Genomic DNA, 113106 nt, shown 5'->3' on the forward strand with positions numbered 1-113106 from the left:
CGCGCTCGCCCTCCTCGGTGCGGACGCGTCCGCGCGCGGCGCCAGCGCGCGCCGAGGGGTACAACGCATGCTGGCGCACGGCACGGTCGCCGTCGCCGGAGAGCTGCGAGGCCGTGCGGCCCTGGACGCGGTGCGCGGGGCGGGGCTCGCCCTGGCGGGGCGACCGGCCACCCTGCCCGGGCCCGCGTCCCTCTCGCCGGTGCCGCTGGTGCTGCTGCCCGGGCTCGCTGCCGGGAAGCCCGCCCGGTTCGCGGTGTTCGACGTACCCGACCGGGCCGCGCTCGTGCGGGAGGGCGCGTCCACGTGCGTGGCCACCGTCGTGGGCGGCCGTCTGGTGTACCGGGCGCGCTGACCGCGCGGTCCGGCGGGGCTCGTCCGCGACGTGCCCGGCCTACGCGCCGAACGCCGTCCCGAACGCCCCGTCCTTCTGCTCCACGCCGCTGCACGTGGTGAGCGCGTCGGTGGCCGACGCGCCCTCGGCGCATTGCACGTCCCGGAACGCCGCCCACATCGACACCCAGGCGATGCCCTTCTCCTCGGCGAAGGCGCGGACCTCGGCGGCGTCCGCGAGGGTGAACGTCTCACCGGCGACGTCGTTGACGCCGAGCATCGAGGTGAGCGCCATGCCCCGCCAGGCGTCCGCGTCGGACGTGCCGAAGACCTTCCTCAGCTGGGTGTGCGCGGCCTTCGCCGAGGCGAGCGCGTAGTCGCCCATGTCGGCGGTGTACGACTCGCCGTAGTTCATGGTCATGAGGTTGACCGCGGAGACCTGTACGCCGTGGTCGTTGGCCGACGCCAGCAGCGCCAGGCCGTCGGTGTCCAGGCCCGTGGGCATCACCGGGAGGGTGAAGGAGACCTCCAGGCCGTCCCGTTGCTCCTGGAGCAGCGCGATCGCCTCCGAGCGCAGGGCGACGGAGCCGGCGTCGGTCAGCGCGTCGCCCTCGATGTCGAAGTCCGCCCGCGTCGAACCGGCGGCGTCCAGGGCGGTGCCGTACGCCGCCGCCAGTGCGGAGGCGCTGTCGCAGGCCGCCGCCAGCTCCGTGCCGGAGGCGCCGCCGAAGGAGACGCGGACGGCGGCGCCGGACTCCCTCAGCTTCTCGACACGGGAGGCGACGGAGGCGTCGTCGATGTCCTGGACGCCGTTCCAGCGGGGGACGCAGCCGTCGCCGGACGAGACGCCGGACGAGATGACGAACGCCAGGTTGTACGTCGTGGGGGAGCCCGCCGTGTCGGTGGCGGCCGCGGTGGTGGCACTGACGTAGGGGGCGTATGCGGTGGTCGGCCCGGACGATGCCGACGGCGATGCCGACGGCGATGCCGACGGCGATGCGGGGGCCGCGTCGGTGGTGCCGTCGTCCTGTCCGGCGCAGCCCGCGGTGGCCAGGGCGAACAACAGGGCGCACCCGGCTGCCGCGGTCCGGTGAACCCTCATGGGCGCACTCTCCCGTTCTCGTCCAATGTCGTCGTCGGACCAGTGAAGGTGGCACGCGTTCCTGGGTCTTCGCTGAGGAAAGAGCGCCGTTCGGTGCCGTCTGCCAGGAAACGGACAGGAACGGCCGCTTTTCACCGGGACCTCTCAAGGAACTGCCAGTTCGCGACAGACAAGGCTCCCTAACGTCCGGGGCATGCGATCCGAGCCTGTCACCGCCTCCCGAGCCGCCACGCGCGGTCGTCGTCGCAAACGCGGCACCGCGCCCGCCGACGGGCCCGTGTTCGTCGACAGCACCGGACGCCGGGCCCGGCTGCTGCGCCGGCTGGGTCTGCTGGTGGGAGCCGTGTGCGTCGGCTACACGGCCGTCCTGGGCCTGGCCTTCATGGGCGTCGGCATCTCGGTCAACCCGTCCTCGCTGCTGCCCTTCGGCGTCGGCGGTGGTGGCGGCCCGGAAGGGGGCCCGGAGGGCGGCCCGGGTCCCGGCGGCGGTACGCGTCCGCAGGGCGGCGGCGTCGCGCCCACGGGCGTTCCGCCGAGCCCCGCGCCCTCCGTCTCGCCCAGCACGGTCCCCAGCACCGCCGCCACCACCAACTGACCGGACGCCCTCACCCTCATGACCACACCCACCACGCCCACCACACCCCCCACCCCGCCCGCGCGGGGCCGCCGCCGCGCCCCCTCCCGGATGGAACGGGCCGCCGGCCGGGCCGCCGCACTGCAACGCCCGCGCGTCCTCCTCGCCCTGCTCCTCCTGCTCGCGCTGACCTGCGTGATGCTCCTCGACGGCTATCTGCGCGCGGAGGTCGGCGGCGACCAGCGCGTACGCACCGGGGCCTCGGCGAGTGACGTCCCCGACGACGTGCTCGACGGCGGGCCGATCCTGTCCTTCCCCGGCGGACAGGCCACCACCGTCTCCGTCCCGGACAAGACGATCGTGCTGACCTTCGACGACGGCCCCGACCCCACCTGGACGCCCCAGGTGCTGGACATCCTGGAGAAGTACGACGTGCCCGGCACGTTCTTCCTGGTCGGCTCGATGGTCTCGCGCCACCCGGGGATCGTGCGGGACCTGGTCGAGCAGGGCAACGAGGTGGGCGTCCACACCTTCACCCACGTCGACCTCTCCTACCAGAGCCAGGCCCGCGTCAGCCGCGAGATCGAGCAGACCCAGCTCGCCCTGGCGGGCGCGGCCGGCATCACCACCACGCTGTTCCGGGCGCCGTACTCCTCCCAGACGGACGCCATCGACAACTACAGCTGGCCCGTCTACGAGAGCCTCGGCGCGGACGGCTACACCAGCGTCTTCGTCGACACCGACAGCGACGACTGGAAACGGCCCGGCGTCTCGAAGATCGTCGAGTGGGCCACGCCCGAGGACGACGAGGGGGCCTCCGTCCTCTTCCACGACGCCGGTGGCGAGCGGTCGCAGACGATCGAGGCGCTGCCGAAGTACATCGAGAAGATGCGGGCGAAGGGCTACACCTTCACCACGGTCAGCGGTGTCATGGCCGATCAGCAGCCCACCGGCGCCGGTCCCGCCGGCGAGCAGGGCCTCCAGGCCGCCCACCACGAGGCCACCGGCGCGACCCTCTACGAGGGCAAGGCGCTCGTCGCCGCCGTCGCCGTCGCCGAGTGGACGGTCCCGGCGCTGTCGGTCGGGCTCGTGATCGTGGGCGTGGCCGTGATGGGCCGGTTCGCGATGATGCTCGTCCTGGCCCGCCGCCATCACCGGCAGCGCAACAGACGCCGCTTCAGCTGGGGCCCGCCGGTCACCGGCCCGGTGAGCGTGATCGTCCCGGCGTACAACGAGAAGGAGTGCATCGAGGCGACCCTGAGATCGCTGGCGCGCAGTACGCACCCGATCGAGATCATCGTCGTGGACGACGGCTCGACGGACGGCACGGCCGAGATCGCCGAGTCCCTGGGGCTGCCGGGCGTCCGGGTCGTGCGGCAGGCCAACGCGGGCAAGCCCGCCGCCCTCAACAACGGCGTCCGGCACGCCCGGTACGACATCGTCGTGATGATGGACGGCGACACCGTCTTCGAGCCCGACACCGTACGGCACCTGGTGCAGCCCTTCGCCGCCCCCTCCGTCGGCGCGGTCGCGGGCAACGCCAAGGTCGGCAACCGGCGCACCCTCATCGGCGCCTGGCAGCACATCGAGTACGTGATGGGCTTCAACCTCGACCGGCGCATGTACGACCTGCTGCGCTGCATGCCGACCATCCCCGGCGCGATCGGCGCGTTCCGGCGCGAGGCGGTCCTCCAGGTGGGCGGCATGAGCGACGACACCCTCGCCGAGGACACCGACATCACCATCGCCCTGCACCGCGCGGGCCGGCGGGTGGTCTACGAGGAGCACGCCCGCGCCTGGACGGAGGCGCCGGGGTCGCTCGGCCAGCTCTGGTTGCAGCGCTACCGCTGGTCGTACGGCACGATGCAGGCGCTGTGGAAGCACCGCCGGTCCCTGACGGACAAGGGTCCCTCGGGCCGATTCGGGCGGGTCGGGATGCCGCTGGTGGTGCTCTTCCAGGTGGTCACGCCGGTCTTCGCCCCGCTCATCGACGTGTTCACGGTGTACTCGATGCTGTTCGTCGACTTCCGCGCGGCGCTCCTCGCGTGGCTCGCGGTGCTGGGCGTGCAGCTGGTGTGCGCGGCGTACGCCTTCCGGCTCGATGGGGAGAAGTACCGGTACCTGCTGATGATGCCGCTCCAGCAGCTGGCGTACCGGCAGATGATGTACCTCGTCCTCATCCACTCCTGTGTCACCGCCCTGACCGGCGGGCGGCTGCGCTGGCAGAAGCTGAAACGGACCGGCGAGGTGGGGACGCCGGCGGGGACCGGCTGATGGGGGCGCACAGCAGGGGCGCCGCCCTGCCGGGCCCCGTACGCGCCGTGCGGGGTGAGGAGGGTGCCGCCCCGGCGGCGCGGGACCGCTACTTCGACACCCTGCGTGCCCTCGCCCTCGTCCGGGTCGTCGCGTACCACGCCTTCGGCTGGCCCTGGGCCGGGCTGGTCTTCCCGTCCATGGGGATCATGTTCGGCCTGGGCGGCACCCTGATGGCCCGCTCGCTGCGGCGTCCCGCCGCCACGGTGCTCAGGAACCGGCTGCGCCGTCTGCTGCCGCCGTTCTGGTGCTGGGGCCTGTTCGTGGTGGGCGCGATGCTGGCGCGCGGCTGGATGCCGGGGTGGCAGATCGTCTACTGGGTCGTGCCGCTCGGCGACCCGCCGGGCAGCGCGTGGGGCGAGCAGGCCTGGGAGATCCTCTGGTACCTCAGGACGTACCTGTGGTTCGTCCTGCTCTCCCCGCTGCTGCTGCGGGTCTTCCGGCTCGCGCCCGTGCCGGTGCTGCTGCTGTCCCTCGCCCCGATCGTGGCGTTCCAGTTCCTCTGGCAGCCGCCCGAGAACCGCTTCGGTACCGGGCTGCTCGACCTCGCCACGTACCTCTTCTGCTGGATCCTCGGCTTCGCGCACCGCGACGGCGTGCTGGGACGGGTGAAGCCGGCCGCGGTCGTCGTCCTGTCGCTCGCGGCCCTCGCCTGCGGCGCCTGGTACGCCTTCGCGCACCGGGCCGAGTACGGCACCTACGACCTCGACGACGTCCCGCTCGCGCAGGCCTTCTGGTCGGCCGGGTTCGTGACGCTGCTGATGTACTCCAAGGCGCGGCTCGGGGTCGACTTCTCGGGGCTGGTCCGGCTGCGGCGGCTGGACCGGCTGGTCACGGTGTTCAACGCCCGCGCGGTGACCGTCTACCTCTGGCACGAGCTGGCCCTCGTCCTGGCCGTGCCGCTGATCGACCGGTGCTGGGACGTGCCCGCCTTCGAGGCGTACCTGCCGCTGGAGAGCCAGTGGTTCCTGCTCGGGGTGGGCTGGGTCCTGATCGCGGTGTTCGTGCTGCTGTTCGGGTGGGTGGAGGACGTCGCCGCGCGGAAGCGGCCGCGTCTGCTGCCGTGAGCCCGTCGGCGGCGGCGGGGGCCGGTGCTGCAACAATGGGCCCGTGACCCGCGCTTCCCTGAACAAGCAGCCGCACGAAGTCGCCTCGATGTTCGACCACGTCGCGGAACGGTACGACCTGACGAACGCCGTGCTCTCGCTCGGCCAGGACCGGGCGTGGCGCAAGGCGGTCGCCCAAGCCGTCGACGCCCGCCCGGCGCAGAAGGTCCTGGACCTGGCGGCCGGTACGGCGACCTCGTCCCTCCCCTTCGCCCGCACCGGCGCCTACGTCGTCCCCTGCGACTTCTCCCAGGGCATGCTCCAGGTCGGCAAGGAACGGCACTCCTGGCTGCCGTTCACCGCGGGCGACGCGACGCGGCTGCCGTTCAAGGACGACGTCTTCGACGCCGTCACCATCTCCTTCGGGCTGCGCAACGTCCAGGACACGGACGCCGCGCTGCGCGAGATGTACCGGGTGACGCGGCCCGGCGGCCGGGTCGTCATCTGCGAGTTCTCGCACCCGACCTGGGCGCCGTTCCGCACCGTCTACACCGAGTACCTGATGCGCGCCCTGCCGCCGGTGGCCCGCGCGGTGTCGTCCAACCCCGACGCGTACGTCTACCTCGCCGAGTCCATCCGGGCCTGGCCCGACCAGCCGGCGCTCGCCGCGCGGCTGGGCGAGGCCGGCTGGTCCAGGGTGGCGTGGCGCAACCTGACGGGCGGCGTGGTGACGCTGCACCGCGGCTTCAAGACGAGCTGAGCGCGGCGCAGCAGGACGGCGGTTCCCCCCGGCTCCGACGGTGGTCCTCCCGGCCCCGGCGGCGGTGCCCCCGGCTCCGCCAGCTCCCGGCGGGGCCCGCCCGGCGGAGGACGCGGCACGCGCGGCTCGCGGATGCCCCCGCCGCCCTCACCCTCGCCGAAGTCGAACCACACGTACACCACGGACTCGCGCGGCACCTGAGCGCCGGGCCGCGGGTACTGGCGTACGACGTGGTCGACGACGGCGGTCCGGAGATCGGGCCGGTCCGGCGCGTACAGGGACAGGCCCTGGACGTGGGCGGTCTCGTACGCGTCCACGGCCATGAGGCCGACCAGGCGCGGTACGCGGACATCGGGCTTCTCGGATACCGGTCGCACGGACGTCACCCCCAGCGGTACCCGGCAGGGTAGCGCCGCCGCGCACCGCCCGGAAGCGTCAAGTGGCTGACTGTGACACCCGGTTACCCTGAGTCATGTCGGGGTTCCGCTGCTGGTGCAGGTCGAGGCGGTAGCAGTGCCCCCGCTGCTCGGAGGACGGGATCGTGAAGACCTCGGCGAGCCGCATGCCCAGCCGCTCCGTGACCGCGATGGACCGGGCGTTGCGCGCGTTGACCATCGCGACCACTTCCGCCACACCGGCACCGCGGACCCGCTCCAGCGTCTGCCGCGCGGCCGCCGTGACGTACCCCCTGCCCCAGTGCGCCCGGCCGAGCCGCCAGCCGATCTCGATCTCGCCCTTGGGGCCCCAGTCCCCCGGCCACGGCTGGGCGCCGGTGAACCCCATGACCCGCCCGGACTCGTCCACCACGGTCCACAGGCAGAAGCCGTGCTCGGCGTCGTGCCGGCGCTGGCGGGCGGTCAGCTCCTCGTAGACGGACAGCTCCGCCGCCCTCCCGCCGTGGAACTCCATGACGTCCGGATCGTCGAAGATCCGGTGCCAGGCGACGGCGTCCTCGTCGGTGGGGACGCGCAACCGTACAACGGGGAGAGGTCGCTTCACTGGGCAGCCCTTCAGCCGGGTGGTCGGTGACGCTGAATAGACTGCCCATGACCAGTGCCGGTCGGCACGCAGATTCCGAACTTGGGGAGATCCCGCCGTGACCGTCGAGACCGAGCCGCTCTCCGAGAACACCGCCGACGTCATCGTCGTGGGCGCGGGGCCGGCCGGCTCCACGACCGCGTACCACCTGGCCAGGTCGGGACTGGACGTCCTGCTCCTCGAGAAGACCGCCTTTCCCAGGGAGAAGGTCTGCGGCGACGGCCTCACCCCGCGCGCGGTCAAGCAACTCGTCGCCATGGGCATCGACATCTCCGAGGAGGCCGGCTGGCTGCGCAACAAGGGCCTGCGCATCATCGGCGGCGGCTCGCGCCTCCAGCTGGACTGGCCGGATCTCGCCTCCTTCCCCGACTACGGACTCGTCCGCAAGCGCGACGACTTCGACGAGCAGCTCGCCCGGCAGGCCCAGAAGGCAGGCGCCCGGCTGTACGAGCGCTGCAACGTGGGCGCGCCGATCGTGGACGACCGCACCGGCCGCATCACCGGCGTGCACGCCAAGCTGGGCGAGGACAAGCGCGAGGTCACCTTCCACGCGCCGCTGGTCGTGGCCGCCGACGGCAACTCCACCCGGCTGTCCCTGGCGATGGGCCTGCACCGCCGCGAGGACCGCCCCATGGGCGTCGCCGTCCGCACCTACTTCACCTCGCCCCGCCACGACGACGACTACCTGGAGTCCTGGCTGGAACTCTGGGACCGGCGCGGCCCGCAGGACCGCCTGCTGCCCGGCTACGGCTGGGTCTTCGGCATGGGCGACGGCACCTCCAACGTCGGCCTGGGCGTCCTGAACACCTCCGCCGCCTTCAAGGAACTCGACTGGCGCGAGATCCTCAAGGCCTGGTGCGCGTCCATGCCCGAGGACTGGGGCTACACCCCGGACAACATGACCGGCCCGATCCGCGGCGCCGCGCTGCCCATGGCCTTCAACCGCCAGCCCCACTACACCAAGGGCCTGCTCCTCGTCGGCGACGCCGGCGGCCTGGTGAACCCCTTCAACGGCGAAGGCATCGCCTACGCCATGGAGTCCGGCCAGATCGCCGCCGACGTCGTCGTCCAGGCCCACGCGCGGGCGACGCCGGCCCAGCGCGAGATCGCCCTGCAGCGCTACCCGCGCGTCCTGAAGGACACCTACGGCGGCTACTACAACCTGGGCCGCGCCTTCGTGAAGCTCATCGGCAACCCGAAGGTCATGCAGATCGCGACCCAGCGCGGCCTCACCCACCCGATCCTGATGAAGTTCACCCTGAAGATGCTCGCCAACCTGACGGACCCGACGGGCGGCGACGCGATGGACCGCATCATCAACGGACTGAGCAAGGTCGCGCCGAAGGCGTGAGGCCGGTCAGGCGGTGAAGGCCGCGGCGTTGGCGGCCCGGCGCGCGAAGACCTCCTCGCGCCGGTCCGCCGACTGCCGCAGCGCCGCCTTCCGCTCCCGGCCGGAGAGCCGGTCCAGGTAGACGTGCCCGTTCACGTGGTCGGTCTCGTGGGCGAGGCAGCGCGCGAAGTAGCCGGTGCCCTCGACGAGGAGCGGCGCGCCGTCCTTGTCCAGGCCGCGCACGACGGCCCGGTCGGGCCGCGGTACGGCCATGACGGCGCCCGGCACGGACAGGCACCCCTCGCCCTCGTCGAGCAGCCGGCGCGCGGCCGGGTCGAGGGCTTCCAGCACCGGATTGACGATGTGCCCGACATGTCGGACACCGTCGTCGTCCGGGCAGTCGTAGACGAACAGGCGCAGGTCGGCCCCGACCTGATTGGCCGCCAGTCCGGCCCCCTCCGCGACGTACATCGTGCGGAACATGTCGTCGATCAGCGCGGCGAGGTCGGGCCCGAACTCGGTGACGTCCCGGCACGGCCGGTGCAGCACCTCCTCGCCGACCTCGGTGACGCGCCGCACCGCTCCGCGCCGTGCCTCGGGCGCGAACGGGGGGTAGGAGGCGGTGGGCCGCCCCTGGACGAAGACACTCGGCATGACGTTCTCTCCTTCGGCTCGTGGACGGGCCGGTGGGAACCGGCCCGCGCGCCGAGCATGCCAGGAGAGGACGCAGGGCCGCAGCCCCCGAGCGGCTGCGGCCCTGTCGCGCGTGTACGGGTGGGTGCGCGGCTTACAGCACGCGCACCGCGCCGCTCGGCGGGTCGTAGGAGAGCGGCTTCTCCACGACGCCCGTGGAGGAGTTCTGCGCGCCGACGAACATGCCGCCGCCGACGTAGACGCCCACGTGGTACGCGCTGCCCGCGCCGCCCCAGTAGAGGATGTCGCCCGGCTGGAGGTTGTCCAGCCCGACCTGGGTGCCGGCCGTCGACTGCGCCTGGGAGACGCGGGGCAGGCTGATGCCGACCTGCTTGAAGGCGGCCTGCACGAGACCGGAGCAGTCGTAGGCGGACGGGCCGGTGGCGCCGGAGACGTACGCCTTGCCGACCTGGGCCTGCACGAAGGAGACGACGGCGGCGGCCGAACCGGTCGCCGTGGACGAGCCGGTGCTGCTGCCGGTGTCGGTGCCGGTCGAGGAACCGGTGTCCGAGGAAGCGCTCAGGGTGGTGCGCTCGGCGGCGCGCGAGGCGCGCTCGGCGGCCTCCTTGCGCGCGGCCTCCTCGGCCTTCTTCTTGGCCTCCTCGGCCTTCTTCTTGGCCTCGGCGAGGTCCGTCTTGGCCTGCTTGGCGGCCTTGGCGGCCGCCGCGTCACGCTCGGCCTGCAGCTGGTAGCTCGCGGCCGCCTGCTGCGTGACGTCCGCGGACTGGGCGACCTGAGCGGCCAGGTCGGCCGTCAGGGTGGGCAGTTCGAGGGTCTGTGTCACGGGTTCGGCCGCGTGGGCCGCCCCCGACGCACCGGCCACTGCCAGGGTGCTGAGGACGCCACCGGCAACTCCGGTCCGCATCGCGATCGTCGACGCGCTGCGGCGGGGCTTCCGGTGGCTGCGTATGTGAGCGGTGTGGGACATAGGGACAACCGGTATCAGTAGCTCCTCCATACCTTCAAGAAACGTGTGCTGCGCCACAGTTGTTCAATCGGGCCACCGAATCCCGGGCGTGTCGCTCTTTATTGACGCCGTAACGGACATTGCGGACGGGCTGTAACCGGCCTGTGATCACGGTCTTTGATCGTTACGCCCGAATTGCCCCGCGCTTACCACTTGTTGGGACACTTGGCCAAGCCCGGTTCTCAGACGCCTCTCATGAATGTGGCGCAGGTCACGGAACGGTTACCCCGGCGCACGCGTCCGTCGCGTGCGAGGCGCCGGCCGCGTCGCCCGCACGCGCTCGTGAACGCGTGCACGTGTCCACATCGCCCCCGGCGCTCCCCCTGACGTGTGAACGCCTCCTCTATCAAGGGCTCCCGTCCAGCGCCAATTTGCATGCAAGGGAACCATCTTGATATTGAGACGCACTCCGCTCGGGCTCTCTGGCCAGCGACGACGAGCGAAAATGTCACCTCTGGTGATCAGGTGAACGCTTCTTGTGTGAAGATCACCGCTCATCCGACTTCATGATCGTTCGTCAGGTGGTGGAGATCACAAAGCTTGTGCAATACCCCGTGTCGCAGATCACAGAGCGTCGGGCATAGGATGCGAGGCAGTTGGGCTTGTGACCTGCTTCACATGTTCGCGATCTTCGTCGGGACGGGCGGGGCTCGTGGGGCTGTTGGGGCGGCTGTGAGTCCAGTGCAACCGCCAGCAGTCAGTGCCGACTGAGAGGAGCGAGGAGCGGTGAACGCGTATGCGCCCATCCTCGTACTGGGAGCCCTCGGGGCAGGCTTTGCGATCTTCTCCGTGGTGATGGCCACGCTGATCGGTCCGAAGCGGTACAACCGGGCGAAGCTCGAGGCCTACGAGTGCGGCATCGAGCCGACCCCCACGCCGGCCGGCGGCGGGCGCTTCCCCATCAAGTACTACCTGACGGCGATGCTCTTCATCATCTTCGATATCGAGATCGTCTTCCTCTACCCCTGGGCCGTCACCTTCGACGCCCTGGGGATTTTCGGGCTCGTGGAGATGCTGCTCTTCGTGCTCACCGTCTTCGTCGCGTACGCGTACGTATGGCGGCGCGGCGGCCTGGAATGGGACTGAGGGGCCTTTGACATGGGACTCGAAGAAAAACTGCCGAGCGGCTTCCTGCTGACCACCGTCGAGCAGGCCGCGGGCTGGGTGCGCAAGTCGTCCGTCTTCCCGGCCACGTTCGGCCTCGCCTGCTGTGCCATCGAGATGATGACCACCGGCGCCGGCCGCTACGACCTGGCGCGCTTCGGCATGGAGGTCTTCCGCGGCTCGCCGCGGCAGGCGGACCTGATGATCGTCGCGGGCCGGGTGAGCCAGAAGATGGCGCCGGTGCTGCGGCAGGTCTACGACCAGATGCCGAACCCGAAGTGGGTCATCTCCATGGGGGTCTGCGCCTCCTCGGGCGGCATGTTCAACAACTACGCCATCGTCCAGGGCGTGGACCACGTCGTCCCCGTCGACATCTACCTCCCCGGCTGCCCGCCGCGGCCCGAGATGCTCATGGACGCCATCCTCAAGCTCCACCAGAAGATCCAGAGCTCCAAGCTCGGGGTCAACGCCGAGGAAGCGGCCCGCGAGGCGGAGGAAGCGGCGCTCAAGGCCCTGCCCACGATCGAGATGAAGGGGCTGCTGCGGTGAGCGACGCGAACAACACCGCGGGTGACGCGAACGAGGTCAACCCCGAGAAGGACCTGTCCGCGGAGAACCTCCCCGGCCAGCGGGGCCAGGGCGGCGAGGAGATCCGCGTCCAGCGCGGCATGTTCGGCGCCAACAACGGCGGCGACACCTCCGGCTACGGCGGCCTGGTCCGCTCCATCCGGCTCCCCGGACCGGCGAGCAGGCCCTACGGCGGCTGGTTCGACGAGGTCGCCGACGAACTCGAGGGCGCGCTGGAGGAGCAGGGACTCCTGCCCGACAACGCCATCGACAAGACGGTCGTCGACCGCGACGAGCTGACCTTCCACATCGAGCGCGAACATCTGGTCCGCGTCGCCCGCACCCTGCGCGACGACCCGGCCCTGCGCTTCGAACTGTGCACCGGCGTCAGCGGCGTCCACTACCCGCACGACAAGGGCCGCGAGCTGCACGCCGTCTACCACCTGCGCTCGATCACCCACAACCGGCTGATCCGCCTCGAAGTCAGCGCCCCCGACGGCGACCCGCACATCCCGTCGCTGGTCTCCGTCTATCCGACGAACGACTGGCACGAGCGCGAGACGTACGACTTCTTCGGCATCGTCTTCGACGATCACCCGGCCCTGACGCGGATCATGATGCCGGACGACTGGCAGGGCTTTCCGCAGCGCAAGGACTACCCCCTCGGCGGCATCCCCGTCGAGTACAAGGGCGCCCAGATCCCGGCTCCGGACCAGCGGAGGTCGTACTCGTGAGCACTTCCCACGCCTCCCCCAGGGAGACGACCGAAGGCACCGTCTACACGGTCACCGGCGGTGACTGGGACGAGGTCGTCCAGTCCGCGGCCCGCGCCGACGACGAGCGCATCGTCGTCAACATGGGCCCCCAGCACCCGTCCACGCACGGCGTGCTCCGCCTCATCCTGGAGATCGACGGGGAGACGGTCACCGAGGCCCGCTGCGGCATCGGCTACCTGCACACCGGCATCGAGAAGAACCTCGAGTACCGGACCTGGACGCAGGGCACCACGTTCGTGACGCGCATGGACTACCTGACGCCGTTCTTCAACGAGGCGGCGTACTGCCTGGGCGTCGAGAAGCTCCTCGGCATCGAGGACCAGATCCCGGACCGGGCCACGATCATCCGGGTCCTGCTGATGGAGCTGAACCGGCTCTCCTCGCACCTGGTGGCCATCGCCACCGGCGGCATGGAGCTGGGCGCCACCACGATCATGATCTACGGCTTCCGTGATCGTGAACTGATTCTCGACATCTACGAGCTGATCACCGGCCTGCGGATGAACCACGCGTACATCCGCCCGGGCGGCCTCGCCCAGGACCTGCCGCCGGGCGCGGTGGACCAGATCCGCGAGTTCGTGAAGAAGATGAACAAGAACCTCCCGGAGTACGACAAGCTCGCCACCGGGAACCCCATCTTCAAGGCCCGCATGCAGGACGTCGGCTACCTCGACCTGGCCGGCTGCATGGCGCTCGGCGCCACCGGCCCCGTCCTCAGGTCCACCGGTCTCCCGCACGACCTGCGCAAGACCCAGCCGTACTGCGGCTACGAGACGTACGACTTCGACGTCCCGACCGCCGACACCTGCGACTCCTACGGCCGCTTCCTGATCCGGCTGGAGGAGATGCGCCAGTCGCTCAGGATCGTCGAGCAGTGCCTGGACCGGCTCCAGCCCGGCCCGGTCATGGTCGCCGACAAGAAGATCGCCTGGCCCGCCCAGCTCGCCCTGGGGCCGGACGGCCTGGGCAACTCCCTCGACCACATCAAGAAGATCATGGGCACCTCCATGGAGGCCCTGATCCACCACTTCAAGCTGGTCACCGAGGGATTCCGGGTACCGCCGGGACAGGCGTACACGGCGGTCGAGTCCCCCAAGGGCGAGCTGGGGGTGCACGTCGTCTCCGACGGCGGCACCCGCCCCTTCCGGGTCCACTTCCGCGACCCGTCCTTCACCAACCTGCAGGCCATGGCGGCGATGTGCGAGGGCGGCCAGGTCGCCGACGTCATCGTCGCGGTGGCCTCCATCGACCCCGTGATGGGAGGCGTCGACCGGTGACCACCTCTTCTTCGGAGCGGGGCGTCAGCCTGGGCATGCCGGAACTGCCCGCGCCCGCCTACCCGGACGACGTCCGGGCCCGGCTGGAGACCGACGCGCGCGAGGTCATCGCCCGCTATCCGGACTCCCGGTCCGCCCTCCTGCCGCTGCTGCACCTCGTGCAGTCGCAGGAGGGACACGTCACGCGCACCGGGATGCGGTTCTGCGCGGACATGCTGGACCTGACCACCGCCGAGGTCACCGCGGTCGCCACCTTCTACACCATGTACCGGCGCGGGCCGAGCGGCGACTACCAGGTCGGCGTGTGCACCAACACGCTGTGCGCGGTGATGGGCGGCGACGCGATCTTCGAGTCCCTCCAGGAACACCTCGGCGTCGGCAACGGCGAGACCACCGAGGACGGCAAGGTCACCCTGGAGCACATCGAGTGCAACGCGGCCTGCGACTTCGCGCCGGTCGTGATGGTCAACTGGGAGTTCTTCGACGACCAGACCCCCGCGAGCGCCCGTCGCCTCGTCGACGACCTGCGCGCGGGACGGCCGGTGACGCCCACGCGCGGTGCTCCGCTGTGCACCTTCAAGGAGACCGCCCGGATACTGGCGGGCTTCCCCGACGAGCGGGACGGCGCCGTCGCGGCCGGCGGCAGCGCGGGTCCCGCCTCCCTGGCCGGCCTGAAGCTGGCGAAGGGCGAAGCGTCCGCCGCGCGCGTGGTGCACCCGCGGGACGGCGGACCGCACGACGCGCCGCAGGACCGGGCCGTGCACGACCCGTCCCCGACGGAACACCTCAGCTCGCACGACGCGCCGCAGGACACATCGGCATCCGACCCTGCCCACCCGGCAGGGCCTACCGCCGAGGAGGGGGAGTGATGACCGTGGCAGCCGAGATCAGGGGCAGCAACCCGGAGAAGCTGCTCGCACCCGTGCTGTCGGCCTTCTGGGACGAGGACGAGTCGTGGACTCTCGACGTCTACCGGAGGCACGAGGGGTACGAGGGGCTCCGCAAGGCGCTGGCGATGGCGCCGGACGACCTGATCGCGTACGTCAAGGAGTCCGGTCTGCGCGGACGCGGCGGTGCCGGGTTCCCGACGGGGATGAAGTGGCAGTTCATTCCTCAGGGGGACGGCAAGCCTCACTATCTAGTTGTCAACGCCGACGAATCGGAGCCGGGGACCTGCAAGGACATCCCGCTCCTCTTCGCGAACCCGCACAGCCTCATCGAGGGCATCGTCATCGCGTGTTACGCCATCAGGTCTTCGCATGCCTTCATCTATCTGCGTGGTGAAGTCGTCCCAGTGCTGCGGCGGTTGCACGAGGCCGTGCGCGAGGCCTACGCGGCCGGCTTCCTCGGCGAGAACATCCTGGGCAGCGGACTCGATCTCACCCTCACCGTGCACGCGGGCGCGGGCGCGTACATCTGCGGTGAGGAGACCGCACTGCTCGACTCGCTCGAAGGCCGCCGGGGTCAACCGCGGCTCCGTCCCCCCTTTCCTGCCGTCGCGGGCCTCTATGCGTGCCCGACTGTGGTGAATAACGTCGAATCGATCGCTTCAGTTCCCGCGATCCTGAACAAGGGCAAGGACTGGTTCAGGTCGATGGGCAGCGAGAAGTCCCCGGGCTTCACGCTCTACTCGCTCAGCGGCCACGTCGCGGGCCCCGGCCAGTACGAGGCCCCGCTCGGCATCACACTGCGCCAGCTCCTCGACATGAGCGGCGGCATGCGCCCCGGCCACCGGCTCAAGTTCTGGACGCCCGGTGGCTCCTCGACGCCGATGTTCACCGACGAGCACCTCGACGTCCCCCTCGACTACGAAGGAGTGGGCGCCGCCGGTTCCATGCTGGGTACGAAGGCGCTCCAGTGCTTCGACGAGACGACCTGCGTCGTACGCGCCGTCACCCGCTGGACCGAGTTCTACGCGCACGAGTCCTGCGGCAAGTGCACACCGTGCCGCGAAGGCACGTACTGGCTCGTCCAGTTGCTGCGTGACATCGAGGCCGGCAAGGGACAGATGTCCGACCTCGACAAGCTGAACGACATCGCCGACAACATCAACGGCAAGTCCTTCTGCGCCCTCGGCGACGGTGCCGCCTCGCCGATCTTCTCCTCGCTCAAGTACTTCCGCGAGGAGTACGAGGAGCACATCACGGGCCGCGGCTGCCCCTTCGACCCGGCCAAGTCGACGGCCTGGGCCGACCGCACGGAGGTGAAGGCATGACAGTGACCACCAATGCTCCCTCGGGAGGGGGAGAGGCGGCGGTCCCGCCGGAGGACCTCGTGTCGCTGACGATCGACGGCGCCGAGATCAGCGTGCCCAAGGGCACCCTGGTCATCCGGGCCGCCGAGCAGCTCGGCATCGAGATCCCCCGGTTCTGCGACCACCCCCTCCTCGACCCGGCCGGCGCCTGCCGCCAGTGCATCGTCGAGGTCGAGGGCCAGCGCAAGCCCATGGCATCCTGCACCATCACCTGCACCGACGGCATGGTGGTGAAGACGCAGCTCACCTCACCGGTGGCCGAGAAGGCCCAGCACGGTGTGATGGAGCTGCTGCTCATCAACCACCCGCTGGACTGCCCGGTCTGCGACAAGGGCGGCGAGTGCCCGCTGCAGAACCAGGCCATGTCGCACGGCCAGTCCGACTCCCGCTTCGAGGGCAGGAAGCGGACCTACGAGAAGCCCGTGCCGATCTCCACGCAGGTCCTGCTCGACCGCGAGCGCTGCGTGCTGTGCGCCCGCTGCACCCGGTTCTCCAACCAGGTCGCGGGCGACCCGATGATCGAGCTGATCGAGCGGGGCGCGCTCCAGCAGGTCGGCACCGGTGAGGGAGACCCCTTCGAGTCGTACTTCTCCGGCAACACCATCCAGATCTGCCCGGTCGGCGCGCTCACCTCGGCGGCCTACCGGTTCCGCTCCCGCCCCTTCGACCTGATCTCCTCGCCGTCGGTGTGCGAGCACTGCTCCGGCGGCTGCGCCACCCGCACCGACCACCGGCGCGGCAAGGTCATGCGGCGCCTCGCGGCCAACGAGCCCGAGGTCAACGAGGAGTGGATCTGCGACAAGGGACGCTTCGGCTTCCGGTACGCCCAGCAGCGCGACCGGCTCACCACGCCCCTGGTACGCAACGCCGAGGGCGAGCTGGAGCCGGCCTCCTGGCCGGAGGCACTGCAGATCGCCGCGCAGGGCCTGCTCGCCTCCAAGGGCCGCACCGGTGTCCTGACCGGCGGGCGGCTCACCGTCGAGGACGCCTACGCGTACAGCAAGTTCGCGCGCGTGGCGCTCGACACCAACGACATCGACTTCCGCGCGCGCGTGCACAGCGCCGAGGAGGCCGACTTCCTGGCCGCCCGGATCGCCGGACACGGCCGTGACCTGGACGGCACCGGCGTCACCTACACGTCGCTGGAGAAGGCGCCCGCCGTCCTGCTGGTCGGCTTCGAGGCCGAGGAGGAGGCGCCCGGCGTCTTCCTCCGGCTGCGCAAGGCCTGGCGCCAGCACGGCCAGAAGGTCTTCTCGCTGGCCACGCACGCCACGCGGGGCCTGGAGAAGGCGGGCGGCACCCTGCTCCCCGCCGCTCCCGGCACCGAGACCGAGTGGCTGGACGCCCTCGCCAGCGGCGTCGGCCTGGAGGAGGGCGGCACCCAGGCCGCCGAGGCCCTGCGCGCCGAGGGCGCCGTGATCGTCGTCGGCGAGCGGCTGGCCTCCGTGGCCGGGGGGCTCACCTCCGCCGTACGGACCTCGGCGGCGACCGGCGCCCGACTGGTGTGGATCCCGCGCCGGGCCGGGGACCGCGGCGCCATCGAGGCGGGCGCGCTGCCGTCGCTGCTGCCCGGCGGGCGCCCGGCGACCGACCCGCGCGCACGCGCGGAGGTCGCCGCCCTGTGGGGCCTGGCCGACCTTCCGCACCGCTACGGCCGCGACACCGGCGAGATCGTCGAGGCCGCCGCCCGGGGCGAACTCCAGGCGCTGCTCGTGGCGGGCGTGGAGGTCGCCGACCTGCCCGACCCCACGCGCGCGCGTGCGGCACTCGACGAGGCCGGGTTCGTGGTGTCGCTGGAGCTGCGGCCCAGCGAGGTCACCGAACGCGCCGACGTGGTCCTGCCCGTCGCCGCGGTCGCCGAGAAGCCCGGCACCTTCCTCAACTGGGAGGGCAGGGTGCGCTTCTTCGAGGCCGCGCTCAAGCCCGATCAGATGACCCGCCGCCTCGCCCCCGCCGACGCCCGCGTCCTGCAGATGCTGGCCGACGCCATGGACGTACACCTCGGTCTGCCCGATCTGCGCACCACGCGCGCGGAGATCGACCGGCTCGGTGCCTGGGACGGGCCGCGGGCCGGTGAGCCGCTGCAGACCGCGAGCGCGCTGCCGCGACCGGCCGCCGGAGAGGCCGTACTGGCCGGGCACCGGCTCCTGCTCGACCAGGGACTGTTGCAGCAGGGCGACGAGGCACTGGCGGGCACCCGGCACGCCGCCCGCGCGCGGCTGTCGGCCGCGACGGCCGCCGAGGCGGGCGTCAAGGACGGCGACGTCCTCGCCGTGACCGGTCCCGCCGGAGTCGTCGAACTCCCGCTGCAGGTCACCGAGATGCCCGACCGGGTGGTCTGGCTTCCGCTGAACTCGGCAGGCACCGGCGTCGCCTCCGACGCCGGGGTACTGCCCGGAACCCTCGTCCGCATCGGTCCGGCGACGCCCGCGGGCGCCGCCCCCAAGGAGGTGGAGGCATGAGCCCGTACCTCGCCGCTGAAGACCTCTCGATGTTCGGCACCGACCCCTGGTGGCTGGTCGTCGTCAAGGCGGTGTTCTGCTTCGCCTTCCTGATGGTGACCGTGCTGTTCTCCATCGTGTGGGAGCGCAAGGTCGTCGCCTGGATGCAGCTGCGCATCGGTCCGAACCGGCACGGCCCCTGGGGCATGCTCCAGTCGCTCGCCGACGGCATCAAGCTGATGCTCAAGGAAGACCTCGTCGTCAAGCGCGCCGACAAGGCGGTCTACGTCCTCGCGCCGATCGTGGCGGCCATCCCGGCCTTCATGGCGATCGCGGTGATCCCCTTCGGGCCGGCCGGCAACGAGGTCTCGATCTTCGGCCACCGCACCGCCATGCAACTGACCGACCTGCCGATCGCCATGCTGTTCATCCTGGCGGTCGCCTCGGTCGGCATCTACGGCATCGTGCTCGCCGGCTGGAGCTCCGGATCGACGTACCCGCTGCTCGGCGGCCTGCGCTCCTGCGCCCAGATGATCTCCTACGAGATCGCGATGGGCGCCGCGTTCGCCTCGGTCTTCCTCTACTCCGGCTCGATGTCCACCTCGGAGATCGTCGCCCAGCAGGACGACCGCTGGTACATCGTGCTGCTGCCGGTCTCCTTCATCCTCTACATCGTCACCATGGTCGGCGAGACCAACCGCGCCCCCTTCGACATGCCCGAGTCCGAGGGCGACCTGGTGGGCGGCTTCAACACCGAGTACTCGTCGATCAAGTTCGCGATGTTCATGCTCGCCGAGTACGTGAACATGGTGACGGTCTCGGCGGTCGCCACCACGCTGTTCCTCGGCGGCTGGCGGGCCCCCTGGCCGATCAGCACCTTCTGGGAGGGCGCCAACCACGGCTGGTGGCCGCTGCTCTGGTTCGTGGTCAAGGTCCAGCTGCTGCTGTTCTTCTTCATCTGGCTGCGCGGCACCCTTCCCCGGGTCCGCTACGACCAGTTGATGAAGCTCGGCTGGAAGGTCCTCATCCCGGTCTCCCTGGTCTGGCTGATGCTGGTCGCGACCGTGCGGGCCCTCAGGAACGAGAACTACGGCTTCAGCGACATCGCCCTCTACATCGGCGGCGGCGTCCTGGTCCTGCTGCTGTTGTCCTTCCTCGTCGACATGTACCGCGACAAGGGCGGCAAGGGCACCGAACAGCCCGGCGAACAAGCCGCCGAGGCGGAGGGCGCCTTCGACCCGATGGCCGGCGGATTCCCCGTCCCGCCGATGCCCGGACAGCAGGTGCCGCCGGTGCCCAGGCGCCGTCCCCGCCGGGAGCGGGAGCTGATTGTCAGTGGTGGGCCCGATACTCACAGTGACGGACCTGCGGGCGGACCTACGGATGGAAAGGAGGCGTCCGATGGCTGAGGAACGCGAAGAACACAGGGACACCACGGAACACGTGGATCACAAGGGGACCGAGCCCGGTTTCATGAACCCCGTGGCCGGCTTCGGCGTGACCTTCAAGGCCATGTTCAAGAAGCGGCTGACCGAGCAGTACCCGGAGCAGCAGAAGACCACCGCTCCACGCTTCCACGGACGGCACCAGCTCAACCGCCATCCGGACGGCCTGGAGAAGTGCGTCGGCTGCGAGCTGTGCGCCTGGGCCTGTCCCGCCGACGCCATCTACGTCGAGGGCGCGGACAACACCGACGAGGAGCGCTACTCGCCGGGCGAGCGGTACGGCCGCGTCTACCAGATCAACTACGCCCGCTGCATCCTGTGCGGCCTGTGCATCGAGGCGTGCCCCACGCGCGCGTTGACGATGACCAACGAGTTCGAGCTGGCCGACTCCACCCGTGCCGACCTCATCTTCACCAAGGACCAGCTGCTCGCCGGTCTGGAGGAGGGCATGGTCGACTCGCCGCACGCCATCCACCCCGGCACCGACGAGCAGGACTACTACCGGGGCCTGGTCACCGAGGCCGCGCCCGGCACGGTCCAGCAGGTCGCCCACTCCAAGGGGGAGGTCGTCCAGGAGGGCGACTCCACCTTCGGCGCGACCGAACCGGCGTCGGAGGAGGTGATCCGCCGATGAGCGCGCAGCTCGCCGCCGCGGCGACCCTCTCCGCCGGCACCTCCACCGGAGAGGCCGTCCAGTTCTGGATCCTCGGCACGGTCGCGGTGATCGGCGCCCTGTGCACCGTCTTCATGAAGAAGGCCGTGCACAGCGCGCTGTGCCTCGCCGGGACGATGATCGTCCTGGCGGTGTTCTACCTCGCCAACGGCGCCTACTTCCTCGGCATCGTGCAGATCGTCGTCTACACCGGCGCCATCATGATGCTGTTCCTGTTCGTGGTGATGCTCGTCGGCGTCACCGCGGCGGACTCCCTGAAGGAGACCATCAAGGGCCAGCGCTGGCTGGCCCTGCTGTCCGGGCTCGGCTTCGGCATCCTGCTGATCGCCGGCATCGGCAACGCCTCTGTCTCGGAGTTCACCGGCCTCGCCCAGGCCAACGCGAACGGCAACGTGGAGGGCATCGCGTCCCTCATCTTCACCAAGTACGTCTTCGCCTTCGAGATCACCGGTGCCCTGCTCATCACGGCGGCAGTCGGTGCCATGGTGCTCACCCACCGCGAGCGCACCGAGCGCGCCAGGACCCAGCGCGAGCTGTCCGAGCAGCGCATCCGCGACGGCAAGCACCTGCCGCCGCTGCCGGCACCCGGCGTGTACGCCCGGCACAACGCGGTCGACATCGCGGGGCTGCTGCCCGACGGCACCCCCTCCGAGCTGACCGTCAGCAAGACGCTGCGCGAGCGGGGCCAGATCCGCGACGTGTCGATGGAGGCGCTGGGCGACCTGAAGGCGCTGGAGCAGCGGGCCGAGGACCGGCTGGAACGCAAGGCGGTCGGCCCCGACAACTCCAAGCAGTCCGAGGAGGCGTCGAAGTGAACCCCGTCAACTACCTGTACCTCGCGGCCCTGCTGTTCACGATCGGTGCCACCGGCGTGCTGATCCGGCGCAACGCGATCGTGGTCTTCATGTGCATCGAGCTGATGCTCAACGCCTGCAACCTCGCGTTCGTCGCCTTCTCCCGCATGCACGGCAACCTCGACGGCCAGATCATCGCCTTCTTCACGATGGTCGTCGCCGCCGCGGAGGTCGTGGTCGGGCTCGCGATCATCGTGTCCCTGTTCCGTTCCCGCCACTCGGCCTCGGTCGACGACGCCAGCCTGATGAAGCTGTGAGGGGCTGCTGAAACGTGGAGAACCTGATTGCGCTGCTGGTGGCGGCGCCCCTGCTCGGAGCGGCGGTCCTGCTGTGCGGCGGACGCCGGCTGGACCGCGTCGGCCACTGGATCGGCACGCTGCTGGCCGCCGTGTCCTTCGTGATCGGCGTCGTCCTCTTCGCCGACCTGCTCGGCAGCGGCGCCGAGGACCGCACCCTGACGCAGCACCTGTTCAGCTGGATCCCGGTGGAGGGATTCCAGGCCGACGTCGCCTTCCGGCTCGACCAGCTGTCGATGACGTTCGTCCTGCTGATCACCGGCGTCGGCTCGCTCATCCACCTGTACTCGGTCGCGTACATGGAGCACGACGAGCGCCGCCGCCGCTTCTTCGGCTACCTGAACCTGTTCCTCGCGGCGATGCTGATCCTCGTCCTCGCCGACAACTACCTGCTGCTGTACGTCGGCTGGGAGGGCGTCGGTCTCGCCTCCTACCTGCTGATCGGTTTCTGGCAGCACAAGCCCAGCGCCGCCACCGCCGCGAAGAAGGCCTTCCTGGTCAACCGCGTCGGCGACATGGGCCTGTCCATCGGCATCATGCTGATGTTCCTGTGGTTCGGCACCTTCGCCTTCGGGCCGGTGCTCGGCGGCCACGGGGAGGCCGGGATGGCGGCCGGGGCGGACGAGGGCAAGCTCACCGCGATCGCCCTGATGCTGCTGCTCGCCGCCTGCGGCAAATCCGCCCAGGTGCCGCTGCAGTCCTGGCTCGGGGACGCGATGGAGGGCCCGACCCCGGTCTCGGCCCTCATCCACGCCGCGACCATGGTGACGGCGGGCGTGTACCTGATCGTCCGTTCCGGTGCCATCTTCAACGGCGCGCCCGACGCGCAACTGGTGGTCACCATCGTGGGCGCGGTCACGCTGCTCTTCGGTGCGATCGTCGGTTGTGCCAAGGACGACATCAAGAAGGCCCTGGCCGGTTCGACCATGTCGCAGATCGGCTACATGGTGCTCGCCGCGGGCCTCGGCCCGATCGGCTACGTCTTCGCGATCATGCACCTGGTGACGCACGGCTTCTTCAAGGCCGGGCTGTTCCTCGGCGCCGGCTCCGTCATGCACGGCATGAACGACGAGGTCGACATGCGCCGCTACGGCGGGCTGCGCAAGTACATGCCGGTCACCTTCGTGACCTTCGGCCTCGGCTACCTCGCCATCATCGGCTTCCCGGGCCTGTCCGGCTTCTTCTCCAAGGACAAGATCATCGAGGCGGCGTTCGCCAAGGGCGGCACCGAGGGCTGGATCCTCGGCGCGTGCGCCCTGCTGGGCGCGGCCATCACCGCGTACTACATGACACGCGTGATGCTGATGACGTTCTTCGGCGAGGAGCGCTGGCGCAACGCTCCGACGCCGTCGCCCGCGAAGCCGGACGTGGAGCCCGCCGCCGAGACACGCGGCACCTACGAGCCCCCGCACCCGCACGAGTCGCCGGGGCTCATGACGATCCCGATGATCGTGCTGGCCGTCGGATCGGTCGGGGCCGGTGCCTTCTTCAGCATCGGCGACCGCTTCATGCACTGGCTGGAGCCCGTCACCGGGCACAGCCACGGCGACTCCCCGATCAGCGCCGGGGCGGTCACCGGGGCGACGGTGGCCTGCATGGTCATCGGCGTCGCCGTCGCCTGGGCGCAGTACGGGCGCCGTCCGGTCCCCGCCGTCGCCCCGCGCGGGTCGCTGCTCACCCGGGCCGCCCGCCGCGACCTGCTCCAGGACGACTTCAACCACGTCGTCCTGGTCCGCGGCGGCGAGCACCTGACGCGCTCCCTGGTCTACGTCGACCACACGATGGTCGACGGAGTCGTCAACGGGACGGCGGCCTCGGTCGGCGGCCTGTCCGGGCGGATGCGCAAGCTGCAGAACGGCTTCGCGCGCTCGTACGCGGTCTCGATGTTCGGCGGTGCGGCACTCCTCGTCGCCGCGACCCTGCTGATGAGGGCGGTCTGATACCGATGTCCTTTCCCCTGCTGACAGTCACGGCGGCCCTCCCGGCCGTCGGGGCGATCGCCACGGCAGCCGTGCCGGCCGCGAAACGCACCGCGGCCAAGTGGCTGGCGCTGCTGGTCTCGCTGGCCACGCTCGGGCTGGCGATCGCGGTCCTGGTCCGCTTCGACCCCGACGGCGACCGCTACCAGCTCACCGAGTCCCATTCCTGGATCGCGGACTTCGGCGTCCGGTACGAACTGGGCGTGGACGGCATCGCGGTGGCGCTGATCGCGCTGACCGCCCTGCTGATCCCGTTCATCATCCTCGCGGGCTGGCACGACGCCGACCCGCTGGAGACCGGCAGCAGCCGGTGGCGGCCGACACAGGGCTTCTTCGCCCTGATCCTGGCCGTCGAGGCGATGGTGATCATCTCCTTCGAGGCCACCGACGTCTTCCTCTTCTACATCTTCTTCGAAGCCATGCTGATCCCGCTGTACTTCCTGATCGGCGGCTTCGGCGACCGGGCGCACGAGCACGGCGAGAAGACGGCGGCGACCCAGCGGTCGTACGCCGCGGTGAAGTTCCTGCTCTACAACCTGGCCGGCGGTCTGATCATGCTGGCCGCGGTGATCGGGCTGTACGTGGTCGCCGGGAACTTCTCACTCACGGAGATCGCCGAGGCCCGGGCCAACGGCTCGCTGGACATGGCGACCAGCACCGAGCGCTGGCTCTTCCTCGGCTTCTTCTTCGCCTTCGCGGTGAAGGCGCCGCTGTTCCCGCTGCACACCTGGCTGCCCAACGCCATGGGGGAGTCGACCGCACCGGTCGCCGTGCTCATCACGGCGGTCGTCGACAAGGTCGGCACCTTCGCGATGCTCCGCTTCTGCCTCCAGCTCTTCCCGGAGGCCAGCAAGTGGGCGACGCCGGTCATCCTGGTCCTGGCGGTCATCAGCATCATCTACGGCGCGCTGCTCGCGGTCGGCCAGCGCGACATCAAGCGGCTGATCGCCTACGCGTCGATCTCGCACTTCGGCTTCATCATCATGGGCATCTTCGCGATGACCAGCCAGGGCCAGTCCGGCGCCACGCTGTACATGGTCAACCACGGCATCTCGACCGCCGTGCTGATGCTGATCGCCGGGTTCCTGATCTCGCGGCGCGGCTCGCGGCTCATCGCCGACTTCGGCGGTGTGCAGAAGGTCGCCCCGATCCTGGCCGGCGCCTTCCTGATCGGCGGCCTCGCGACCCTCTCCCTGCCGGGCCTCGCGCCCTTCGTCAGTGAGTTCCTGGTCCTGGTCGGCACGTTCACGCGCTATCCGGTGATCGGCATCATCGCCACCCTAGGCATCGTGCTCGCCGCGCTCTACACCCTCGTCCTCTACCAGCGGACGATGACGGGCCCGGTGAAGGCCGAGGTGAACGGGATGCCCGACCTGCGGGTGCGCGAGCTGGTGGTGGTGGCGCCGCTGGTGGCGCTGCTGATCTTCCTGGGCGTCTTCCCGAAGCCCGTGACGGACATCGTCAACCCGGCGGTGGAGCAGACCATGTCCGACGTACACAAGACGGACCCCCAGCCTGAGGTGGAGGCGGCCAAGTGAGCGCATCAGCCGTCCACAGCCTGTGGACAACGGCGGCGACGGCGGCCGACCCGATCGCCAAGATCGACGCACCGAAGATCGAGTACGGGCAGCTGTCGCCCGTCCTCATCGTCCTCGGCGCGGCGATCATCGGAATCCTGGTCGAGGCCTTCGTGCCGCGCAGGTCCCGCTACTACGCGCAGATGTTCGTGTCCGCCGTCGCCCTGGTGGCGGCGTTCGCGGCGATCGTCGCGCTCGCGGCGGGCGGGTACGGCACGACCAAGGCCGGGATCGCGGCGATGGGTGCCGTCGCCGTCGACGGACCGGCCCTGTTCCTGCAGGGCACCATCCTGCTGACCAGCCTGGTCGGCCTGTTCACCTTCGCCGAGCGGCGCCTCGACCCGGAGCAGCACGGCAACCGCGTCGACTCCTTCGCCGCGCAGGCGGCTGCGGTGCCCGGCAGCGAGAGCGAGCAGAAGGCGGTCAAGGCCGGCTTCACCACGACGGAGGTCTTCCCGCTCCTCCTCTTCGCCGTCGCCGGCATGCTGGTCTTCCCGGCGGCCAACGACCTGCTGACGCTCTTCGTGGCCCTGGAGGTCTTCTCCCTCCCGCTGTACCTGCTGTGCGCGCTGGCCCGCCGCAAGCGGCTCATGTCGCAGGAGGCGGCGGTCAAGTACTTCCTGCTCGGCGCCTTCGCCTCGGCGTTCACCCTGTTCGGCATCGCGCTGCTCTACGGCTACGCGGGCTCGATGTCGTACGGCACGATCGCCCAGGTCGTCGACGGCACCGTGCAGAACGTCACCCCGGCGCTCGCCGACACCATGGGCAACGACGCGCTGCTGCTCGTCGGCTCCGCGCTGATCGTCATGGGCCTGCTGTTCAAGGTGGGCGCGGTGCCGTTCCACATGTGGACGCCGGACGTCTACCAGGGCGCGCCGACACCCGTGACCGGCTTCATGGCGGCGGCGACCAAGGTGGCCGCCTTCGGCGCCCTGCTCCGCATCCTGTACGTCGTCCTGCCCGGCCTGCGCTGGGACTGGCGGCCGGTGATGTGGGGCGTGGCGATCGTCACGATGCTGGCCGGTGCGATCGTCGCGATCACGCAGACCGACATCAAGCGGCTGCTGGCGTACTCGTCGATCGCGCACGCGGGCTTCATCCTCGCCGGTGTCATCGCGACCACGCCGGAGGGCATCTCGTCCGTCCTCTTCTACCTGGCCGCGTACTCCTTCGTCACGATCGGCGCCTTCGCGGTCGTCACGCTGGTCCGCGACGCGGGCGGCGAGGCGACGCACCTGTCGAAGTGGGCCGGGCTCGGCCGCAGGTCGCCGCTGGTGGCGGCGGTCTTCGCGGTGTTCCTGCTGGCCTTCGCCGGTATCCCGCTGACCTCCGGGTTCTCGGGGAAGTTCGCCGTGTTCAAGGCGGCGGCGGAGGGCGGCGCGGCCCCGCTGGTCGTGATCGGCGTGATCTCGTCGGCGATCGCGGCGTTCTTCTACATCCGGGTGATCGTGCTGATGTTCTTCAGCGAGCCGCGCCCGGAAGGCCCGACGGTCGCGGTGCCGTCACCGCTGACGATGACGGCGATCGCCGTGGGCGTGGCCGTCACGGTGGTGCTCGGCGTGGCGCCCCAGTACTTCCTGGACCTGGCGGGACAGGCGGGGGTGTTCGTGCGCTGACGCGGCGCTCGCTGTGCTCGAGGCTGCGGCCCGGAACCCCTCGCGGGTGCCGGGCCGCGGTCGTGCGCGCGGGGTTACTCGCCGCCGCGGCGTGCCTTGATGGCGTTGAGATCCAGGTCCGTCGGGAACGGGGCGCTCACCTTGATGCGCTCACGGAAGATGCCCACACTGGTGTAGGCGCCGGTCGTGGGCTCCAGCTCGAAGGCGTGGACGACGGCGAGACCCTTCTCGTTCTCCACCCGCCAGTAGTGGGCGATACCGGCCCGGGCGTACTTCAGGGGCTTGGTCTCGCGGTCGCGGGACACCGATTCCGGGGAGACGACCTCGACGGCCAGGGTGACGGCCTCGGCTGGGTAGCGGGTCTGCTCCGGGTCGTCCACCACGTCGCCTCGCAGGACGATCACATCGGGCTCGGGCCGGTTCTGCCGGTCGATGTCGATGGTGAACTCTCGGACGACCTCGAACTCCGCCGGGGCGAGGGATTGAAGCTGCCAGTTGAAGAAGTCGACAGCGCGTGAGTGGAAAAGAGTCTGCGGACTCACGAAGACGAGGCTCCCGTCGATCAGCTCCGTGTGCGGAGGCAGGTTCGGAAGCCGGTCCAGGTCGTCCGCGGTCCAGCCGCCCTCCGGCGGGGTCGGCCAGTCGGGGGTGGACGCCTTCGGTGCGACGCTCATCAGTGCTCCCATGGGACGGAGTCTCGCGGGTGCAATCAGACTATCCGCCGGAAACGGGCGGGTCTCCCGCGAACGTGTGAACGATCGTCGTGTCCTTGACGCGGGCGGGGCCGGGCGGCCTGTGGATAACTCCCGGGCTGTCGGCGCGGACCCCTATCGTGGAGGCAGTGGTCGGGGCAGGACGGGCCAGGCAGACCGGATGGGCGAGGCAGTAGGTACGGGGGACAAGACGATGGGCGGGACGGGCGTGATCGGCGAGATGGCAGAGACGGCGCAGGTGAGGGACGGGGACAGCGAGGCGCTGGCCACCCTGCACCGGGTCTTCGGGTACGACGCCTTCCGCGGTGAGCAGGAGGCGATCGTCGAGCACGTGATCGCCGGCGGCGACGCCGTGGTGCTCATGCCGACCGGCGGCGGGAAGTCGCTGTGCTACCAGATCCCGTCCCTGGTCAGGCCGGGCACCGGCATAGTGGTCTCGCCGCTGATCGCGCTGATGCAGGACCAGGTCGACGCGCTGCGGGCGCTCGGCGTGCGGGCCGGGTTCATGAACTCGACGCAGGACTTCGACGAGCGGCGCGTGGTGGAGGCCGAGTTCCTGGCCGGCGAGCTGGACCTGCTGTACCTGGCGCCCGAGCGGCTGCGCCTGGACAGCACCCTCGATCTGCTCTCCCGCGGCAAGATCTCCCTGTTCGCCATCGACGAGGCGCACTGTGTCTCGCAGTGGGGCCACGACTTCCGGCCCGACTACCTCGCCCTGTCGCTGCTGGGCGAGCGCTGGCCGGACGTGCCCCGGCTCGCGCTCACGGCGACGGCCACCGACGCCACCCACCGCGAGATCACCGAGCGGCTGCACATGCCGACGGCCCGGCACTTCGTGGCCAGCTTCGACCGGCCCAACATCCAGTACCGGATCGTGCCGAAGTCCGACCCCAAGAAGCAGCTCCTGGGCTTCCTGCGCGAGGAGCACCCCGGCGACGCGGGCATCGTCTACTGCCTCTCGCGCAACTCGGTCGAGAAGACCGCGGAGTTCCTGTCGCGCAGCGGCGTCGAGGCGGTGCCGTACCACGCCGGTCTGGACGCGGGCACCCGCGCGGCGCACCAGTCGAGGTTCCTGCGCGAGGAGGGCCTGGTGGTCGTGGCGACCATCGCCTTCGGTATGGGCATCGACAAACCCGACGTACGGTTCGTCGCCCACCTCGACCTGCCGAAGTCGGTGGAGGGCTACTACCAGGAGACCGGCCGCGCGGGGCGGGACGGCCTGCCCTCCACGGCCTGGATGGCGTACGGCCTCAACGACGTCATACAGCAGCGCAAGCTGATCCAGTCCGGCGAGGGCGACGAGGCGTTCCGCCGCCGGGCCCAGTCCCACCTGGACGCCATGCTCGCCCTGTGCGAGACCGCCCGGTGCCGCCGGGGCCAGCTCCTCGCCTACTTCGGCCAGGACCCGGACGGGTCCGCCTGCGGCAACTGCGACACCTGCGTGACCCCGCCCGAGACCTGGGACGGCACGGTGGCGGCGCAGAAGGTGCTGTCGACGGTGGTACGGCTGAAGCGGGAGCGGGGGCAGAAGTTCGGCGCCGGGCAGATCATCGACATCCTGCTGGGCAAGCGCACCGCCAAGGTCATCCAGTTCGACCACGACCAGCTCTCCGTGTTCGGCATCGGCGAGGAGCTGACCGAGGGCGAGTGGCGGGGAGTCGCCCGGCAGCTGCTGGCCCAGGGCCTGCTCGCGGTCGAGGGGGAGTACGGCACGCTGGTGCTGACCGACACCAGCGGTGAGGTCCTGCGGCGGGAGCGGGAGGTGCCGCTGCGCAAGGAGCCCAAGAAGCCCGCCGCGGCCAAGTCGGCGGGCGGCGGACGCGGCGAGCGCAAGCCGAAGGCGGCCGCCGCCGAGCTGCCCCAGGAGCTGGTCCCCGCCTTCGAGGCACTGCGCGCCTGGCGCGCGGAACAGGCCCGCGAGCAGGGCGTCCCGGCGTACGTCATCTTCCACGACGCCACCCTGCGGGAGATCGTCACCGTGTGGCCCACCTCGGTCGGGCAGCTCGGGGGCATCAGCGGCGTCGGCGAGAAGAAGCTGACGACGTACGGGGAGGGCGTGGTCGAGGTGCTGGCGGGGCTGGAGGGACCGGGCTCCGCCCCGGCGCCCGCGACCGCCCCGTCGGACGGACCGGGAACCGGTTCGGGTGCGCGGGCCGGCGCGGACGACTGGCCCGAGCACGAGCCGGAGCCCGAGCCCGAGGACTGGATATAGGGACGGGCCGAGGCCGGCCCTCGCGCCCGCCGCGCGTCACAGCGCCCGGGTCGCGTACGCCCTGACGTCGGCGTCGGTGTCGCCGGTGACGGTCGCGAGTGCCGTCCGGGCGTCCTCGGTGGTGGCCGTGTGCCGGGTCAGGGCGAGGACGGCCGCCTTGCGGACGTCGGCGTTCCGGTCGGCGAGGGCCTTGGCGAGGACGGGAACCGCGCGGTCGGGCCCGGCCGCGGACAGCGCGGTGGCCGCGCCCGCCCGTACCTGCCAGGCGGGGTCGGACAGCGCGGTGACCGCACGGGCCGCCAGGGGGGCCGGGCAGCCCGTGTCCGCCAGGGCCGCGAGGGCGGCGCCGCGGACCAGGACGTCGGGGTCCTCGGTGAGCCGGTCGAGGGGGCCGCCGGTGCGGGGCGCCGCCCGCAGCGTCCCCAGCGCCTTGGCGACCGCGACCCGCACCTCGCGGGACGGATCCTCGGCGGCCGGGGAGAGCGACTCGGCGGCGTCCAGCGACACCAGCCCGCGCACCGCCTCGATGCGCACCGGGGCGTCGGGGTCGCGGAGCGCGGCGGCGAACGTGTCGGCGTGGCCCAGCCGCAGGATGCGCAGCAGGTCGAGGGCGGTGGCGCGGACGACGGGGTCGGTCCGGGCCAGGGCCTCGGCGAGGGGCTCGCCCAGGGCGGGCTCGGGTGTCAGCGTCTCGGCCAGTTCACGCAGGGAGGCGGCCGCGGCGGCGCGCACCTCGCCGTCGGGATCGGACAGGGCGGCGGCGAGCGCCGGGCCGGTACCGGCCGGGACGGTCTCGGTGAGCACGGTGACCGCCGTGCGCCGGACGCCCGGTGCGGGGTCGGACAGGTACGGACGGAGGGCGCAGAGGTCGGGTTCGTTCTCGGCCAGGGCGAGCAGTTCCAGCAGCCGGGGGGACCCGGCGGCGCCGGGTTCGGCGGCCGCGGTGACCGCGGTGGCCGTGGGGCGGTCCGCGGTGGCGAGGGGCGCGGCATCGCGGTCCCCGGCCGTCGCCACCTGCTCGGGGTGCACCTCGCCGAGGTGCCGGGAGGGGCCGCCGACCGGCGTGAACTCGTCGATGGGAACCAGGTAGGGAGCCACGGGACGTGCCGTGAACTCCATCGCACCGGAGGGGGACTTGTGCAGATCGAGGTGGTGGAACCAGGACGCGTCGTCGCGCTCGGGGATGTCGACGCGCTCGTGGTACAGACCCCAGCGGGATTCCGTGCGGGCGAGGGAGGACCGGGCCGCCATCTCCGCGCAGTCGCGGATGAAGGTGACCTCGGCGCAGCGCATCAGCTCGTGCGGGGTGCGGGCGCCCATCGCCGCGATGTCCGTGCGCATCCGCTCGAAGGACTCCAGGGCGAGCGACAGCCGGGCGCCGGACTTCGGCGGCGCCACGTAGTCGTTGACGAAGCGCCGCAGCTTGTACTCGACCTGGGGCTGCGGCGGCCCGTCGGGGTTGCGCAGCGGGCGGTAGACCAGCTCGTGCGCCTCGCGCAGCTGCTCCGGCGGCAGTTCACCCGCGTAGGCCGTGTACTGGGCCGCGTCCGCGCCCGCCAGATCGCCGAAGACGAACGCGCCGATCATGTAGTTGTGCGGCACGCAGGCCAGGTCACCGGCGGCGTAGAGGCGGGGGACGGTGGTGCGGGCGTGGTCGTCGACGCGGACGCCCGAGGCGGAGTGGCCGCCGCACAGCCCGATCTCGGAGATGTGCATCTCGACGTCGTGGGTGCGGTAGTCGTGCCCGCGGCCCGCGTGGAAGGTGCCGCGCGTCGGCCGCTCGGTGGAGTGCAGGATGGACTCCAGGGCGGAGACCGACTCCTCCGGGAGGTGGCTGAGCTTCAGGTACACCGGACCCCGGTCGCTGGCGACCTCCGCGGCGAACTCGGCCATCATCTGGCCCGACCAGTAGTCGGAGTCGACGAAGCGCTCGCCGTGCCGGTTGACCTGGTAGCCGCCGAAGGGGTTGGCGACGTAGGCGCACGCCGGGCCGTTGTAGTCCTTGATCAGCGGGTTGATCTGGAAGCACTCGATGCCGGTCAGTTCGGCACCGGCGTGGAAGGCCATGGAGTAGCCGTCACCGGCGTTGGTGGGGTTCTCGTAGGTTCCGTAGAGGTAGCCGGAGGCGGGCAGGCCGAGGCGGCCGGCGGCGCCGGTGGCGAGGACCACGGCACCCGCGCGGACGGCCACGAACCGCCCGGTGCGGGTGTTGAAGCCCGCCGCGCCCACCGCCCGACCCTCCGCCGTCAGGATCCGCACCGGCATCACGCGGTTCTCGATGCGGATGCGCTCGCGCATCTCGCGCCGCCGCAGTTGCCGGTAGAGGACCTTCTTGACGTCCTTGCCCTCGGGCATCGGCAGCACGTAGGAGCCGGACCGGTGCACCTGGCGGACGGCGTATTCGCCGTGCTCGTCCTTCTCGAACTTCACCCCGTACGACTCCAGCCGCTGGACCATGGCGAAGCCGCGGGTGGCGGTCTGGCGGACGGTGGACTGGTCGACGATGCCGTCGTTGGCCCGGGTGATCTCGGCGACGTAGTCGTCGGGTTCGGCGCGGCCGGGGACGACGGCGTTGTTGACGCCGTCCATGCCCATGGCGAGGGCCCCGGAGTGGCGGACGTGGGCCTTCTCCAGCAGCAGTACGTTCGCGCCGTGCTCGGCGGCGGTCAGCGCGGCCATGGTGCCGGCGGTGCCGCCGCCGACGACGAGGACGTCGCAGGAGAGTTCTTCGGCGTCGGTGAGAGCGGGGATCTCCACCAGGGGGCCTTTCAGGTGCCGAGGGATGTCAGGACGTCGCGCCGCAGCGCCGTGCGGGCCGGGTCGTCGTGCGCGGCGCGGTCCCGGGGGCGGGGCACGTCGCGCACATCGGTCAGGCGGCCGGTGCCGAGCAGGGCGACCCGGTCGCCGAGGTACAGGGCCTCGTCCACGTCGTGGGTGACGAAGACGACGGTGGCTCCGGTGCCCTGCAGTACCTCCACCAGCAGATCCTGCATGCCGGCGCGGGTCTGGGCGTCGAGGGCGCCGAAGGGCTCGTCCATCAGGACGGCACGGGGGCGCCCGGCCAGTGCGCGGGCCAACTGGGCGCGCTGGCGCTGCCCCCCGGAGACGCGGTGCGGCAAGTGCCGGGCCTGGGCGGCGAGTCCGACCCGTTGCAGCCAGGCCGTCGCCTGGCTTCGGCGTTCGGTGCGGGGCAGGCCCTGGACGGCGAGCGGGAGTTCGACGTTGGCGCGCAGGGTGCGCCAGGGCAGGAGGGCGTCCTCCTGGAAGACCAGTGCGCGGTCCGCGCCCGGGCCGTCGATCGGGCGGCCGTCCTGTTCCGCCGTCCCGGACAGCGGCGGCAGCAGGCCGGCCAGCGTGCGCAGCAGCGTCGACTTGCCGCAGCCCGAGGGGCCGACCACGGTGAGGATCTCGCCGGGGGCGACATCGACGTCCACACCGCTCACCGCGGCGGCGTCCGGGCGGCCGAGGGTGGCGCCGCGCAGGGTGAGCCGGGTGCCGCGGGGAGGCGCACCGGTCTCCCTCGCGGTCGCGGTCGCGGCCTTAATCCCGGTCCCGGTCCCGGTCCTGGCCTCGATCTCAGTCTCAGTCTCAGTCTCAGTCTCGGACGAGGTGTTCATCGCGTGCCTCCTCGGGACGGGCGCGGGTGTCCTTGCGTACGGCGGAGGTGCCGGCGGGCGGGGGCGCCGCCCCGGTCCGCGAGGTCTTCGGGCGGGCGGCGGGACCCTGTGCCGTGCGCGGCAGCCAGCGGGTCAGGCGGCGGCCCAGCAGTTCCACGGCCGTGGAGGTCAGCCAGCCGAGGGCGCCGATGGTGACCATGCCGACGAAGACCCCCGGGTAGTCGACGACCGTGTAGTCCTGCCAGGTGCGGTACCCCACGCCGTACTGACCGGAGATCATCTCGGCGGAGATCACACAGATCCACGAGACGCCGATGCCGACCGACAGGCCACCGAAGACACCGGGCAGCGCGCCCGGCAGGACCACCGAGCCGAGGACCCGCCATCGGCCGCCGCCCATGGTGCGGACCGCCTCCTCCCACACGGGCGTCAGCGCGCGTACCGCGTGCCGGGTGGAGACCAGCACGGGGAAGAAGGCGGCGGTGCAGGTGATGAAGACGATGCCCTGCTCGTTGGAGGGGAACAGGAGGATCGCCACGGGGACGAGGGCGATGGCGGGAATGGGCCGGATCACCTCGAGGACCGGGCCGAGCAGGTCCTCGGCCAGCCGCGAGCGGGCCACGAGCACACCCGTGGCCACGCCCAGGACGGCGGCGAGCAGGAAGCCGGTGAGGATGCGGGTCAGGCTGTCGGTGAGGTCCGTCCAGTAGTCGGGCCCCGCCAGCCGGTCGGCGAAGGTGTGGGCCACGTCGGTGACGGTCGGGAACTGCGAGAAGCGCAGCCACAGGTCGACGTCCTGGCTGGTCAGCAGCTGCCACAGGCCCAGGGCCAGCGCGAGCGAGGCGATCCGCAGCGCGTATCGGGCGGAGCGGTTCACGACGCCCGCTCCAGTGCCTCGGCGTACGGGACGACACGCGCTCCGCCGTGCCCGGCGATGTACGCCTGCGCGGTCTCCGGTGTGACGAAGGGCAGCAGGTCGCCGCCGTCGGCCACCCACACCGCCCGGTCGGCGAACCACAGGGTGCCGGTGGTGTCGGGGACGTACGCGGCGCGGACCTCCTCGCGATGTCCGGCCACGTGCCGCAGCAGCGCCGTGGGGGAGGAGAAGGCCAGGGTCTTCCGCGCGCCCTTGGGCCAGACCTCGCCGGCCGGTTCCGGGGGCGCGGAGGCGAGCCGCTCGGCGTATCCGGCCGGGCCGAGCGCCTTCTTCACGTACTGGTCGTCGACGAAGGCGTCCACGTCCACGTCGCCGGTGAGCTTCGCGTCCCTGAGGATCGAGACGTCCTTCTTGAGGGCCGCGACGAGCTGCGGCCTGATCGCCGGGTCGAAGGTGGCGATGCCCTGGGCGCCGTTGTAGAGGTAGACGGTCTCCGCGGGCAGACCGGTGGCCTTCGCGACCTTCTCGGCGGCGGCCACGGGGTGCGCGTCCAGGTAGTCGGTCGCCTGCGTCTGGGCCTTCAGGAAGGCCTCCAGTACGGCGGGGCGCTCCTTCGCGAAGCCCTCGGCGGCGGTGACGCCGTGGAACGTGGGCAGGTTCAGCCGCGCCCCGTCGTACAGCGCCTTGGCCTTGCCCTGCTGGGCGAGCAGGCCGGGCCAGGCGACGAACTGCGACAGGGCGTCCGCGCTCCCCGAGTCCAGGGCCGAGGCGCCCACCGCGGGCTGCTGGTTGAGCTTCTCGATGTCCTCGGCGGGGTCGAGGCCGGCGCGTTGCAGGGCGCGTACGAGGGTGCCGTCGGCGGCCGAGCCGACGCTGGTCGAGACCTTCTTGCCCTTGAGGTCCTTCAGGGAGGCGAGGGAGGAACCGGGTGCGACGACGATGGTGTTGAGGCCGCCGCGGAGGTTGTAGCCGGTGACCGAGACCAGGCGGGTCGGCTTGCCGAGCTGCTTGCCGCGGGCCGCGTTGATGAGCAGGGGGAAGTCGCCCATCGAGCCGATGTCGATCTTCCCGGCGGTCATCTGGGCGGTGATGGGCGCGCCGGTCGCGTAGTCCTGCCAGTCGACCTTGTAGGTGACGCCGTCGCCGAGGGAGTTGAGCTGCTTCTCGAAGTAGCCGAGGGAGCGCAGCAGGGTGCCGGCGGTGACCGTGTTGATCGTCCTCGACTGGTAGCCGACGGTCACGGTGACAGTGGAGCCGTTCCCGCCGGCGGAGGCGTCGCCGCCGCAGGCGGTGACGGAGAGGAGCAGGGCCACGGAGGCAGCGGTGGCGGGCAGGGCAGGCAAGGTGGGCAAGGCGGGCAGGGGGAGCGTGGTGCGTTTCGGTTTCATGCGGAGTCGGCCTCTCACCGGAGCAGGTAGGGCATGTTGACCGTGACCGCCCCGGTGGGGCAGCGGGCGGCGCACGGGCCGCAGTACCAGCACTCGTCGACGTGCATGTACGCCTTGCCGTTGCGCTCGTCGATGGCGAGGGAGTCCAGCGGGCACATGTCCACGCAGAGCGTGCAGCCTTCGATGCACTTCGACTCGTCGATGGTCACGGGCACGTCGGCCCGCTGGGGCGCCAAAGGCATGGCTGTCTCCAGGGAGGGTGCGCGAAAAGGGGATGAGGGGGACTACAGGGAACGGTGCAGCAGGCCGCTCATCGCGATGCGGTCGCCGCGGAAGCGGACGAACTCCAGGTCGACGGGGCGGCCGTCCGCGAGATGGGTGAGCCGTTCCAGCATGAGGACCGCCGTGCCGCGCGGGGCCTCCAGCACGGCGGCGGAGTGCGCGTCGGCGGTGACGGCCTCCAGGGTGATCTCGGCGTGGCCGAGGGGCTGTCCGGTGACGGATTCCAGGAGCCGGAAGACGTCGGTGTTCTCCAGGTCGGCGCCGAGCAGGGCGGTGCCGATGTCGAGGGGGAGGTAGGTGAGGTCCAGGGAGAGGGGGACGCCGTTCAGGCGGCGCAGGCGCTCGATGTAGAGGACGTCGACGCCGGGTGGGACGCGGAGGCGTTCGGCGACCGGGGCGGGCGCCGGGACGGGGACCGTGGTGCGGACCTCGTTGGTGACGCGGCCGTGTTCGTGCAGGGTCTCCGCGAGGCCCATCAGGCGGTCCAGCCCGTGGGCGTACTTGCGGGCCACGACCACCGTGCCGATGCCGGGCTGCCGGGCCACGAGGCCTTCGGCGCGCAGTAGGTCGAGCGCCTGGCGGACGGTGTTGCGGGTGGTGTCGTAGTCGGCGGCGAGGGTGTCCTCGTGGGGAAGGGTGCCGTCGGGGAAGGCGTCGTCGAGGAGTTGGCGGCGGAGCAGATCGGCGAGTTGACGGGCCCGGTCGGCGCGCAGCCGGCGCCGCGTGCGGTGGGCGGCGACGGTGGTCGCGCCCTGGCCGGCGTGGTCTCGGATGCGGTCGGTGGGCGGCATGGCTGGAACCATACCTATCCGGTCGGATTAGTGGTGTTGCTGGAATGTTGCGCCACCGGGGGCTCTGCCGGTTGTGGGGGTGAGCTGGGCTTTCCGCGGCGGGCGGGGGAGTTCTGCCACCGGGGTGTGCCGGCGTGTACCGGCGTGCGCGGGGTGGGCCTGGTCGTGGGGGTGGGTGCGGCTAGGCCAGGGCGGTCAGGCCCGGGGCGAAGGTGATGAGGAGGGGGATGAGCGGGACCAGGGCAGCCGTTGCCGTGGTCAGGGCCCGGTGGCGGCGGGGCAGGCGAGGGCGGGGTTCCAGGAGGCGGTCGACGCGTTCGCCGAGGAGGCGGTGGCTGGAGGCGCAGGAGAGGACGCCGCGGTGCTGGTTCAGCTCGATCAGGGCCAGCGCGGTGGTCAGGTGGCCGCAGCGGCGGGAGGCGGTGTCGTCGGCCGAGAGCTCGACCAGCCGGTGGGTCTGGTCGCAGAAGTGGGCGAAGAGCGGCACGCTCGGGAAACCGGTGGCCAGGGCGGTCGACAGGTGCAGCAGCCAGTCGTGGCGGGCCCGGGCATGGCCGCGCTCGTGGGTGAGGACGGCGTCCAGCTGATGGTCGGTGAGACGGTGCAGGGCGCCGGTGGTGACGATCAGCTGGGGCGGGCTGCCGGGCATCCACCAGGCGTCCGGGTACTCGTCCTCCAGGACCAGCAGCGGACCACGGGCCGCCGGGAGCCCGGCGGGCAGGTCGGGGGCGCGCTCGCGCAGGTGGGCGCGGGACCGGGTGCGCCGACGGCGGGCCTCGACCAGCTCGCGGGCGAGCATCGCGGTCGTCCAGGCGGCGCCGGCCGCCAGCAGCAGGGTGAGCGCGGCCGCCCAGACCGGGCCGGCGGAGAGGTTGTACGCCGCGGTCACCGCGGGCGGCGCCGGGGCGAAGAGCTGGGCGCGGACGGTCCCGAAGACGGCGGTGGCGCCGAGGGTGAGTGCCGTCAGGCAGCACAGCAGCACCGTCGCGACCAGGCACTGCCACACCCACAGCCCGACCACGGGATCCCGCTCGGGCCACGCGGAACGGGTCAGCGCGCGGGGCACCGGCACCGCGGCGGTCACGGCGACGACGAACAGCAGGAGCAGGCAGACGGTCATGCCACTGGCTCCGGATCCTGGTCGAAGGATGGGCGGCTCTGGCTGTACAGGGGTGGTGCTGGCCGGGCCGTGCGCGCACACCGCCCGACGCCAGTATGACGGGGCCGGGCGGTGTGAGTCAGGTGTCGTCGGACACCGGTTCCGGAACCTGGGCGTACGGACCTAGGACGTTCAGGCCCCGCGTTCCGTCGGACGTAGCGTCAGGCGCCCTGCCCGGCCCCCCGGCCGGCTACTCGCCCGGTCACCTCTCCCAGTCCCACCCGGACACCGTCCGGTCCCGGGGCCCAGGCCGACAGGGTCACCACGTCGCCGTCCTCCAGGAACGTCCGCTTGCCGTCGGGGAGTTCCAGCGGGTCGCGGCCGTTCCAGGTCAGTTCGAGCAGCGACCCCCGCTCCCGCTCGGTGGGCCCGCTCACCGTGCCCGAGCCGTAGAGGTCGCCGGTGCGCAGCGAGGCTCCGTTGACCGTCATGTGGGCCAACTGCTGGGCGGCCGTCCAGTACATGGTGGAGAACGGCGGCTCGGAGACGACGTGGCCGTTGACGGCGACGGAGATCCGCAGGTCGTAGCCGCCGCGGTCGTCCTGGTCGGGGTCCGTGTCGTCCAGGTAGGGCAGCAGCTCGTGCGTGCGCTCGGGCGGCGCCACCCGGGCCTCCTCCAGCGCGTCCAGCGGGGTGATCCACGCCGACACCGACGTGGTGAAGGACTTGCCGAGGAACGGACCGAGGGGGACGTACTCCCAGGCCTGGACGTCCCGCGCGGACCAGTCGTTGAGCAGGCAGAGCCCGAAGACGTGCTCGCGGAAGTCGCCGAGCGCGACCGGACTGCCCAGCTCGGACGGCACACCCACCACGAAGCCGACCTCCGCCTCGATGTCGAGCCGGACGGACGGGCCGAAGACGGGTGCGGCGTCGGCCGGGGCCTTGCGCTGCCCCGACGGGCGCACGACGTCCGTGCCCGAGACGACGACCGTGCCGGAGCGGCCGTGGTAGCCGATCGGGAGGTGCTTCCAGTTCGGGGTGAGGGAGTCGGCGGCGTCGGGGCGGAAGATCTGGCCGACGTTGCGGGCGTGGTTCTCGGAGGCGTAGAAGTCGACGTAGTCGGCGACCTCGAAGGGCAGGTGCAGGGTCACCGACGACAGCGGGTGGAAGAACGGCTCCAGGGCCTCGCGGTGGGAGGGGACCGTCACCCACGCCGTCAGCGCGCGCCGCACGTCCGACCACGCCGTGCGCCCGGCCGCCAGCAGCGGGTTGAGGGTGGGCTGCGCGAGGAGGGCCGCGTACGGCGAGCCGAGCGCGTGGGCCGCCGCCCCCGCGTCGAGGACGTGATCGCCCAGCCGGACGCCCACCGTCCGGTCCATCCGGTCCGAACGGTCTGTCCTGTTCATCCGGTCCGTCCGGTCCGTCCGGTCGAGCGAGCCGGGGATCGAGAACACGCCGTACGGAAGGTTGTGCGGGCCGAAGGGGTTGCCCTCGGGGACATCGAAGGGGGGCATCGGATGCTGCCTCGCTTTCGTGCTCGCCATGTGCGCCGTGCGCGCCGTGTGCGCCACGTGATCGGTGTGCGTCGCGTGACACGTGGTCGGGCCACACGTTACGGGTGACGTGCCGCTGTTGGGCAGTGCGACCGAAGGCGGCGGGGCCCGGGACGCGATCTTGGCGCCTGCGGGTGGTTGGCGTGCCATGTCGCTGCCAACCGGGACACAGGCCCTGAACCGGCTTTAGCCGATGATGTGTCAGGATTCGGACATCATCGGGCGTCCTCGGGCAACCCCGTGCGGGTTCGAACGCACTCGCTACGCCCTCGTTCGGAAGCGGTCACGGGTGAGTCGGACGGGTGCGGTGTCCGTATTCTCTGATCATGGACCGCACCGCGTATTCACTCGTCGCCACCGACCTGGACGGCACGCTGCTCCGAGGCGACGACACCGTCTCCGACCGGTCGCTGGCCGCGCTGGCGGGGGCCGCCGGGGCCGGGGCGCGGCACCTGGTGGTGACGGGGCGGCCGGCACCCCGGGTGCGCCCCCTGCTCGACCGGCTCGGCCGCACGGGGCTCGCGGTGTGCGGACAGGGCGCGCAGGTGTACGACGCCGGCGCGCACCGGATGCTGTGGTCGGTCACCCTGGACCGGGAGCTGGCCGAGACCGCGCTCGGCAAGATCGAGGCCGAGGTGGGCCAGGTGTACGCGGCCGTGGACCAGGACGGCGTCGACGGGCTGACGCTCATCGAGCCGGGCTACCTGATGCCCCACCCGACACTGCCCGCGGTGCGCGTCGAGCGGCGTGCGCAGCTGTGGTCCACGCCGATCAGCAAGGTGCTGCTGCGCCACCCCGAGCTGACCGACGACGAACTGGCGGCGACGGCGCGCGCGGTGGTCGGTTCCCTCGCGACGGTCACCATGTCGGGGCCCGGCACGGTGGAGCTCCAGCCCTGCGGCATCACCAAGGCCACCGGTCTGGCGCTGGCCGCCGAGCACCTGGGCCTGGAGCGGCGGCGGACGATCGCCTTCGGGGACATGCCCAACGACATCCCGATGTTCCAGTGGGCGGCCCACGGTGTCGCCATGGCCGGCGCCCATCCCGAACTCAAGGCGGTGGCCGACGAGGTCACCACGACGAACGAGGACGACGGCGTGGCCGTCGTCCTCGAGCGGATCTTCGGTACCTCTTAGGCGAGGTTCGGGGGGCGTACGGCTCAGTACGCGCTGAAGACGTTGTCCATCGAGCCGTAGCGGTCGGCCGCGTAGTTGCAGGCGGCGGTGATGTTGGCGACCGGGTCGTACGGGTCCCAGGAGGTGCCGGGCACGTGGTACGCCTGGAAGGTCGGGTCGATCACCTGGAGCAGACCCTTGGACGGGGTGCCGTTGATGGCGTTGATGTCCCAGTTGTTGATGGCGAGCGGGTTGCCGGAGGACTCACGCATGATGTTGCGGTGAATGCCCTCGTAGGTCCCGGGGATGCCGTGCTGGGCCATGATGTCGAGCGACTCGCGGATCCAGCCGTCGAGGTTGTCCGGGTAGGCCGTGGCCGCCGTGGTGGCGGTCGTGGCGGTCGTGGCGGCGGCCGGGGTGGCCGCGGAGGCGGTGGTGGCGCCGATGAGTGGCAGCGCGAGCACCGCGGCACCGGTGCCGGCCACGGCGAGCTTGCGGGCGAGGCGGCTGGTGCGGGCGTGACGGTTCTGACCGTTGGCAGACATGCGGTGTCCCTCTCCTTACGCCTACGAGGTGAGCTGTCGGGTTCGGGCGGGGAGGTGCCCGGCCGTGCCCTGACGGGTACGGCTTCACCCCGAGCCGCTCCGGTGGTGACCGGTGCGGCGACTTACCTGGGTCCCCCGCTCCTGCCTGCGAGTTTGTTGGGTGGATGACTGTGCGACGGGCGGTGGCAGGATTCGGCGTCCACCCGACAGGCCGGGAACGTATGCGAGAGCACATGTCCGGAACAAGTGCAGGAATCACCCAACGTGCCTGTTGACCTTGTTCTGAGGCCTATGAGGCTCTTGATCCTTTGCTGCTGCCAATCCCCAACTGGCTTGCGGGGCAAAGGGAGGGCACAGGTTCCGGCCGGGTTGCCCGCAGGTTGCCCGGAGTGAGCCAACTCACTGGCTTCAACAAGCACGGCAAATGGGGCATTAACCCCAACTGGGAGCCAACCGGCCGCGGGTGGGGACGGCTTCGGGTGTCGAGCGGGGAGGGGTGGGAAGCGGGGGAGGGGAGGGGGTGGAGAAGGGGTGGAAGCAAGGAGGGGGCGGGCGTCTCGATCGGGTGACGTTCTGGAAGTGCGGGCCGTTGGGAGGAGTGATGGGATCTTCGGTGGCGGCTCCGGCCCGTTCGCCCTCCGGCTCCGGCTCGTCCCCTCTGGCGATATCAATCAAAATCTGCTCATATCACCTGATCAAAAACATACCGTTCATGATCCGATACCGACCAGCCTGTAACGGTGGGCGCTAGCGGTGATCGAAACGTGACCGGATACGCTGACTTGAGTGGTGGCAGCGACCTATCGACAAACCAGGTAATCGCCAGTAGACACCAGCAGACAGGAGACCCCTCGTGACCGTCGTCGGGCCGTTCGGGCTGAGCGTGCGGGACCAGGCTCTGGAAGCCGATGTCCAGGCCGGATTGGTTGCTGTCGAGGAAGGGTTGCTTGAGGCAACCAAAAGCGAGGTGCCGTTCATCACGGAGGCCGCCCAGCACCTGGTGCGGGCCGGCGGGAAACGGTTCCGGCCGCTGCTGGTGATGCTCTCGGCCCAGTTCGGAGACCGCTACGCCCCCGGGATCGTGCCCTCGGCCGTGGTCGTGGAGCTGACCCACCTCGCCACGCTGTACCACGACGACGTGATGGACGAGGCCGCCGTGCGGCGCGGGGTGCCCAGCGCGAACACCCGCTGGGACAACTCGGTCGCCGTCCTCACCGGCGACTTCCTGTTCGCCCGCGCCTCCCAGATCCTCGCCGACCTCGGCCCCGAGGCGGTCCGCGTCCAGGCCCTCGCCTTCGAACGGCTGGTCACCGGCCAGATCCTGGAGACGGCCGGCCCGCAGGACGGCCGCGACCCGGTCGACCACTACCTGGACGTGCTGGGCGGCAAGACGGGCTCCCTGGTGGCGGTCTCCTGCCGGTTCGGCGCGATGATGTCCGGCGCTGACGAGACGGTGGTGGACGTCCTCACCCAGTACGGCGAGCGGCTCGGCGTCGCCTTCCAGCTCGCGGACGACGTCCTGGACATCGCCTCCGACTCCGACGAGTCCGGCAAGACGCCCGGCACGGACCTGCGCGAGGGCATCCCCACCCTGCCCGTCCTGCGGCTGCGCGAGCGGGCGGCCCGGCTGGGGCTCGCCGAGGACCTCGCGCTGTGCGAGCTGCTCGACTCCGACCTGAGCGACGACGCGCGGCACGCCGAGGCGCTGCGCCTGCTGCGCGCCCACCCCGCGCTGGAGCAGGCCCGCCGGGACACCGTCCGGTACGCGGAGGAGGCCCGGGCTGCGCTGGCCCCGCTGCGCGAGTGCGACGCGAAGGCCGCGCTGGTGGAGCTGTGCGACGCGGTGGTCCACCGGGCCGGCTGACCGCCCTCCGCGGTCCGTCGCCGCCTATGTGGTCCGCGTCGCCCCCTACGGGCCGGGGGAGCCGGCACCCCTGCGTGTCATCCCGCAGGAGTAGGCGGAGTTGAGCCCGCGGTCTGACGCTTGTGCTCCGGCGATTTGGTCAGATGGACACCACGGAAAAACACCAATCCTCACCGATTCGGGTGAGAATGGCGGCTCACGGGTGAACGAGTGCGAGGTCGCGAGACAGCCGCCGCCGACGACGGAGGTAGGGCACACATGGCACCGATCGATTCCGACGACAACACGACCGCCGGGGCGGGCGAGGAGCTGCGCGCCGGACGGCGCAAGGCCGCGCGGTACGTCGTCCCGGTCGCGGTGATGGGAGTGGCGGCCGCGACGATCGGGCTCGTCCCCGCGCTCGCCGACTCCGGCGACCCCGACCTGCCGAAGGTCACGGCGGAGCAGCTCATAGAGAAGATCGCCAAGTCGGACGTCCAGCAGCTGTCCGGCACGGTGCGCATCAACACCGACCTGGGTCTGCCGGACCTCGGCGGGCTGGAGAGCGGCTTGATGTCCGGAATGTCCGGAGGGCCGGGCTCCGGCGGGGACGGCGAGGGCTCCGCCGCCGACCCCTCGGCCAAGCTCACCGAGCTGGTGTCCGGCAGCCACACGCTGCGCGTCGCGGCCGACGGCCCCGACCGGCAGAAGCTGTCCCTGCTGGAGAACGCCGCCGAGTACAGCCTGATCCACAACGGCAAGGACGTCTGGGGCTACGACAGCCGGTCCAACGAGGTCTACCACTCCACCGCCGCCGACGGCGCCGAGCGGCCGGGGAAGGACGTGCCGGGCCAGGACGTGCCGGCCACCCCGAAGGACTTCGCCGACCAGGCGCTCAAGGCGGTCGACGACACCACGTCCGTGACCGTCGGCGGTACCGCGCAGGTGGCCGGCCGGGACGCCTACCGCCTGGTCGTCGAGCCCAAGCAGGACGGATCCACGGTCGGTGCGATCACCGTGGCGGTGGACGCCGAGACCGGCACGCCGCTGAAGTTCACCCTGACCCCGGCGAGCGGTGGCGCCGCCGTCGTGGACGTGGGCTTCACCAAGGTCAGCTTCGCCAAGCCGGACGCGTCGACGTTCGACTTCACGCCGCCCGAGGGGGCCAAGGTCACCGAGGCCGACGAGGCCGGTGAGCGGGCCGGGGCCCAGGAGCACGGGCGCGGGGCCGAGGGCGAGCTGGCCAAGGGGATGGACGGCCTCAAGGTCATCGGCGAGGGCTGGAACTCGGTCGCCGCCTTCGACACCGGCGCCCAGGGCGGCCTGCCCACGGCCTCCGCGGGCGGCGACCTCGGCGGCCTCGGCGGCTTCCTCGGCTCCTTCGGCGACCAGGTCAAGGGCGACTTCGGCTCGGGCACGGTCTTCAAGACCCGCCTGGTCAACGCCCTGATCACGGACGACGGCAAGGTCTACGCCGGTGCGGTCACCAAGGACGCGCTGGTGAAGGCGGCCGACGCCGCGAAGTAGGACCCGCGCAGCACCTCCACCCGTACGGCGAAGAGGACGAGAAGAGGGAGCCGATGGCCGAAGCGTCCGCAGCGGAGCCGGAGCGCCCGGACCGGGAGCCGGTCCGGGAGCCGGTCCGGGCGCCGGTCCGGGCGCCGGGCCGGGAGAGCGCGGATGACGCCGTCATCGCCACCCGCGCGCTCACCAAGCGCTACCGCGGCGGACAACTCGCCGTCGACGGTCTGGACCTGACCGTCCCGGCGGGCAGTGTCTTCGGCTTCCTCGGGCCCAACGGCTCCGGCAAGACCACCACCATCCGCATGCTGATGGGGCTGATCGAACCCACCTCGGGCAGCGCCCGGGTCCTCGGCCGGCCCATGCCGCGCGCGGCCCGCGCCGTACTGCCCCGGGTCGGCGCCCTCATCGAGGGCCCGGCCCTGTACGGCTTCCTCTCCGGCCGGGACAACCTGCTGCGCTACGACGCCGCCGACCCCACCGCCGACCCGCGCACCCGGCGGGAGCGCGTCGCGGCGGCGCTGGACCGGGTGGGCCTCGCGGCCGCCGGCGGCAAGAAGGCGAAGGCGTACTCGCTCGGGATGAAGCAGCGGCTGGGTCTCGCCGCGGCGCTGCTCCAGCCGCGCCGGCTGCTCGTCCTGGACGAGCCCACCAACGGACTCGACCCGCAGGGCATGCGCGAGATCCGCACCCTCGTGCGCGAACTGGCCTCCGACGGCACCACCGTCTTCCTCTCCTCCCACCTGCTGGACGAGATCGAGCAGGTGTGCACCCACGCCGCCGTGATGGCACAGGGCCGGCTGCTCACCCAGGGCGCGGTCGCCGACCTGGCGGCCGGGGCCCGTGGCCGACTGGTGGTGACGACGCCGGACGCGGGCGACGCCGCCCGGGTGCTGAAGGAGCAGGGGGCCGCGGACGTGGTCGTCGACGGGGAGCGGGTGACGTCGGAGCCACCGGAGCGCGACCTCGCCGAGGTGAACGCGGCGCTGGTCGCGGCCCGCGTCCGGGTCCGGGGCTTCGTCGTGGAACGGGCCTCGTTGGAGGACGCGTTCGTGGCGCTGACCGGGGAGGGTTTCGATGTCGCGGGCTGAGGTGCGGGACGAGCCGGTGGGGGAGTCTGCGGGCGGGGCGCGGAGCACGGGTGCGCACCCGGGCCCAGGTGCCGCGCGGACCCCGAGTCCGCTGTGGTCCCTCGGGCTGTTCCGCAGCGAACTGCTGACCACCTTCCGGCGCTGGCGCACCCTGGCCCTGCTGGCCGTGCTCGCCGCCGTGCCGGTCCTGGTGGGCATCGCGGTGAAGATCGAGACGAGCGACGGGTCCTCGCTCGGCGGGGGTGGCGGTGGTGGCGAGGGACCGGCGTTCATCTCGCAGATCAGCAACAACGGGCTGTTCCTGGTCTTCACCGCGCTCGCCGCGACCCTCCCGTTCTTCCTGCCGATGGCCATCGGCGTCGTCGCGGGCGACGCGATCGCGGGCGAGTCGAGCGCGGGCACGCTCCGCTACCTCCTGGTCGCCCCGGCCGGCCGCTCCCGGCTGCTGCTCACCAAGTACGCGACGGTGGTCGCCTTCTGCCTCGCCGCCACCCTGGTGGTCGCGGTCTCGGCGCTGGCGGTCGGCGCGCTGCTGTTCCCGGTCGGCGACCTGACCACCATCTCGGGCACCCGGATCACCTACGCCGAGGGGCTGGGGCGGGCGCTGCTGATCGCCCTGGTCGTGGCCGCCTCACTCGTCGGTATCGCCGCTCTCGGCCTGTTCGTCTCCACCCTGACGGGCAGCGGCATCGCGGCGATGGCCACCACGGTAGGACTGCTGATCACCGTCCAGATCCTCGACCAGATCCCCCAGCTCGACGCCCTCCAGCCGTACTTCTTCTCGCACTACTGGCTCTCCTTCGCCGACGTGATGCGCGAACCGGTCTACTGGGACGACCTGGTGAAGAACCTCGGTCTCCAGGCCCTCTACGCGGCGATCTTCGGCTCGGCGGCCTGGGCCCGGTTCACGACGAAGGACATCACCGCGTAGCCGCGGCGGCCGCCTGCGAAGCAGGTCTTGGCGCGGACCAGCGCCTCCGTGTCCCGCAGGACGTCACCTACAGCGGCGAGGCGAGTGGGGCGCGTGTGGTCGCTGTCGTGCCGCAGGTCCTCGAACTCCGGCAAGGGGTGCCGGGCCAGGTCGATCCAGCGCTGCTCGACGCCCGCGGGCAGTTGGTCTGCGGCGGGACGGGCGCGGCGTGACCTCCTGGAACGAGCCTGTGACACCCCGGTGACGTGAGAATCGGGAGCGAGCGGAGAGACTCGAAGCAGGTGCACGACAGGCATGACAGGCTCTGGACGGCAGGGAACGGAAACCTCCGACGGAAGCCGCCGATGAGTGGGGGAACGATGTCTCGACTCGGCCGCGACAAGCAGCGGGTACACGAGCGCGCCGAGGGCTCGCCCGGTCCCGCGACGACGCCGATCGACGTCCACGTGCCGGACGGCGACTGGGGCGCACGCGGCGCCTCGGTCGACGGTTCGCGGGTCGTCGCGGCCCCGGGCGAGGAGATCCAGAACGCCGTCCTGAACCGCCTCCACCGCCTCGCCCTCGCCGCCGGTCGTCCCGTCCTCGCCACGATCCACGACCGGCGCATCGGCTACTCCGTCCCCCTCCGGGTCGACCCGGACGGCTCGAGCCACCTCGCCGCGGACCCGGTGCCGACGGCACCGGCGGAGGCGCGCGAGGGGGCGCCCGAGGGGGCGCCCGAGGAGGTACCCGTGCAGGCTCCCGTCGAGGCGCCCGCACGGCACGACCGGCCCACGCACGTCCTGCGCTCGGTGGTACCGGCCCGGGACGGCACGCCGACGTTCCCGCTGCCGGCGGTGCCAGGGACGGAGCGGGAGCGGTCCGGCAGCGCCTCCGCGCCGACCTTCACGCTGCGCGCCCTGCCGGAGCCGGACCGGGCGACGCCGCCCGGCACGGTGGCGCCGCCGACGGGTGCGTTCGGGCCGCCGCCCCGCATGGACGGTGCGTCCACGACCGGCTCCGCGCGGGACGCGGGGCCGCGACCGACGTTCGGCCCCTTCGCCGCACCGGAGCCGACACCGGCGCCCGAGCCGGTCTCCGAGCCGGTCTCCGAGCCGGTTCTTGAGCCGAAGCCTGAGCCGGAAGCCGCGCCCGCTCCCGCCCCCAGCCCCGTTCCCGCCCCCACGCCCGCGCCCGCTCCTGCCCCCGTTCCCAAGTCGGTCCTCGATCCGTACTCCGACTCCAACTCCGACCCCGACCCCAAGCCCACTCCCGCCCGCGGCTTCGACGCCGTGGCCGAGGCCGTACTCGGGGACGCGCCGCTCACCGCGCCCGGCGACGCCACCACCCCGGCCCTGCTCGCGGAGCCGACGTCCCGGATCAACGAGGCCGTCAAGGAGGGACGTACGGAGGCCGCGGCGCGGCTGGCGGAGCAGACGGTGACGGAGGCCTCGCGCACGCTCGGGCCGGAGCACGCCGAGGTGCTCCGGCTCCGTGAACTCACCGCGTACATCGCCTACTTGTCCGGCGACCCAGACCGTGCCTTCCAGCTCTCCCTCGACCTGGCCCGGATACACCGGCGCTCGGGCGACGCCGAAGCCGCGTACGGCAACGTCCAGAGCGCCGCGACCGCCTGGCGCGCCGTACGCGACCCCGCACGGGGCCTGGAACTGGGGAACGACCTGGTAGACCTGTGGTCCGAACTCGCCGCCGAGGACGGCCCGGCCGCCGAGGACGCCGAGGAACTGGAGTCCGCCCGCACCCGCATGGGCCGCCTCACCGAACGCGCCCGCGCCCAGGCCGGCTGACGTCGGCCGGTCGGTGCCCGCGCGGGGACGCTCGCCCTACTGCGACAGTTCCCAGACCGCGTAGGCGATGGCGTCGCTGTTGCGGTCCAGGGCCGTGTCGTCGATGTTGGCGGTCGTGTCGCAGGACGAGTGGTAGCAGCGGTCGAAGGGCTGGCCCACGGTGCCGCCCCACTTGGCCGCCTGCGCGGACGTCTTGCGGTAGTCCGCGCCGCTGAAGAGGCCGCCCACGGGGACGCCCGCGTTCTTGAAGGGGGCGTGGTCGGAGCGTCCGTCGCCCTCGGTCTCGATCTCCGTGGAGATGCCGATACCGGTGAAGTAGTCCTTGAACGTCTTCTCGATCGTGGGATCGTCGTCGTAGACGAAGTAACCGGGGTTGGGCGAGCCGATCATGTCGAAGTTCAGGTAGCCGCTGATCTTCGCGCGTTCCGCGGAGCCGAGGCTGTTGACGTAGTAGCGGGAGCCGACGAGTCCCAGCTCCTCCGCGCCCCACCAGGCGAAGCGCAGGTGCTTCGTGGGCTGGTAGCCGGACCGGGCGACGGCGAGCGCGGTCTCCAGGACGGCCGAGGAGCCGGAGCCGTTGTCGTTGATGCCGGGCCCGGAGGCGACACTGTCCAGATGTGACCCGGCCATGACAACCTGACTCGGGTCGCCGCCGGGCCAGTCGGCTGTCAGGTTGTACCCGGTGCGGCCCGAGGCGCTGAACTGCTGGACGCGGGTGGTGAAACCGGCGGCGTCCAGCTTGGCCTTCACGTAGTCGAGGGAGGCCCGGTAGCCGGCGCGGCCGTGGGCGCGGTTGCCGCCGTTCGCCGTGGCGATCGACTGCAGTTGCGCCAGATGGGCCTTGACGTTGGCTATCGGTATGTCGGGCGCGGCAGCGGCAGTGCCGGTGGGGGCGGCGGGGTGCACGGGTGCGGACGCCGCACCGGCGGCGGAGCCGCCGGCCATCAGCGTGGCGACGGCGACGGCTCCGGCCGTCAGTGCGCGCCCGGAAAGGAGGAGCTGCATGTGGGGGGCTCCGAAGTCCTAGGAGGTCCCTGGGGAGGGGACCCCGCAGTGAATGGGGTGCCTGGATGGTGCGGGCGGGACTGACCGCCCGTCAAGACCGCTATCCGGCCACGGCATCGCACATAGCGGAAGCCCTCAGGTCGCGCCCCGGCGGGTTCGGCCCAGGTCCGGCCCTGTGTCGGTCCTAGTGGACGCAGAACTCGTTCCCCTCGGGGTCCGTCATCACCACCCATTCCCCGCCCGGCTCCTTCACCTGCCGCTGCACGCTCGCTCCCAGTTCCTGGAGCCGGGCGACCTCCTCCTCGCGCCCGCCGTCCGGCGCGTGCACGTCGAGGTGGACCCGGTTCTTGACGGTCTTGGCCTCCGGTACGCGCTGGAACAGCAGTCGGCGTCCCAGTCCGGTACCGCTCTCCTCCTGGAAGGGGTCGTCGGGGTGGCGTACGGCGGCCAGGTCGCGCCAGGCGCGGCGGCCGTGGGACTCGACGGTCAGCTCCGCCGGCACCGCCCCGAAGCCCAGCAGTTTCTCGATGAGCGCGCTGTTGTCCTCCACCTCGTAGTGGAGGGCCGAGGCCCAGAAGTCCGCCTGCGCGTGCGGGGCGGCCGCATCGATGACGATCTTGATGTGCAGGGGAGCGGGCCTTGAGGTCGATGTCATGTAACCACTTATACTGGTTTCATGAGCGAGCGGGTAGCGGAAACACCTGAATCGCCGGAATCTCCGCGACAGTCGAAGCCGGCCGCGGCCGCGGACCGTCCCCGTCCCCCCGGGCTGACACTGGTGTCGCACGAGGGCAGGTCGTACCGCTTCGACCCGGGTGCGCTCTGCCTCGAACTGCTGACGACGGGAGGGCCGGGGGCCTTCGCGCGCTGGGAGGTGCTGCACGAGCCCGCCGACCTGATGACCTTCGTCGAGCGCAGCCGACTGGCGGACGGGCTGGACCTGTCCGTGGACCGGGCGGACGTGGCACGGACCAGGGTCCTGCGCGACGCCCTCTTCCTCCTCGCCGCCGACCGCGCCCATGGACGGCCGCTGCGGCGAGATCACCTGGAGGCCGTCAACGCCGCCGCGGCCGAACCCCCGCTCGTCACCCGTCTCGAACCGGACGGCACGCGCGGCTGGGCACCGGGTGCCACGGGGTCCCGCCTGCTGTCGACGGTCGCGCGCGACGCGATCGAGCTGTTCACCGGCCCGTACGCGGACCGCATCCGGGAGTGCGGTGCCGACAACTGCTTCCTGCTGTTCGTCGACACCTCACGGCCCGGCCGCCGCCGCTGGTGCGCGATGGAGCACTGCGGAAACCGGGAGAAGGTCCGCGCGCACCGCGCCCGGCGAGCACCCGACACGCGCTGACCCGGGAGCGTACGAAGGGGTTGCTACGGCTTCCCGGCCCTGGTTCCGTGCTGCTGCTGCTGCTGCTGCTGCTGCTGCTGCTGCTGCTGCTGTGGTGGTGGCGGTGCGTCGGCGGCCCCCTTGAGCGGCGGTACGCCCGCGCCCGCCCGGTCCAGTTGTTGCCTCAGCGCCCGTGCGGTCCGGCGGGCCGTGCGCAACGCGTCCCAGGTGAGCAGCGTCAGCGCCAGCCAGACCAGCCCGAAGCCGGCCCAGCGCTCGGGCGGCATGGCCTCGCCGAAGTAGAGGACGCCGAGCAGGAACTGGAAGACCGGCGCCAGGTACTGCAGCAGCCCCAGCGTGGACAGCGGCACGCGGATCGCCGCCGCGCCGAAGCAGACCAGCGGGATCGCCGTGACGACGCCGGTCGCGGCGAGCAGGGCCGAGTGCCCGGCGCCCTCCGTGGTGAAGGTCGACTCGCCCTGCGTGCCCAGCCACAGCAGGTAGCCGAGCGCCGGAAGGAACTGGATCGCCGTCTCGGCGGCCAGCGACTCGACACCACCGAGGTTGACCTTCTTCTTCACCAGTCCGTACGTGGCGAAGGAGAAGGCGAGGCAGAGCGAGATCCACGGCGGCTGGCCGTAGCCGACGGCGAGCACGAGCACGGCCGCGAAGCCGGTGCCGACCGCCGCCCACTGCGCGGGCCGCAGCCGCTCCTTGAGCAGCAGCACGCCCATCGCGATGGTGACCAGCGGGTTGATGAAGTAGCCGAGCGAGGCCTCGACGACATGGCCGCTGTTCACGGCCCAGATGTAGACGCCCCAGTTGACGGTGATGACCGCGGCGGCCACCGCGACCAGGGCGAGCCTGCGCGGCTGCCGCAGCAGCTCGCCGGCCCAGGCCCAGCGCCGTACGAAGAGCAGGGCGACGGCGACGAAGGCGAGGGACCACACCATCCGGTGGGCGAGGATCTCCCCGGCCCCGGCGGGCTTGAGCAGCGGCCAGAACAGCGGGACGAGCCCCCACATCCCGTACGCCGCGAAGCCGTTCAGCAGGCCTACTCGCTGATCACTCCTGGACGACCCGGCCACGGGCACCTCCTTCTCGCACACGGCATGCCGGGGACGGGGTGGCATGCCAGGACGAAGGTAGCGCCGCACCCGGCCGCGTGTCATGCCCGTATCGGCATACGGTCATGACACGCGGGGTGGGGCAGGGAGGGGCCGGGGTCCGGGGAGGCGCCGGGGTCCGGGGAGGGTGGAGGTCAGCCCTTGAGCGCGACGGCGACGGCCTCGGCGAGCGGTGTCGTCGGGCGGCCGGCCAGCCGGGACAGGTCGCCGGTGGAGACGATCAGCTCGCCCTTCTCGATGCCGGCCTCCACGCCCGCGAGGATCCCGGGCATCGGCTCGGGCACCCCGGCCTGGGCGAGGACGGCGGCGTAGTCCTCGACGGAGACGGGCTTGTAGACGATCTCCCTGCCCGTCTGCCGGCTCAGCTCGGCTGCGTACTCGGCGAAGCTCCAGGCCTCGTCGCCGCCCAGCTCGTACGCGGTGTTCTCGTGGCCCTCGCCGGTCAGTACGGCGACGGCGGCGGCCGCGTAGTCGGCGCGGGAGGCGGAGGAGATCCGGCCCTCGCCCGCCGCCTGGAGGACGGCGCCGTGCTCCAGGACCGGGGCGAGCTGCTCGGTGTAGTTCTCGTGGTACCAGCCGTTGCGCAGCAGCGTGTACGGCACGCCCGAGCCGACCAGCACCTCCTCGGTGGAGCGGTGGTCGTCGGCGAGCGCGGCCTTGAGACTGCTGGGGGCGCTGGTGTAGGCGAGCAGGGCGACGCCGGCCTTCTTCGCCGCCTCGATCACGACCGTGTGCTGCCGTACGCGGCCCTTGTCGAACTCGTTGCCGGAGATCAACAGGACCCGGTCGCCGGCCGCGAACAGGGCGTCGAAGGTCTCGGGGGAGTTGTAGTCGGCGACAGCGAGCCGTACCCCGAGGTCGGCGAGGTCGGCGGCCTTGTCGCGGTTCCGGACGACCGCGGTGACCTGGTCGGCCGGCACCTTGTCCAGCAGCTGCCGCACGACGTGGCGGCCGAGGTGTCCGGTGGCTCCGGTGACGACGATGCTCATGGTTTCAGTGCTCCTTGTGGGGGTGCGTTGCCACTAACCCTAGGAGCTACGCTAACCAGAGGAAAGTGCCCACTTTGAAGTAAGGTACTTACCTGTAGGTAATCGAGAGGGGCCCGGACGGAAGTCGTCCGGGCCCCTCTGGCGTGCCGTGCGGCGGCTGGTTCGTCAGCCGACGACCGTCCAGGTGTCGTTGCCGGCCAGCAACGCGGCGAGGTCGCCCTTGCCGTCTCTCTCGACGGCGGTGTCGAGCTGTTCGGACATGAGGGTGTCGTAGACCGGCCGCTCGACCGAGCGCAGGACGCCGATCGGGGTGTGGTGCAGGGTGTCGGGGTCGGCGAGGCGGGAGAGCGCGAAGGCCGTGGTCGGGGACGTGGCGTGGGCATCGTGGATGAGGACGTCTGCCTCGTTGTCCGCGGTGACGGTGACGATGTCCAGGTCACCGGTTTGCGGGTCCCGTACGACGCCCTTGGTGTTGTCGGCGCCGAAGCGGATCGGTTGGCCGTGTTCCAGGCGGATGACCGCTTCCTCGGCCTGTTGCTTGTCCTTGAGGGCGTCGAAGGCGCCGTCGTTGAAGATGTTGCAGTTCTGGTAGATCTCGATCAGGGCCGTGCCGGGGTGCTCGGCGGCCTGGCGCAGTACCTCGGTGAGGTGCTTGCGGTCGGAGTCGACGGTCCGCGCGACGAAGGACGCCTCCGCGCCCAGGGCCAGGGAGACGGGGTTGAAGGGCGCGTCGAGCGAGCCCATCGGGGTCGACTTGGTGATCTTCCCGACCTCGGAGGTGGGGGAGTACTGGCCCTTGGTCAGGCCGTAGATCCGGTTGTTGAACAGCAGGATCTTGAGGTTGACGTTGCGGCGCAGGGCGTGGATGAGGTGGTTGCCGCCGATGGAGAGCGCGTCGCCGTCCCCGGTGACGACCCACACCGACAGGTCGCGGCGGGAGGAGGCGAGGCCGGTGGCGATGGCGGGAGCGCGGCCGTGGATGGAATGCATCCCGTACGTGTTCATGTAGTACGGGAAGCGGGAGGAGCAGCCGATGCCGGAGACGAAGACGATGTTCTCCTTCGCCAGTCCGAGCTGGGGCATGAAGCCCTGCACGGCGGCGAGGATGGCGTAGTCGCCGCAGCCGGGACACCAGCGCACTTCCTGGTCGGACTTGAAGTCCTTCATGGACTGCTTGCCCTCGGCCTTGGGGACGAGCTGGAGCAGTGCGCCCGCGTCAGTCATCGATGGCCTCCTTCAGGACCGTGGCGAGCTGTTCCGCCTTGAACGGCATGCCGTTGACCTGGTTGTAGGAGCGGGCGTCGACCAGGTAGGTCGCCCGGATCAGGGTGGCGAGCTGACCGAGGTTCATCTCCGGGACCACGACCTTGTCGTACCGGGAGAGGACGGCGCCGAGGTTGGACGGGAAGGGGTTGAGGTGCCGCAGGTGGGCCTGGGCGATCTCCTGCCCGGCGGTACGCAGCCGGCGCACCGCGGCGGTGATGGGCCCGTACGTCGAGCCCCAGCCCAGGACCAGCGTCCGCGCGCCGTCCGGGTCGTCGACCTCCAGGTCGGGCACCTCGATGCCGTCGATCTTGGCCTGGCGGGTGCGGACCATGAAGTCGTGGTTGGCCGGGTCGTAGGAGATGTTCCCGGTGCCATCCTGCTTCTCGATCCCGCCGATCCGGTGCTCCAGGCCGGGTGTGCCCGGCACCGCCCAGGGGCGGGCCAGGGTGTGCGGGTCGCGTTTGTAGGGCCAGAACACCTCGCTGCCGTCGTCCAGGGTGTGGTTGGGGCCCCGCGCGAACTGCACGCTCAGGTCCGGCAGTTCGTCCGGCTCGGGAATCCGCCACGGCTCCGAGCCGTTGGCGAGATAGCCGTCGGAGAGCAGGAAGACCGGAGTGCGGTAGGTCAGCGCGATCCGGGCCGCCTCCAGGGCGGCGTCGAAGCAGTCGGCCGCAGTGCGCGGGGCGACGACCGGGACCGGCGCCTCACCGTTGCGCCCGTACATCGCCTGCAGCAGATCGGCCTGCTCCGTCTTGGTCGGCAGACCGGTGGAGGGACCACCGCGCTGGATGTCCACCACCAGCAGCGGCAGCTCCAGACTCACCGCGAGCCCGATCGTCTCCGACTTCAGCGCCACCCCCGGACCCGAGGTGGTGGTCACCGCCAGCGACCCGCCGAAGGCCGCACCCAGCGCCGCGCCGATCCCGGCGATCTCGTCCTCCGCCTGGAAGGTGCGCACCCCGAAGTTCTTGTGACGGGACAGCTCGTGCAGGATGTCGGAGGCCGGGGTGATGGGGTAGGAGCCCAGGAAGAGCGGCAGGTCCGCCTGCCGGGACGCGGCGATCAGGCCGTAGGCCAGGGCCAGGTTCCCGGAGATGTTGCGGTAGGTGCCGGGCGGGAACGCCGTCGCCGCCGGCGCCACCTCGTAGGAGACCGCGAAGTCCTCCGTGGTCTCACCGAAGTTCCAGCCCGCACGGTAGGCCGCGATGTTCGCGGCGGCGATCTCCGGCTTCTTCGCGAACTTCGACCTCAGGAACTTCTCCGTGCCCTCGGTGGGCCGGTGATACATCCACGACAGCAGCCCGAGCGCGAACATGTTCTTGCTGCGCTCGGCCTCCTTGCGGCTGAGGTCGAACTCCGTGAGCGCCTGGACGGTCAGCGTGGTCAACGGGACCGGATGCAGGTGGTACCCGTCGAGGGAACCGTCCTCCAGCGGAGAAGTGTCGTAGCCGACCTTCTGCATCGCCCGCCTGGTGAACTCGTCGGTGTTGACGATGATCTCCGCGCCGCGTGGCAGGTCGCCCACGTTCGCCTTCAACGCGGCCGGGTTCATCGCCACCAGCACGTTGGGGGCGTCGCCCGGCGTGAGGATGTCGTGGTCGGCGAAGTGCAGCTGGAACGACGAGACGCCCGGCAGGGTCCCGGCGGGTGCCCGGATCTCGGCCGGGAAGTTCGGCAGCGTCGACAGATCATTGCCGAACGACGCCGTCTCCGAGGTGAAACGGTCACCGGTGAGCTGCATCCCGTCGCCGGAGTCCCCCGCGAACCTGATGATCACCCGGTCCAGCCGGCGGACGTCCTTCGCCGCAACCGGTTTGCGCTGTGCTCCCACGACGGTCTCGTCGGTTCCGTCGGCCTGCTCCGCTGGGCTGCTGACCTGGCTGGTCACTTAACTGGACCTCCCTCGGGACGGCTGTCCGGGGACTGGTCTCCCACCGACCGTCCCAGGATCAACCCTACGTCCGCGTGCCGTGACTTCCGGTGGACATTCGCATGATGGACACGACTTCGAGATGGCCCACAGCCCTGGAATCCCAAGGTTTTCCCGCCCTGGCACCGGTGAGGACGCACCCCGCCCGTCCTCCGGTTTCTCATTCGTCCGGATGAGCGTTCCCGTGGCCGGACCGGGCCCGGCCCGGCCGGGTCGGACCGGGTCGGACCGGTGCTTCCGAGGCGTGGGCCGCCGATGTCAGGAATTGAGATAGGTCAGTACGGCCAGCACCCTGCGGTGATCACCGTCGCTCGGGGACAGCCCCAGCTTCATGAAGATGTTGCTGACGTGCTTCTCGACGGCCCCGTCGCTCACGACGAGCTGCCGGGCGATCGCCGAGTTCGTCCGTCCCTCGGCCATGAGCCCCAGCACCTCCCGCTCACGCGGGGTGAGCCCGGCGAGGACGTCCTGCTTGCGGCTGCGCCCGAGCAGCTGCGCGACCACCTCCGGGTCCAGCGCCGTACCGCCCTGTGCCACCCGCACCACCGCGTCCACGAACTCCCGCACCTCGGCCACCCGGTCCTTGAGCAGATAGCCCACGCCCCGACTGGAACCGGCCAGCAACTCCGTCGCGTAGCGCTCCTCCACGTACTGGGACAGCACCAGCACGCCGAGACCGGGATGCGCCTTGCGCAGCCGCACCGAGGCCCGCACCCCCTCGTCGGTGTGCGTCGGCGGCATCCGTACGTCCGCCACCACGACGTCCGGCAGCTCGCCCTGCGCGTCCAGCTCGGTGATGGTCTTGACCAGTGCCTCACCGTCGCCGACACCGGCCACGACCTCGTGCCCGCGGTCGGTCAGCAACCGGGTCAGCCCCTCTCGGAGCAGCACTGAATCCTCGGCGATGACCACCCGCACCCTGTCCTCCACGATCCTCGGCCCCCCACAGCCCCGTGCACCTCACGGCCCGCGCGGCACGCGCCGCGTCCACGAACCGTCCGTGCGACAGGTCCAGCATCCCAGCATCGGAGGCCGGATGCCCAAGGGCAACGGGAAGAGAACGGGAAGTCCCGGGTACCGATCCCGGCATAGGTCCCGGTACGGGTCCGGGCATTGGTCCTGGTATCGGTCCAGGTTCGGCCACCCGATGGCCGGTTCTCGACGGCCGGTTCCCCGCCACGGTGCCGGTTGCCCGTCACGGTGCCGGTTGCCCGTCACGGTGCCGGTTGCCCGTCACCGCGCCGGGCCGCCGCCGCTGTGCCGGTCAGCCGGTGAGCGGCTCGTTCCGCCAGGGCAGCTCCGCCGTGATCCGGGTCGGGCCTCCGGCCGGCGAGTCCACCACGAGGATCCCGTCCACCGCGTCCAGCCGCTCCGCCAGACCGGCCAGCCCGGATCCGGCCGACGCGTCGGCGCCGCCCACGCCGTTGTCCACGACCTGGAGCATCAGCCGGTTCTCCACCCGCCACACCTCCACGGCGGCCGACGTGGCCCGCGCGTGCTTGCTGACGTTCTGGAGCAGCTCAGAGACGGTGAAGTAGGCGATGCCCTCGATCGCCGAGGCCGGCCGCTCCGCCAGGTCGACCTCCACCCGCACCGGCACGGTGCAGCGGGAGGCGACCGAGGAGAGCGCCGCGTCCAGGCCGCGGTCGGTCAGGACCGCGGGGTGGATGCCCCGGGCCAGGTCCCGCAGCTCCTGGAGCGCCGTCTTCACTTCACCGTGCGCTTCGCCGACCATGACGGCCGCGGCCCCGGGGTCCTCCTTCAGCTTCTCCTTGGCCAGACCCAGGTCCATGGCGAGGTTGACCAGGCGGGCCTGTGCCCCGTCGTGCAGGTCGCGCTCGATGCGCCGCAGGTCCGCGGCGGCCGTGTCGACCACGACCCCCCGGTCGGACTCCAGCTCCACGACCCGCGTCGCCAGCCGCGACGGTCCGAGCAGCCCGTGCACCATGACCCGGTCCACCGTCGTCAGCGCCCGCACCAGCCACGGCGTCGCCAGCGTGAACAGCAGACCGACCAGCGCGGTCACGGCGATCTCGAAGGGGTTGTCCAGGTAGACCCGGTGCGTCTCGTCGCCGTACAGCTGGAGCCCGTCCTGGCCCGCGTACATCGGGAACACCCAGAACCACAGCGGGTACGTCAGCATCGCCCACCCGAACGCCCAGACGTTCACGGCGACGACGAACGAGAACACCGACCACGGGAACTGCAGCACCGCGTACAGCAGGCTCCGCCAGGAGGCGCCGCTCTTGAGCACGGCGCCCATCCAGCCCATCGCGCCCCGCTTCTTCAGCCGCAGCGGCTCCGGCTCGGAGACCCGCAGGCCCAGCAGGGCACGGGCCCGCGCCCGCTCCATCGCCCCGAAGCCCCTGCATCCGGCGAGGGCGGCCGCCAGCACCGGCACCCCCAGGAACGTCACCAGCAGGCCCGCCCCCAGCGACACCATCGTCACGGCGTACGTGAAGAGCAGGATGCCGACCGGCAGACCCACCAGGACATAGCCGAACTCCCGCCAGCTGCGCGCCTCGAACGGTGCCCGCAGCCCCGCCGGCAGCCGGTGGCGCCGCTCACCGGTGTGCCCCGGGAAGCCGGACCCGCTCCCGAGCCCGTAACCCTGTCCGTATTCCGTGGCCATCGGTGCCGTCCCTCTCCTCGTCGCGCTACGGCTGTGCTGTCGTAACTCCACCCTCCTCGACCGCAGCGTCTCGGCCCATGGAGCCCGTCGGCGTCTGCGGAGTGGGGTTTTCCCTACCCCCTGGGGCGCGAGCCGGCCGCGTCGGCCTCCGTACGGTCCCGCCACGGCAGCTCGGCCGTGATCGTGGTCGGGCCCCCCTCCGGCGAATCGACGACGAAGAGGCCGTCGACGGCGGACAGCCGGTCGGCGAGGCCCTTCATCCCCGTACCACCGTCGAGGCGCGCGCCGCCGTGGCCGTTGTCCGCCACCTGTATGAGCAGCCGGTCGGACGACCGCCACACCTCCACGGAGGCCGAACTCGCCCCACTGTGCTTGCTCACGTTCTGGAGCAGCTCCGAGACGGTGAAGTAGGCGATGCCCTCGATGGCGGCCGCGGGGCGTTCCGCCAGGTCGGCGGTCACCTTGACCGGCACGGTGCAGCGGGAGGCGACCGAGGAGAGCGCCGCGTCCAGGCCGCGGTCGGTCAGGACCGCGGGGTGGATGCCCCGGGCCAGGTCCCGCAGCTCCTGCAGGGCCAGCTTCACCTCGCCGTGCGCCTCGTCGACCATGGCCGCCGCCGCGTCGGGGTCCTCCAGGAGCTTCTCCTTCGCCAGGCCGAGACCCATGGCGAGGTTGACCAGGCGGGCCTGTGCCCCGTCGTGCAGGTCGCGCTCGATGCGCCGCAGGTCCGCGGCGGCCGTGTCGACCACGACCCCTCGGTCCGACTCCAGCTCGGCGATGCGCCGCTCCAGCTCGTCGGACGGGGACAGCAGCCCCCGCACCATCGCCCGGTCGGCGTTGGCCAGGCCGCGCGCTATGAACGGCAGCACGGGCCACAGCACGAACAACGACGTCAGGGTGACGACGAAAGTGGCGACGCCCCAGGGGAACCGGATGAACGCGTACAGGACCGTGCGCCAGCCCACCGGGTCCTTCAACGACATCCACAACTGCGCGAAGAAGCCGCGCCCGCTCCGCAACGGCAGCGGGCTCGGCTCGTCCACCCGCACCCCGAGCAGCGCTCTGGTCCGCGCCCGCTCCAGCTTGCCCAGCTGCCGCGCGCCCAGCAGGCCGGCCGCCAGCAGCGGGAGCCCGATCACCGTGACCGTCAATCCGACGCCGACGGACAGCATCGTGACCACGTAGGTGAAGCCGAGCAGCGCCGCCGGGAAATTCGCCAGCAGGTGGGCGATCTCCTTCCAGGTGTGCCGGTCGTAGGCGAAACGGGCCGGCGGCAGGCGGTCGCCGGCCGCTGCGCCGGTGGTCCCGGCGAGGCTGGATGTCGAGAGGCGTTCGGTCATACACGTCAGCGTGCCGTGCGGCGCGACGCCGCGCCATGAGGTGGACCGCCGGGATCCACTGAGGAAAACCCCACCCCCGCGTCCCGAGGGGCGACGGGCTGCTTACCGTCTCTTTATCAGGCTCTAGACTCCCGTGCGTACGGATCGTCGAACAGCAGCGTTCACGAGGTTCACGACAGGGAGCGAGGGGCGCACGTGCCGGAACCGACCGTCGGCGACGCGACCGCCGGCGCCGTGACCACCGCCGATGCGACCGTCGGGCTCGCCGCGGACTACTTCCAGTCCTACTCGGTCGTCGGCCTGCTCGCCGTCGTGGGGGTGCTCTTCGTCGCCGTGGCCTTCGGCGCCGGGCGGCTGCTGCGACCGGTGGTCCCGACGCCCGAGAAGCTGCTCACGTACGAGTGCGGCGTCGACCCCGTAGGAGAGGGCTGGGCGCACACCCAGGTCCGCTACTACGTCTACGCGTTCCTCTACGTCATCTTTGCCGTCGACTCGATCTTCCTCTTCCCCTGGGCGACGGTCTTCGCCGACCCTGGTTACGGGGCCACGACCCTCGTGGAGATGTTCATCTTCCTCGGCTTCCTCGCCGTGGGTCTGTTGTACGCATACAAGAAGGGCGTCCTGTCGTGGACGTGAACCCCGCCGAACCCGCACCCGTGCCGCTCCCCGAGCCCAAGAGGCTGGGCACGCTCGCCCGCCTCGCCCCGGAGCCGATGAAGGTCGTCCTGAACTGGGGCCGCCGCTACTCGCTCTGGGTGTTCAACTTCGGCCTCGCCTGCTGCGCGATCGAGTTCATCGCCGCGTCGATGGCCCGCCACGACTTCATCCGGCTCGGTGTCATCCCGTTCGCGCCCGGCCCCCGCCAGGCCGACCTGATGGTCGTCTCGGGCACGGTGACCGACAAGATGGCACCGGCCGTCAAGCGCCTGTACGAGCAGATGCCCGAGCCGAAGTACGTCATCTCCTTCGGCGCCTGCTCCAACTGCGGCGGCCCCTACTGGGACTCCTACTCCGTGACGAAGGGCGTCGACCAGATCATCCCCGTCGACGTCTACGTTCCCGGCTGCCCGCCGCGCCCCGAGGCGCTGCTCCAGGGGATCCTCAAGCTCCAGGAGAAGATCGCGCGGGAGTCCCTGGGGGAGCGGTACGGCGTCCCACCCCGGCCGTCGACGGCCGCGCTGCAGAGCGGCCTGGTACGACCGCCGGACCCGGACCCGGACCCGGACCCGGACCCGGACCCGGACCTGGAGCCGGACCCGGACCCGGACCCGGGTGCGGGGCGAGGCCGATGACGGCGGTCGGCTGGCTGCCCGCCGGCGTCGAGGAGCTCTTCGGCACGGACGCCACGGCGGAGGAGGCGTACGACCTCCTGACCGTCGACGTGCCGCCCGCCTCCTGGATCACCGCCCTGGAGACGGCGCGTGACCGGCTCGGCTGCACGTACTTCGACTGGCTGAGCGCGGTCGACGAACCGGGCACCGGGTTTCGTGTCGCGGCACATGTCGCGGCGCTGGGACCGGTACGCAGGCTGCTGCTGCGCACGACCGTCCCGCACGATGCCCCGGCCCTGCCCAGCGCCGTCGGGGTGTACGCGGGCGCGGCCTGGCACGAGCGCGAGACCCACGAGATGTTCGGTGTCGCCTTCGAGGACCACCCCGCGCTGGACCACCTGCTCCTTCCGGAGGGCTTCGAGGGCCACCCGCTGCGGAAGGACTTCGTCCTCGCCGCACGCGTCGCCAAGGCCTGGCCCGGGGCCAAGGAGCCCGGCGAGTCCGATCACGGCGGCCCCCGTCGCCGCCAGATGCTGCCGCCGGGCGTCCCCGACCCCAACGAGTGGGGCCCGCTGAAGGGCCAGCTGCCGCCCGCTCCGGCCCGCCCGGCACGCGGTGCGGGGCGGGCGGCGGGGGAGCGCCCGGTCCGCGGGGCAGGCGAACGCCCGGCCCGCCGGACCCGTACGGCCGCCGAGGGCTCCGTCGGCCAGACGGCTCCCGGCACCGAGGCCCCGGCCGCGCCGCGCCGCTCCCGCACGGCGGCCGAAGGCTCGACCGGCCAGACCTCCCCGGCCGACGAACCGACGACGGCACCGACGCCTGCGCCGACGGCCGGACCGGCGCCGCGGCGGTCGCGCAGTGCGAGCCAGGGCTCCGCCTCCCAGCGGGCGGCCGGTCCGACGGACGGGCCCACCGCTGACACGGCTGCCGGGCAGGGCGACGTCACCGACACCGGTGCCCCGGCGACCGGACGGACACCCGACACCGTCGGCCCCCGTCGCAGCCGGAGTGCGTCGCAGGGCTCGGCGAGCCAGCGGGAGGCCTCCGCCGCCGGGGAGCCGGACGACACGGGTTCCGGCAGCGCCCCCCGGGGCGGCGACGGCACCACCTCCTCGCCCGCGGAGGAACCGGCCCCGACACCGGCGCCCTCGACACCGCGCAGCCCGGACGCCCCGTGGCACCACGCCCGCCCGGCGTTCGACGAGGCCGACGCGGCAGAGGAGCCGGAGGCGTCCACCGAGTCACCGGAGGCGGAGTCCGACAGCCGGGGCGACACCGACGCCCCCGGTAACCCCCCGAACCCGAACCCGAACCCGAACCCACCCAACCCTCCAGGAGGCCGGCAGTGAACGACGCGCTCGACGTCACCCTGCGCCTTCTGGTCGTCTTCGTCGTCTTCCTCGCGTTCCCTCTGATAGTCGGCCAGACCGAGCACAAGGTGATGGCCCACATGCAGGGCCGCCTGGGCCCGATGTACGCGGGTGGTTTCCACGGCTGGGCCCAGCTCGTCGCGGACGGCGTGAAGTTCGCGCAGAAGGAGGACGTGGTCCCCGCCGACGCGGACCGCCGCATCTTCCAGCTCGCCCCGGCGGTGGCCCTGCTGCCGTACCTCCTGGTTCTCCTGGCCATCCCGGTCGGGCCCGGGGAGGGCGCGGTCGGTCAGGTCGTCGACGCGGGCGTCTTCTTCGTCCTGGCCGTCATGGGCGTGGGCGTCCTCGGCTCGCTCATGGCGGGCTGGTCCTCGGCCAACAAGTTCTCCCTCCTCGGCGGCCTGCGCACCGCCGCCCAGCTCCTCGCCTACGAACTCCCGATGCTGCTGACCGCGGCCTCCGTCGCCATGGCGGCCGGCACGGTCTCCCTCGTCGGCATCCTCGACGCCTTCGAGTGGTGGTGGCTGCCCTGGCAGATCGTCGGCGCGATCGTCTTCTTCGTCGCCGGGCTCGCCGAACTGCAGCGGCCCCCGTTCGACATGCCGGTCGCCGACTCGGAGATCATCTTCGGTGCCTACACCGAGTACACCGGCCTGCGCTTCGCCCTGTTCCTCCTCGCCGAGTACGCCGGAATCGTAGTCCTGTGCGGTCTGACCACCGTCCTCTTCCTGGGCGGCTGGCACGGCCCCTGGGGCGCCGACGGGCTCGGCTGGGTGTGGACCCTGCTCAAGGCGGCCGTCCTCGCCTTCATCGTGATCTGGCTCCGCGTGACCTACCCGCGCCTGCGCGAGGACCAGCTCCAGAAACTGTCCTGGACGCTCCTCGTCCCCCTCTCCCTCGCCCAGATCGCCCTCACCGGCATCGTCAAGGTGGTGATCGCGTAATGGCCCCCGTCCCCGGCAGCGGCCTGGCCAAGGGCCTGGCCGTCACGCTGCGCACGATGACGCGGAAGACCGTCACCGAGCAGTACCCGGACGCCCAGCCCGAGCTGCCGCCCCGTACCCGCGGCGTGATCGGCCTGTTCGAGGAGAACTGCACGGTCTGCATGCTGTGCGCCCGCGAGTGCCCCGACTGGTGCATCTACATCGACTCCCACAAGGAGACGGTCCCCGCGGCCACCCCCGGCGGACGCGACCGCAGCCGCAACGTCCTCGACCGCTTCGCCATCGACTTCGCCCTGTGCATGTACTGCGGCATCTGCATCGAGGTCTGTCCTTTCGACGCCCTGTTCTGGTCCCCGGAGTTCGAGTACGCCGAGACCGACATCCGCGACCTCACCCACGAGCGCGACAAGCTCCGCGAGTGGATGTGGACCGTGCCGGCCCCGCCCGCCCTGGACCCCGGCGCGGAGGAGCCCAAGGAACTCGCCGCCGCCCGCAAGGCCGCCGACAAGCTGGCCGCGCAGCAGCGGGACCAGCCAGGACCCGACCACCCCGGGCAACCGGGCGAGCCCGGGCAGGAGGACCGGACATGACCCTCGCCGCCGCATCCCACGGCTTCCTGTCCCCGACCGGCGTGGAGATCGCCTTCCTCCTCGTCGGCCTGGTCACCCTCGCGGCCGCCGTCGTCACCGTGACCACCCGCCAGCTCGTCCACGCGGCCCTGTGGCTGGTGGTGGCCCTCGGTGGCCTCGCGGTCGAATACCTGCTGCTCACCGCAGAGTTCATCGCCTGGGTCCAGGTCCTCATCTACGTCGGTGCCGTCGTGGTCCTCATCCTCTTCGGCCTGATGCTCACCCGGGCGCCCATCGGCCGGTCGCCGGACGCCGACTCCGGCAACCGCTGGGCCGCCCTCACCGTGGCCGTGGCCTCCGCGGCTGCCCTGGTGTGGGTCGTCGTCGACGCCTTCCGCACCACCTGGATCGACCTGGACGGCCCGGCCGCGGGCTCCACCGCCGTCACCGGAGCGAGCCTGTTCCAGAACTGGGTCCTCCCCTTCGAAGCACTCTCCGTCCTCCTCCTCGCCGCCCTGGTCGGCGCCATCGTCCTGTCCCGCAAGGCCAAGGCGGCCCGCGCCGACGAAGCGCCCCGGCCCGGAACCCCTGAGCCCGGAACTCCCGAACCAGGAACCTCCCGGCCCGGAACCTCCCGGACGGGCGGTGCCCGCTGATGCACCTCGCCTATCCCGCCGTCCTCTCCGCCCTCCTCTTCTGCACGGGTCTCTACGGCGTCCTCGCCCGCCGCAACGCGATCCTGGTCCTGATGTCGGTCGAGCTGATGCTCAACGCCGTCAACCTCAACCTGGTCGCCTTCGACGTCTGGCTCAGCAGGGCCGCGGAGGAGACCCTGCACTCAGGCCAGGCCCTGACCCTGTTCACGATCGCCATCGCGGCCGCCGAGATCGGTATCGGCCTGGCGATCGTCCTCGCCGTCCACCGCAACCGCGGCACCTCGGACATCGACAGGCTCCGCGACACCGCCGAGGGCCACGAGCCGGACGGCCCCGACACCCCCGCGACCGGGACGGCCGCCGAGAAGGCTGAGGCCACCGCGTGACCACGACCACCCTCGCCGTCCTCGTCCCCCTCCTTCCCTTCCTCGGGGCCGCCGCCGGTCTCCTCCTGGGCCGGTCCGCCCCCGGTTTCGTCCGCCCCCTCGCCGTCCTGCCGACGTTGGCGTCCCTCGTCCTCGCCGCCCTCGTCGCGGCGCGTCAGGGCGGTGGCCGGGCCCTCGACGCAGTCACCGAGCTGACGCCCACCGGTTCGGTCCCCGTCGAACTCGCCCTGCACATCGACGGCTTCGCCGCCCTCGTCGCCGTCCTGGTCGGCACCGTCGCCGCCTGCGTGCAGATCTACTCCACGGGATACCTGCGCGACGACCCGCGCTACGCCTCGTACGCCGCTCTCGTCTCCCTGTTCACCTCCGCCATGTTCCTCGTCGTCTACTCCGGCGACCTGATGGTGCTGCTGGTCGGCTGGGAAGTCATGGGCATCTGCTCGTACTTCCTGGTCGGCCACTACTGGGAGACCCCGGAGGCGCGCGCCGCCTCCCTCAAGGCCTTCCTGGTCACCAAGCTCGGCGACGTCCCCTTCCTGATCGGTCTGCTGGCGCTGGCCACCGAGGCGGGCTCCTTCCGCATCACCAAGATCCTCGGAGCGGTCGCGAGCGGCTCGCTCGACCACCCGACGCTGATCGCGCTGCTGCTCCTGGCCGGTGTCGCGGGCAAGTCGGCGCAGTTCCCGCTGCACACCTGGCTTCCCGACGCGATGGCGGGCCCGACGCCCGTCTCCGCGCTGGTCCACGCCGCGACGATGGTCGCCGCCGGTGTGTACTTCGTCGCCCGGCTCCTTCCGCTGTTCGAGGCCTCGCGGGCCGCGATGGTCGTCCTCGCCGTCATGTCCGCCGTCACGATGATCGGCTCCGCGCTCGCCGCCCTCGCCCAGGACGACATCAAACGCGTTCTGGCCTACTCGACGATCGGACAGCTCGGCTACATGACCGGCGCCCTCGCCACGGGCGACCGGGGTGCCGCCGTCTTCCACCTCCTCTCCCACGGCGCCTTCAAGGCGCTCCTGTTCCTCGCCGCCGGCGTGATCATCCACGCCGCCGGCACCAACTCGCTGGCCGCCATGTCCCGGATGCGGGGCCTGCGCCACCGCGCCCCGGACGCCTACTGGACGATGACCGTGGCCCTGCTCGCGCTCGCCGCGATCCCGCCCTTCAGCGGCTTCTTCTCCAAGGAGTCCGTCCTCGGCGCCGCGGAGCACGTCGCTACCGGCCACACCGGGCACGCGCCCGGCGCCGCAGGCTGGACCGTGCTCGTCGCCGGCCTGATCACGGCCCTGCTCACCGCCGCCTACGCGACCCGCCTGTGGCTGCTGGCCTTCCGAGGCCGCGGCGCCGAGGCACCCGACCACGGCAGGCAGCCGGTGGTCATGAACGCCGTGCTCTGGGTGCTCGCCCTCCCCTCACTCGCACTGGGCGGACTCGCCTTCCGCCTGCTGTCCGACTGGTTCGACGGTCAGGACCTCACTCCGACCCTCACCACTTCCGTGCTCGGCACGGGCGTGGCCCTGGTCGGCGGCATCGTCACCTACGCCGCCTGGCGGCACACCACGGCGCTCGCCGACCGCACGCCGCTGGGCGCCGTCGCGGCCCACCCCGAGGGCGACGCCGGCTTGGTGGAGGCCGAGGCGATCGCCGCCCACCGGGCCGCGTACGGAGACCTGGCCTCCGCGCCCGACCCGTCCGATCCGGGACGGCTCCTGCTGGGCCCGGTGCACCGGCACGCGGCCGCGGGCTTCCACCTGGACGCGGTGTACACGACCCTCTTCGTCCGCCCGGTCCAGGCAGGCGCAAGCCTCGTCCGGTTCCTCGACCGCGAGGTCGTCGACACCTACGTACGCGCGGCGGGCGTCCTGCCCCGCCTGCTCGGGGCCGCCGTACGACGTGCCCAGACCGGCAATGTGCAGACCTATGTGAGCGCGCTGCTCGCCGGCACCGTCGTCCTCGCGGTCGCCGCCGTCCTCGTCGCCGCGGGAGCGTGAGCAGACGTGATCGATATCAACGAGTCCGTGATGCAGGTCCTTCTCGCGTTCCTCGTCGTCGGCCCGCTCCTCGGCGCCGTCGCCGCCCTTCTGCCGGCCCCGCCCGGGCTGAAGGGGAAGTCACCCGAGCAGGCCGTGCTCCGGCACGGCGTCACCGTCACCGGCGCCGTCCTCCTCGCGGCGGTCGTCCTCGTGCTCGGCTTCGACCACGACCATCCGTCGAAGATGCAGGCCAGCACGGACATCAGCTGGATCCCCGCACTCGACGTACGCATCCACCTCGGCATCGACGGCATCTCCCTCCCCCTGCTCGTCCTGACCGCGCTGCTGACCTTCCTCTGCGCGCTCTACTCGTACTTCAAGCAGCGTGGCGAGCGGCTGACGCCGCGGGCCCCGGGCCCGAGCCCGAAGGCGTTCGTCGCACTGCTGCTCGTTCTGGAGTCAGGCACCCTCGCGGCCTTCGCCGTCCTCGACCTGATCCTGTTCTTCCTCGCCTTCGAGATGGTCCTCATCCCGATGTACTTCCTCATCGCCCGCTGGGGCGGTGAGGGACGGGCTGGGGCCGCCTGGAAATTCATCCTCTTCACGCTCCTCGGCTCCGTCGTCATGCTGCTCGGCCTGCTCCTGATCGGAATCACCGCGGGCACATTCGACATGGTGGCACTCGCCACTGACAACGGCCGGTCGCTGACCACATCCGTGCAGGTCATCGCCGTTCTGGCGGTCGGGCTCGGGCTCGCGGTGAAGACTCCGATGTGGCCGCTGCACAGTTGGCTGCCCGACGCCCACACCGCCGCGCCGACCGTCGGCTCGGTCCTGCTGGCCGGCGTCCTGCTGAAGATGGGCACGTACGGTTTCATCCGCATCCTGCTCCCGGTCGCGCCGGAGGGCTTCCGCATCTTCGCGCCGTATCTCGCCGCCTTCGCCGTCGTCGGCATCATCTACGGCTCCCTGGCCTGCCTGGCCCTCGCCAGAAGGGGCGCGAAGGGTGATCTCAAGCGCCTCATCGCCTACTCCTCCGTCGGCCACATGGGCTTCGTCCTGCTCGGAGTCGCGACCATGACCCCGACCGGCGTCAACGGCGCGCTCTTCGCCAACATCGCCCACGGCCTGATCACCGGCCTGCTCTTCTTCGTGGTCGGCGCGCTCAGGGACCGGACCGGAACGACCGACCTCGACACCCTCGCGGAGGAGTCAGGCCACGCCCTGTACGGCAAGGCACCGCGCCTCGGCGGACTGCTCGCCTTCGCCGCGGTCGCCTCTCTCGGCCTGCCCGGCCTGGCCGGGTTCTGGGGGGAGATGCTGGCCCTGTTCGGTGCCTTCGACCCGCACGACGACCTCAGCCGCCCCGCCTTCCTCACCTTCATGGCCATCGCCGCCTTCGGCACCCTGCTGACCGCCGCGTACATGCTGATCGTGGTCCGCCGCGTCTGCATGGGCGCCGTACCGCAGGAGGCCCCGCAGCCGAAGTTCGCCGACGTGCGCGCCTACGAGTTCGCCGCCTGGACGCCTCTCGTCGCCCTCACCGTCGTCGCCGGCCTGTGGCCCAGGACCCTCCTCGGGCTGACCGACCCGGCCGTGCAGCAGCTCCTCTCAGGAGGCACCCGATGAGCTTCCCGGCCCAGCCCCTCGCGGAGCCCCTGGCACAGCCGCTGGCCCAGAACCTCGTGCAGTCGGTCGACTGGCTCGCCATCGCGCCGCCCACCATCACGGCGGTCGTGGGACTCGTCGTCCTCGTCACCGACCTGTTCGTCAAGGACGCCCGCAAGCCGCTGCTCGGCTGGATCTCGGTCGCCGGACTCGCCGCCTCCGCCCTCATGCTGCTGCCCCTGGTGAACGACGACCGCTCGACGTTCTGCCAGGCCGGCGAGCCCGGCGTGTGCAGCTACACCGCGGACACCTTCACCCTCGCCATCCAGTTCCTCGTCCTCGGCGGCGCCCTGCTGACCGCCATGCTGTCCGTCACCGCGCTCAAGGACGCCGATCGGAGGCTGCCCGAGGGCGAGTTCTGGTTCCTGCTGCTCTCCTCCGCGGCCGGCGCCGCCCTCCTGCCCGCCTCCCGCGACCTCGCCACGCTGATCGTCGCCCTGGAGGTCGCCTCCCTGCCCGCCTTCGCCCTCGTCGGCCTGCGGCAGGGCGACCGCAGGTCCTCCGAAGCGGCCCTGAAGTTCTTCCTGTCCTCGGTCACCGCGACCGCGGTCAGCCTCATGGGCATCAGCTTCGTCTACGCCACCACCGGCACCCTCTACCTCACCCAGGTGGCGGACCGCATCCAGCACGTCGACGGGCAGTTCACCACCCTCGCCCAGACCGGCGTGGTCCTCACCCTCGTCGGCTTCGCCTTCAAGACGGCCGCCGTCCCCTTCCACTTCTGGGTGCCCGACACCTACGTGGGCGCCCCCCTGCCGATCGCCGCCTACCTGTCCGTGATCGGCAAGGCGGTCGGCTTCTCCGGCCTCATCCTGGTCACGGTCGTCGCCCTGCCGTCCTACGCCGACGTCTGGGGCCCGGCCCTCGCGGCACTCGCCGCACTCACCATGACGGTCGGCAACGTCGGCGCCCTCCGGCAGCAGGCCACGCGCGCGTACAGCGCGGTACGTCTGCTCGCCTGGTCGTCCGTCGGCCAGGCCGGCTACCTCCTGGTGCCGATCGCCGCCGCCGCGTACTCCGACGACCCCGAACACTCCGTCGGCTCCACCGTCGCCTACGCCCTCATGTACGCCGCGGTGAACCTGGGCGCCTTCGCGGTGGCCGCGCTCGTCGGCCGCACGAAGGCGCTGAACCGCGTGGCGGACTACCGCGGCCTGTACGCGTCCAACCCCCTCACGGCCCTGCTCCTGGCCTTCTTCCTGCTCTGCCTCGCCGGGCTGCCGCCCGGCATCATCGGCCTCTTCGCCAAGGTCACGGTCTTCTCCGCGGCCGTCGACGCGGGACTCGGCTGGCTGGCCGTCGTCATGGCCGTCAACGTCGTGATCGCGCTCTTCTACTACCTCCAATGGACGGCGCTCCTGTTCCGGGCCCCCGAGGACGCGACCGCCGGTCACCGCGCCCCCGCCCCCCTCACGGCCGCGATCACGGTGACGGCGGTCCTCGCCGTCGCCCTCTCCGGAGCACCCCAGCTGATCCTGCGCTTCGCCGACACCGGGCTCTTCTGAACACAGCCGCCCGCCGCGCCCGTCACCCGTACGGACCACACGCCCCGCGCCGGGCGTCAGGGAACTGGTGGCCCTCGCCTGGCGTTGACCAGTACGGAAGGGTCCACTGGACGTGTCACCACGGCACCGGTGGCATCGAAGACCAGGAAGCAACCACAGCGAGCGAGACCAGCAAGCAAAGGGTTCCCCTGCTGCACGACTTGGAGGGCGTACCGTGCACCGCCGGCACAACGGGCTCAGGACCGCAGTACTCCTCGGGGGACTGTCCGCGCTCATCATCGTCATCGGCAGCTTCTTCGGCCGAGCGGGGCTCGTCGTCGCCGTCCTCGTCGCCCTGGGCACCAACGCGTACGCGTACTGGAACAGCGACAGACTCGCCCTGCGCGCGATGCGTGCGCGCCCGGTCAGCGAGTTCGAGGCCCCGGCGCTGTACCGCATGGTCCGCGAGCTCTCCACCCAGGCCCGACAGCCGATGCCCCGCCTGTACATCTCGCCGACGGACGCCCCGAACGCCTTCGCGACCGGCCGCAACCCGCGCAACGCGGCCGTGTGCTGCACCGAGGGCATCATGCGCCTGCTGGACGAGCGCGAACTGCGCGGCGTCATCGGGCACGAACTGAGCCACGTCTACAACCGCGACATCCTGATCTCCTCCGTCGCCGGAGCCCTCGCGTCGGTGATCATGTTCCTGGTCAACTTCGCGTGGCTGATCCCGGTAGGACGGTCCAACGACGATGACGGACCCGGCCTGCTGGGCATGCTCCTCATCATGCTGCTCGGACCACTCGCCGCCACCGTCATCCAACTGGCGATCAGCCGCTCCCGGGAGTACGAGGCCGACGCCTCCGGCGCCCAGCTGACCGGTGATCCGCTCGCCCTGGCCGGCGCCCTGCGGAAACTGGAACTCGGCACCAAGCAGCTTCCGCTGCCACCGGAGCCCCGGCTCGAGACCGCCAGCCACATGATGATCGCCAATCCCTTCCGACCGGGACAGGGGCTCTCGAAGATGTTCTCGACCCATCCGCCCATGGCGGAGCGAATCGCCCGACTCGAAAAGATGGCAGGTCGTCAGCAGTGAAGACCATCCTCAACGTCATTTGGCTCGTGCTCAGCGGCTTCTGGCTGTTCCTCGGCTACCTGCTCGCGGGCGCGCTCCTCTGCATCACGATCATCGGCATCCCTTTCGGCATAGCGGCCTTCCGCATCGGCGTCTACGCGTTGTGGCCCTTCGGGTACACGACGGTCGAGCGGCGCGGTGCCGGAGCACCCTCGTGCATCGGGAACGTGCTGTGGCTCGTCCTCGCCGGCTGGTGGCTGGCGCTCGGTCACATCGTCACCGGCATCGCGCTGTGCGTCACGATCATCGGCATCCCGCTCGGCATCGCCAACTTCAAGCTGATCCCCGTCTCCCTGCTCCCGCTGGGCCGCGAGATCGTGCGCACGGACCAGCCGTTCACCGCGGCGGCCGGGACGCAGCGGACCGGTTGGTAAAGGGGCCTTCGCGGGCCCCCGCGGCCCTCGTTGTCCACAACTTCCGGGTTGTCCACAGGGTGGTCCGGATGTCAGTGGCGGCCTGCATCATGAATCCATGACCGAGAGCGAGCAGTTGCTGGAAAGGGTGGCCGCCAAGGCACGGAGCACCCGACCGTGGGGCTGGGGTTCCCTGCCCGAGCCCTTGGACGGAGAGGCGCCGGCCCGCGCCGAGGCCGCCCTGGGGTTTCCTCTCCCCGCACTGCTCGCCGAGCTGTACCTGCGCATAGGAGACGGCGGATTCGGCCCGGAGTACGGCCTGTTGCCGCTGCTCGACAACGCCCCCTCGGGCGAGCCCGCCGCCGTTGCCCAGTACCTGGCCAACCGGGACAGCGGCGCGAAGGACCCCGACTGGCCCTGGCCCGAGGGCATCCTGCCCATATCCCACTGGGGTTGCGCGATGTACGCGTGCCTCGACTGCCGCTCCCCGCAGGCCGCCGTTCTCCTCTTCGAGCCCAACGCGGGGGACGCCGACCATGCCTGGTACGTCGACGCACCGAGCCTCGCCGACTGGTTGCGCACCTGGATCGAGGGCACGGGCTGGTACGAGGAGGCCCACGACGGCCCGGAACCGACCCCGTGGACCGCCCTCCCCCTGCGCACCGGAAGACGCCCCGCCCCGACCGGCACGTCGCCCGCACAGGCGTCCTGAGCGGAGGCGGGCCGAGCCCCGCCCGTCAGGACGCACCCCGAGGTGCCGACGCGCGGCCATCGCGGACGGATGCCCGACGCGCGGCCATTGCGGCCCCAGCCGCCCTTCACCGCGGGGTTTGCTGCCCCGCACCCGTACGCCACCACACCCACCGCCACCACACCCCCTCCCACGACGACCGAAACCGCCGGAAGCGAGAACGCGAGCACCACGCAGGCAGGTGTCATGGGTCGCACCCTGCTGATCAGCGCAACCGCCCGGCGCGGTCGGAACGTCCTCTCCACCAGGAGGACATGAACACCGCGGAGCAACCGGCCCGCAGCACTGGCACAGTGTGGGCACCGGAAGAAAGGGCAGGGTCACGGCATGACCGTCATCAGCTGGATCATCCTCGGACTGCTGGCCGGAGCCATCGCCAAGGTCCTGCTGCCGGGCCGCGACCCCGGAGGGCTCATCGGCACCACCCTCATCGGCATCGCGGGCGCCTTCCTCGGCGGCTGGATATCGGCCCGCTGGCTGGACCACCCGATCAGCAAGGGCTTCTACGACGGCGCCACCTGGGCGGCGGCGATCGGCGGTTCGCTGGTGCTCCTGGTCGCCTACCGGCTCCTGTTCGGCAACTCGCGCGACTGAACGCGCGCGGACCGGACGAGAAAAGGGTGGGCACCGCCGGGTGCCCACCCTTTCTCGTCAACGAAGGCCTACGCGCCACCGAGCCACCGCGTCGCCCGCTCAGCGGCTCACCGGTAGTTGACGAACTGCAGCGCGAAGTCGAAGTCCTGGCCCTTCAGCAGAGAGATCACGGTCTGCAGGTCGTCCCGGCTCTTCGACGAGACCCGCAGTTCCTCCCCCTGCACCTGGGCCTTCACGCCCTTGGGGCCCTCGTCGCGGATGAGCTTGGCCACCTTCTTCGCGTTCTCCTGGGAAATACCCTCCTCGATCGACGCGAAGATCTTGTACTCCTTGCCGGAGAGCTGGGGCTCGCCCGCGTCCAGAGCCTTGAGCGAGATGCCGCGCTTGATCAGCTTGGACTGGAAGACGTCGAGGACCGCGCTCACCCGGTCCTCGGAGTTGGCCTCCATGAGGATCTTCTCCCCGGACCACGAGATCGAGGCGCCCACGCCCTTGAAGTCGTAGCGCTGCGAGATCTCCTTGGCGGCCTGGTTGAGGGCGTTGTCGACCTCCTGCCGCTCGACCTTCGAGACGATGTCGAAACTGGAGTCGGCCATGTCCTGTGGCTCCTTGTATCTGGGTGCGTGTCGGGCCGCGTATCGGGTCCGTACCGGCATACGTCGGCGGCCGCCGGGCCCCGCGGGGTCCTCGGCCGCATCCGGACAAGCCTAGCCACCCGCCGCGATCCGAGCGGCGTTCAATCGGGTGGCGAAGCACCCCTCCACATCAGGTATTGTTTACGTCGTTGCCACGGAGCGCCGCCGAAGAGCGGTTCGACGAGCAGCAAACCCCGGCGGTGTGCCCGAGCGGCCAAAGGGAGCAGACTGTAAATCTGCCGGCTCAGCCTTCCCAGGTTCGAATCCTGGCGCCGCCACACGACCGAAAGGGTCTGTGAACAGCAGCAATGCTGATCACAGGCCCTTTCGTCGTTCCCGGGGCCCACGAGATCTCGGCGTTCTCTGCCCTGGCCCACGGTGTACGCGAGATCATGGCCCGTGCTCCACGTTGTGAGCGTCAGGGGATTCGGGGGTCAACGGTGACCGACACCACGCAACGTATCTTTCTCAGCTACGCGGGCCCGGACCAGGCCTGGGCGGAGTGGGTCGGCTGGCAGCTCCAGCAGGCCGGGCACCAGGTGGAGCTGGACCGGTGGCACTGGCGCACCGGTGACGACTTCGTCCAGAAACTGAGCGTGCCACCCGGAATCTCGCCGCTGTATTGACCGCGATGGGCAGGACGCATGAGGCGCAGCAGTTGACGGGCCGGAAGCCGAGCAAGGGCGGTAAGCGTCGCTTCGGCCGCAAACGCCGTTGACGATGCGCCGTCGACGAAGCCCGCGGGGGCGGCTCACGGTGTCGGTCGGGCGGGGCAGACTGGTGGCATGGCCTCGTCCTCCCGTCGCAGAACCTGCCCAGAGTGCCGTCGCGAGATCGCCGTCGTCGCGGGGCGGTACGCGCGCCATGATCCCCCCGGTGCGCGGGGGAGCGGTGAGCTGGTGTCCTGTCCGGGCTCGCGCCGGTCGGCGCAACTCGGTGCGGCGCAGCCGTCCTTGGACGGGTACGTCGTCCCCGACTTCCCCGGACAGCTGCCCCTCTTCTAGCCGCCCTCAGTTCCCGGCCACCGACTTCACCGCCACCGACACGGGCGCCGAACCGCTGATCAGCTCCAGGGTCAGGCCGTTCGTGGCCGGGGTGTCGACCAGTTCGGCCAGGACCGCGGCGACGTCGTCGCGCGGAACGGGGCCGCGGCCGGTGCGCGCCTCCAGACGCACCATGCCCGTGCCCGCGTCGTCCGTCAGGGCGCCGGGGCGCAGGATCGTCCAGTCCAAGGCGTCCAGCGAGCTGACGTGCGCGTCCGCCTCGCCCTTGGCGCGCAGGTAGACGTCGAAGATCTCGTCCCCCTGGTGTGCCGGGTCGGCGCCCATGGACGACACGATCAGGAAGCGCCGTACGCCCGCCCGGACCGCCGCGTCCGCGAAGAGGACCGCCGCCGCCTTGTCCACCGTGTCCTTGCGGGCCACCCCGCTGCCGGGCCCCGCTCCCGCCGCGAAGACCGCCGCGTCCGCGCCCCGCAGCCGCTCCGCCACCTCCTCGACCGAGGCCGACTCCAGGTCGAGCACGACCGGTTCGGCGCCCGCCGCACGCAGATCGTCGGCCTGCTCGGCCTTGCGGACGATGCCCGCCACCTCGTCACCGCGCGCGGCGAGCAACCGCTCCAGCCGCAGCGCGATCTGACCATGACCACCAGCGATGACAATGCGCATGCCTTCGACCGTACGCCCCGACGACCGCCCGCGCCGCACGGCTTCGGCCACCCCGGCGCCGGGCCGTCAGCCCGCAGAGCCCCGCCCCCCACGGCGGCGAGCCTCCGCCTCAGCTCATGTCCCCTCCCCGACCAGGTCCGCCGCGCCCCTCGCGCCGTCCCCGCCCCGCACCCCCCTGCCGAGGCAGTCCCAGGTCGGACGCGGTGGTCGAGTCGCCGTACTCCCGTACCGCGCTGGTCCGCGCCACCACGCGTCCCCGGTGCACGACGATCCGGCTGTACGCCAGCGACAGCGCACCCGCCAGCCGGTCCCCCCGTACGGCGACCAGTTCGGCCGGGAAGCCCGCCTCCACCCGCACCTCCGGCAGGCCGAGGGCCGACCGTGCCGCCGCGCTCACCGCGTCGTACGCCTCCTCGGGGCGCAGCCCGTGCCGCGAGGCCAGCAGGTACGCCGCCTCCAGGGGGTCGCCGCGCCCGACCGGGTTGGACACGTCCCGCAGCGCGCCGCTCCCGGCGGCGACCCGCGCCCCGGCCGCCCGCAGCAGCCGTACCGGAGCCGTGCCGTCGGGGTGGTCCACCGTCCCGCAGGCGCCCTGCGGCAGGCAGACCACCGTCACACCGGCCGCCGCGAGCTGGTCCGCGGCCCGGGAGGCCGCCTCGGCGGGCAGCCGGCCCAGACCGTCACAGGGGCCGATGGCGACCCCAGGGCGCAACCCGCCCACCGTGGCCGCCAGCCGGGCCAGCCGCGCCGGGTCGGCGGCGTCGGTGTGCAGGTCGACCGGGCAGCCGTGTTCGGCGGCGACCGTCAGCACCGTCTCCACGTACCCCGCCGGATCGGGGTCCAGGTCCGGACACCCGCCCACCACGTCCGCGCCCATCTTGACCGCGTCCCGCAGCATCGCCAGCCCCTCGCCACCGGCCACCCCGGTCAGCACCCTCGGCATCGCCACCGCGCTCAGATCGGCGAGGCCGCGCAGGGAGCGCCGGGTCCGCAGTACGGCGGTCAGCGCACCCAGGCCCGCGACGTCGCCCACCCGCACGTGCGCCCGCAGCGCGGTGGCGCCGTGGGCCAACTGGAGCAGGGCGGCCTCGGTGGCCCGGCGCTGGACGTCCTCGGGGTCGTAGGAGACGGGGCCGGGGACATCGGCCGTGAGCGCCGTGTCGGCGTGGACGTGGGGATCGGCCGGGGCGGGCAGCAGCAGGTAGCCGCCCAGGTCCAGGTGGCCGCCCGGGCCGGACGCGCCGCCCGGGGACAGGCTGCCGGCCGTGCCGACCGCCTCGATGCGTCCGCCGTGGAGCCGTACGTCCACGGTCCGGCCGTCGGTGAGCCGCGCCCCGGAGAGCAGGAGCGAGCCGCGGTCGGCGGGGTCCGAGGGGGAGGGCGAGTGGGGCGGCTGCGGCTGGCTGTCGGGCATCGCGCTCCTCTGGGCTCGGGGCTGCGCAGTGGGGGACGCAAGATCACGCAGAGTGAGACGAGCCTAGGACGGTGATCAGCCCGTGGCGCGGAGGAGCGCAATAGTCGTACCGGTGCCGTCCGGCGCGGTCGGGCCGCCCCGCTGTGCGGCCGGGACGGGACGGGGCAGGGGCGGCGAAACGGATTTGGGCGAACGGCGGGCGACCGTGTAATGTCTTCATCGCTCGCCCCAATAGCTCAGTCGGCAGAGCGTCTCCATGGTAAGGAGAAGGTCAACGGTTCGATTCCGTTTTGGGGCTCTGGTGCGAGAGGTTCCCGTCGCGAGGCGGGGCCCGATCGCATCACAGCGGTGTAGCTCAGTCGGTAGAGCAAGCGGCTCATAATCGCTGTGTCACCGGTTCAAGTCCGGTCACCGCTACTCTCAGTAGCCGATTGCGGGGTCGGTCCTTCAATCGGCTACTCTTTCTTGCGTTAATACCATCAATCCGTTCGTCAAGGAGTGCACTCACGTGGCTGCCACCGACGTCCGCCCGAAGATCACGCTGGCCTGCGTGGAGTGCAAGGAGCGGAACTACATCACCAAGAAGAACCGGCGTAACAACCCGGACCGACTGGAGATGAAGAAGCACTGCCCGCGTTGCAACGCGCACACCGCGCACCGCGAAACGCGATAGAAACAGGCTCGTACACGAGGCCGTCCCCGAGGTTTGGGGGCGGCCTCGTGTCGTTGTCCCAGGCATGCCGAGCAGCAGCAGGAGGTTGCGAGCCCATGGCGCTCGACCAGTCGTTCGTGGGGCGGAGTTATCCGCCCACCGCGCCCTACGAGGTGGGCCGGGAGAAGATCCGCGAGTTCGCGGAGGCGGTGGGGGACGCCAACCCGGCGTACACCGACGCGGAGGCCGCGAAGGCGCTCGGTCATCCGGATGTGATCGCCCCGCCGACCTTCGTGTTCTCGATCACGTTCAAGGCGGCCGGTCAGGTCATCGAGGACCCGCAGCTCGGGCTGGACTACAGCCGCGTGGTGCACGGCGACCAGAAGTTCGCCTACGCCCGCCCGGTCCGGGCCGGTGACCGGCTCACGGTCACCTCGACCATCGAGGCGATCAAGTCGATGGCCGGAAACGACATCCTGGACATCCGTGGCGAGGTCCACGACGAGGCCGGCGAGCACGTCGTGACCGCCTGGACCAAGCTCGTGGCCCGCGCGGCCGGGGAGGCGTGAGCGCGATGCAGTCGAAGATCGCATACAGCGACGTCGAGGTCGGCACCGAACTGCCCGCGCAGAGCTTCCCCGTGGACCGCGCCACGCTCGTGCGGTACGCGGGCGCCTCCGGCGACTTCAACCCGATCCACTGGAACGAGAGGTTCGCCAAGGAGGTGGGCCTGCCGGACGTCATCGCGCACGGCATGTTCACCATGGCCGAGGCGATCCGCGTGGTCACCGACTGGACCGGCGACCCGGGCGCGGTCGTGGAGTACGGCGTCCGCTTCACCAGGCCCGTCGTCGTCCCGAACGACGACCGGGGTGCCGTGATCGAGATCAGCGGCAAGGTGGCGGCCAAGCTCGACGACAACACCGTCCGTGTCGACCTCACGGCCACCAGCGCCGGACAGAAGGTCCTCGGCATGTCCCGCGCGGTCGTACGACTGGCCTGACCAGCCGTCTTCGGCCTCAGCGCCGACCCCCTGGCCGGGCCAGTCCAGTCCAGGCCGGTCCAGGGGGGAACGGGTCAGCGGGTGCCGGCGCGTACCGCCGTGGTCGCCAGCGTCGTGTACCGCATCGTGAAGCGGCCGCCCAGCGCGTCGACGGCGCGGCCGACCGCGTCCAGTATTCCGGCCAGTTGACCGGGACGGAGCCGGGTGAGGCCGCCGGTGGTGGGGAGCAGCTCCAGCCACTGGTCGCGCGTGTACGACCGCTCCCAGTCGAACCGCCACTGCTCCGGCTCGTGGAACCGCCCGGACTCGCGGATCCGGTCGGCGATCTGGGCGTACCCCGCCAGGTACATCTCCAGCGGTCGTCGTGCCGGCTGATCGCTGAACGGCGATTCGGGTGCCGCCCGACGGTAGGCGGCCGCGAACGGCTCGGCCACCTCGGCCGGCGGCTCGAACACGTGCCCGAAGATCGCCAGACGCCCGTCCGGGCGCAGTACCTGGGCCGCCTTCACGGCGCCGGCGGCCGGGTCCACCCAGTGCCACGACTGGGCGGCGATCACCGCGTCGAAGGCCCGGCCGGCGGGCTCCCAGGCCTCGAAGGCCGCCACCTCGACCGGCAGTCCGCGGCCCCGGGCGAAGGCGGCCATCCGCGCGTCCGGCTCGACCCCGAGTACGGCGCAGCCGACGGCCTGGAACTGGCGGGCCGCGATGCCCGTGCCGCAGCCGACGTCGAGGACGTCGGATCCCGGGCTCCCCGCGACGACACGCGTCACGAGGGCGTCGGGGTAGGGCGGTCGGGCCCGGTCGTAGCGCTGCGCGTCGGTACCGAAGGACTCGGCCGTCTCCCGGGCCTGATACGACGGTGTCGGGACCGGCTGCTCCGGCTGCTCCGGAGAGGATAGAGTGGGCATGCGTTCACTTTAGTGGGCGCACGCCCACAAGCCAATGAGTGAGCATGCGAGGAAGGATCCGCGAGTGCCGACCGGAGTGCACCTTCGCGACGCGAGGCGGCAGTTGTTCGACGCCGCCGAACGCGTGCTTCTGCGGGACGGCCCGAACGGGCTGACCAGCCGGGCCGTCACGGACGAGGCAGGCTGCGCCAAAGGCGTCCTGCACCGGCACTTCGCGGACTTCGACGCCTTCCTCGCCGAGCTCGTGCTCGACCGGGCCGCGCAACTCGACACGCAGGCGCTGACGCTGCGGGAGGCCGTGGGCTCCGGCACGGTGGCGGACAACCTCACCGGCGCGCTGACCGCCCTGTTCGGGCCGGTCCCCGTGGCGATCATTCCGCTCATCACCTTCCGGGACGAGCTGCGCGCTCGGCTGCGGCAGGCCGTGCCCGGTGGCGGCATCGCGATCCTCGCCCAGGTCACGGCCGCGGTCTCCGCCTATCTGTCGGAGGAGCGCGCGAGGGGCCGCATCTCGGCCGACGCCGACATCGACTCGCTCACCCTCTCCCTCGTCGGCGGGGGCCATCTCCTGTTCGCGGACCGCGACCCGGGCCACCCGCCGGCCGCGGCGGCCGTCGGCAAGCTGGTCGACACGGTGCTCGCCGGCGTCGTGCAGTGAGGCCGGCGCTGACGCGCCACCCGACCGCGACCACTCCGCACATCCCCCTTGACGAAGTTAGTGATTGAGTACTAACTTACTTCCATGGTCAGGATGAGCGCAGAGGAGCGGCGCGAGAGCGTCATCCGCGCGGCGACGAGCGAGTTCGCCCGGGGTGGCTATCACGGCACGTCCACGGAGACCATCGCCAAGCGCGTGGGGGTCTCCCAGCCGTACCTCTTCCGCCTCTTCCCGGGGAAGAAGGCGATCTTCCTCGCGGTGGCGGAGCGCTGCCTGCGGGACACCCGCGAGGTCTTCGAGAAGGCGTCCGAGGGCCTGCACGGTGAGGAGGCTCGGAATGCCATGGCCGAGGCCTACTCGCAGCTGATCGCGGACCAGCCCGAGAAGCTCCAGATGCAGTTGCAGGTGTACGTCACCGTCGCCGCCGCCGAAGCTGCCGGGGACCACGGGTTCGGCGAGATGGTGCGCAAGGGCTGGCTCGAGATCTGGGACACCGTGCACCTGTCGCTGGGGGCGGACATCGACCAGACGACGACCTTCCTGGCCACCGGCATGCTGATCAACACCCTGGTCGGCGTGGGGTTCCCGCCGGAGCACCGCGTCTACGGCGGCATCTACGAGTCGAGGCAGGCCGAGCCGAGCCGGAAGGGCGCGGAAGCGAAGGACGCGGAAGCGTAGGAACGAGCGGCATCCGCATACGGCACGACAACCGTCGACCGGCCGCTTCCGCGCGCCCGCAGAAGTTAGTCATCAATTACTAATCGACTCCACATCCACGGCAAGTGCATGCACACCCTCTGGGGGAGAGATGTCACAGCAAGGAGCACGTCGGAACACCCGCGGTGGGGGAGCCGCCTGGGCTCTCGTCATCACCAGCGTCGCCGGCTTCATGGCGGCCCTGGACAACCTCGTCGTCACCACCGCCCTGCCCTCCATCCGCGAGGACCTGGGCGGCGCGCTGCACGACCTGGAATGGACCGTGAGCGCCTATACGCTCACCTTCGCCGTCCTCCTGATGTTCGGCGCGGCCCTCGGCGACCGCTTCGGCCGCCGCAGGCTCTTCCTGGTCGGCCTCACCGTCTTCACCGGGGCGTCCGCCGCCGCGGCCATGGCATCCGGCATCGACTCGCTCATCGCCGCCCGCGCGGTGCAGGGCGTCGGCGCGGCGATCATGATGCCGCTGACGCTGACCCTGCTGACGGCCGCGGTACCCGCCGAACGCCGCGGGATGGCGTACGGCATCTGGGGAGCCGTCAACGGGCTCGCCGTGGCGTCCGGCCCGCTGGTCGGGGGCAGCCTCACCGAGCACATCTCGTGGCAGTGGATCTTCTGGCTGAACGTTCCGCTGGGCCTGGCCCTGCTGCCCCTCGCCCGCCTCCGCCTCGCCGAGTCGCACGGCACCGGCGCCCCGCTCGACATACCCGGCACCCTGCTCGCCAGCGGCGGACTCTTCGGCATCGTCTACGGCCTGGTCCGCGGACCCGTCGACGGCTGGACCGGCTCCGTGGTGCTGACCGCCCTGTTCGCCGGGACCGCGTTGCTCGTCGGCTTCGTCCTCTACAGCACCCGTGCCCGGAACCCCATGCTCCCCATGCGCCTGTTCCGCTCCCGTGCCTTCTCCGGCGTCAACGCGGCGAGCCTGCTGATGTTCCTGGGCATGTTCGGCTCGATCTTCCTCCTGAGCCAGTACATGCAGGGCGTGCTCGGCTACTCGCCCACCGAGGCGGGCCTGCGCATGCTGCCCTGGACCGGCATGCCGATGCTGGTCGCGCCGATCGCCGGCCTCCTCTCGGACCGGATCGGAGGCCGCCCGGTCGTCGCGACCGGACTCTTCCTCCAGGCGGCCGGCCTCGGCTACCTGGCCTCCGTGATCACGGCCGACGCCTCCTACACGGTCCAGCTGCCCGGTCTGATCATCAGCGGAATCGGCATGGCCCTCTACTTCGCCCCCGCCTCCGCCCTGGTGATGTCCAGCGTCGCCGCGAAGGAGCAGGGCATCGCCTCCGGCGCCAACAACGCACTGCGCGAAGTGGGCGGCGCGCTCGGCATCGCCGTCATGTCGTCCATCTTCGCGGCGCAGGGCGGCTACGAGTCCGCGCAGACCTTCGTGGACGGACTACGGCCCGCGATCGCCGTGGGCGCCGCGGTGGTGGCCCTGGGCGGAATAGCGGCCCTGGCGATCCCGGCACGCCGCCGCACCGGCGGACAGAACCCCACGGCCGAACCGGCGACGGAACCGGCCCTCGCCACGACGGCACCGACGCCCCACCACTGACCGCACGGCACAGCATGCGTCACGAGAGGAGTACGACATGCCCACCCTTCCCTGGACCGTGCCGAACGAACCTCCCCGCGCCACCGAGGTCCACGTCTTCGCGTCCCGCTTCGAGACCCGCACCCTGTGGGGAGCGCTGAAGTTCCTGGCGCGCACGCCGGGCGTGTGGCGGCAGGTCGGGCGCGCCCCCGGCGCGTACGGCGCCTCCCTGAAGGCGGAACCCTTCAAGCGGACCTTCTGGACGCTCTCCGCCTGGGAGTCGCCCGAGGCCCTCAAGACCTTCGCCCGCTCCGGCACCCACGCACCGGCCTCCCGCGGGCTGTCGGCGCAGATGCGGGACTCGAAGTTCGCCTCCTGGCCGGCGTCGAGCGACGAGCTCCCGGTGAGCTGGGCGGAGGTGCGCAGGCGCCTGACGTGAGGACACGTCCCGCGACGCCCCGGCCGACCGGCCGGGGCGTCGCCGCGTTTCCCCTGCCTGCGGCCCGGCGCCGTCGGTGCCGTCTCGTACTCTTGAGCCCGTGCAGGAACTCCACGACGCCCCCCTCGCCCCGCTGACCACCTTCCGCCTGGGCGGGCCCGCGACCCGGCTGCTCACGGCCACCACCGATGCCGAGGTGATCGCCGCCGTCCGCGAGGCCGACGACACCGGGACCCCGCTGCTGCTCGTCGGCGGCGGATCCAACCTGGTCATCGGCGACAAGGGCTTCGACGGCACCGCCCTGCACATCGCCACGCGCGGCTTCCGCCTCGACGGCACGACGCTGGAGCTGGCGGCCGGCGAGATCTGGACCGACGCGGTCGCCCGCACCGTCGAGGCGGGCCTGGCGGGCGTCGAGTGCCTGGCCGGCATCCCCGGCTCGGCGGGCGCGACCCCGATCCAGAACGTCGGCGCGTACGGCCAGGAGGTGTCCGCCACGATCACCGAGGTCACGGCGTACGACCGCCGGAACCGCGAGACGGTCGCCCTCTCCAACGCGGACTGCTCCTTCTCCTACCGCCACAGCCGCTTCAAGGCCGAGCCCGAGCGGTACGTGGTCCTGCGTGTCCGCTTCGAGCTGGAGAACGCCGACGGGCTCTCCGCGCCCCTCCGATACGCCGAGACGGCCCGCGCCCTCGGTGTCGAGGCGGGCGACCGGGTGCCGCTGACGGCCGCCCGGGAGACGGTGCTGAGGCTGCGCGCCGGGAAGGGCATGGTGCTGGACCCGGAGGACCACGACACCTGGTCGGCCGGGTCGTTCTTCACCAACCCGATCCTCACGGACGAGGAGTTCGCCGCGTTCCGCTCCCGCGTCGCCGGGCGTCTCGGTGCCGCCGTGGAGCCGCCCGCCTTCCCGGCCGGGGAGGGCCGCGTCAAGACCTCCGCGGCCTGGCTGATCGACAAGGCGGGCTTCACCAAGGGGTACGGCACGGGCCCCGCGCGCATCTCCACCAAGCACACGCTCGCGCTCACCAACCGCGGTGAGGCGACGACCGAGGACCTGCTCGCGCTGGCCCGCGAGGTCGTCGCCGGGGTCCAGGATGCCTTCGGCGTCACGCTGGTCAACGAACCGGTGACGGTGGGCGTCGCCCTGTAGCCCGACCCCGCGGCCACGTGCCGCCGGTGGATCCCGCGGGCCGGCGTTACCGGGGCACCCGTCGTGGGTGCGGGCGCGAGGGGGACGCGGCCCGGCGTTGCGGGGTGCCGCTGCGCCCACCCGTGCCGCCCCAGCGGCACGACTGCCCGCAGCTGGGGCGAGGGGCGGCGGCTGCCCGCGGCTGCGGCGGGGGGCGGCGGCCCGCAGCTAGGGGGGGGGCGGGACGGGCGGTCAGCCGCGTACGGCGCGAAGGGGGCGTGTCGGGGGGTGTCCGCCCGCAGTGGTTGGCGCGTCAACGCGCCGAGCCTCCGTAGCCAACCGATTCCGCGCCGTTCCGAGGACGGACACCCCCCGGCGCGACCCCGACCCACCCACCGCACAAACGGCGCTACGCGCACCCCCACCGAACGCGCGCAGGCCGCCGCAGGCACCCCCGCAGCCCACCACCTACGCCGCAAGCCAGTCGTCCACCCCCGCCAGCAGCCTCCCCTTCACCTCCTCCGGCGCCGCCGACCCCCGCACCGACTGGCGCGCCAGCTCCGCCAGCTCAGCGTCCGTGAACCCGTGGTGCTCGCGCGCGATCTCGTACTGGGCGGCCAGCCGCGACCCGAACAGCAGCGGATCGTCCGCGCCCAGCGCCATCGGCACCCCCGCCTCGAACAGCCTCCGCAGCGGCACGTCCTCCGGCTTCTCGTACACGCCCAGCGCGACGTTCGAGGCCGGGCACACCTCGCACGTCACCTGCCGGTCCGCCAGCCGCTTCAGCAGCCGGGGATCCTCCGCCGCCCGCACACCGTGCCCGATCCGGTCCGCCTCCAGGTCGTCCAGGCAGTCCCGCACCGACGCCGGACCGGTCAGCTCACCCCCGTGCGGCGCGCTCAGCAGCCCCCCGTCCCGCGCGATCGCGAACGCCCGGTCGAAGTCCCGCGCCATCCCGCGCCGTTCGTCGTTCGACAGCCCGAACCCGACCACCCCCCGCTCCGCGTACCGCACCGCCAGTCGCGCCAGCGTCCGCGCGTCCAGCGGATGCTTCATCCGGTTCGCGGCGACCAGCACCCGCATCCCGATCCCGGTGTCCCGCACCGTCGTCTCGACCGCGTCCAGGATGATCTCCAGCGCCGGAATCAGCCCGCCCAGCCGAGGCGCGTACGACGTCGGATCGACCTGGATCTCCAGCCACCCCGACCCGTCCCGCAGGTCCTCCTCCGCGGCCTCCCGCACCAGCCGCTGGATGTCCTCCGGCGTCTGCAGGCACGACCGCGCCGCGTCGTAGAGCCGCTGGAAGCGGAACCAGCCCCGCTCGTCCGTCGCCCGCAGCTTCGGCGACTCCCCGCGGCCCAGGGCCTCGGTCAGCGTCTCGGGCAGCCGCACCCCGTGCTTGTCGGCCAGTTCCAGCAGGGTGGTGGGCCGCATCGACCCGGTGAAGTGCAGGTGGAGATGGGCCTTGGGCAGTTCAGAGACATCACGTACACGCTCCATCTGAGGATCCTGCCGCACGACACGCCCGGCCCGACAGCACTTTCCCCGTACGTGGTCTTGCTCGCACAAACAAACAGGGCCACACCGGAACGTTCCGGTGTGGCCCTGCGGGCGGAAGGACGGTCAGTCCCGCGCCTCCGCCAGCAGCTTCTGGATCCGGCTCACGCCCTCGACGAGGTCCTCGTCCCCGAGCGCGTACGACAGCCGCAGGTACCCCGGCGTGCCGAACGCCTCACCCGGCACCACCGCGACCTCGGCCTCCTCCAGGATCAGCGCGGCCAGCTCGACCGAGTCCTGCGGACGCTTGCCGCGGATCTCCTTGCCGAGCAGCGCCTTCACCGACGGGTAGGCGTAGAACGCGCCCTCGGGCTCCGGGCACAGCACGCCGTCGATCTCGTTCAGCATCCGCACGATCGTCTGGCGGCGCCGGTCGAAGGCCTCCCGCATCTTCGCCACGGCGTCCAGGTCGCCGGAGACCGCGGCCAGCGCCGCCGCCTGGGACACGTTGGCCACGTTGGACGTGGCGTGCGACTGGAGGTTGGTCGCGGCCTTGACGACGTCCTTCGGGCCGATGACCCACCCGACCCGCCAGCCGGTCATCGCGTACGTCTTCGCCACGCCGTTGACCACGATGCACTTGTCGCGCAGCTCGGGCAGCAGCGCCGGCAGGGACACGGAGACGGCGTCGCCGTACACCAGGTGCTCGTAGATCTCGTCGGTCAGCACCCACAGACCGTGCTCGACGGCCCAGCGGCCGATCGCCTCGGTCTCGGCCTCGCTGTACACCGCCCCCGTCGGGTTCGACGGCGACACGAACAGGACGACCTTGGTCTTCTCGGTGCGAGCCGCCTCCAGCTGCTCCACCGTCACGCGGTAGCCGGTCGTCTCGTCGGCGACGACGTCGACGGGCACACCGCCGGCCAGCCGGATCGACTCCGGGTACGTCGTCCAGTACGGCGCCGGGACGATGACCTCGTCGCCCGGGTCGAGGATCGCGGCGAACGCCTCGTAGATGGCCTGCTTGCCGCCGTTGGTGATGAGGATCTGCGACGGGTCGACCTCGTAGCCGGAGTCGCGCAGCGTCTTCGCGGCGATGGCGGCCTTCAGCTCGGGCAGCCCGCCGGCCGGCGTGTAGCGGTGGAACTTCGGGTTCTTGCACGCCTCGACGGCGGCCTCGACGATGTAGTCCGGCGTCGGGAAGTCGGGCTCACCCGCGCCGAAGCCGATCACGGGACGTCCAGCGGCCTTGAGGGCCTTGGCCTTGGCGTCCACGGCGAGGGTCGCGGACTCGGAGATCGCGCCGACTCGGGCGGAGACCCGGCGCTCGGTGGGAGGGGTTGCAGCGCTCATGACCCCATCGTTCCAGACCGGAAACCTCGCGGGCACAGGGGTTTCACGGACTGAACCGGACCGGTCCAGGACCTGAACGCCAGTCCGGACGCCGGTGCGGTCCACGGCCTGAACATCAGTCCGGACATGCTTTCTGTTCGACGCCCGGCCCGTGAGCACGTACACTCTCACCTCGTTGGCCTTCAGCGGCCCGCGATCACCCGGTGCACACCAAGCATCCGGGCGGATGCGGTACGTTGGGGGACGAACAAAGGGTCGTAGCTCAATTGGTAGAGCACTGGTCTCCAAAACCAGCGGTTGGGGGTTCAAGTCCCTCCGGCCCTGCTACACACACCATCGCCAGGATGTGTGCGCAGGTACGTACAGCAATGCACCGCCGTGCGGCTCCAACCGGGCGCGGCACGGCCACGACCCGGAATCAGGTGAGGACGAGTGACGGACGCCGTGGGCTCCATCGACATGCCTGATGCCCAGGACGAGGCGCCGGACTCCAAGAAGTCCCGCAAGGGCGGCAAACGAGGCAAGAAGGGCCCGCTGAAGCGGCTCGCGCTCTTCTATCGCCAGATCGTCGCGGAGCTGCGCAAGGTCGTCTGGCCCAGTCGCAACCAGCTGACGACGTACACCACCGTGGTGATCATCTTCGTGGTCATCATGATCGGCCTGGTGACTCTGATTGACTATGGCTTCTCTCACGCCGCCAAGTACGTCTTCGGCTGAGTCGAGAGCGAAGGGCGCCGAGGTACCCGGCGCCCCTTTCGCGTGTTCCACCCCTATGTATCCAGGAAGAAGCAGCCACAGTGTCTGACCCGAACGTGAACGACGCCATCGAGCCGGTCGAGTCCGTCGAGGACGAGCCCGGCACCGTCGAGGGCGCCGACAACGAGGACACCGAGGCCTCCGCCGAGGCCGAGGCTGCCGACGACACGGTCGTCGCGGAGACGGACGAGGACGCGACGGACGCGGAGGCGGACGAGACCGCCGAGACGACCGACGCGGAGCCCACCGACGCCGAAGCCGACGCGGCCGAAGCCGACGCCGACGCGGCGGAAGCCGAGGAGTCCGAGGAGGAGCCCGAGGCCGAGGAGCCCGAGCTCGACCCGATCGAGAAGCTCCGCCAGGAGCTGCGCGTCCTGCCCGGCGAGTGGTACGTCATCCACACCTACGCCGGTTACGAGAACCGCGTGAAGACCAACCTCGAGCAGCGCGCCGTCTCGCTCAACGTCGAGGACTACATCTTCCAGGCCGAGGTGCCGCAGGAAGAGGTCGTCCAGATCAAGAACGGCGACCGCAAGACGATCCGGCAGAACAAGCTGCCCGGTTACGTCCTGGTGCGCATGGACCTCACCAACGAGTCCTGGGGCGTCGTCCGCAACACCCCCGGTGTCACCGGCTTCGTCGGCAACGCCTACGACCCGTACCCGCTGACGCTGGACGAGATCGTCAAGATGCTCGCCCCGGAGGCCGAGGAGAAGGCCGCCCGCGAGGCCGCCGAGGCCGAGGGCAAGCCGGCGCCGCAGCGCAAGGTCGAGGTCCAGGTCCTGGACTTCGAGGTCGGCGACTCGGTCACCGTCACCGACGGCCCCTTCGCCACCCTCCAGGCCACGATCAACGAGATCAACGCCGACTCGAAGAAGGTCAAGGGCCTCGTCGAGATCTTCGGCCGCGAGACCCCGGTCGAGCTGAGCTTCGACCAGATCCAGAAGAACTAGCACCCCACCGGCCCCGCCGGTACTCCTACTCCTCTGGACGTACTGCTTCCGACCAGGTCAGGCGCCCGCTCGCGCGGCGTCTGACCTGCTCGGTTTTTGGCCGCGCATCTATACCCGTTATCGTTGTGCGGTATGCCTGTGTCCGGGTAGCTCCCGAACGCGGGCAGGACCCGAATCGAAAGGACCCGGAGAGCTATGCCTCCCAAGAAGAAGAAGGTCACGGGGCTCATCAAGCTCCAGATCCAGGCCGGTGCCGCGAACCCGGCTCCGCCGGTCGGCCCCGCGCTGGGTCAGCACGGCGTCAACATCATGGAGTTCTGCAAGGCCTACAACGCCGCGACCGAGTCGCAGCGCGGCTGGGTCATCCCGGTGGAGATCACGGTCTACGAGGACCGCTCCTTCACCTTCATCACCAAGACCCCGCCGGCCGCCAAGATGATCCTCAAGGCCGCGGGCGTGGAGAAGGGCTCCGGCGAGCCGCACAAGACCAAGGTCGCGAAGATCACGCGCGAGCAGGTCCGTGAGATCGCCACCACCAAGATGCCCGACCTCAACGCCAACGACCTGGACCAGGCGGAGAAGATCATCGCCGGTACCGCTCGTTCCATGGGCGTCACGGTCGAGGGCTGACCTCCACCCCCGTAACCAAGCAGTAGTGGCAGGGCCCGCTCGGCCCGGACCACGACTCCTAAGAAGCCACCAGGAGCAGTAGTGAGCAAGCGCAGCAAGTCTCTCCGCGCTGCGGACGCCAAGATCGACCGGGACAAGCTCTACGCCCCGCTCGAGGCCGTCCGTCTCGCCAAGGAGACCTCCACCTCCAAGTTCGACGGCACCGTCGAGGTCGCCTTCCGTCTGGGTGTCGACCCGCGCAAGGCGGACCAGATGGTCCGTGGCACCGTGAACCTCCCGCACGGCACCGGTAAGACCGCCCGGGTCCTGGTCTTCGCGACCGGTGACCGTGCCGAGGCCGCGACCGCCGCGGGCGCCGACATCGTCGGCTCCGACGAACTGATCGACGAGGTGTCGAAGGGCCGTCTGGACTTCGACGCCGTCGTCGCCACCCCGGACCTCATGGGCAAGGTCGGCCGCCTCGGCCGCGTGCTCGGTCCCCGTGGTCTCATGCCGAACCCCAAGACCGGCACCGTGACCCCGGACGTCGCCAAGGCTGTCAACGACATCAAGGGCGGCAAGATCGAGTTCCGCGTCGACAAGCACTCGAACCTGCACTTCATCATCGGCAAGACGTCGTTCGACGACACCAAGCTGGTGGAGAACTACGGCGCGGCGCTGGAGGAGATCCTCCGTCTGAAGCCGTCCGCCGCCAAGGGCCGCTACATCAAGAAGGCCGCCCTCAGCACCACGATGGGCCCGGGCATCCCGCTCGACTCCAACCGCACCCGCAACCTCCTCGTCGAGGAGGACCCGGCCGCGGTCTGAGCGAGCAGCTCGCCCCACCGGTTCACGGGCCCCGCACCTTCCGAGGTGCGGGGCCCGTCCCGTTTGACCCGTCCCTTTTGGCCGTCCCCTTTTCCGGCGCCCTGGGTTAGCGTGCGGGCAACGGACCCGCGCACGGGGCGCAGGGGACGTACGGGGCGCAAGGGGTGGGCGGATGACGGGCACGACGGCACGCCGTACGGTCGTCTCGGTCGCGGTGTCGGCCGCGCTGGCGTGCCTCACCGCGTGCACCGGCCCCGGGGGATCCGACGACTCCGGCGGTTCCACCGGCCCCACCGGCTCGGCCCGGCCGTCCGCCTCCGCCCCGGCGTCCTCCCGCGCACCCGCCCTCACCGGACCCTCGGCGGACGCCCTGCGCAAGGTCGAGCGGGCCACCGGGCGGGCGGGTTCGGCGCGGGTGGAGTCCACGACCGTGATGGGCCGCGAGCTGTCCCTCAAGGCCGCGGGCGCCCTCGGCTGGGACGACGGCCTCACCGGCACCCTGACCATCACGTACACGGGCGGCACGACCGCCGAGACCATGCGCCGCCTCGGCACCACCGCGATGGAGGCCCGGTACCTGCCCGACGCCTACTACGCCAGGATGGGCGACGAGTTCGCCGAGCGGGTGGGCGGCCGGCACTGGATCAAGTACGTGTACGAGGATCTGGAGGACCTCGGCGGCGGCGCGGGTGCCGGATTCGCCGACCAGATGCGCAACACCACGCCCAACCAGGCCGTGAAGCTCCTGCTGTCGGCGCGGGACGTGCGCAGGGTGGGCGAGGAGACGACGCGCGGCCGGCGCACCACGCACTGGTCCGGCACGATGGGCGGGGCCACCGCCCAGACCGTCGACATCTGGGTCGACGACCGGGACCTGCTGGTCAAGAAGGTCGAGCGGGGCCGCACGGAGACCGGGGAGCTGACCCAGACCGCCTACTACAGCGACTACGGCGTCAGGGTCCTGACCGAACGTCCGCCGGTCGCGGACACCGCGGACTTCAAGGACCTGCTGGCGTCACAGGGGAGCTGAAACCCGTCCGGACCGGGGAGCTGAAGCCCGCCGGCGGAGAAACCACAAGATCGTTCGAACCGATTCGGCTACGCTCGCGTCCTTGTCACAAACGAATGCTGTGGAGCGGCGGTGCGACTCCTGTGCCCGTCATGCTCCTGTGTGCACCCTGAATCCCGTGGGGGGATATCGATGAAGACTTCCGTACGTGTGCCCGTGGGCGCCGGACTCGCCGCGCTGCTGCTCGCCGCCGGGGCGGTGGGCTGCGCCAAGGAGGACAAGGCCTCCGAGTCCCCGAAGATGACGCCCGCGGCCGCCGTCGCCAAGGCGGCGAAGAACACGGAGGCGATCAACTCCCTCCATTACCGCATGACCGGCAAGGTCCCCGAGGAGGGCCGGGTCAAGGCCGAGGCCGAGATGCAGATCAAGCCGACCCTCGCGATGAGCATGAAGATGACGGCGCTCGACCAGGGGGCCGAGGGGACCGCGGAGATCCGGCTCGTCGACAAGGCCATGTACATCGGGGGCGGCCCCGAGGCGGCCAAGGAGATGGACGGCAAGAGCTGGCTCAAGTTCGACCTGGCCGCGATGGGCGCCGGCGACGAGCTGAACCAGCTGGGCGGCGCCTCCCAGGCCGACAAGAACCCGGCGGCCGAGTCCACCTTCCTCACCGGGGCCAAGGACGTCGAGAAGGTCGGCACCGAGACCGTCGAGGGCGTGAAGACCACCCACTACAAGGGCACGGTCACCCTCGCCGACCTGGAGAAGTCCCTCGGGGACGAGGACAAGGCCACCCGGGACAAGCGCCAGAAGAGCATCGAGCAGTACGAGAAGATGGGCCTAGACAAGCTCACGATGGACATGTGGGTCGACGGCGACGACCAGACCAAGCAGTTCCGCATGCGCGGCGACGCCGAGAAGGGCCCGCTGGACATGACCATCACCTTCCTCGGCGTCAACGAGCCCGTGAAGGTCACCGCCCCGCCGGCCGGGGAGGTCGCCGACCTGGCCGAGATGATGAAGGGCGCCCAGCAGGGCTGAGGCGCCGCGCGCCCGGCCCGCTCCGGTCGCCGCGGGGGCGGATTTGCTTGACACCGCCCCGTTCACGTACGCTTCCACAGAAGCCAAAGACCGCTGGTCGTTGCCGTGTGTTCGAAAGAGGACACGGTGGCCGAAGGATCCGCTGAACTGCGGACGACCCGCGCAGGTGACTGTGGATGAGCTCCCGGAAGTCCCCGCCCCGTGCGGATGACGAACGGTCGAGCCACGCCCCGTGCGCCTGCGCCGGGGCGTTTCGTTTTCCCCAGTCCTCCTTCGGGTCCGCGCGGTCCGAATCACCCGGAAGGAGGCCGAGGCTCTATGGCAACGCCCGAAAAGGCTGCCGCGGTTGCCGAGCTGACGGACAAGTTCCGCAGCTCCAACGCCGCCGTGCTGACCGAGTACCGCGGTCTCACCGTGGCGCAGCTCAAGACGCTGCGCCGGTCGCTCGGTGAGAACGCCCAGTACGCCGTGGTGAAGAACACGCTGACCAAGATTGCGGCCAACGAGGCCGGGATCACGCTCGACGACCAGCTCTTCGCTGGTCCGACGGCCGTCGCCTTCGTCACCGGTGACCCGGTGGAGTCGGCGAAGGGTCTGCGCGACTTCGCCAAGGACAACCCGAATCTCGTCATCAAGGGCGGTGTCCTTGACGGCAAGGCGATGTCCGCCGACGAGATCAAGAAGCTTGCGGACCTCGAGTCCCGCGAGGTTCTGCTCTCCAAGCTGGCGGGTGCCTTCAAGGGCAAGCAGTCCCAGGCTGCTCAGCTCTTCCAGGCGCTTCCCTCGAAGCTCGTCCGCACCGTGGACGCGCTCCGTGCCAAGCAGGACGAGCAGGGCGGTGCCGAGTAACTCGGCTCGCTTTCTGGTCCGGGCCGCCTGAGCGCGGCGCGGATCGCAGCGGGCCGACGTACGCCCGCCACACCCCGTACATCCGGCACCTGCCGAATTAGTGGAAGGACCGCCATCATGGCGAAGCTCAGCCAGGACGACCTGCTCGCCCAGTTCGAGGAGATGACCCTCATCGAGCTCTCCGAGTTCGTGAAGGCCTTCGAGGAGAAGTTCGACGTCACCGCCGCCGCCGCGGTCGCCGCCGCCCCGGTCGGCCCGGCCGCCCCGGTCGAGGCCGCTGCCGAGCAGGACGAGTTCGACGTCATCCTCACGGGTGCCGGCGACAAGAAGATCCAGGTCATCAAGGTCGTGCGCGAGCTGACCTCCCTGGGTCTGAAGGAGGCCAAGGACCTCGTGGACGGCGCCCCGAAGCCCGTCCTCGAGAAGGTCGCCAAGGACGCCGCCGAGAAGGCCGCCGAGTCCCTCAAGGGCGCCGGCGCCTCCGTCGAGGTCAAGTAAGACCGCGAGCCAGACCGCACCGGCACCACGGATCCGTCAGGGTCTGTAACGCCGTAGCACCGAAGAGCGATCATCCATCCGGGTGGTCGCTCTTCGGCGTATCCGGGGTCCGGCGGCGGTCGCCTTGCACGCGTGACGGTGAAGAGTAGGGTGATCTTCGTCGTGCCGTCGCCGGGGCCCTGAGAGCCCCCTGGCGGCAACCGGTTTGGGCAAGGGGGGCCTTGACGAACCGCACGCGGCGCGCAATTCTCAGGGCGTCGTCACAAGGATCCGAATCCGAGGCATGGATCGACGGCGAAGAGGGCAGTATCTGGGTGCGTTGAGGGCGAGGCCTTGCCGCACAGGTGGTGAGAACAACGAGGAGCGAACACGGTCCCCGAGAACCGCACTGGACATCAGTGTGCCAAGTGGCTACACTGACCCTTTGCGCTGCCTGTTAGCTGCCCCCTGCCCGTCACCAGGGGTCTGCCCTCGCCCGAGCACTGACGACCAGAGCATGCCTGACCTGGCTCTTTAGCCACATCAGGCACCCCCTGTCTCCGTGCACGGAAGAGGGGCCGGTACGCGCGTAGTGAGTCCGAGCCCTCGGAAGGACCCCCTCTTGGCCGCCTCGCGCAATGCCTCGACCGCGAATACGAACAACGCTGCCAGCACCGCCCCGCTGCGCATCTCCTTTGCAAAGATCAAGGAGCCCCTCGAGGTTCCGAACCTTCTCGCGCTGCAAACCGAGAGCTTCGACTGGCTGCTCGGCAACGACGCCTGGAAGGCTCGCGTCGAGTCGGCTCTGGAGTCCGGTCAGGACGTCCCCACCAAGTCCGGTCTGGAGGAGATCTTCGAGGAGATCTCCCCGATCGAGGACTTCTCCGGGTCGATGTCGTTGACCTTCCGCGACCACCGTTTCGAGCCCCCGAAGAACAGCATCGACGAGTGCAAGGACCGCGACTTCACGTACGCGGCGCCGCTCTTCGTCACCGCCGAGTTCACCAACAACGAGACCGGCGAGATCAAGTCCCAGACGGTCTTCATGGGCGACTTCCCGCTCATGACCAACAAGGGCACCTTCGTCATCAACGGCACCGAGCGTGTCGTCGTGTCGCAGCTGGTCCGTTCGCCGGGTGTCTACTTCGACTCCTCCATCGACAAGACGTCCGACAAGGACATCTTCTCCGCCAAGATCATCCCGTCCCGGGGTGCCTGGCTGGAGATGGAGATCGACAAGCGCGACATGGTCGGTGTCCGCATCGACCGCAAGCGCAAGCAGTCCGTGACCGTCCTCCTCAAGGCCCTCGGTTGGACGACCGAGCAGATCCTCGAGGAGTTCGGCCAGTACGAGTCCATGCGCGCCACCCTGGAGAAGGACCACACCCAGGGCCAGGACGACGCGCTGCTCGACATCTACCGCAAGCTGCGTCCGGGCGAGCCCCCCACGCGTGAGGCCGCGCAGACGCTGCTCGAGAACCTCTACTTCAACCCGAAGCGCTACGACCTCGCCAAGGTCGGCCGCTACAAGGTGAACAAGAAGCTCGGCGCGGACGAGCCGCTGGACGCCGGCGTGCTCACCACCGACGACGTCATCGCCACCATCAAGTACCTGGTGAAGCTGCACGCCGGTGAGACCGAGACGGTCGGCGAGTCGGGCCGGGAGATCGTCGTCGAGACCGACGACATCGACCACTTCGGCAACCGCCGCATCCGCAACGTCGGCGAGCTGATCCAGAACCAGGTCCGTACGGGTCTCGCCCGTATGGAGCGCGTCGTGCGCGAGCGCATGACCACCCAGGACGTCGAGGCGATCACGCCGCAGACCCTGATCAACATCCGGCCGGTCGTCGCCTCCATCAAGGAGTTCTTCGGCACCAGCCAGCTGTCCCAGTTCATGGACCAGAACAACCCGCTGTCGGGGCTGACGCACAAGCGTCGACTGAACGCCCTGGGCCCGGGTGGTCTCTCCCGTGAGCGGGCCGGCTTCGAGGTCCGCGACGTGCACCCGTCGCACTACGGCCGCATGTGCCCGATCGAGACGCCCGAAGGCCCGAACATCGGTCTGATCGGCTCGCTCGCCTCGTACGGCCGCATCAACCCCTTCGGCTTCATCGAGACGCCGTACCGCAAGGTCGTCGACGGCCAGGTCACCGACGAGGTCGACTACCTGACCGCCGACGAGGAGGACCGCTTCGTCATCGCGCAGGCCAACGCCACGCTCAACGACGACATGCGCTTCTCCGAGGCCCGCGTCCTGGTCCGCCGCCGTGGCGGCGAGGTCGACTACGTCCCCGGTGACGACGTCGACTACATGGACGTCTCGCCGCGCCAGATGGTGTCGGTCGCGACCGCGATGATCCCGTTCCTGGAGCACGACGACGCCAACCGTGCCCTCATGGGCGCGAACATGATGCGCCAGGCCGTGCCGCTCATCAAGAGCGAGTCCCCGCTCGTCGGCACCGGCATGGAGTACCGCTCCGCCGCCGACGCCGGTGACGTGGTCAAGGCCGAGAAGGCGGGTGTGGTCCAGGAGGTCTCCGCCGACTACATCACCACCACCAACGACGACGGCACGTACATCACGTACCGCCTGGCCAAGTTCTCCCGGTCCAACCAGGGCACCTCGGTCAACCAGAAGGTCATCGTCGCCGAGGGCGACCGGATCATCGAGGGCCAGGTCCTGGCCGACGGTCCGGCCACCGAGAACGGCGAGATGGCGCTCGGCAAGAACCTGCTGGTCGCGTTCATGCCGTGGGAGGGTCACAACTACGAGGACGCGATCATCCTGTCGCAGCGCCTCGTGCAGGACGACGTCCTCTCCTCGATCCACATCGAGGAGCACGAGGTCGACGCCCGTGACACCAAGCTCGGCCCCGAGGAGATCACCCGGGACATCCCGAACGTCTCCGAGGAGGTCCTCGCCGACCTCGACGAGCGCGGCATCATCCGCATCGGTGCCGAGGTCGTCGCCGGCGACATCCTGGTCGGCAAGGTCACGCCCAAGGGCGAGACCGAGCTGACGCCGGAGGAGCGCCTGCTCCGCGCGATCTTCGGTGAGAAGGCCCGTGAGGTCCGCGACACCTCGCTGAAGGTCCCGCACGGCGAGATCGGCAAGGTCATCGGCGTCCGCGTCTTCGACCGCGAAGAGGGCGACGAGCTGCCGCCGGGCGTGAACCAGTTGGTCCGCGTCTACGTCGCGCAGAAGCGCAAGATCACCGACGGTGACAAGCTCGCCGGCCGCCACGGCAACAAGGGCGTCATCTCCAAGATCAACCCGATCGAGGACATGCCGTTCCTGGAGGACGGCACGCCCGTCGACATCATCCTGAACCCGCTGGGTGTCCCGTCCCGAATGAACCCGGGGCAGGTCCTGGAGATCCACCTCGGCTGGCTCGCCAGCCGCGGCTGGGACGTCTCCGGCCTCGCGGAGGAGTGGGCCGAGCGCCTCCAGGTGATCGGCGCCGACAAGGTCGAGCCCGGCACCAACGTCGCCACCCCGGTCTTCGACGGTGCGCGCGAGGACGAGCTGGCCGGCCTGCTCCAGCACACCATCCCGAACCGCGACGGCGAGCGCATGGTGCTCCCGTCCGGCAAGGCGCGGCTGTTCGACGGCCGCAGCGGTGAGCCGTTCCCGGAGCCGATCTCGGTCGGCTACATGTACATCCTCAAGCTCCACCACCTGGTCGACGACAAGCTGCACGCCCGGTCGACCGGCCCGTACTCGATGATCACCCAGCAGCCGCTGGGTGGTAAGGCCCAGTTCGGTGGCCAGCGCTTCGGTGAGATGGAGGTGTGGGCGCTGGAGGCGTACGGCGCCGCGTACGCCCTCCAGGAGCTGCTGACCATCAAGTCCGACGACGTGACCGGCCGCGTGAAGGTCTACGAGGCCATCGTCAAGGGCGAGAACATCCCTGAGCCCGGCATCCCCGAGTCCTTCAAGGTGCTCATCAAGGAGATGCAGTCCCTGTGCCTCAACGTGGAGGTGCTGTCCTCGGACGGCATGTCCATCGAGATGCGTGACACCGACGAGGACGTCTTCCGCGCTGCGGAGGAGCTCGGCATCGACCTGTCGCGGCGCGAGCCGAGCAGCGTCGAAGAGGTCTGACGGGAGTCAGGCGGGGCCTTCCACCCGAAGTCCCCGCCGATCCCGCGACCCCCGTTTCAGACCACAGACTTACAACCCTGAGAGGGATTGACGCATAGTGCTCGACGTCAACTTCTTCGACGAGCTCCGGATCGGTCTGGCCACCGCTGACGACATCCGTCAGTGGAGCCACGGCGAGGTCAAGAAGCCCGAGACCATCAACTACCGCACCCTCAAGCCCGAGAAGGACGGACTCTTCTGCGAGAAGATCTTCGGTCCGACCCGGGACTGGGAGTGCTACTGCGGCAAGTACAAGCGCGTCCGCTTCAAGGGCATCATCTGTGAGCGCTGCGGCGTCGAGGTCACTCGCGCCAAGGTGCGCCGTGAGCGGATGGGCCACATCGAGCTGGCCGCGCCCGTCACCCACATCTGGTACTTCAAGGGCGTCCCGTCGCGCCTGGGCTACCTGCTCGACCTGGCGCCGAAGGACCTCGAGAAGGTCATCTACTTCGCCGCGTACATGATCACGTTCGTGGACGAGGAGCGCCGCACCCGCGACCTGCCCTCGCTGGAGGCCCACGTCTCCGTCGAGCGCCAGCAGATCGAGCAGCGCCGCGACTCCGACCTGGAGGCCCGCGCCAAGAAGCTCGAGACGGACCTCGCCGAGCTGGAGGCCGAGGGCGCCAAGGCCGACGTGCGCCGCAAGGTGCGCGAGGGTGCCGAGCGTGAGATGAAGCAGCTGCGCGACCGCGCGCAGCGCGAGATCGACCGCCTCGACGAGGTGTGGAGCCGGTTCAAGAACCTCAAGGTCCAGGACCTGGAGGGCGACGAGCTGCTCTACCGCGAGCTGCGCGACCGCTTCGGCACCTACTTCGACGGCTCGATGGGCGCCGCCGCGCTGCAGAAGCGCCTGGAGTCCTTCGACCTCGACGAGGAGGCCGAGCGCCTCCGCGAGATCATCCGCACCGGCAAGGGCCAGAAGAAGACCCGTGCGCTCAAGCGCCTCAAGGTCGTCTCCGCGTTCCTGCAGACCAGCAACAGCCCCAAGGGCATGGTGCTCGACTGCGTGCCGGTCATCCCGCCGGACCTGCGTCCGATGGTGCAGCTGGACGGTGGCCGCTTCGCGACCTCCGACCTGAACGACCTGTACCGCCGTGTCATCAACCGCAACAACCGCCTGAAGCGGCTTCTCGACCTCGGTGCGCCCGAGATCATCGTGAACAACGAGAAGCGCATGCTCCAGGAGGCCGTCGACGCGCTCTTCGACAACGGCCGCCGCGGCCGCCCGGTGACGGGCCCCGGCAACCGTCCGCTGAAGTCGCTGTCCGACATGCTCAAGGGCAAGCAGGGCCGCTTCCGCCAGAACCTGCTCGGCAAGCGAGTCGACTACTCGGCGCGTTCCGTCATCGTCGTCGGCCCGCAGCTGAAGCTGCACCAGTGCGGTCTGCCCAAGGCCATGGCGCTGGAGCTCTTCAAGCCGTTCGTGATGAAGCGCCTGGTCGACCTGAACCACGCGCAGAACATCAAGAGCGCCAAGCGCATGGTCGAGCGCGGCCGCACGGTCGTGTACGACGTGCTCGAAGAGGTCATCGCGGAGCACCCGGTTCTGCTGAACCGCGCGCCCACCCTGCACCGCCTCGGCATCCAGGCCTTCGAGCCGCAGCTGGTCGAGGGCAAGGCCATCCAGATCCACCCGCTCGTCTGCACCGCGTTCAACGCGGACTTCGACGGTGACCAGATGGCCGTGCACCTGCCGCTGTCCGCGGAGGCGCAGGCCGAGGCCCGCATCCTGATGCTGTCCTCGAACAACATCCTGAAGCCGGCCGACGGCCGTCCGGTGACGATGCCGACCCAGGACATGGTCCTCGGTCTGTTCTTCCTCACCACCGACTCCGAGGGGCGTGGCCCCAAGGGCGAGGGCCGTGCCTTCGGCTCCTCCGCCGAGGCGATCATGGCGTTCGACGCCGGAGACCTGACGCTTCAGGCGAAGATCGACATCCGCTTCCCGGTGGGAACCATCCCGCCCCGCGGTTTCGAGCCCCCGGCCCGCGAGGAGGGTGAGCCGGAGTGGCAGCAGGGTGACACCTTCACCCTGAAGACCACGCTGGGCCGTGCGCTCTTCAACGAGCTGCTGCCCGAGGACTACCCGTTCGTCGACTACGAGGTCGGCAAGAAGCAGCTCTCCGAGATCGTCAACGACCTCGCCGAGCGCTACCCGAAGGTCATCGTGGCGGCGACGCTCGACAACCTGAAGGCGGCCGGCTTCTTCTGGGCCACCCGTTCCGGCGTCACCGTCGCCATCTCCGACATCGTCGTTCCCGACGCGAAGAAGGAGATCGTCAAGGGCTACGAGGCGCAGGACGAGAAGGTCCAGAAGCAGTACGAGCGCGGTCTGATCACCAAGGAAGAGCGCACGCAGGAGCTCATCGCGATCTGGACCAAGGCGACCAACGAGGTCGCCGAGGCGATGAACGACAACTTCCCGAAGACCAACCCGGTCTCCATGATGGTGAACTCGGGTGCTCGCGGAAACATGATGCAGATGCGTCAGATCGCCGGTATGCGTGGTCTGGTGTCGAACGCGAAGAACGAGACGATCCCGCGTCCCATCAAGGCGTCCTTCCGTGAGGGCCTGTCCGTGCTGGAGTACTTCATCTCCACGCACGGTGCCCGTAAGGGTCTGGCGGACACCGCGCTGCGGACCGCCGACTCGGGTTACCTCACGCGTCGTCTGGTCGACGTCTCCCAGGACGTCATCATTCGCGAGGAGGACTGCGGCACCGAGCGCGGTCTCAAGCTGCCGATCGCCTCGCGCGACGCGGACGGCACGCTGCGCAAGGCCGAGGACGTCGAGACCAGCGTCTACGCCCGCATGCTCGCCGAGGACGTCGTCATCGACGGCAAGGTGATCGCGCCGGCCAACGTCGACCTCGGTGACGTCCTGATCGACGCCCTGGTCGCCCACGGCGTCGAGGAGGTCAAGACCCGCTCGATCCTGACCTGCGAGTCCCAGGTCGGCACCTGCGCCATGTGCTACGGCCGCTCGCTGGCCACCGGCAAGCTGGTCGACATCGGTGAGGCGGTCGGCATCATCGCCGCCCAGTCCATCGGTGAGCCCGGCACCCAGCTGACGATGCGTACCTTCCACACCGGTGGTGTGGCCGGTGACGACATCACGCAGGGTCTGCCGCGTGTCGTCGAGCTCTTCGAGGCCCGTACCCCGAAGGGTGTCGCCCCGATCTCCGAGGCCTCCGGCCGCGTCCGGATCGAGGAGACCGAGAAGACCAAGAAGCTCGTCGTCACCCCCGACGACGGCAGCGACGAGACGGCGTTCCCGATCTCGAAGCGTGCCCGTCTGCTGGTGGGCGAGGGCGACCACGTCGAGGTGGGCCAGAAGCTCACCGTGGGTGCCACCAACCCGCACGACGTGCTGCGCATCCTGGGTCAGCGTGCCGTCCAGGTCCACCTGGTCGGCGAGGTCCAGAAGGTCTACAACTCGCAGGGCGTGTCGATCCACGACAAGCACATCGAGATCATCATCCGGCAGATGCTGCGCCGCGTGACGATCATCGAGTCCGGCGACGCCGAGCTGCTGCCCGGCGAGCTGGTCGAGCGGACCAAGTTCGAGACCGAGAACCGTCGTGTGGTCCAGGAGGGCGGTCACCCGGCCTCCGGTCGTCCGCAGCTGATGGGTATCACCAAGGCCTCGCTGGCGACGGAATCCTGGCTGTCGGCCGCCTCCTTCCAGGAGACGACCCGAGTCCTGACGGACGCGGCGATCAACGCCAAGTCCGACAGCCTCATCGGCCTCAAGGAGAACGTCATCATCGGTAAGCTCATCCCGGCCGGTACGGGCCTGTCCCGCTACCGCAACATCCGGGTCGAGCCGACCGAGGAGGCCAAGGCCGCGATGTACTCGGCCGTCGGCTACGACGACATCGACTACTCGCCGTTCGGCACGGGCTCCGGCCAGGCCGTTCCGCTGGAGGACTACGACTACGGTCCGTACAACCAGTAAGCGGTCAGCTTGATACGCCCGAAGGGCGGTCACCCCGAGCGGGTGGCCGCCCTTCGGCGTGTCAGCGCCCGGTCGCCAAGTGGGCCCGCAGGTGATGCAGCCGGGTGTGAAGGTCGGGGTGCGAGTCCAGCAGTCGTGCGACGACTCCCTCGTCCTCGGCCGGCAGGTTTAGGGCCGCGGCGTGGGCCCGTGCGGCCTCTTCGCGCTCGTGTTCCTCGCACAGCACTGTGATCAGCTGCGCCGCGAAGCCGAGGTTCGCAGCGTGTTTGTCTGCGCGCAGCTCGGCGCGTCGGGACACGGCGGCCGCCAGGTAGGGCGTGACGAAGGGCAGAAGGACCAGTCCGTACGTGGCCGTCGCGAGGGCGACCGTGGCGGCGCCCACGAGCCCGGTCAACACGGCCGCGGTGCCCACGGGAAGCCGGTCGACGCGGGAGGCGAGGGCCCGGAGCAGACGCCAGGTGAGTCGGCCGGGCAGCGCGTACCAGAAGGTGAGCAGTGAGGTCCAGGAGTGACCTCGGGTGTGGTGGCCGAGCTCGTGTGCGAGGACGCCTGCGAGCTGCGCGGCCGACAGGTGCCTGAGTGAGTGTCGGGTGACTCCGATGATGTGGCCGGCGGCGGCCATGGCGTTGACCCCGTCACTGTCCTCGACCCAAAGATGGTATGCCGCCGAGTTCACCCCGGCACGTGCGGTGACTTCGCGCCATACGTGGCGCAGCACGCGGTCCTCTTCGGGGGTCGGATGGCGCAGGCCGAACAGGCGGCGGGCGAGTATCCGCTCCAAAGGCCGGTGGAAGACGAACCCGCCGCTCAGCACCCAGATGCCGCAGACGATCCACCAGGGTGGTCCACCCAGCGGCTCGATGAGGTAGGCCGCCCCGCAGACGACGGTCAGACTCGCGCAGGCGTGCGGGAGATGCAGCGCCAGATGGCCGAGAGCGGTGCCGTCGGCACCACGCTGACGTGCCGCGATGACGATCCTGCCGGGACGCGGCGGTAGGTCCTCGTCGTGTGGGGGCGGCGGTTCCGGTTCGGCCGGGTTGCCGTGCTCGGAGCTGATGGGCATGGCGCTTCCTTCCGGTACGAGTGGACGGCGCGGCAGAAGGCCGGCTCAGGTGAGAAGCAGGGACGCGGGCAGCAGAAGCGCAGCGCAGCCGAAGGCGATCAGCCCCGCACGGATCCAGAAGTGCTTGCGGGCGGCGATGCCGCTCGTCTCGGCAAGGGCGATCAGCATGCCGTGAGCAGGGTCGCGTCCGGTGTCCGCCAGGGCGGCGGAAAGGCGGCCGGACCTGGATGCTCTTCGTACGTCGCCGAAGTAGGTGAGAGGCCGGCCGGGAGCCCAACGGCTGGGGCGGTAGCGGGGGACGACCGCGAGCAGGGCGGCCAGCAGAGCAGTCAGCAGCAGGGCCGTGCCGGCCCACCACAGCACGGCAGCGGGTGCCGGGAGCGGGGCCGGCCGCCAACGGGAGTTGGCCAGCAGCGCGGCGGGAACGCCGGCCGACAGACCGAGCGCCGCCACCAGGACGGCTGCCTTGGCGTCGGCCCGCGCTATCTCCGCTCGGAGGTCGGTGAGCAGGTGTGCGCCGGCTTCCACCAGGACGGCGTCCGACGACGGGCCGGCCGGGCTCACGTGCCCGGCTCCGGCGGCGCCGCCGGGTAGGGCGGTGACTTCACCGCTGGGGAGGTGGCCCCCAGGATGGCGGTCATACGATCCGCGATGAGCTGGTGCGGCTCGTCCAGTTGGTGGTCCTCCAGCCGCCTGCTGTCCAGCGCCCGGTCGATCAGATGGAGCTGGGTCTCGACCAGTTTGGCCTGCTCGTCGCGGAGGTGTCCGAGGACCAGCTGGGTGTCGTCGGGGTGTACCGCCAGGTGCAGCGCGAGCGCGGCGATGCCACCGCGTTCCAGATGATGCTCGTAGAACCGGATCTTTTCCGCGGTGCGACTCACCTCGTACGTCTGCTGAAGAACCGCCGCCTTGTGCTCGGGTTCCACGGCCTCCGCCTCGTGCCGGGCGGTCCGCAGCCGCGCTTGGTGGTTCCGTTCGGACGCGTCGCGGCGCAGTCGGACCGAGCACGCCGTGCGCAGACCCAGCTCCTCACCGAGCCACGAGGTGTCGTTCACCGCCTGCTGCACGGCCCGCTCGGCGGCCGCGCTCTCGTCGATGGCGTAACCACGACTGGCCGCGCGAAGCACGGGGAGCACTCTGCGGGTGACGAGTCCAGGCACGTCCCGCTCCTGGCTGCGGACGAACCGCTCGGCATCCACGACGCGCCAGGTGATGTCCGCGGTGGCCTCGAACTCGAAACTGTCGACCTTGCTCGGCAGGAGCACGCTCAGCTGGAAGGCATGGGGGTCGGTGTCCACCTCGTACAGGGCGACAAAGCGCCGTGTGGAGGCGGGGCGGGCCGGTGGCGGGAAGGTCTCGTACAACCCGGTGCGTGTGACGCAGACCAGGGCGTAGTCGATGCGTCCCATGAAGCGGCGGCGGCCGATGTGGAAGCGGGAGAGTTGCCAGACCGTGCGGACCGGGTCCTCGAAGGTGCGGGCCGGGGCCGTGGGCGGCGGTGGTTGCCGGAACCAGTCGAGCTCGTCGGATTGCTGGGGGTGTTCCATGGTCTGCCTTCCGTGAGCGGTCAGGCGGGGGAGAGGTGGTTCAGCAGGCGGTCGGCGGCCGGAGAGGGGACGCCACCGGAGTCGCGGACCGTACGCAGCAGGTGGGTGATGCGCCGATGGTTGACGGGGGTTTCGGCGAGTTCGTACAGCAACGGGACGAGGGCCCGTTCCGACTCGGGGTCGGTGTCGGCCGCGCGTACCCAGCCGCGCAGCACGGCAAGGGCCGGCGCGGTGTGGGTCCGGTCGGCCAGGAGCGCGTCCCAGAACTGGGCGAGGTGCCGGGTGACCGTGCTGTTTCCGGCGGCCAGGGCCTCCCCGTACCAGTCGAGGACGATGGGCCGTCCCCTGTCTTCCTCCTTCGACTGGGTGCAGGCCTGGAAGAAGGCGAGCAGCGCGTATGGGCGGGCCGTACGGTCGGCGTGGTCCGGGTCGAGCTGTCTGGCGAGTTGGGCCAGCACGGGGCCCCGCACGGCGAGAAGCAGCAGCTCCAAGGCGTCGGCGAACTGCTTGGTCGCCTCCGACGGCTTGTCGTCCTCGGTATCGGCGTCGCTGTCGTCGGGCGGCTGTCGGCGAGCCGCGTCCAGGAGCGCTTCCAGGGCTTCCTCGTGGTGTACCGGGCCCAGCAAACCGAAGGCGCGGATGGCGGTCCAGCGGCGGCTTTCCACCTCGCCGGTGCACCATTCGTGGAGGATGCGCAAAATGGTAGGGACCTTCAGCAGTTGAGCCATGGTGAGGGCATTGGCCGCCGCCAGCCAGGAGTGCGGATCACGGGCATCTGCCCACGGTTCGATGAGATGCGCCAGCGCGGACGAAAGGTCGAAGTGAGCGAGCTGGGCGGCGGCAGAGGCAGCCCTGGTCCGTACCAGAGGGCGGCGGTCCTCGGCGAGTTTGCGCAGCCACTCGGCGACCGCCGGGCGGGCCGAGGGATGGCGGTTCCACACCTCCTCCAGCAGCAGCGGGGATGTCTGCCGGTCGCGGAATTCGGCGAAGAAAGTACCGATGACGGGTCCGTGTTCGGTGACCTCCGTATCCACGTAGCCCGTGGCGCGGGCGAGTCGCAGTCGTTCCTCGCGCGAGGTGCCGAAGACGGGGATACGGGGAGCGGCGAAGGGGTCCTCGATCTTCTGCAACCGCACGAACAGGCCGTCGCCGACCTCCGCGGCCACCGCGTACGGGGCTTTGTCGAAGACCGCGAGCGAGATGAGGAATGCCTTCTCCCGCAGGATGGGCTCGACCTCCGTGAGCCAGCGGGAGACCTGGCCGCGTACGGCCGCCGCCCCGTATGCGGCCAGTCGCCGTTCGTCGGTCTGCCCGTGGTGCAGGGCGACGACTTCCTTCGCGAAGCGCTCGATCTGGCGCGGCGGGTGCTCCTGGGCGAGGAACTCCTTGACCGCCGCCCGTTCACGTAGGTGTGGCCAGGCGCTCTCGCCGGTTGCCGGGGTGACGTGAGCGTGCAGTATGTCCTCGGCGGACGGGGGGTCCCAGCGTACGGAGGAGATGTCGCCCAGTGCGGCCGACGGCTCCACTGTGATCACCAAGTAGGCCCCACGGCGTTCCAGTTCCCGGCGCAGGGCCAGGAGGTGCGGTTGCCGCAGAGGGCGGTTCCGGCTGACGGTCAGATCGCACAGGACGTGACCCGCGCCGGTGTCCAACTGCTCGGAGAGTGCGGGGAAGGCTGTGGGCGGCTCCAGCTCGAAGAATCGGTCGAGGCCGAGCCGGTGCAGCAGCATCAGCGCGGCAGTTCTGCGTCCCGTCTCCCGTCCGCCGGACAGGAGGAGGAACCGCTCCGCCTTCAGTCGGGTGAGGACCTCGCCGAAGTCCTCGGCTTCCTGGAAGGCGCCGGCCAGTCTCTCCACCTCTGCCCCGGGGACGGGCCCGGGAGTGGCAACGGACGCTTCGGCTCGGCCGCCGCCGATGTGAAAGATCGTGTCGCCGTAGTGCGAGCCGCCCGACTGCCCGAACTGGTCACCGCCGACCAGGGTGGAGATGAACTCGGGTCCGTGCGCGATCAGGTCCCGGCGTGCTGCCCATGCCTTCTGGCGCGGTTGTTCCTGGCCCTCGGCAGACTCCTCCTGCTCTTTGCGCTCGCCGTCCTGCGCGGTCTCGTCGGCCTGCTTGGCCGGGGCCGCCGCCTCCGCCTGGCTCATCGGCGCTCGTCCCGTCCACGACGGGTGAAGTCGAACCGCTGGTCGCCGTGGACCGTGCCTCCGCTCACGCCGTACTGGTCGCCGTGCACGTGGGTGGTGGTCGCGGGTCCGGAGACCGCCGGGTCCGGGACCGGCGCGGAGTCCGAAGTGGCGGCCCGGGAGGCGGCCGCGTCAGGCAATCCGTGCACCCAGGCCACCGTCGGCCCCTCCTTCGTCTCCACAGTGACCCGGCGGAAGTCGTCCGGACGTACACCGAGCGGGCCGTGCCGGACGACTCCTGTGTAGATGCCGTCGGACACGCACAGCACACTGTGGTCGTCGCGCTGCTTGAGGGCGTCCCGCAGGGGGTCGGAGTTGAGGAGGCGCACGGCGTGATTGAGGTCCGAGCCGACCCAGCCGTCGAGTTCGTCGATCGCGACGTACCCGGCGGACAGCACCATGCGCAACCGCATTCGGGCGCTGCTGGCGATCAGCCGGTTCTTGCTGTGCAACAGGGCGGGAGCCTCGGTGAGCAGGGTCTTGACGAGCGCCGGGACCGAGGCCTGGACGTCGATGAGCTCCATCACCGAGTCACCTCGGTCCGCGCGCAGCCGAGCCGATTCGTCGATGCCGGCGGCGAGGAGCGTGGCGTCGACGACCTCGTACAGGAGCCGGCGCAGGAACGCCTGCTCCACGTCGTCGCGGGAGCCGAACTGCTCGATGTCGAAAAGGAGGATGGTGCGGTACAGGGGATCCGTCACGGTTCTGCCTCTCGTGCTCGTCTGATTGAGCAGCACGATGGCGGACGGACGACAGGTGTCAGAGGGCCGATGACACGGACCAAGTGTGACCGTGTGCACAGAAGACAGCCTGTCCGGCGGGCTGTCAGGCGGGCTGTCCCCCGATGATGCGACGCAGGATGTCGGGGCGCAGGACGACGATGCGTCGGCGTCGGGTGACCACGACATGCCGGTCCCGCAGTTCCCTGAGGAGCCGGGCAACCGCCTCGCGCGAGGAGCCGACCGATCCGGCGAACTCCTGCTGGCTGAGGCCGATGGTCAGCTCGACACCCTCGTCGGTGCGGGCTCCGTGCGTGCGAACCAGTTCCAGCAGGAGCACTGCCAGGCGCTCACGTACGGTGAGGGCCGCCCACTCCAGCCGCCGACGGTCGGTCGAGCGCTGCCGGTCGGTGGTCAGGCTCAGCAGCCGCAGGGCGGCTCCGGGGTGAGCCGTGAGGAAGGCGGTGAAGCGGGTCTCGTCGATGACGACCGCTTCGACGGCGTCGAGCGCGGTGACGGTCGCCGAACGATGACGCCCGCTGAGCGCTGCGCCCTCGCCCACGATGTCTCCTGGACCTCGAAGGGCCAGGAGGGCTTCGTAGCCGTTCGCCGCGATCGCCGTCACCTTGGTCCAGCCGTGCAGCAGCAGGAGCACATGGGAGGAGGGCTCGTCCTGGTGGAGGATGACGCTGCGGGCCCGGTAGCGCAGCGGCCGTCCGGCACGGAGCAGGGCTGCGCGGTCGTCCTTCTCCAGCCGCGCGAGGAACGGCACGCCGTCGTCGAACCCGTCGTCATCCCAAGCGTGTGTACGTCCGCCGGTCATCCCGCCGCCCCCGCGTTCGCCTGTGCCGATGCCGCACCCTCGTAACCAGCCAACGTACTTCACCTGGGCATACGGGCAACGGGCGACAATCGGCCGCCGTGGCCGACGACCGGCCGGCGGGCGCCTACGGCACGCCCAGTTCGAAGATGACGTAGTGGGCGTACCAGCCGGAGGCGATCGAGGCCGTGGTGAAGAAGACGATCAGGGTCGGGAGCTTCAGGCGGCTCAGGGCCGCGGCCGGGGCCAGGAGGAGGGGGAAGGCGGGGAGCAGGTAGCGCATGGTGTTGCCGAACATCTGCTGGGTGCCCAGGACCGTGATGATCGTCGCCAGGGTGTAGGCGACCAGGACCAGCGGGGGCCTCTTGCGCAGCATCAGGGCGATGAGGAAGGGCAGCGCCAGGACCAGCTGGAGGGAGAGCAGGTCCGGGGTGGAGAAGGCGAAGGGGTAGTCGCCCCGGCCCACCGCGAGGTTGCGCAGCACGTCCCAGGTGTAGGCGCCGTAGTCGAAGAAGTGGGCCCAGCCCTCGCGCTGGAGGGTGAAGTAGGCCGTGGCCTCGCCGGTGCTCCAGCCGACCCAGGCGATGTAGGAGAGCAGGCCGAGCGGTGCGACGAGCATCGCGTACACGGGGCCGCGTACGCCGTGCTCGCGCCGGGAGGCGGGGCGGGCCAGCGTGACCAGGGCGGCCAGGCCCACCGCGCCGATGAGGACGGCGGACGTGGGGCGGTTCAGGCCGGCCGTGAAGGCGAGCAGGCCCGCCGTCACCCAGCGGCCCTTCATCACGGCGTAGCAGGTCCAGGCGGCGATGGCGACGAACAGGGACTCGGAGTACACCGCCCACTCGACGCCCGCGCCCGGCGCCACCGCCCACAGTCCGGCGGCGACGGTGCCCGCCCGCGCTCCCGCGAGCAGCGAGATCACGGCGTAGATGCCGGCCGCGGCGATGAAGGAGGTGACGACGGAGACCAGGATTCCGGAGCCGTACAGGCCGAGGCCCGTGGTCTCCGAGACCATGCGGATCAGGGCCGGGTAGAGCGGGAAGAAGGCGACCGAGTTCTGCTGGACCGTGAACAGGCCGTCCGAGTCGAGCCGGACCAGGGAGGGGCTGTAGCCGTGCTCGGCGACCTGGAGGTACCACCAGCCGTCCCAGGTGGCCAGCACGTCCCACCAGTGGGCGCCGCCGCCGAAGCGCGGGTTCTTCCCCCGGAAGTCCCCGGCGTGGGTGAGGAGGGTGGCGAAGATCCCGAGGCCGACGAGTTTCGTGACGCCGTAGAGCGCCAGCGGGGCCAGGTAGGGCCGGGCCCCGGGCGGGAGGGCGGGGAGCCGGCTCCGCCAGGAGCGTGCCGCCCCCTCGCCGCCGGCGGGCCGTTCGCCGGTGCCGTCCGGCCCGCCGGTCGCCGTGTCGTCGGCAGCCGTGTCCATGGCTGTCATCCCCCTCGGGCCACCCTCAACCGTCCATTGCTGCCATAAGATCGCACAAGAGTCGCACATCTGTACTCAAGGTCATGAGGAGGGAGGCGCGGTGCCCGAGGGACGGGACGCGGAGCAGCATCCACCGGTCGTGCTGTCGGTCGTCATTCCGATGTTCAACGAGGAAGACGTCCTGCCCGCGCTGGTCACCAGGCTCCGTCCGGTCCTCACGGAGCTGGGCGTCCCCCACGAGGTCGTCGCCGTCGACGACGGCAGCGGCGACCGCACGGCGGAGCTGCTGGAGGCCTTCCGGCTGGGCTGGCCGGAACTGCGCGTGGTCGCGCTGCGGCGCAACTCCGGCCATCAGGCGGCCCTCACGGCGGGCCTTGACCGGGCCCACGGCGCCTACGTGGTCAGCCTGGACGCCGACCTCCAGGACCCGCCGGAGAAGATCCCCGACATGCTGGCGCTGGCCCGCGCGGAGGGCCTCGACATTGTCTACGGCGTGCGCGCGGACCGCAGCAGCGACTCGGGGTTCAAGCGGTGGACGGCGGGCTTCTACTACCGGCTCATGCGGCGCCTGGCCGGCCCCTCGGTCCCCGCCCAGGCGGGCGACTTCCGGCTGCTCAGCCGGGCCGCGGTGGACGCCCTCAAGGCCCTGCCCGACCAGCAGCGGGTGTACCGGCTGCTGGTGCCCTGGCTGGGCTTCCCGAGCGGGCAGGTGACGTACGAGCGCGCGCCGCGCACGGCGGGCCGCACGAAGTACCCGCTGGGCCGGATGATCCGGCTGGCGGTGGACAGCGTCACCGGCTTCTCCGCGGCCCCGCTGCGCATCGCCACCTGGCTGGGCGCCGGCGCCTTCGTGGTCTGCCTGGGGCTGCTGGTCTACACGCTGACCGCGTTCGCCCTGGGCCGCACGGTGCCCGGCTGGACCTCGCTGTTCACCGGCATCGTCTTCATCGGCGCCGTACAGCTGGTCTGTGTCGGCCTGCTCGGCGAGTATGTCGGGCGCATATACACGGCGGTGCAGAACCGGCCGACCTATTTCGTCCGCCACGACACGGCGGCGGGCGACGAGCCGCGCGTCCCGCTGCCGCGGGCCTGAGGAGGCTTCCGAGTCTTCTGCCGATCGTCTTCTGCCGATCGTCTTCTGTCGATCAGGGCAAAGCGGGGTGAACCGGGCGGTGGCGCCGGTGTCGCCCATTTGTTTTGACCGCAGCGAATGCGCTAGGTACGCTCAGACCTTGTGCCTGGGGTGTGCCCTGGCCCTCGTGCGTGTCTACAGCCGCACCGGGGCCGTGCGTGGCCACCGCATTTCGCGTCTCCTTCCGCCTCGCGGCCGGAGTTCGCGGCTTCGACACACCCGACCGCGTGGGTCGGTGACGTTCCAGGTTAGCTTCACCATTCGGCACACAGAAACCGGAGAAGTAGTGCCTACGATCCAGCAGCTGGTCCGGAAGGGCCGGCAGGACAAGGTCGAGAAGAACAAGACGCCCGCACTCGAGGGTTCGCCCCAGCGTCGTGGCGTCTGCACGCGTGTGTTCACGACCACCCCGAAGAAGCCGAACTCGGCCCTGCGTAAGGTCGCGCGTGTGCGTCTGACCAGTGGGATCGAGGTCACCGCTTACATTCCGGGTGAGGGGCACAACCTGCAGGAGCACTCCATCGTGCTCGTGCGCGGCGGCCGTGTGAAGGACCTGCCGGGTGTTCGCTACAAGATCATCCGCGGTTCGCTTGACACCCAGGGTGTGAAGAACCGCAAGCAGGCCCGCAGCCGCTACGGCGCCAAGAAGGAGAAGTAAGAATGCCTCGTAAGGGCCCCGCCCCGAAGCGCCCGGTCATCATCGACCCGGTCTACGGTTCTCCTCTGGTGACCTCCCTGATCAACAAGGTGCTGCTGAACGGCAAGCGCTCCACCGCCGAGCGCATCGTCTACGGCGCCATGGAGGGCCTGCGCGAGAAGACCGGCAACGACCCGGTCATCACGCTCAAGCGCGCTCTCGAGAACATCAAGCCGACCCTCGAGGTCAAGTCCCGCCGTGTCGGTGGCGCGACCTACCAGGTCCCGATCGAGGTCAAGCCGGGCCGTGCGAACACGCTCGCCCTGCGCTGGCTGGTCGGTTACTCCCGCGCCCGTCGCGAGAAGACCATGACCGAGCGTCTGCTCAACGAGCTCCTCGACGCCTCCAACGGCCTGGGTGCCGCTGTGAAGAAGCGCGAGGACACGCACAAGATGGCCGAGTCCAACAAGGCCTTCGCGCACTACCGCTGGTAGTCGCTACCCACATCGAGACCGAGAGAAGACTGAAGCCTTATGGCTACCACTTCACTTGACCTGGCCAAGGTCCGCAACATCGGGATCATGGCCCACATCGACGCGGGCAAGACGACCACCACCGAGCGGATCCTGTTCTACACCGGCGTCTCGTACAAGATCGGTGAGGTCCACGACGGCGCCGCCACGATGGACTGGATGGAGCAGGAGCAGGAGCGTGGCATCACGATCACGTCTGCTGCGACCACCTGTCACTGGCCGCTCGAGGACAACGACTACACGATCAACATCATCGACACCCCGGGACACGTCGACTTCACCGTCGAGGTGGAGCGTTCCCTGCGGGTGCTCGACGGTGCCGTGACCGTGTTCGACGGTGTCGCCGGTGTCGAGCCGCAGTCCGAGACGGTGTGGCGTCAGGCCGACCGTTACGGCGTGCCCCGCATCTGCTTCGTGAACAAGCTGGACCGCACCGGCGCCGAGTTCCACCGCTGCGTGGACATGATCTCGGACCGCCTGGGCGCCCAGCCGCTGGTCATGCAGCTCCCGATCGGTGCCGAGGCCGACTTCCAGGGCGTCGTGGACCTGGTCCGCATGAAGGCGCTCGTGTGGTCCGCCGACGCGGCCAAGGGCGAGATGTACGACACCGTCGACATCCCGGCCACGCACACCGAGGCCGCCGAGGAGTGGCGCGGCAAGCTGGTCGAGGCCGTCGCGGAGAACGACGAAGAGGTCATGGAGCTGTTCCTGGAGGGCCAGGAGCCCACCGAGGAGCAGCTGTACGCCGCGATCCGTCGCATCACCATCGCCTCCGGCAAGTCCGAGGACACCACGGTCACCCCGGTGTTCTGCGGCACCGCGTTCAAGAACAAGGGCGTCCAGCCCCTGCTCGACGCGGTCGTGCGCTACCTGCCGACCCCGCTCGACGTCGAGGCCATCGAGGGCCACGACGTCAAGGACCCCGAGGTCGTCGTCAAGCGCAAGCCGTCGGAGGAGGAGCCCCTCTCCGCCCTCGCGTTCAAGATCATGAGCGACCCGCACCTCGGCAAGCTCACCTTCGTCCGGGTGTACTCCGGCCGCCTGGTGTCCGGCACCGCGGTGCTGAACTCCGTCAAGGGCCGCAAGGAGCGCATCGGCAAGATCTACCGCATGCACGCCAACAAGCGTGAGGAGATCGAGTCGGTGGGCGCCGGTGACATCGTCGCCGTCATGGGCCTGAAGCAGACCACCACCGGTGAGACGCTGTCCGACGACAAGAGCCCGGTCATCCTGGAGTCCATGGACTTCCCGGCCCCGGTCATCCAGGTCGCCATCGAGCCCAAGTCGAAGGGCGACCAGGAGAAGCTCGGCGTCGCGATCCAGCGCCTGGCCGAGGAGGACCCCTCCTTCCAGGTCCACACCAACGAGGAGACCGGCCAGACCATCATCGGTGGTATGGGCGAGCTGCACCTCGAGGTGCTGGTCGACCGCATGCGCCGTGAGTTCAAGGTCGAGGCCAACGTCGGCAAGCCCCAGGTCGCCTACCGTGAGACGATCCGCAAGACCGTCGAGCGCGTGGACTACACCCACAAGAAGCAGACCGGTGGTACCGGTCAGTTCGCCAAGGTGCAGATCGCGATCGAGCCGATCGAGGGCGGCGACGCCTCGTACGAGTTCGTGAACAAGGTCACCGGTGGCCGCATCCCGAAGG

General features: G+C 70.8%; 101 protein-coding genes, 4 tRNA genes, 3 pseudogenes and 1 riboswitch (2 of these 109 running past the window's edge). Of the genes and pseudogenes, 70 read left to right on the forward strand and 38 right to left on the reverse strand.

All coding sequences use genetic code 11. The features are described 5' to 3' along the window. Positions 1–352: the 3' portion of a hypothetical protein gene (locus tag ACFV9J_RS01030; RefSeq protein ID WP_385347964.1), read on the forward strand. It extends 248 nt beyond the left edge of the window; the window shows 352 of its 600 coding nt (coding positions 249–600); its start codon lies off the left edge, out of view; the stop codon is at positions 350–352. Positions 353–391: 39 nt separating this feature from the next. Here the strand turns inward: ACFV9J_RS01030 and ACFV9J_RS01035 are convergent, their stop codons facing one another. Continuing rightward, a complete protein-coding gene (locus ACFV9J_RS01035; RefSeq protein ID WP_385347967.1) occupies positions 392–1432 on the reverse strand; it encodes a chitinase in 1041 nt (346 codons plus the stop codon). Positions 1433–1625: 193 nt separating this feature from the next. On the opposite strand from ACFV9J_RS01035, the gene ACFV9J_RS01040 reads away from it, so the two are divergent. The 4 genes from ACFV9J_RS01040 to ACFV9J_RS01055 are packed head-to-tail and all read left to right on the forward strand — an operon-like array spanning position 1626 to position 6125. Further along, a complete protein-coding gene (locus tag ACFV9J_RS01040; protein WP_385347969.1) occupies positions 1626–2027 on the forward strand; it encodes a hypothetical protein in 402 nt (133 codons plus the stop codon). Positions 2028–2045: 18 nt separating this feature from the next. Further along, complete coding sequence (locus ACFV9J_RS01045) at positions 2046–4280, forward strand: bifunctional polysaccharide deacetylase/glycosyltransferase family 2 protein (protein WP_385347972.1); 2235 nt, start codon at positions 2046–2048, stop codon at positions 4278–4280. After that, positions 4280–5386, forward strand: a complete 1107-nt coding sequence (locus ACFV9J_RS01050) for an acyltransferase (protein ID WP_385347974.1) — start codon at positions 4280–4282, stop codon at positions 5384–5386. Before ACFV9J_RS01045 ends, ACFV9J_RS01050 begins: the two co-directional genes overlap by 1 nt. Before the next feature lie 43 nt (positions 5387–5429). Beyond that, positions 5430–6125, forward strand: a complete 696-nt coding sequence (locus ACFV9J_RS01055; protein ID WP_385347976.1) for a demethylmenaquinone methyltransferase — start codon at positions 5430–5432, stop codon at positions 6123–6125. Between the two features lie 59 nt (positions 6126–6184). Here ACFV9J_RS01055 and ACFV9J_RS01060 read toward each other — a convergent pair. Both ACFV9J_RS01060 and ACFV9J_RS01065 read right to left on the reverse strand, forming a co-directional pair. After that, positions 6185–6502: pseudogene (locus ACFV9J_RS01060) on the reverse strand (PASTA domain-containing protein); the annotation flags it as partial. Between the two features lie 58 nt (positions 6503–6560). Further along, complete coding sequence (locus ACFV9J_RS01065; RefSeq protein WP_385347979.1) at positions 6561–7124, reverse strand: GNAT family N-acetyltransferase; 564 nt, start codon at positions 7122–7124, stop codon at positions 6561–6563. 97 nt (positions 7125–7221) lie between these two features. Here ACFV9J_RS01065 and ACFV9J_RS01070 point away from each other — a divergent pair, with 97 nt between their 5' ends. Next, on the forward strand, positions 7222–8514 hold the full coding sequence (locus ACFV9J_RS01070) for a geranylgeranyl reductase family protein (RefSeq protein WP_003974386.1): 1293 nt from the start codon (positions 7222–7224) through the stop codon (positions 8512–8514). Between the two features lie 6 nt (positions 8515–8520). On the opposite strand, the gene def is transcribed toward ACFV9J_RS01070, so the two are convergent. Both def and ACFV9J_RS01080 read right to left on the reverse strand, forming a co-directional pair. Next, positions 8521–9147: a peptide deformylase gene (gene def, locus ACFV9J_RS01075; RefSeq protein ID WP_385347983.1), complete on the reverse strand. Its 627-nt coding sequence runs from the start codon at positions 9145–9147 to the stop codon at positions 8521–8523. 133 nt (positions 9148–9280) lie between these two features. Continuing rightward, a complete protein-coding gene (locus tag ACFV9J_RS01080; protein WP_385347986.1) occupies positions 9281–10114 on the reverse strand; it encodes a C40 family peptidase in 834 nt (277 codons plus the stop codon). A 765-nt stretch (positions 10115–10879) separates the two neighbouring features. Between ACFV9J_RS01080 and ACFV9J_RS01085 the strand changes: the two genes are divergently transcribed. The 14 genes from ACFV9J_RS01085 to nuoN are packed head-to-tail and all read left to right on the forward strand — an operon-like array spanning position 10880 to position 27012. Further along, entirely contained in the window at positions 10880–11239 is a 360-nt protein-coding gene (locus ACFV9J_RS01085) for an NADH-quinone oxidoreductase subunit A (RefSeq protein ID WP_003974383.1), read from the forward strand. 12 nt (positions 11240–11251) lie between these two features. Further along, entirely contained in the window at positions 11252–11806 is a 555-nt protein-coding gene (locus ACFV9J_RS01090) for an NADH-quinone oxidoreductase subunit B family protein (protein ID WP_006133126.1), read from the forward strand. Beyond that, complete coding sequence (locus ACFV9J_RS01095) at positions 11803–12558, forward strand: NADH-quinone oxidoreductase subunit C (RefSeq protein ID WP_385347988.1); 756 nt, start codon at positions 11803–11805, stop codon at positions 12556–12558. Before ACFV9J_RS01090 ends, ACFV9J_RS01095 begins: the two co-directional genes overlap by 4 nt. Continuing rightward, positions 12555–13877, forward strand: coding sequence for an NADH-quinone oxidoreductase subunit D (locus ACFV9J_RS01100; protein WP_030145370.1), 1323 nt, complete (start codon positions 12555–12557; stop codon positions 13875–13877). Before ACFV9J_RS01095 ends, ACFV9J_RS01100 begins: the two co-directional genes overlap by 4 nt. Next, positions 13874–14746 (forward strand): NADH-quinone oxidoreductase subunit NuoE, encoded by an 873-nt coding sequence (gene nuoE, locus ACFV9J_RS01105; protein WP_385347991.1) that lies wholly within the window; start codon positions 13874–13876, stop codon positions 14744–14746. The genes ACFV9J_RS01100 and nuoE overlap by 4 nt, the downstream gene beginning before the upstream one ends. After that, positions 14743–16092 carry an NADH-quinone oxidoreductase subunit NuoF gene (gene nuoF, locus ACFV9J_RS01110; protein ID WP_003974379.1) on the forward strand — a complete coding sequence of 450 codons (1350 nt, stop codon included), beginning with the start codon at positions 14743–14745 and terminating at the stop codon, positions 16090–16092. The genes nuoE and nuoF overlap by 4 nt, the downstream gene beginning before the upstream one ends. Beyond that, positions 16089–18593, forward strand: a complete 2505-nt coding sequence (locus ACFV9J_RS01115) for an NADH-quinone oxidoreductase subunit G (RefSeq protein WP_385347994.1) — start codon at positions 16089–16091, stop codon at positions 18591–18593. The genes nuoF and ACFV9J_RS01115 overlap by 4 nt, the downstream gene beginning before the upstream one ends. After that, complete coding sequence (gene nuoH, locus ACFV9J_RS01120) at positions 18590–19981, forward strand: NADH-quinone oxidoreductase subunit NuoH (RefSeq protein ID WP_385347996.1); 1392 nt, start codon at positions 18590–18592, stop codon at positions 19979–19981. Before ACFV9J_RS01115 ends, nuoH begins: the two co-directional genes overlap by 4 nt. After that, positions 19974–20651: an NADH-quinone oxidoreductase subunit NuoI gene (gene nuoI / locus ACFV9J_RS01125; protein WP_385347999.1), complete on the forward strand. Its 678-nt coding sequence runs from the start codon at positions 19974–19976 to the stop codon at positions 20649–20651. Before nuoH ends, nuoI begins: the two co-directional genes overlap by 8 nt. Continuing rightward, positions 20648–21505, forward strand: a complete 858-nt coding sequence (locus ACFV9J_RS01130) for an NADH-quinone oxidoreductase subunit J (protein WP_011029738.1) — start codon at positions 20648–20650, stop codon at positions 21503–21505. The genes nuoI and ACFV9J_RS01130 overlap by 4 nt, the downstream gene beginning before the upstream one ends. Beyond that, positions 21502–21801 (forward strand): NADH-quinone oxidoreductase subunit NuoK, encoded by a 300-nt coding sequence (nuoK, locus tag ACFV9J_RS01135; protein ID WP_003974374.1) that lies wholly within the window; start codon positions 21502–21504, stop codon positions 21799–21801. Before ACFV9J_RS01130 ends, nuoK (ACFV9J_RS01135) begins: the two co-directional genes overlap by 4 nt. A gap of 14 nt (positions 21802–21815) precedes the next feature. Beyond that, entirely contained in the window at positions 21816–23780 is a 1965-nt protein-coding gene (gene nuoL, locus ACFV9J_RS01140) for an NADH-quinone oxidoreductase subunit L (RefSeq protein WP_385348003.1), read from the forward strand. 5 nt (positions 23781–23785) lie between these two features. After that, complete coding sequence (locus ACFV9J_RS01145) at positions 23786–25357, forward strand: NADH-quinone oxidoreductase subunit M (RefSeq protein WP_385348006.1); 1572 nt, start codon at positions 23786–23788, stop codon at positions 25355–25357. Beyond that, positions 25354–27012 carry an NADH-quinone oxidoreductase subunit NuoN gene (nuoN, locus tag ACFV9J_RS01150; RefSeq protein ID WP_121715422.1) on the forward strand — a complete coding sequence of 553 codons (1659 nt, stop codon included), beginning with the start codon at positions 25354–25356 and terminating at the stop codon, positions 27010–27012. Before ACFV9J_RS01145 ends, nuoN begins: the two co-directional genes overlap by 4 nt. Positions 27013–27086: 74 nt before the next feature. Here nuoN and ACFV9J_RS01155 read toward each other — a convergent pair whose 3' ends face one another. Then, positions 27087–27686, reverse strand: a complete 600-nt coding sequence (locus ACFV9J_RS01155; protein ID WP_385348009.1) for a Uma2 family endonuclease — start codon at positions 27684–27686, stop codon at positions 27087–27089. Between the two features lie 232 nt (positions 27687–27918). On the opposite strand from ACFV9J_RS01155, the gene recQ reads away from it, so the two are divergent. Then, positions 27919–29937, forward strand: coding sequence for a DNA helicase RecQ (gene recQ, locus ACFV9J_RS01160; protein WP_385348855.1), 2019 nt, complete (start codon positions 27919–27921; stop codon positions 29935–29937). Positions 29938–29973: 36 nt separating this feature from the next. Here the strand turns inward: recQ and ACFV9J_RS01165 are convergent, their stop codons facing one another. From ACFV9J_RS01165 to fahA, 8 genes are all read right to left on the reverse strand, one after another. Then, positions 29974–32694, reverse strand: a complete 2721-nt coding sequence (locus ACFV9J_RS01165; protein ID WP_385348011.1) for a fumarate reductase/succinate dehydrogenase flavoprotein subunit — start codon at positions 32692–32694, stop codon at positions 29974–29976. A gap of 11 nt (positions 32695–32705) precedes the next feature. Continuing rightward, on the reverse strand, positions 32706–33554 hold the full coding sequence (locus ACFV9J_RS01170) for an ABC transporter ATP-binding protein (protein WP_385348014.1): 849 nt from the start codon (positions 33552–33554) through the stop codon (positions 32706–32708). Then, positions 33532–34431: an ABC transporter permease gene (locus ACFV9J_RS01175; protein ID WP_385348016.1), complete on the reverse strand. Its 900-nt coding sequence runs from the start codon at positions 34429–34431 to the stop codon at positions 33532–33534. The genes ACFV9J_RS01170 and ACFV9J_RS01175 overlap by 23 nt, the downstream gene beginning before the upstream one ends. After that, complete coding sequence (locus tag ACFV9J_RS01180; RefSeq protein WP_385348018.1) at positions 34428–35819, reverse strand: ABC transporter substrate-binding protein; 1392 nt, start codon at positions 35817–35819, stop codon at positions 34428–34430. The genes ACFV9J_RS01175 and ACFV9J_RS01180 overlap by 4 nt, the downstream gene beginning before the upstream one ends. Before the next feature lie 14 nt (positions 35820–35833). Further along, on the reverse strand, positions 35834–36061 hold the full coding sequence (locus tag ACFV9J_RS01185) for a ferredoxin family protein (RefSeq protein ID WP_030145386.1): 228 nt from the start codon (positions 36059–36061) through the stop codon (positions 35834–35836). A gap of 42 nt (positions 36062–36103) precedes the next feature. Beyond that, positions 36104–36892 carry a GntR family transcriptional regulator gene (locus tag ACFV9J_RS01190; protein WP_385348022.1) on the reverse strand — a complete coding sequence of 263 codons (789 nt, stop codon included), beginning with the start codon at positions 36890–36892 and terminating at the stop codon, positions 36104–36106. Positions 36893–37073: 181 nt separating this feature from the next. Continuing rightward, complete coding sequence (locus tag ACFV9J_RS01195) at positions 37074–38012, reverse strand: M56 family metallopeptidase (protein WP_385348025.1); 939 nt, start codon at positions 38010–38012, stop codon at positions 37074–37076. A gap of 200 nt (positions 38013–38212) precedes the next feature. Continuing rightward, positions 38213–39505, reverse strand: coding sequence for a fumarylacetoacetase (gene fahA, locus ACFV9J_RS01200; RefSeq protein WP_385348028.1), 1293 nt, complete (start codon positions 39503–39505; stop codon positions 38213–38215). Between the two features lie 365 nt (positions 39506–39870). Here fahA and ACFV9J_RS01205 point away from each other — a divergent pair, with 365 nt between their 5' ends. Beyond that, positions 39871–40680 (forward strand): HAD family hydrolase, encoded by an 810-nt coding sequence (locus ACFV9J_RS01205; protein WP_385348031.1) that lies wholly within the window; start codon positions 39871–39873, stop codon positions 40678–40680. A 23-nt stretch (positions 40681–40703) separates the two neighbouring features. Here the strand turns inward: ACFV9J_RS01205 and ACFV9J_RS01210 are convergent, their stop codons facing one another. Beyond that, positions 40704–41204 carry a transglycosylase SLT domain-containing protein gene (locus ACFV9J_RS01210; RefSeq protein WP_385348034.1) on the reverse strand — a complete coding sequence of 167 codons (501 nt, stop codon included), beginning with the start codon at positions 41202–41204 and terminating at the stop codon, positions 40704–40706. Positions 41205–41208: 4 nt separating this feature from the next. Then, positions 41209–41377, reverse strand: a riboswitch (cyclic di-AMP (ydaO/yuaA leader). A 680-nt stretch (positions 41378–42057) separates the two neighbouring features. Between ACFV9J_RS01210 and ACFV9J_RS01215 the strand changes: the two genes are divergently transcribed. The 4 genes from ACFV9J_RS01215 (at position 42058) to ACFV9J_RS01230 (ending at position 46590) form a co-directional block, all read left to right on the forward strand. After that, positions 42058–43068, forward strand: a complete 1011-nt coding sequence (locus ACFV9J_RS01215) for a polyprenyl synthetase family protein (protein WP_385348037.1) — start codon at positions 42058–42060, stop codon at positions 43066–43068. Positions 43069–43326: 258 nt separating this feature from the next. Then, positions 43327–44574, forward strand: coding sequence for an outer membrane lipoprotein carrier protein LolA (locus tag ACFV9J_RS01220; protein WP_385348041.1), 1248 nt, complete (start codon positions 43327–43329; stop codon positions 44572–44574). Positions 44575–44627: 53 nt separating this feature from the next. Continuing rightward, a complete protein-coding gene (locus ACFV9J_RS01225; RefSeq protein ID WP_385348043.1) occupies positions 44628–45659 on the forward strand; it encodes an ABC transporter ATP-binding protein in 1032 nt (343 codons plus the stop codon). Then, positions 45646–46590, forward strand: a complete 945-nt coding sequence (locus ACFV9J_RS01230; protein ID WP_385348045.1) for an ABC transporter permease — start codon at positions 45646–45648, stop codon at positions 46588–46590. The genes ACFV9J_RS01225 and ACFV9J_RS01230 overlap by 14 nt, the downstream gene beginning before the upstream one ends. Before the next feature lie 83 nt (positions 46591–46673). On the opposite strand, the pseudogene ACFV9J_RS01235 reads toward ACFV9J_RS01230, so the two are convergent. After that, positions 46674–46793 (reverse strand): annotated as a pseudogene (locus ACFV9J_RS01235) (flavodoxin); the annotation flags it as partial. 156 nt (positions 46794–46949) lie between these two features. Here ACFV9J_RS01235 and ACFV9J_RS01240 point away from each other — a divergent pair. Further along, positions 46950–48377, forward strand: coding sequence for a tetratricopeptide repeat protein (locus ACFV9J_RS01240; RefSeq protein WP_385348048.1), 1428 nt, complete (start codon positions 46950–46952; stop codon positions 48375–48377). A gap of 36 nt (positions 48378–48413) precedes the next feature. On the opposite strand, the gene ACFV9J_RS01245 is transcribed toward ACFV9J_RS01240, so the two are convergent. Continuing rightward, positions 48414–49382 carry a M28 family metallopeptidase gene (locus tag ACFV9J_RS01245; protein WP_385348051.1) on the reverse strand — a complete coding sequence of 323 codons (969 nt, stop codon included), beginning with the start codon at positions 49380–49382 and terminating at the stop codon, positions 48414–48416. Positions 49383–49566: 184 nt separating this feature from the next. Beyond that, positions 49567–50037 carry a VOC family protein gene (locus ACFV9J_RS01250; RefSeq protein WP_385348054.1) on the reverse strand — a complete coding sequence of 157 codons (471 nt, stop codon included), beginning with the start codon at positions 50035–50037 and terminating at the stop codon, positions 49567–49569. A gap of 123 nt (positions 50038–50160) precedes the next feature. Here ACFV9J_RS01250 and ACFV9J_RS01255 point away from each other — a divergent pair, with 123 nt between their 5' ends. Next, complete coding sequence (locus tag ACFV9J_RS01255; RefSeq protein WP_385348858.1) at positions 50161–50733, forward strand: CGNR zinc finger domain-containing protein; 573 nt, start codon at positions 50161–50163, stop codon at positions 50731–50733. A 23-nt stretch (positions 50734–50756) separates the two neighbouring features. On the opposite strand, the gene rarD is transcribed toward ACFV9J_RS01255, so the two are convergent. The 7 genes from rarD to ACFV9J_RS01290 all read right to left on the reverse strand — a co-directional run bounded on the left by rarD (position 50757) and on the right by ACFV9J_RS01290 (position 59996). Further along, entirely contained in the window at positions 50757–51800 is a 1044-nt protein-coding gene (gene rarD / locus ACFV9J_RS01260) for an EamA family transporter RarD (protein ID WP_385348058.1), read from the reverse strand. Between the two features lie 173 nt (positions 51801–51973). After that, entirely contained in the window at positions 51974–52828 is an 855-nt protein-coding gene (locus tag ACFV9J_RS01265) for an SDR family oxidoreductase (protein WP_385348061.1), read from the reverse strand. A 165-nt stretch (positions 52829–52993) separates the two neighbouring features. Next, positions 52994–54052 carry a 2-oxoacid:ferredoxin oxidoreductase subunit beta gene (locus ACFV9J_RS01270; protein ID WP_385348064.1) on the reverse strand — a complete coding sequence of 353 codons (1059 nt, stop codon included), beginning with the start codon at positions 54050–54052 and terminating at the stop codon, positions 52994–52996. After that, positions 54045–55982 (reverse strand): 2-oxoacid:acceptor oxidoreductase subunit alpha, encoded by a 1938-nt coding sequence (locus tag ACFV9J_RS01275; RefSeq protein WP_385348067.1) that lies wholly within the window; start codon positions 55980–55982, stop codon positions 54045–54047. Before ACFV9J_RS01275 ends, ACFV9J_RS01270 begins: the two co-directional genes overlap by 8 nt. A 300-nt stretch (positions 55983–56282) precedes the next feature. Further along, positions 56283–56942, reverse strand: coding sequence for a response regulator transcription factor (locus ACFV9J_RS01280; protein WP_275898184.1), 660 nt, complete (start codon positions 56940–56942; stop codon positions 56283–56285). 346 nt (positions 56943–57288) lie between these two features. Beyond that, positions 57289–58656, reverse strand: a complete 1368-nt coding sequence (locus ACFV9J_RS01285) for a sensor histidine kinase (protein ID WP_385348070.1) — start codon at positions 58654–58656, stop codon at positions 57289–57291. A gap of 113 nt (positions 58657–58769) precedes the next feature. Then, on the reverse strand, positions 58770–59996 hold the full coding sequence (locus tag ACFV9J_RS01290) for a sensor histidine kinase (protein ID WP_385348073.1): 1227 nt from the start codon (positions 59994–59996) through the stop codon (positions 58770–58772). Positions 59997–60191: 195 nt separating this feature from the next. Here ACFV9J_RS01290 and ACFV9J_RS01295 point away from each other — a divergent pair, with 195 nt between their 5' ends. From ACFV9J_RS01295 to ACFV9J_RS01360, 14 genes are all read left to right on the forward strand, one after another. Beyond that, positions 60192–60632: an NADH-quinone oxidoreductase subunit A gene (locus ACFV9J_RS01295; protein WP_059299971.1), complete on the forward strand. Its 441-nt coding sequence runs from the start codon at positions 60192–60194 to the stop codon at positions 60630–60632. Next, positions 60623–61288 (forward strand): NADH-quinone oxidoreductase subunit B, encoded by a 666-nt coding sequence (locus ACFV9J_RS01300; RefSeq protein WP_385348078.1) that lies wholly within the window; start codon positions 60623–60625, stop codon positions 61286–61288. The genes ACFV9J_RS01295 and ACFV9J_RS01300 overlap by 10 nt, the downstream gene beginning before the upstream one ends. After that, positions 61285–62616 (forward strand): NADH-quinone oxidoreductase subunit C, encoded by a 1332-nt coding sequence (locus ACFV9J_RS01305; protein WP_385348081.1) that lies wholly within the window; start codon positions 61285–61287, stop codon positions 62614–62616. The genes ACFV9J_RS01300 and ACFV9J_RS01305 overlap by 4 nt, the downstream gene beginning before the upstream one ends. Beyond that, positions 62613–63581 (forward strand): NADH-quinone oxidoreductase subunit H, encoded by a 969-nt coding sequence (locus tag ACFV9J_RS01310; protein ID WP_385348084.1) that lies wholly within the window; start codon positions 62613–62615, stop codon positions 63579–63581. Before ACFV9J_RS01305 ends, ACFV9J_RS01310 begins: the two co-directional genes overlap by 4 nt. After that, on the forward strand, positions 63581–64171 hold the full coding sequence (locus ACFV9J_RS01315; protein WP_385348087.1) for a NuoI/complex I 23 kDa subunit family protein: 591 nt from the start codon (positions 63581–63583) through the stop codon (positions 64169–64171). The genes ACFV9J_RS01310 and ACFV9J_RS01315 overlap by 1 nt, the downstream gene beginning before the upstream one ends. Beyond that, positions 64168–64806 (forward strand): NADH-quinone oxidoreductase subunit J, encoded by a 639-nt coding sequence (locus tag ACFV9J_RS01320; RefSeq protein ID WP_385348090.1) that lies wholly within the window; start codon positions 64168–64170, stop codon positions 64804–64806. Before ACFV9J_RS01315 ends, ACFV9J_RS01320 begins: the two co-directional genes overlap by 4 nt. Next, entirely contained in the window at positions 64806–65192 is a 387-nt protein-coding gene (nuoK, locus tag ACFV9J_RS01325; protein WP_385348093.1) for an NADH-quinone oxidoreductase subunit NuoK, read from the forward strand. Before ACFV9J_RS01320 ends, nuoK (ACFV9J_RS01325) begins: the two co-directional genes overlap by 1 nt. Further along, complete coding sequence (locus ACFV9J_RS01330) at positions 65189–67183, forward strand: NADH-quinone oxidoreductase subunit L (RefSeq protein ID WP_385348095.1); 1995 nt, start codon at positions 65189–65191, stop codon at positions 67181–67183. The genes nuoK (ACFV9J_RS01325) and ACFV9J_RS01330 overlap by 4 nt, the downstream gene beginning before the upstream one ends. A 6-nt stretch (positions 67184–67189) precedes the next feature. Next, positions 67190–68794, forward strand: a complete 1605-nt coding sequence (locus ACFV9J_RS01335; RefSeq protein WP_385348098.1) for an NADH-quinone oxidoreductase subunit M — start codon at positions 67190–67192, stop codon at positions 68792–68794. Continuing rightward, positions 68791–70338, forward strand: a complete 1548-nt coding sequence (locus tag ACFV9J_RS01340) for an NADH-quinone oxidoreductase subunit N (RefSeq protein ID WP_385348101.1) — start codon at positions 68791–68793, stop codon at positions 70336–70338. Before ACFV9J_RS01335 ends, ACFV9J_RS01340 begins: the two co-directional genes overlap by 4 nt. Positions 70339–70552: 214 nt before the next feature. Continuing rightward, positions 70553–71416 (forward strand): zinc metalloprotease HtpX, encoded by an 864-nt coding sequence (htpX, locus tag ACFV9J_RS01345; RefSeq protein ID WP_361010086.1) that lies wholly within the window; start codon positions 70553–70555, stop codon positions 71414–71416. Next, the gene (locus ACFV9J_RS01350; RefSeq protein ID WP_385348104.1) at positions 71413–71829 is read left to right on the forward strand and encodes a YccF domain-containing protein; all 417 of its coding nucleotides are present in this window, start codon (positions 71413–71415) and stop codon (positions 71827–71829) included. The genes htpX and ACFV9J_RS01350 overlap by 4 nt, the downstream gene beginning before the upstream one ends. A 97-nt stretch (positions 71830–71926) precedes the next feature. Further along, entirely contained in the window at positions 71927–72520 is a 594-nt protein-coding gene (locus ACFV9J_RS01355; RefSeq protein WP_385348107.1) for an SMI1/KNR4 family protein, read from the forward strand. Between the two features lie 366 nt (positions 72521–72886). Next, on the forward strand, positions 72887–73153 hold the full coding sequence (locus ACFV9J_RS01360; RefSeq protein ID WP_385348109.1) for a GlsB/YeaQ/YmgE family stress response membrane protein: 267 nt from the start codon (positions 72887–72889) through the stop codon (positions 73151–73153). Positions 73154–73260: 107 nt separating this feature from the next. Here ACFV9J_RS01360 and ACFV9J_RS01365 read toward each other — a convergent pair whose 3' ends face one another. Beyond that, positions 73261–73749 carry a YajQ family cyclic di-GMP-binding protein gene (locus ACFV9J_RS01365; RefSeq protein ID WP_109034166.1) on the reverse strand — a complete coding sequence of 163 codons (489 nt, stop codon included), beginning with the start codon at positions 73747–73749 and terminating at the stop codon, positions 73261–73263. A gap of 235 nt (positions 73750–73984) precedes the next feature. Here ACFV9J_RS01365 and ACFV9J_RS01370 point away from each other — a divergent pair. From ACFV9J_RS01370 to ACFV9J_RS01380, 3 genes and pseudogenes are all read left to right on the forward strand, one after another. Next, positions 73985–74066: transfer RNA gene (locus ACFV9J_RS01370), tRNA-Tyr, on the forward strand. Positions 74067–74228: 162 nt separating this feature from the next. Then, positions 74229–74387 (forward strand): annotated as a pseudogene (locus tag ACFV9J_RS01375) (toll/interleukin-1 receptor domain-containing protein); the annotation flags it as partial. 186 nt (positions 74388–74573) lie between these two features. Further along, positions 74574–74792 carry a hypothetical protein gene (locus ACFV9J_RS01380; protein ID WP_087807771.1) on the forward strand — a complete coding sequence of 73 codons (219 nt, stop codon included), beginning with the start codon at positions 74574–74576 and terminating at the stop codon, positions 74790–74792. Positions 74793–74798: 6 nt separating this feature from the next. On the opposite strand, the gene ACFV9J_RS01385 is transcribed toward ACFV9J_RS01380, so the two are convergent. Both ACFV9J_RS01385 and ACFV9J_RS01390 read right to left on the reverse strand, forming a co-directional pair. After that, positions 74799–75455, reverse strand: a complete 657-nt coding sequence (locus tag ACFV9J_RS01385; RefSeq protein WP_385348113.1) for an NAD(P)H-binding protein — start codon at positions 75453–75455, stop codon at positions 74799–74801. Between the two features lie 109 nt (positions 75456–75564). After that, a complete protein-coding gene (locus ACFV9J_RS01390; RefSeq protein WP_385348116.1) occupies positions 75565–76869 on the reverse strand; it encodes a hydrolase in 1305 nt (434 codons plus the stop codon). A gap of 225 nt (positions 76870–77094) precedes the next feature. Between ACFV9J_RS01390 and ACFV9J_RS01395 the strand changes: the two genes are divergently transcribed. The 5 genes from ACFV9J_RS01395 (at position 77095) to ACFV9J_RS01415 (ending at position 78524) form a co-directional block, all read left to right on the forward strand. Further along, positions 77095–77167: transfer RNA gene (locus ACFV9J_RS01395), tRNA-Thr, on the forward strand. A gap of 46 nt (positions 77168–77213) precedes the next feature. Beyond that, a tRNA-Met gene (locus ACFV9J_RS01400) sits at positions 77214–77286 on the forward strand. A gap of 91 nt (positions 77287–77377) precedes the next feature. Beyond that, on the forward strand, positions 77378–77542 hold the full coding sequence (rpmG, locus tag ACFV9J_RS01405) for a 50S ribosomal protein L33 (RefSeq protein WP_003948671.1): 165 nt from the start codon (positions 77378–77380) through the stop codon (positions 77540–77542). A gap of 95 nt (positions 77543–77637) precedes the next feature. After that, positions 77638–78090, forward strand: a complete 453-nt coding sequence (locus ACFV9J_RS01410; protein WP_385348119.1) for a MaoC family dehydratase N-terminal domain-containing protein — start codon at positions 77638–77640, stop codon at positions 78088–78090. A gap of 5 nt (positions 78091–78095) precedes the next feature. Then, a complete protein-coding gene (locus ACFV9J_RS01415; RefSeq protein WP_385348863.1) occupies positions 78096–78524 on the forward strand; it encodes a MaoC family dehydratase in 429 nt (142 codons plus the stop codon). A 74-nt stretch (positions 78525–78598) separates the two neighbouring features. On the opposite strand, the gene ACFV9J_RS01420 is transcribed toward ACFV9J_RS01415, so the two are convergent. Continuing rightward, entirely contained in the window at positions 78599–79432 is an 834-nt protein-coding gene (locus ACFV9J_RS01420; protein ID WP_385348122.1) for a class I SAM-dependent methyltransferase, read from the reverse strand. 64 nt (positions 79433–79496) lie between these two features. On the opposite strand from ACFV9J_RS01420, the gene ACFV9J_RS01425 reads away from it, so the two are divergent. The 5 genes from ACFV9J_RS01425 (at position 79497) to ACFV9J_RS01445 (ending at position 83939) form a co-directional block, all read left to right on the forward strand. After that, positions 79497–80090: a TetR/AcrR family transcriptional regulator gene (locus ACFV9J_RS01425; protein WP_385348125.1), complete on the forward strand. Its 594-nt coding sequence runs from the start codon at positions 79497–79499 to the stop codon at positions 80088–80090. A gap of 84 nt (positions 80091–80174) precedes the next feature. Continuing rightward, positions 80175–80768, forward strand: a complete 594-nt coding sequence (locus ACFV9J_RS01430) for a TetR/AcrR family transcriptional regulator (protein WP_385348127.1) — start codon at positions 80175–80177, stop codon at positions 80766–80768. Positions 80769–80898: 130 nt separating this feature from the next. Beyond that, positions 80899–82365: an MFS transporter gene (locus ACFV9J_RS01435; RefSeq protein WP_385348131.1), complete on the forward strand. Its 1467-nt coding sequence runs from the start codon at positions 80899–80901 to the stop codon at positions 82363–82365. Positions 82366–82402: 37 nt separating this feature from the next. Beyond that, positions 82403–82783, forward strand: coding sequence for a DUF3291 domain-containing protein (locus ACFV9J_RS01440; protein WP_385348134.1), 381 nt, complete (start codon positions 82403–82405; stop codon positions 82781–82783). Between the two features lie 100 nt (positions 82784–82883). Continuing rightward, on the forward strand, positions 82884–83939 hold the full coding sequence (locus ACFV9J_RS01445) for a UDP-N-acetylmuramate dehydrogenase (protein WP_385348137.1): 1056 nt from the start codon (positions 82884–82886) through the stop codon (positions 83937–83939). Positions 83940–84386: 447 nt separating this feature from the next. On the opposite strand, the gene ACFV9J_RS01450 is transcribed toward ACFV9J_RS01445, so the two are convergent. After that, entirely contained in the window at positions 84387–85418 is a 1032-nt protein-coding gene (locus tag ACFV9J_RS01450; RefSeq protein ID WP_385348140.1) for an adenosine deaminase, read from the reverse strand. 123 nt (positions 85419–85541) lie between these two features. After that, entirely contained in the window at positions 85542–86768 is a 1227-nt protein-coding gene (locus ACFV9J_RS01455; RefSeq protein WP_385348144.1) for a pyridoxal phosphate-dependent aminotransferase, read from the reverse strand. Between the two features lie 251 nt (positions 86769–87019). Here ACFV9J_RS01455 and ACFV9J_RS01460 point away from each other — a divergent pair. The 11 genes from ACFV9J_RS01460 to ACFV9J_RS01510 all read left to right on the forward strand — a co-directional run bounded on the left by ACFV9J_RS01460 (position 87020) and on the right by ACFV9J_RS01510 (position 101395). After that, positions 87020–87092: transfer RNA gene (locus ACFV9J_RS01460), tRNA-Trp, on the forward strand. A 108-nt stretch (positions 87093–87200) separates the two neighbouring features. Further along, positions 87201–87485 (forward strand): preprotein translocase subunit SecE, encoded by a 285-nt coding sequence (gene secE, locus ACFV9J_RS01465; protein WP_003974317.1) that lies wholly within the window; start codon positions 87201–87203, stop codon positions 87483–87485. A gap of 80 nt (positions 87486–87565) precedes the next feature. Continuing rightward, entirely contained in the window at positions 87566–88477 is a 912-nt protein-coding gene (nusG, locus tag ACFV9J_RS01470; RefSeq protein ID WP_385348148.1) for a transcription termination/antitermination protein NusG, read from the forward strand. A 195-nt stretch (positions 88478–88672) separates the two neighbouring features. Continuing rightward, the gene (gene rplK / locus ACFV9J_RS01475; protein WP_073725164.1) at positions 88673–89107 is read left to right on the forward strand and encodes a 50S ribosomal protein L11; all 435 of its coding nucleotides are present in this window, start codon (positions 88673–88675) and stop codon (positions 89105–89107) included. Between the two features lie 81 nt (positions 89108–89188). Beyond that, positions 89189–89914 carry a 50S ribosomal protein L1 gene (rplA, locus tag ACFV9J_RS01480; protein ID WP_003974314.1) on the forward strand — a complete coding sequence of 242 codons (726 nt, stop codon included), beginning with the start codon at positions 89189–89191 and terminating at the stop codon, positions 89912–89914. A 172-nt stretch (positions 89915–90086) separates the two neighbouring features. Further along, positions 90087–90944 carry a hypothetical protein gene (locus ACFV9J_RS01485; RefSeq protein ID WP_385348153.1) on the forward strand — a complete coding sequence of 286 codons (858 nt, stop codon included), beginning with the start codon at positions 90087–90089 and terminating at the stop codon, positions 90942–90944. Positions 90945–91115: 171 nt separating this feature from the next. Further along, positions 91116–91964, forward strand: coding sequence for a DUF1396 domain-containing protein (locus ACFV9J_RS01490; RefSeq protein ID WP_385348156.1), 849 nt, complete (start codon positions 91116–91118; stop codon positions 91962–91964). A 318-nt stretch (positions 91965–92282) separates the two neighbouring features. Continuing rightward, a complete protein-coding gene (gene rplJ / locus ACFV9J_RS01495) occupies positions 92283–92813 on the forward strand; it encodes a 50S ribosomal protein L10 (protein ID WP_077796783.1) in 531 nt (176 codons plus the stop codon). A gap of 117 nt (positions 92814–92930) precedes the next feature. Next, positions 92931–93311, forward strand: coding sequence for a 50S ribosomal protein L7/L12 (rplL, locus tag ACFV9J_RS01500; RefSeq protein WP_385348159.1), 381 nt, complete (start codon positions 92931–92933; stop codon positions 93309–93311). Positions 93312–93912: 601 nt separating this feature from the next. Further along, the gene (gene rpoB / locus ACFV9J_RS01505) at positions 93913–97398 is read left to right on the forward strand and encodes a DNA-directed RNA polymerase subunit beta (RefSeq protein WP_385348162.1); all 3486 of its coding nucleotides are present in this window, start codon (positions 93913–93915) and stop codon (positions 97396–97398) included. Between the two features lie 97 nt (positions 97399–97495). Next, complete coding sequence (locus ACFV9J_RS01510; protein WP_385348165.1) at positions 97496–101395, forward strand: DNA-directed RNA polymerase subunit beta'; 3900 nt, start codon at positions 97496–97498, stop codon at positions 101393–101395. A 61-nt stretch (positions 101396–101456) separates the two neighbouring features. On the opposite strand, the gene ACFV9J_RS01515 is transcribed toward ACFV9J_RS01510, so the two are convergent. The 7 genes from ACFV9J_RS01515 to ACFV9J_RS01545 all read right to left on the reverse strand — a co-directional run bounded on the left by ACFV9J_RS01515 (position 101457) and on the right by ACFV9J_RS01545 (position 109153). After that, positions 101457–102458, reverse strand: a complete 1002-nt coding sequence (locus ACFV9J_RS01515; RefSeq protein WP_385348168.1) for a M48 family metalloprotease — start codon at positions 102456–102458, stop codon at positions 101457–101459. Between the two features lie 45 nt (positions 102459–102503). Continuing rightward, on the reverse strand, positions 102504–103022 hold the full coding sequence (locus ACFV9J_RS01520) for a Pycsar system effector family protein (protein ID WP_385348171.1): 519 nt from the start codon (positions 103020–103022) through the stop codon (positions 102504–102506). After that, on the reverse strand, positions 103019–104005 hold the full coding sequence (locus ACFV9J_RS01525) for a hypothetical protein (protein ID WP_385348174.1): 987 nt from the start codon (positions 104003–104005) through the stop codon (positions 103019–103021). Before ACFV9J_RS01525 ends, ACFV9J_RS01520 begins: the two co-directional genes overlap by 4 nt. 20 nt (positions 104006–104025) lie before the next feature. Next, a complete protein-coding gene (locus ACFV9J_RS01530) occupies positions 104026–106152 on the reverse strand; it encodes a hypothetical protein (protein ID WP_385348177.1) in 2127 nt (708 codons plus the stop codon). After that, positions 106149–106892, reverse strand: a complete 744-nt coding sequence (locus ACFV9J_RS01535) for a hypothetical protein (RefSeq protein WP_385348180.1) — start codon at positions 106890–106892, stop codon at positions 106149–106151. Before ACFV9J_RS01535 ends, ACFV9J_RS01530 begins: the two co-directional genes overlap by 4 nt. 124 nt (positions 106893–107016) lie before the next feature. Next, positions 107017–107733: a Crp/Fnr family transcriptional regulator gene (locus ACFV9J_RS01540; protein ID WP_385348183.1), complete on the reverse strand. Its 717-nt coding sequence runs from the start codon at positions 107731–107733 to the stop codon at positions 107017–107019. Positions 107734–107857: 124 nt separating this feature from the next. After that, the gene (locus tag ACFV9J_RS01545; protein WP_385348186.1) at positions 107858–109153 is read right to left on the reverse strand and encodes a hypothetical protein; all 1296 of its coding nucleotides are present in this window, start codon (positions 109151–109153) and stop codon (positions 107858–107860) included. 100 nt (positions 109154–109253) lie between these two features. On the opposite strand from ACFV9J_RS01545, the gene ACFV9J_RS01550 reads away from it, so the two are divergent. The 4 genes from ACFV9J_RS01550 to fusA form a co-directional block, all read left to right on the forward strand. Further along, positions 109254–110246 (forward strand): glycosyltransferase family 2 protein, encoded by a 993-nt coding sequence (locus ACFV9J_RS01550; RefSeq protein ID WP_385348189.1) that lies wholly within the window; start codon positions 109254–109256, stop codon positions 110244–110246. A 325-nt stretch (positions 110247–110571) separates the two neighbouring features. Then, a complete protein-coding gene (rpsL, locus tag ACFV9J_RS01555; RefSeq protein ID WP_003948652.1) occupies positions 110572–110943 on the forward strand; it encodes a 30S ribosomal protein S12 in 372 nt (123 codons plus the stop codon). Between the two features lie 2 nt (positions 110944–110945). Next, complete coding sequence (rpsG, locus tag ACFV9J_RS01560) at positions 110946–111416, forward strand: 30S ribosomal protein S7 (protein ID WP_003974303.1); 471 nt, start codon at positions 110946–110948, stop codon at positions 111414–111416. 39 nt (positions 111417–111455) lie between these two features. Next, positions 111456–113106 carry the 5' portion of an elongation factor G gene (gene fusA / locus ACFV9J_RS01565; protein ID WP_385348194.1) on the forward strand. The gene runs 476 nt beyond the window's last position, so only the first 1651 of its 2127 coding nucleotides appear in the window; its start codon is at positions 111456–111458; its stop codon lies beyond the right edge, outside the window.

It is taken from the genome of Streptomyces sp. NPDC059906 (assembly GCF_042730645.1).
GTDB lineage: Bacteria > Actinomycetota > Actinomycetes > Streptomycetales > Streptomycetaceae > Streptomyces > Streptomyces rubrogriseus.

Bases quoted from the DNA above. Each gene is read 5' to 3' on its own strand.
- ACFV9J_RS01035 (WP_385347967.1), bottom strand. From the start codon at position 1,432: ATGAGGGTTCACCGGACCGCGGCAGCCGGGTGCGCCCTGTTGTTCGCC.
- ACFV9J_RS01040 (WP_385347969.1), top strand. From the start codon at position 1,626: ATGCGATCCGAGCCTGTCACCGCCTCCCGAGCCGCCACGCGCGGTCGT.
- ACFV9J_RS01045 (WP_385347972.1), top strand. From the start codon at position 2,046: ATGACCACACCCACCACGCCCACCACACCCCCCACCCCGCCCGCGCGG.
- ACFV9J_RS01050 (WP_385347974.1), top strand. From the start codon at position 4,280: ATGGGGGCGCACAGCAGGGGCGCCGCCCTGCCGGGCCCCGTACGCGCC.
- def (WP_385347983.1), bottom strand. From the start codon at position 9,147: ATGCCGAGTGTCTTCGTCCAGGGGCGGCCCACCGCCTCCTACCCCCCG.
- ACFV9J_RS01080 (WP_385347986.1), bottom strand. From the start codon at position 10,114: ATGTCCCACACCGCTCACATACGCAGCCACCGGAAGCCCCGCCGCAGC.
- ACFV9J_RS01090 (WP_006133126.1), top strand. From the start codon at position 11,252: ATGGGACTCGAAGAAAAACTGCCGAGCGGCTTCCTGCTGACCACCGTC.
- ACFV9J_RS01115 (WP_385347994.1), top strand. From the start codon at position 16,089: ATGACAGTGACCACCAATGCTCCCTCGGGAGGGGGAGAGGCGGCGGTC.
- nuoH (WP_385347996.1), top strand. From the start codon at position 18,590: ATGAGCCCGTACCTCGCCGCTGAAGACCTCTCGATGTTCGGCACCGAC.
- nuoI (WP_385347999.1), top strand. From the start codon at position 19,974: ATGGCTGAGGAACGCGAAGAACACAGGGACACCACGGAACACGTGGAT.
- ACFV9J_RS01130 (WP_011029738.1), top strand. From the start codon at position 20,648: ATGAGCGCGCAGCTCGCCGCCGCGGCGACCCTCTCCGCCGGCACCTCC.
- ACFV9J_RS01145 (WP_385348006.1), top strand. From the start codon at position 23,786: ATGTCCTTTCCCCTGCTGACAGTCACGGCGGCCCTCCCGGCCGTCGGG.
- ACFV9J_RS01155 (WP_385348009.1), bottom strand. From the start codon at position 27,686: ATGAGCGTCGCACCGAAGGCGTCCACCCCCGACTGGCCGACCCCGCCG.
- recQ (WP_385348855.1), top strand. From the start codon at position 27,919: ATGGGCGGGACGGGCGTGATCGGCGAGATGGCAGAGACGGCGCAGGTG.
- ACFV9J_RS01170 (WP_385348014.1), bottom strand. From the start codon at position 33,554: ATGAACACCTCGTCCGAGACTGAGACTGAGACTGAGACTGAGATCGAG.
- ACFV9J_RS01180 (WP_385348018.1), bottom strand. From the start codon at position 35,819: ATGAAACCGAAACGCACCACGCTCCCCCTGCCCGCCTTGCCCACCTTG.
- ACFV9J_RS01185 (WP_030145386.1), bottom strand. From the start codon at position 36,061: ATGCCTTTGGCGCCCCAGCGGGCCGACGTGCCCGTGACCATCGACGAG.
- ACFV9J_RS01190 (WP_385348022.1), bottom strand. From the start codon at position 36,892: ATGCCGCCCACCGACCGCATCCGAGACCACGCCGGCCAGGGCGCGACC.
- ACFV9J_RS01195 (WP_385348025.1), bottom strand. From the start codon at position 38,012: ATGACCGTCTGCCTGCTCCTGCTGTTCGTCGTCGCCGTGACCGCCGCG.
- fahA (WP_385348028.1), bottom strand. From the start codon at position 39,505: ATGCCCCCCTTCGATGTCCCCGAGGGCAACCCCTTCGGCCCGCACAAC.
- ACFV9J_RS01205 (WP_385348031.1), top strand. From the start codon at position 39,871: ATGGACCGCACCGCGTATTCACTCGTCGCCACCGACCTGGACGGCACG.
- ACFV9J_RS01210 (WP_385348034.1), bottom strand. From the start codon at position 41,204: ATGTCTGCCAACGGTCAGAACCGTCACGCCCGCACCAGCCGCCTCGCC.
- ACFV9J_RS01220 (WP_385348041.1), top strand. From the start codon at position 43,327: ATGGCACCGATCGATTCCGACGACAACACGACCGCCGGGGCGGGCGAG.
- ACFV9J_RS01225 (WP_385348043.1), top strand. From the start codon at position 44,628: ATGGCCGAAGCGTCCGCAGCGGAGCCGGAGCGCCCGGACCGGGAGCCG.
- ACFV9J_RS01230 (WP_385348045.1), top strand. From the start codon at position 45,646: ATGTCGCGGGCTGAGGTGCGGGACGAGCCGGTGGGGGAGTCTGCGGGC.
- ACFV9J_RS01240 (WP_385348048.1), top strand. From the start codon at position 46,950: ATGTCTCGACTCGGCCGCGACAAGCAGCGGGTACACGAGCGCGCCGAG.
- ACFV9J_RS01245 (WP_385348051.1), bottom strand. From the start codon at position 49,382: ATGCAGCTCCTCCTTTCCGGGCGCGCACTGACGGCCGGAGCCGTCGCC.
- ACFV9J_RS01250 (WP_385348054.1), bottom strand. From the start codon at position 50,037: ATGACATCGACCTCAAGGCCCGCTCCCCTGCACATCAAGATCGTCATC.
- ACFV9J_RS01265 (WP_385348061.1), bottom strand. From the start codon at position 52,828: ATGAGCATCGTCGTCACCGGAGCCACCGGACACCTCGGCCGCCACGTC.
- ACFV9J_RS01270 (WP_385348064.1), bottom strand. From the start codon at position 54,052: ATGACTGACGCGGGCGCACTGCTCCAGCTCGTCCCCAAGGCCGAGGGC.
- ACFV9J_RS01285 (WP_385348070.1), bottom strand. From the start codon at position 58,656: ATGGCCACGGAATACGGACAGGGTTACGGGCTCGGGAGCGGGTCCGGC.
- ACFV9J_RS01290 (WP_385348073.1), bottom strand. From the start codon at position 59,996: ATGACCGAACGCCTCTCGACATCCAGCCTCGCCGGGACCACCGGCGCA.
- ACFV9J_RS01305 (WP_385348081.1), top strand. From the start codon at position 61,285: ATGACGGCGGTCGGCTGGCTGCCCGCCGGCGTCGAGGAGCTCTTCGGC.
- ACFV9J_RS01315 (WP_385348087.1), top strand. From the start codon at position 63,581: ATGGCCCCCGTCCCCGGCAGCGGCCTGGCCAAGGGCCTGGCCGTCACG.
- ACFV9J_RS01320 (WP_385348090.1), top strand. From the start codon at position 64,168: ATGACCCTCGCCGCCGCATCCCACGGCTTCCTGTCCCCGACCGGCGTG.
- nuoK (WP_385348093.1), top strand. From the start codon at position 64,806: ATGCACCTCGCCTATCCCGCCGTCCTCTCCGCCCTCCTCTTCTGCACG.
- ACFV9J_RS01340 (WP_385348101.1), top strand. From the start codon at position 68,791: ATGAGCTTCCCGGCCCAGCCCCTCGCGGAGCCCCTGGCACAGCCGCTG.
- ACFV9J_RS01355 (WP_385348107.1), top strand. From the start codon at position 71,927: ATGACCGAGAGCGAGCAGTTGCTGGAAAGGGTGGCCGCCAAGGCACGG.
- ACFV9J_RS01360 (WP_385348109.1), top strand. From the start codon at position 72,887: ATGACCGTCATCAGCTGGATCATCCTCGGACTGCTGGCCGGAGCCATC.
- ACFV9J_RS01365 (WP_109034166.1), bottom strand. From the start codon at position 73,749: ATGGCCGACTCCAGTTTCGACATCGTCTCGAAGGTCGAGCGGCAGGAG.
- ACFV9J_RS01380 (WP_087807771.1), top strand. From the start codon at position 74,574: ATGGCCTCGTCCTCCCGTCGCAGAACCTGCCCAGAGTGCCGTCGCGAG.
- ACFV9J_RS01385 (WP_385348113.1), bottom strand. From the start codon at position 75,455: ATGCGCATTGTCATCGCTGGTGGTCATGGTCAGATCGCGCTGCGGCTG.
- ACFV9J_RS01390 (WP_385348116.1), bottom strand. From the start codon at position 76,869: ATGCCCGACAGCCAGCCGCAGCCGCCCCACTCGCCCTCCCCCTCGGAC.
- ACFV9J_RS01410 (WP_385348119.1), top strand. From the start codon at position 77,638: ATGGCGCTCGACCAGTCGTTCGTGGGGCGGAGTTATCCGCCCACCGCG.
- ACFV9J_RS01415 (WP_385348863.1), top strand. From the start codon at position 78,096: ATGCAGTCGAAGATCGCATACAGCGACGTCGAGGTCGGCACCGAACTG.
- ACFV9J_RS01420 (WP_385348122.1), bottom strand. From the start codon at position 79,432: ATGCCCACTCTATCCTCTCCGGAGCAGCCGGAGCAGCCGGTCCCGACA.
- ACFV9J_RS01430 (WP_385348127.1), top strand. From the start codon at position 80,175: ATGGTCAGGATGAGCGCAGAGGAGCGGCGCGAGAGCGTCATCCGCGCG.
- ACFV9J_RS01435 (WP_385348131.1), top strand. From the start codon at position 80,899: ATGTCACAGCAAGGAGCACGTCGGAACACCCGCGGTGGGGGAGCCGCC.
- ACFV9J_RS01440 (WP_385348134.1), top strand. From the start codon at position 82,403: ATGCCCACCCTTCCCTGGACCGTGCCGAACGAACCTCCCCGCGCCACC.
- ACFV9J_RS01450 (WP_385348140.1), bottom strand. From the start codon at position 85,418: ATGGAGCGTGTACGTGATGTCTCTGAACTGCCCAAGGCCCATCTCCAC.
- ACFV9J_RS01455 (WP_385348144.1), bottom strand. From the start codon at position 86,768: ATGAGCGCTGCAACCCCTCCCACCGAGCGCCGGGTCTCCGCCCGAGTC.
- rplK (WP_073725164.1), top strand. From the start codon at position 88,673: ATGCCTCCCAAGAAGAAGAAGGTCACGGGGCTCATCAAGCTCCAGATC.
- ACFV9J_RS01485 (WP_385348153.1), top strand. From the start codon at position 90,087: ATGACGGGCACGACGGCACGCCGTACGGTCGTCTCGGTCGCGGTGTCG.
- ACFV9J_RS01490 (WP_385348156.1), top strand. From the start codon at position 91,116: ATGAAGACTTCCGTACGTGTGCCCGTGGGCGCCGGACTCGCCGCGCTG.
- rplJ (WP_077796783.1), top strand. From the start codon at position 92,283: ATGGCAACGCCCGAAAAGGCTGCCGCGGTTGCCGAGCTGACGGACAAG.
- rplL (WP_385348159.1), top strand. From the start codon at position 92,931: ATGGCGAAGCTCAGCCAGGACGACCTGCTCGCCCAGTTCGAGGAGATG.
- ACFV9J_RS01515 (WP_385348168.1), bottom strand. From the start codon at position 102,458: ATGCCCATCAGCTCCGAGCACGGCAACCCGGCCGAACCGGAACCGCCG.
- ACFV9J_RS01525 (WP_385348174.1), bottom strand. From the start codon at position 104,005: ATGGAACACCCCCAGCAATCCGACGAGCTCGACTGGTTCCGGCAACCA.
- ACFV9J_RS01530 (WP_385348177.1), bottom strand. From the start codon at position 106,152: ATGAGCCAGGCGGAGGCGGCGGCCCCGGCCAAGCAGGCCGACGAGACC.
- ACFV9J_RS01540 (WP_385348183.1), bottom strand. From the start codon at position 107,733: ATGACCGGCGGACGTACACACGCTTGGGATGACGACGGGTTCGACGAC.
- ACFV9J_RS01545 (WP_385348186.1), bottom strand. From the start codon at position 109,153: ATGGACACGGCTGCCGACGACACGGCGACCGGCGGGCCGGACGGCACC.
- rpsG (WP_003974303.1), top strand. From the start codon at position 110,946: ATGCCTCGTAAGGGCCCCGCCCCGAAGCGCCCGGTCATCATCGACCCG.